We start from the raw sequence: 115,343 nt of genomic DNA, 5'->3' as shown, positions 1-115,343 counted from the left end.
TAAGAAAATAGTAAAAGATAAAAACTGCTATTTTTAAAGGCATTACAGCTAAAAACAAGAAAACGAATTCCCTAAAACGAAGGCTTAAGGCAAATTAATAAGTATTAACATGCTAATATTCTTCGAGTTAAAGTTAAAGAAATAAAGTAATGTCAAATTTTTTTTTCTGAGATACAGCTTTACACAATCGCTTGTTTTAAAAACAAAAAAAACTCCTATCAATACCAATAGAAGTTCTTAAAAGAAAAAGTGGATTACTCAAAAATAATTGAGCCCCATTATTCGTATTTTGAATTAAAGCTGCATCTTTTTAGCATCTTCAATAAATTGATTCAAACCAATATCAGTCAAAGGATGTTTCAGTAATCCTTTAATAGAAGATAAGGGTCCGGTCATTACATCAGAACCCACTTTGGCGCAATTCACTACATGCATAGTATGTCTGATTGAAGCTGAAAGTATTTGTGTATTGAAAGCATAATTATCATAAATCTCTCTGATTTCTGAAATCAAATGCATTCCGTCAGTTGAGATATCGTCGAGTCTTCCTAAAAATGGAGACACATAAGTTGCTCCTGCCTTTGCAGCTAATAAAGCTTGTCCCGGTGAAAAAACTAAAGTAACATTTGTTCTGATTCCTTTATCCGAAAAATATTTACAAGCTTTGATTCCGTCAGCAATCATTGGCAATTTTACAACGATTTGCTCGTGCAATGCTGCAAGCTCCTCACCTTCTCTGATCATTCCGTCAAAATCTGTTGAAATAACTTCTGCGGAAACATCGCCATCTACAATATTACAGATTGCCAGATAATGCTTCAAAATATTGTCTTTTCCTGTAATTCCCTCTTTGGCCATTAAAGACGGATTCGTCGTAACACCATCTAAAACTCCAAGTGCCTGGGCTTCTTTAATATCTTCTAAATTTGCTGTGTCAATAAAAAATTTCATTGGTTTTTGGTTTAAGTTTATTTTTGATTAAATAATAGTTCTGTATTCCAATTCAATAAAAATGAATTAGAAACAAGTAATTTGATTTGAAAATATAATTTGAAATTTGAATAAAACAGTGAAAGAAATCACTGCGAAGACAATTTTAAAAATTATCTGTTTTGAATAAGAAGTTAGTGAAATGGCCGTTGACCTCTTCAACATCAACGGCCACAATTACTAAATAATTCACTTAATTTTCCCTGGCAAATACACTAACCAAAATATTTCGCCAGAGACAAAAAAACTACAAAAAACAATCTTGACTTCGGTTTCACTTTAACCGAAAATTATTTTTCTGTCGTCAATCAATTAAATGTATTGATTGATGATATTTTCGAACAATTCTTGTTTACCGCTTTGTAAATTCAATTCACCATTTTCCTGAGCAATTTTATACAAATCAGTCAAACTTAATTTTCCTTCTTCAAAAGCTTTTCCGTTTCCAGAATCAAAAGAACTGTAACGTTCTGTTCTTAATTTATCATAAGGAGAAGATGTGATAATTTTGTCAGCCGTCAATAATGCTCTGGCAAAAGTATCAGCTCCACCAATGTGAGCTAAGAATACATCTTCCATATCAGTAGAGTTTCTTCTAATTTTGGCATCAAAATTAACTCCTCCACCTTGTAGTCCACCTGCTTTTAAGAAAACCAACATTGCTTCTGTAACTTCCTGGATGTTATTTGGGAATTGATCGGTATCCCATCCGTTTTGGTAATCACCTCTATTAGCATCTAAACTTCCTAACATTCCAGCTTTGGCAGCCACTTCCATTTCGTGTTGAAAAGTGTGTTGCGCTAATGTAGCGTGATTCACCTCGATGTTCATCTTGAAATCTTTCTCTAAGCCGTATTTATGCAAAAATCCAATAGCTGTAGCCGAGTCAAAATCATATTGGTGTTTCATTGGCTCCATAGGTTTTGGCTCAATGAAGAAATTTCCTTTGAATCCTTGTGCTCTTGCATAATCTCTTGCCTGAGCTAAGAATTGTCCCATATGATCCAATTCTCTTCCCATATCTGTGTTCAGCAAAGTCATATAACCTTCACGACCTCCCCAGAATACATAGTTTTCTCCTCCTAAAGCAATAGTAGCATCCAATGCCAATTTTATTTGACCTCCGGCTCTTGCCAGTACATTAAAATCTGGATTAGTTGCGGCACCGTTCATATATCTTGGATTAGAAAAACAGTTTGCCGTTCCCCAAAGTAATTTCACTCCGGAAGCGGCTTGTTTTTCTTTCAAATATGCTGTAATGGTAGCCAATCTGCTTTCTGATTCTGCAAAAGTAGCTCCTTCATTAACCAGGTCATAATCGTGAAAACAGTAATAGTCAAATCCCATTTTGGTAATGAATTCGAATGCTGCATCTGCTTTTTCTTTTGCCGCAGCAATAGCATCTGTAGGCTGATCCCAAGGAAAATGTTGCGTTCCTGGTCCGAATGGATCTGAACCCTGACCACAGAAAGTATGCCAGTAAGCGATCGCAAATTTAAAGTGCTCACGCATTGTTTTTCCAGCCACAACCTGATCTGGATTATAATATTTAAATGCCAGTGGATTATCAGACTCTTTGCCTTCAAATTTAATTTGGCCTATACCTTTGTAGTATTCTTTATTGCCTAAAACTATCATCTCTTTATTTTTTTTGTGTTAATATAAATTCTAATTCCTGTTTCCATTTTTGGTAAGCCTGAACGTAAGGCTCTTTGTTTTGAAGCGGTAAAAAAGTCATTACGTGATCGTTTGTGGTAATACTTGATCCAAATTTTTCAAAATCACCATCGATCAAACCAACTGCTCTTGCGGCGCCTACTGCTCCTGTTGTATTATAAATTTCGATTTCATGCCCAATAAGCGTTGCCACTGTATTAGAGAAAATTTCGGAGCGGAATAAATTATCATTTCCAGCTCTGATTACACCAATTGTAGCATTGTCATCTTTTAAACATTCCATTCCGTACACAAATGAAAAAGCGATTCCTTCTAAAGAAGCTCTAAACAAATGCGAACTACTGTGAATATTCAAATTCAGGTTTAAAAAGTGTGTTCCGATGTTTTTGTTGTTGAACATACGTTCTGCTCCATTTCCAAACGGAATAACCACAACACCATCGGATCCAATATCAATTTTTGATGCTTTGCGGTTCATTGATTCATAGGTTTCATCACCCATATTGTTTCGCAGCCATCTGTACTGAATTCCGGCTCCGTTAATGTTCAGTAATTTCCCGATTCTTGGCTTTGCTACTTCATAATTAACATGCACAAAGTTGTTTACACGTGTGCTTTTATTTCCAGCTGACATTTCACTAACCGCATAAAAAACACCCGACGTTCCGCCAGTCGCCGCAACTTCACCTGGATTTAATACATTTAAAGCCAATGCATTATTAGGCTGATCACCCGCTCTGTAAACCACCGGAATTCCGGTTGGAAGTCCAGCTTCTTTTGCGCCCTTCTCATTCAACACCCCCTGATTTGTGAAGTTCTCCACAATTGTAGGTGTTAACGACTGATCGATTCCATAGTAATCTAGCAACCAATCGGCCACTTTGTTCTCTTTATAATCCCAAAGCATTCCTTCAGAAAGTCCATTTTTAGTAGTCGTAACATCGCCTGTTAATTTGTAAGCGATATAATCACCCGGTAACATGTATTTGTAGACTTTACTGTATATTTCTGGTTCGTTTTCTTTAACCCATTTTAATTTTGAAGCCGTGAAATTCCCAGGAGAATTTAATAAATGACTGAAACATTTTTCTGCTCCAATTTCTTCAAAAGCTTTATCACCTATAGCTACAGCTCTACTATCACACCAGATTATCGCATTGCGCAATGGGTTGCATGCTTCATCCACAATAACCAATCCGTGCATTTGATATGATATACCCACACCCTGAATTTTAGAGGCATCGATGTTTGCTTCGCGAATCGCTCTTTTTGTCGCTGTGCAAATGTGCTGCCACCAGATTTCCGGATCCTGCTCTGCCCAATCAGCATGCAATGAAACAATCTCCATTTCGTTTTGCGGTTCGTGTAAAACGATTATTTTTTTGCCTGTTGCTGCTTCTACCAAGGCAACCTTGACAGAAGAACTTCCAATATCATATCCTATATAATACATACTTTATAATGATTCTCTTATTGTTAAACTTGTTGTTATATATTGCTGTACCGTTTCATCTGTTGTGATAAATGCTGCGGCTTTTGTTCCCATTTCTTTAAAATCTGTTGACACCACCGAGATTCCTTTATAAATAAATTTCTTCATTGGTGTTTCATTGTAAGACAAAAAACCAACATCCGTTCCCGGCTCTAAATCTTTCTCTTTACACTGCTCTAAAAAGTCTCCTAAAACCCTGTCACTAACACTGATATAGGCGATTCCTTTTTCGATATTGAACTTTTTTGAATCTGTAACAATGTCATATTTAAAATGAAAATCAGCACAAAACTTCTTAAAGGACTCCAATGTCTCTTTTGGGTGATTCGTATAATCCGGATAAATAAATTGTATGTTTTTATACTTTTTAAACAAATCAGCTGCTTCTTTAAGCGAATTGTAAAATGCTTTTCCGAAATCCTGAAAAACATAATTATTATCTTTCTTAGCATGAATATTCCAGTCAATCAAAAGCAATTTATCATTCGAAATAGCCGATAATGTTGGCGATACCTCTTTGTGATCAAAATTCATCACCACATATTTGTAATACTTCCCAACGCTGTTATTAATTATTGTTTTAAAAACATCAATATTATAATGATGAAATTGCACATCAGTAATCACATTGTCCGGTAAATTATTCACAAACGAGTGATACAAAACTTCTTTATAGGCCTTGAAAGTATCCAATACCAAGAGCACTTTCCTCGTTTCACCCGACACATAATAACCTTTATTCGGAACAGAATCAATTACATTCTGATCCTTCAAAATAGTATACGCTTTAAAAACAGTGTCTCTCGACAACTGATTTTCTTTACAAATCGCATTTACAGACGGAAGTAAATCTCCTTTTTGTAAAATATTCTCCGCAATAGCATTATTAATCCCGTTTACCAATTGCTGGTATTTCGGAATATCACTGTCGTGATTGATTACAAATACAAATTTTTCCTGCGCTTCGTTTAACATACTGTTCCGTTCTGTTCTGGTCTGCTAAAGTAGCTAATCGGATTTTATAAAAAAAACATTTTAACATTGAAATTGTTATTTTTCTATAAATCCGATTCTTTATTTTAAAAAATATTTTATTAAAAAATACACGAACAACCGGTTGTGATTTTCCTGAAATTTTTTTTAGTGCTTATTTCTATTTTTTATAAGGATCAATCGTCACAATCGAGCCATCAGCATTGTATTCAATTTTGGTCACTTTGATCGATCGTAGATGCGTAACTCCTTTTGACAAACTAGAATCGTGGTAAAACAAATACCATTCGTTTTCAACCTCACAAATAGAGTGATGAGAAGTCCATCCAATTACAGGATTCAGGATTCTTCCTTTATAGATAAAAGGCCCGTAAGGGCTATCGCCTATCGCATAACAAATGAAATGGGTGTCTCCGGTTGAATACGAAAAATAGTATTTGCCATTGTATTTGTGCAACCATGAAGCTTCAAAAAAACGACGATCGTTATCCCCTGCCTTTAAAACTTCTCCATTCTCATCCAGAATTTTGATTTCTTTTGGTTCTTCGGCAAACTCTTTCATGTCATCAGAAAGCAAAGCTACAATTGGACCTAATGCAGGTTCATTTGCTAAAGGTTCCCCGTTATCTTCATCGTATTTGTTGTCTCGGTACTTTTGAAGCTGACCTCCCCAAATACCTCCAAAATACATATAATATTTTCCGTCTTTGTCTTCAAAAACCGCAGGATCAATAGTATAACTTCCTTTGATTGCTTCCGGTTCCGGTATAAAAGGACCGATTGGCGAATCACTAATGGCTACTCCAATCTGGAAAATTCCGTTGGCACGTTTGGCCGGGAAATACAAATAATATTTTCCGTTTTTACACGCGGCATCCGGTGCCCACATTTGTCTTTCAGCCCACGGTACATCATTTACATGCAAAGCCAAGCCATTATCTACAGCCTCAGCATTTACGTTTTCCATCGAAATGACGTGATAATCTTCCATTCCGAAATGATCTCCATTGTCATTAAAAGGAATTCCGGCATCAATATCATGAGACGGGTAAATGTATATTTTTCCATTAAAAACGTGCGCCGATGGATCAGCGGTATACATATGATTTATTAATGGATTCGAGATCGCTCGTTTTTCTAACTCTAAAAAGTCAATATTTTCAATACTATCTTCAGGCATTTTTTTTTAGTTTTTTTTTTATTTTTAAAATAAGCTAGGCTCTTCTTTCTTTTAAATCCGATTCAATCTGAATCTCCATTTTCTTGTCGATTTTGTAGAAAAATAACAATGCAACTCCAATCAGAAAAGGAATTGCAGGAAAGACACTAACCAAAAGTTTAATTCCGTTTATTGCTACTGCACTTTGTACTACCGCATTAGGAACATAATCAAAGTGTCCTAACAATGAAGTTGTCAAAGCTCCCCCAATACTCAATCCTGCTTTTAAACCCACCATCATGGCAGAGAATATAATCGCAGTTGCACGACGGTTATTTAACCATTCTGAGTAATCAGCCACATCGGCAATCATCGCCCAAAGAATCGGAATTGTGATTCCGTAGAAAAAGCCGTGCAGAATTTGGGAAACAAAAATCAGGCTCACTGATTTGGAAGAAAAGAAATAAAAAGCCAATACAAATAAGGTGGAGACAAATAGAAAGGAACCAAAAATGTTTCGCTTGCCATATTTATCTGCTAATTTTTTTGATAAAGTGATTCCGACGATCATGAAAATAATTCCGCCGGCATTAAACAAACCAAATCCGGCCGCAATAGGATCATCACCAAATTGATTCAATCCGATACTTGCTAAACCATCCAGAATTGGCTGAATAAAGATTGCCAGTTGTTGCTTATCTACATAATTTTCAAAATAATACACATAAGCACTGCCTTTGATTGCCAAAGTAATAAATACCAAAGTCGTCAGCGCCAGCATGATTAACCATGGTTTATTTTTTACCAAATCGCTTAAATCTTCTTTAATACTTGATTTTTGCTCTGGTTTTGGAACGATACGTTCTTTGGTTGTAAAAAATGTAATTAATAGCATTATGGTGCCAAATATGGCCAACACTGTCATTACTTTTTCAATACCTATTGCTTTATCACCATTTCCTGCACTTTTGATGATCCCAAGCATAAAAACCTGAACAAAAAACTGTGCAAACATTACGGCCACAAAACGATAAGACGACAAACTATTGCGTTCGCCCATATCACCAGTAATTACACCGCTTAAAGCAGAATACGGCAAATTGTTACTGGCATAAAACAATAACAAAAAAGTATAGGTCACAACCGCATAAATTACTTTACCGTGATAGGCAAAATTAGGTGTTGTGAAAGCTAACAAAGCAATAACTCCCAAGGGTACTGCGGTCCATAAAATCCATGGTCTGAATTTTCCCCACTTGGTACTGGTCCTATCTGCCAAAACTCCAATAATTGGATTAAAAACAAAAGCTGCTATCAAACCGACAACCAACATAATTATAGAAGAATCCTGAGGCGATAATCCATAAATATCTGTATAAAAATAAGCGAGGTAAGTAATCAGTGTTTGAAAGACTAAATTTGCCGCCAGGTCACCTAAGCTGTATCCAATTTTTTCTTTTATGGATAGTTTTTGAGAATTAAAATTCATTATTTGTTTGTGGTTATTTTGGTTAATTTTATAATCAAAGTTGATTTAAATTTGACTATTTAGTTAGCTCATATACTGCTTTCAAAAGGCTTTTACTTAAGCAATCGGTTGTGTAAAATTAGCAAAAAAAACATACCATCCAAATTTACTTTGTGTTATTACATTTTTTTTTCAGGAACCGTCTGGTGTATTAATTCTTTAAACCCTTGTCAATGCTGCTATTCTTCTAATTCTTTAATTGCATTACACTATCATACGCTTTTTTTGGCTGAAGCTGTGTATCAAATAGCAAAGGATAATTCATACGACCCCTTATAGGCCAGTCATTTAACCAGGATTGCCCGTCATAAACACCCCAAAAAGTAACACGGCTAATTTTGTTTTTGTGTTTTAAAAATAACTTGAAAATATCTGCATAACGCTGCGCGAGCTTTTCCTGGATCGAATCTGGAAGTTTCTCAGGATACGGATTCATTTTGGCACTTCCTTCAAAATTCTGATTTACATCTGCCCCTTGTAAGTCCCATGGATTTGGCAAAACAGTGATATCTAATTCTGTAAAAGCGACTTTTAAACCCAAGGCAGAATAAGCCAAAATACTTTCTTCAATTTCCTGTAAAGAAGGGCTTTCCAATCTCCAGTGGGCCTGAATTCCAACGCCGTCAACCTTACCTCCTCCTGCCCTCACTTTTTTAATTAAATTAATGGTGCCTTCTCTTTTGGCAGGTGCTTCATTATTATAATCGTTGTAATACAAATCTACTTTTGAATCTGCTGCTGCAGCTAATTTGAAAGCATCAGTAAGATATTGCTCTCCAAGGGTATTCAAAAAAACTGACTTTCTTAATGTTCCATCTTCGTTTAAAGCTTCATTCACAACATCCCAGGAACCAATTCTTCCTTTGTATTTCGAAACAATGGTTGTAATATGATCTTTCATGAAAGCTTTCATCTCTATACTGTCCGTGACTTTTTCCATCCATGGCGCCAATTGGCTGTGCCAGATTAAAGTGTGACCGTGAATAAACATTTTATTTTTTTCGCCATACCCCACAAATTTATCAGACAAAGCAAAATCATATTTGTCTTTTTCAGGATGCACGAACATCGACTTCATGATATTTTCTGCTGTAATCGCATTAAATTCCTTACGAATCAAGGCGTCTTGTTTGGCATCTTTCACTTCAATTTGATCAGCGCTTAAAGCAGTTCCGATATAAAAATCTTTTTTATAGGCATCTTTCAGGGAGCTGATCTTTTTTTGCGCTGTACAGTTTACAAACAGCAAGGTGGTTATTGCCAGTAAACAGGGTTTAATTAATTTCATTTTTTTTATTTTTTGGTTGATAGTTAATTTTTAAACACATAGAGACATCGTTTTTCTTTGTCTTAGAGGCATTTCACTTGTTTAAAAACAGCCCCTTCTAAAATTATTTCTTTTGAAAACTTTCCGGAGGCCCTAAATAAGACTCCAAAATTTCTCCTGACTCCGTTTCAATTACAATTTTCTGAAGCACTAAAACAGGATCGATTCCGTAAAACTTTAAAGTATGATTTCCGGCATTTTCAATTGTATGCGAAGAAGTTATAATTTTAATATTATCGGCTACAGCCTTATTCCACGTTTTATCCGAGTCTTTTTCATTCAAATTGATGATTTGTGGTTTTTCATCATCAATAGCAATTTCATATTTCAAACCATCACGAGTAGAAAAATTAATGGTTGGCGAAAAATAAGTATGTACTTTTATTTCTCCTTTGCTGAAGAAATGGATATCATATTCTAATCGTGCTGCTTTTTCAGAAACTTCAATTGGCTGAACATTGGATGGTTTTAAAGTAACTCCGGAGTCGGTTTTCCCAATATTCGGAATCACGGTCCATTTTAAGTCTGAATTAATAGCTTTAGAATAATTTGCGGCCTCTATTGACACAAATCCATTATTTTCAACAAAACCTTTTATTTCGTTTAAATCAATATTTTTAGTATTTACAATTACGATGAAATCTTGGCCATTTGCTGAAATTGTAAATTGACTTATAGCATCGCCTTTTGGAGCTTTTTTCCAATCGATACTGATCAATATTCTTTCTTCGGAATTTATTTTTCCTTTTGATTTTGAAAATTTAGTCCAATTCTCTTTAGAGGTTATTTTAAAGTCAAAAGGAATAGTTCCTCTATTGAATATATCTACAAAATAAGATTTGCTTTCAGCCGAATTATAAGTCGGCAAAACAATTTCTGCTGTATTATTTGGCCACCAATTTTCAGAACCTTCAATTGCAATTCCGGCTTCAGCTTTATTGGGCAATTCAATAGTTTTTGTTTCCGGAATAACATTATTTTTTGGTTCCTGCCACGAAGTATATCCAATGTGCGTTTGCGCCATCATATGATTCCATTTGCCTTTTGCCAGTTTGGTATGATAGTAATTCGTCAGCAAACTGTCTTTTTGAAATAATTCTTTTACCTGTTTTGCATAGGCATTTGCAGAAGCCCTACCCTGATTGGCATACAGCTTATTTTTAGCCGTCGCCACATACAATTCATTCAAATTTGCACTTGCCAAAACTGGAAACAAAACCAATTGATAAAAAGCATCTTTGTATTCCGGTTTTATTTTTTCATTTATCGAATTGGCTTTCTCAACCAATTTTTTATAATCGGCTAAAACAGTTTCTGCTTCGTTGTAATTAGTGATACTGTACGTTTTCTCATTCAGCAATTCTGGTTTTCGTCTGGAATTATATTTGGTATATAATTTTATGATTTCAGCAATTTCATCTGTATGCTGATCATTAAAATTCTCTTTCGCCCATTGCACATAATATTGACCTAAATTCCCAGCATTCCATTTCTCCGGATTCCAGGCCATGTCAAGAAAAAACTCCGTCGGAAATTCCATTGGTTTGATATCTCCCACATTGATAATCCAAATTTTATCGACACCGTGTTGGTATGCCAAATCCATTTGTTCCCACGTACGTTCTATTTGGTTCGTGTTAATCCATTTGTAATTTCGTGGCCCGCCCACATAATCAAAATGGTAATAAATGCCGTAACCACCTTTTCTTGGTTTAGCGTTTAGTTCAGGTAATTTCCTGATATTTCCCCAATTGTCGTCGCACAATAAAAGTGTTATATCATCGGGAACACGCATTCCTTTGTCGTAATAATCCTGAACTTCTTTGTAAAGCGCCCACATTTGTGGCGTTTCTTCAATTGGCTTTTTAGTGGTTTCTTTTATGATTTCTCTTTGGGTTTTTACGATATTTTCTAATAAATCAATTGCCGTTCCCTGTGTCATCGGTTCGTCGCCGTCGCCACGCATTCCAACCGTTACAATGGTTTCCGTGTTTCCCATTCTTTTCATTCCGTCTTTCCAAAACGAAATAAGGTTTTCAGAATTGGTACTAAAATCCCATTTTCCTTTTCCCAATTTTGCCCATTCTGCATGTGCTCTTGTCAACGGTTCGTGATGCGAAGTTCCCATTACGATTCCGTATTCATCTGCTAAAATAGCATTTTGAGGATCATCTACATAAAACATTCTTCCCCACATCGATGGCCACAAATAATTGCCTTTCATTCTCAGAATCAATTCAAAAACCTTATCGTAGAATTTCGCATTAAATCCACCATACGTATCAAAAGCCCAGCCTGATAGTGCCGGAGCTTCATCGTTTATAAAAATGCCGCGGTATTTTACTTTTGGTTCTCCATTAGAATGAATTCCAGATAAAACATGCAATTCCGATTGTTTTTTCACCGGAACATCAGCCCAGAAATACCAGGGAGAAATGCCAATCTGATTGGACAAATCGTACATTCCGTAAATCGTTCCCCTTTTATCTGATCCTGCAATGACCAATGCTTTTTTGATTCTTTTTGAAGGATTATCAACAATTTGAGTGGTGAATTTTTCCCATTTTCCTTTCAGTTGACTGGTATCAATTTTTCCGTCACGCACCAATTGCTCTATGCTTTCACTTTTTCCAATTGTTCCTATAATAACTACATATTCAGTTGCTTCTGAAAGGTTGTTGATTTGTTTTGGATGAATATTCGTTACTTTAAAAAGGTCATTTTCCAAATGTCCGGCAACTCTTAAAACTCCGGGAAAATCAGTTGCACTTACCAGAATCGAAGCTGTTTTTCCTTTTGATGCTAATGGGAAATTTTGAGAAGATGCTTTGTTTACTATGTATTTTTCTCCGTTTATAGCATAGGATTTTGTGCTGATTCCGAAGAGGAAAAGCATAAGAATTATTGGCAGTAATGGAGATTTTATAAAGTAGTTCATTTTAACTTTTATATATTCAATCTATAAGCAATTCCCATTTCCAAACCTCTTAATTCGGCAAGACCTTTCAATCTTCCAACCAAAGAGTACCCAGGATAGGTTTCTGTTTTTTCATCCACCGCATGCAAAAAACCGTGATCCGGACGCATTGGTAAACTCACTTTTCTTTTATTCATCAATAAAAGTAGTTTTTCAACTAGAATTTCCATTTTTGTATCTCCTTCTAAATGGGCAGATTCCCTAAAAATAGTTGCGCTTTCGCGGAAGGTATTTCGCAAGTGTAAAAAGTGAATTCTATCCCCGAAATCATCTATAATTTTCTCCAGATTATTTTTCGGATCTGCTCCCAATGAGCCTGTGCAATAACAAAGTCCGTTTGCGTTTAAAGGCACGGCTTCAAAAATCGTTTTGATATCTTTTTCTGTTGAAACAATTCGGGGTAAACCTAAAACCGAAAACGGCGGATCATCAGGATGAATAGCCAATTTCGAACCTAATTCTTCAGCAACCGGAACTACTTCAGATAAAAAGTAAATCAGGTTTTCTCTTAGTTTATTATTGTCAATTTCAGCGTAATTCTTTAAAAGCGAAAGAATTTGTTCAGCCGTAAAATTGATTTTACTTCCCGGTAATCCTAATAAAACATTTTTAAAAAGTAAGGCTTTCTCATCTTCAGAAAGCTTATTTCCGTATACCAATGCATTTGCTTTTTCTTCCTCCGGATAATCATTTTCAGCATTAGGCCTTTTCAGCAAAAACACATCAAAATAAGTAAAAGCAACCTGATTGTATAACAACGCTTTACTTCCATCTTCATTGATAAAATTATGATTGGTGCGAACCCAGTCGAGAATCGGCATAAAATTATAGGTGATGATTTTAATGCCACAATCAGCCAAATTTTTTAAACTGATTTTATAATTTTTGATGTATTGCAAATAATCCCCAGTAGCACGTTTTATTTCTTCATGAACCGGCAAACTTTCAACAACAGACCATTCCAATCCGGCTTCTCTGATGATTTGCTGTCTTTCTTTAATGTTTTCAATTGACCAAATTTCCCCAACCGGAATTTGATGCAAAGCCGTAACAATTCCGGTTGCTCCGGCTTGCTTAATATCTCTTAAAGTAACGTTATCCTGAGGGCCAAACCAACGCATGGTTTGCTGCATTTTTATCATAATACTCACTTGTTATAACACTTTAATTTTTTAAACACTATAATTTTTAAACACATAGCAGGCTATTTGTGGGGTATTCTTTGAAACACATAGATTTAACCATAGTTAATGTGTTTTCAAAACGAGTGAAACGCCTTTAAGCTAAACCAAATCTATGTTTCTATGTGTTTAAATATTTTCCAACATAACTATAATGTGTTTAAATATTTTTTCTTAAAACCCAATACTATTTCCGCCATCAACAGGTAAAACAGTTCCGGTTGTATATTTTGATTCGCTTAAAGCGAAATAATAAACGGCATCTGCAATGTCCGAAGGCTCTCCTAAGAATCCCATTGGCGTTCTGCCCAGTACTTTATTTTTTCTTTCCGGATCATTATCAAGTGCTGTAGAAGACATTTTTGTTTTGATAAATCCCGGAGCAATACAGTTTACACGAACTCCAAACGGAGCCAACTCAACCGCCATAGCTCTTGTCATCGATTCAATTGCACCTTTACTTGCCGAGTATGCTATTACTTTCGGGATACCGTATTGTGATGCCATCGAACTAATATTGATTATACTTCCTACCCCATTTTCTTTCATGTTTTTTACAACGGCTTTACTAACTGCAAAAACACTTAAAAGATTGGTGTGAATTATCGATAAAAAATCTTCATCCGTTACATCCAAAAATTCTTTTTTAAGATTGATTCCGGCATTGTTTACTAAAATATCAATCGGATTTTCTTTGCTTATATTTTCAATCATGGCCGGAATTCCTGCCAAATCATTTAGATCACAAATAACCGGAATCGCATTTGGACCGATCTCTTTACACGCATCTTCTGTCTTGTCTTTTGATCTTCCAATTATATAGGTTTTGATTCCGTTATCACATAATTTCTTTGCTGTTGCAAAACCCAAACCCGAATTCCCTCCGGTTACAATTGCTGTTTTTGTACTCATATTTTTTAATTTGAATATTTAATTTCCCGGTGCAAAAGGGAATTTTAAGGATTGAAAATAGTCTAAAGATTGTGTTGGTTTTTCTACTCCAGCCGGCAATTCCTTACCAGAATATTGTTGAAAGTATAACAAACACGCATCCCGCCACCATTTTGCTTCTTTATACTGAATTTCTAATAACATTTGCACTTCTTTGAAACGCTCGGCATCTACAAATTGCTCGCTTTTATTCCAAACATTCTGCATGTTTTTTACCTGATTTACGCCTTCCTCATATTTCAGTGCTAAACCATTCCAAAGTGTCTGACCATTTTTCAATTTATAATCCCACGAAACATGATGAAACCATAATAAATCTTTTTCCGGACAGGTTTCCAGATTATCAAAAATTTTCTCCACTTCAGGAGCATATTGCGCTGTGGCATTGGTACCGGTTTTAGAACGGTCAAAACCAATTCCATTTTTATCTGCTTTATGATAGTATACCGGATTCCATTCTGGCCGTGATAAATTTGAAACCCATGGTCCCGGACCGTAATGGTGGCCGGTGTCCATAATATGATGTAAACCAAACGGTGTCATATAATTCACAACTGCTTCACGGGAATCCAAAAGCATTTCTTTTACTGGTTTTATGAAATTTTCATCATTGGAGAAAGTACATCTCAACCATTCATCGGCAATCACTTCCGAATCTAAATTGGGATTCCACGCCAATCTTCCGAAGCCGTACCAATTCGCTTGCGCAAAAGGATGACCTGTCCAGTTTAAATCATTTCCTATGTTCGAAACTCCGGCAATTCCGGTCAGTTTTGTTTTCGTTATGGTACCATCAATCACTTTGGCAACTGTCGTTCCTTTTCCTTTTTGATAGGTATCTGATTCTAATACTTCCTGAAATAATTTAGGCAGAAAAACCAAATGGGTACTAAAACCTAAATATTCCTGTGTAATTTGAAATTCCATCATCAAAGGCGTTTTGGGCATCGCACCAAACATTGGATGAAAAGGTTCACGAGGCTGAAAATCGATTGCCCCGTTTTTTACCTGAACGATTACATTGTCTTTGAATTTTCCATCGTATGGCACAAATTCGGCATAAGCTTGTTTGGCTCTGTCATTGGCATCATGTTCTGAATACACAAAAGCTCTCCACATAATTACACCTCCAAAAGGCGCAACAGCATCAGCCAGCATGTTCGCTCCGTCAACGTGATCTCTACCATAATTTTGTGGCCCGGGCTGCCCTTCTGAATTTGCTTTTACCAGAAATCCACCAAAATCAGGGATTCTTTTATAAATTTCTTTGGCTTTATTTTTCCACCAGTTCGCTACATCAGCATCTTTTGGATCAGCTGTTTTTAAACCTCCAATTTCGATTGGTGCCGAAAAACGAGCTGTTAAATACACTTTTATTCCGTATGGTCGAAATACATTCGCTAATGCTTCAACCTTTTCTAAATATTGTGGCGTCAGGATTAAGGCGTTTGCGTTTACATTCGTCAAAACCGTTCCGTTAATTCCGATGGACGCATTTGCCCTTGCATAATCAATATAACGCTGATCAATAAAATCAGGTAGTTTTTGCCAATTCCATAAAGAGAAACCGGCGTAACCACGTTCTACAGTTCGGTCTAAATTATCCCAGTGATTTAAAATTCGGATATTCGTTTTTGGTGCATCAACAATATTTAGGTTTTTGATGGATTTATTCGTCTGCACCAATCTTAGAAAACTATAAACACCGTATAAAACGCCAATATCTTTTTTACCCGTAATAATAATTTGATTTTTACCTTTTAATGAAATCGATTTAATGATAAAACCTTCCTCATTTAGCTGGTCAAAACTTCCAATTTCCTTTTTGATTTCTGGACTTAACAATGCTTGAGAACTAATAATTACTGTTTTATCAGAATCGGATTTTGATTTAATTTCAAACTTTCCTCCTAACATATTTTGCAAACCCAATTTCAATTCATTTGAAGCAATTTTTGAAGTTTCTGAATTTCCCAAAGAAACAATTCCCTGAACATCTGAAAGGTATTTAGAAACCAATTCAACATCCGTTTTTTGGTTATATTGGAGCCACAATTTATAATCCTTTTGTGCCATTGTTTTAAAGGAGAACAAAAGCAGAAAAATGGGAAGTATAAATAAATGGTGCTTTAGATATCGCATCGGGTGATTTTTTGAATGATTAGTTAAAGAATTTGCAATCGGTTGCGTAAAAATATAGCATTGTGTTTTAAGAAAAAAATTTTACTGCAAAATTTTTCACACAACACCAATTCTTTTGTTAAAAAAAGAAACGATCGCTAGCAAATCATCAATTTATATCAAAAAATTTTATTCTATCCTCTTTGAAGAAGCGCGAACTAAAACCTCGGTATTTAAAAAAGTAACTTCGGTAATACTATCTTTTTTAGGAGTTTCAGGGTTCTTTTTACCCGTCTTTAAATGGTTTAGTATTTTCTTGGCCGATGTCTGCCCCATTTTCACAGCCGGATGCGAAATAGTCGTTAATCCCGGATCAATGATAGAAGCAATTGGGTCATCATTAAAACCAACAATTGCAATATCATGAGGAATTTTAAGACCTCTTCTTTTCGCCACCTGAATGGCGCCGACAGCAGCAGTATCATTTGAAGCAAATATACCATCTGGAGGATTTGGCAAATCAAATAACGTATTAGCCACAGCTTCGCCTTCTTCAAAAGATAAGTTCGTTTCGGTTATAAGTTCTTCATCTACAGTCAATCCGGCTTCCAGCAAAGCATCGACATAACCTCTTTTTCGTTCACTATAGGTATTCCGATGTTGTGAACCTGTAATATGCGCAATACGCGTACAACCCTGATCAATCAGGTGTTTTGTCGCTTTATATCCGGCAGAGTAATTATCAATCATAACGCGATAGGTACTAAAATCCTTTGGTACCCTGTCTACAAAAACCAATGGGATATTTTTATCGATAAACTTCTGAAAATGAGAAGTATCCCGTGTAGCCATTGCCAGTGAACAAATAATACCACAAACCCGGCTATCATAAAGTGCTTTTGATAAATTAACCTCAGCCTCATAAGAATCATGGCTTTGTGTGATCATAACACTATAACCCGATTTTTGGGCAATTTCCTCAATACCACTAATTAATGATGAAATAAAAGGTCTATTGATTCGGGTTACTAAAACTCCAATAATTTTGGTTGAATTTCCGCGTAAGCCCGCTGCCAGGATATTTGGTCGAAAGCCCATTTCTTCGGCTACTTTTTTTACTTTTTTTATAGTTTTATCGCTTATAGTAGGATGATCTTTTAAAGCACGCGAAATCGTCGAAGTCGCAACATTCATTCGCTGCGCAATATCATAAATGGTAACATCTCTACTTTCTTCCATAAAAATTTTATAAATAAAATAGTGGTTATTTTACATTATGAATCGACATTAAGATTTGCTGACTTCATGTTTCCACTATTTATGAGAAATAAATTCCTGATATTTTTTCGGTAAAATTAAATTATTTTTTCTTTCTTTACACAATCGGTTGCAATAAATTTTACAATAAAAACATACTTCCTTTCTATAGTTCAAATAAGCATCCATATGCTTTGGAGAATTATGGAAACAGATTAAAAAAAATGTCATATGAAAAAATCAATCGCTCTTTATCAAATTATACTCTTTTCTTTTCTTTCGATCTCTTCTATTGCACAGGATAAAAAAGAAAAATTCCAATTTCAAAATACATCTTTAAGCTTTGAAGCGAGGGTAAACGATCTTGTAAGCCGTCTGACTTTGGAAGAAAAAGTTTCGCAAATGCTGAATTCTTCGCCTGCTATTCCAAGATTAGGAATTCCTGCTTACGATTGGTGGAATGAAACTCTTCATGGTGTTGCGAGAACTCCTTTTAAAACAACTGTATATCCGCAGGCGATTGCCATGGCCGCAACTTTTGATAAAAATTCGCTTTTTACAATGGCTGATTATTCAGCTCTTGAAGGAAGGGCGATTTACAATAAGGCCGTCGAATTAGGCCGAACCAACGAGCGTTATCTTGGACTAACTTACTGGACACCTAATATTAACATTTTTCGTGATCCTCGCTGGGGACGCGGACAGGAAACTTACGGAGAAGATCCGTTTTTGACTGCTGCTTTAGGTGACTTTTTTGTAAAAGGACTTCAGGGCGACGATCCAAAATATTTAAAAGCAGCAGCCTGTGCGAAACATTATGCCGTACATAGCGGTCCGGAACCTTTACGCCATACTTTTGATGTTGATGTAACGCCTTATGAACTTTGGGATACTTATTTACCTGCCTTTAAAAAATTGGTAACCGAATCTAAAGTTGCTGGCGTAATGTGTGCCTACAATGCTTTCAGAACACAGCCTTGTTGCGCCAGCGATATCTTGATGACGGATATTTTGCGCAACCAATGGAAATTTGATGGTTATGTAACCTCAGATTGTTGGGCTATTGATGACTTCTTCAAAAATCATAAAACACATCCTGATGCGGCTTCCGCTTCGGCTGATGCTGTTTTCCATGGTACAGATATTGACTGCGGAACCGATGCTTACAAAGCCCTTGTACAAGCGGTAAAAACTGGAAAAATACCGGAATCACAAATTGATATCTCTGTAAAACGTCTTTATATGATTCGTTTCAGACTAGGAATGTTTGATCCTGTCGAAATGGTGAAATATGCTCAAACACCAGCTTCAGTTTTGGAAAGTCCGGCACATCAGGAACATGCCTTAAAAATGGCCAGACAATCTATGGTTTTACTTAAAAATGAAAACAATACTTTACCACTCAGCAAAAAAATTAAAAAGATAGCTGTACTAGGTCCAAACGCCGATAACTCTATTTCTATTTTGGGGAATTACAACGGCACTCCTTCAAAATTAACCACAGTCTTACAAGGCATTAAAGATAAATTAGGCACCAATACAGAGGTTATCTATGAGCAGGCCATCAACTTTACTAATGATACTTTACTAGTTTATGCTGATGTTAAAAACCAATATGCTTTTGAAGGAAAACAAGGTTTTAAAGCTGAATATTTTAACAACACAGACCTTTCAGGGAAACCGGAAATTACACGAACGGAAACCGAATTAAACCATTTTTGGCAGGAAGGTGAAGTGGTTGTTCAAAAGATCAAAGCCAATAATTTTTCTGCTCGTTACACGACAAATTTTACGGCAGCTGAAGATGGCAGTATCACTTTTGAACTTACCGCAGACGATGGTTACCGTTTTCTTGTGAATGGAAAAGAAGAACTAAATGCCTGGACTAAAAACAGGTGGGGTGGGCAAACTTTTGAATTAAAAACAACAAAAGGAACGGTTTATAATTTAGTAGTTGAATATTGGCAGGGAGAAGGAAAAGGCAATGTTGCCCTGAATGCCGGAAACTATAAAAAAACCGATTTTACGGCTCTTGTCAATCGTTTAAAAGATGTTGATGCTTTTGTTTTTGCTGGCGGAATTTCACCTCAACTGGAGGGCGAAGAAATGAAAGTGAATTTTCCAGGCTTTAAAGGCGGCGACCGAACTTCTATTTTATTACCTACAGTTCAGACTGATTTAATGAAAGCGCTTCAAAAGACCGGAAAACCGGTTGTTTTTGTGATGATGACGGGAAGTGCAATTGCGATTCCGTGGGAAGCTCAAAATGTTCCTGCCATTGTAAATGCATGGTATGGCGGACAGGCAGCGGGAACTGCAGTTGCCGATATTCTTTTTGGCGATTATAATCCGGCCGGAAGATTGCCGATTACGTTTTACAAAGACGATTCGGACTTACCTGAATTTGTAGATTATAAAATGGATAACAGAACGTATCGCTATTTTAAAGGAACGCCGCTTTATGGTTTTGGATATGGTCTTAGTTATACTTCTTTTAAATATGATCAGTTAAAAATGCCTTCTAAAATTAGTAAAGGAAAAAGCGTTTCTATTTCTGTACGCATTACCAATACCGGAAAAATGGCAGGCGAAGAAGTTGCGCAGTTATACCTCATCAATAAAAACAAAGCCATCAAAGCACCTTTGAAAACGTTGAAGGGATTTGAGCGAGTATCTCTTAAATCTGGCGAAAGCAAAATGATAACTTTTACACTTTCTCCCGAAGATTTATCGCATGTTACTGAAGAAGGCATTAATGAGGAATACAATGGTGAAATTAAAATTGCCATTGGCGGTCATCAGCCTGATGAAACTAATAAAACAAGTGGTAACGTTTTAACCAAAAGTCTTTTGATTCAATAAAACAAAACTATTTTTTAATATGAAGCTGTTTATAAAGCGTTTCCATCGGAGCCTGATTTAATTGCATTATTCCTGTTTCCGGACGATCTAAAGCCAAAATAAGAAACATCACCGAAGAAAAAATAATGGAAATAAAAACGGCCAAAACATGATTTTTTTTACCTGAAATTCCAAATTGATAGCCGAGAATGAGCATCGTAAATAAAGTTATTATAAACAGCACCCATAAAATTGTGGCTGGCAGTCGGTATTCGAAAGTAAAGGTTACGCGTTTGTTATAAGTGTCAACGAGTTCGTTTACTGAACCCGTATAAAGTGAGTACGCTTCAGAGCTGCGATCTTGCGCCGCTAAAGCTTCAGAATACCCCCAAAGCGAATCAAGGATAATTTGTGATCGTTCCCTTAGATTTTCTATTTTTTTAACGGAAAGATCTTTAAACAGACTAACCCGCATATCGGTATACTCTTTTAAAAGATTTCGGGAAGAAGAACGATAGGGGTCCGGTATTAATCCGGATTGAAGGTAAGCCTTTCTGATTGTAGTTACTTCCTCAAGCAAAAGTTCCTTTCTGTTATTGTAACGATTGTCTACAATCTGAAAAGTAAAAGCCAGCATAAAAGCCAAAAGCCCCAGTGCGGCACCCACTACTGATCCGACTGGAGAATCATTTACTTTTCCGGATTTACTCTTTACAAATAAACCGTAATACTGACCTGCAAGAATAGGTATTAAAATACTGAAGAAAGGAATAACAAACATTCCTAAAAGCTCAAAAAAACTTACATTTATCATGGTTCTTTCGTATTTGGATAGTAAATTGGCTAATCAAATATAATCTTTATTCCACAATTCTAAACCTGTTGACTTTCAAAATATTACAATTATTATTCTTCTTCTCTATTTGAAATTAAATCAAACATTATTCTGAACTAAAAAGGAAAAATAATAAGATTTTTTTTCTAAATTTGATTGTAGAGATTTGCTTTCTATACGATTTCCCCAAATCATTTTTTTTATTACCTCAACCTGCATTGACCTTTTGGCAAATAGTAGTAACGTAAAATGAAAAAAAATGAAAAATTTTACTCTGACAATCTTTTTAATTTCCTGCTCTATTGTTTCTTCCTTTGGATTTTCAAAGGATAACCTTCTTTTGGAAAATAAGAAATTTGCTTTTTTTATTCCCAGTAGTGCTGGTAATAAATATGCCGCCCCTGCCATCAGCGATGCAACTGTATTGGCCTTCTTCAAAAAGTATTCTCAATTAAAAGAGTATCAAAACGATGTCTCTACCCTTTACAAAGACAGATCATATAAAACAATCTGGTACGAGGGCAATGATATCAACGAATTTGGACATTTGATGTATCAAAAACTGAACTCTACATACGAAGAAGGTGTTCAGGTCAGAATTCCGTATAAAGATAAAATCGACGAAGTTTTTAATGAAGAATCAGATAAAAAGATTTCAGAGTCGGATACTGAGCTTTTATTGAGCTCCATGTATATACTCTATGCAAAACATGTTTTTCAGGGAATGGATGCCGCTGAACAAAATAAAATCGAATGGTATTTACCAAAGAAAAAACTTTCTTATGAGACTTTATTAGATTCTATTGTGACCAACCACAATTTATTGGATCAAAATAATCATATTCTTTTTAGTCAATATTACAAACTTCAGAATGTTTTAAAAAAATACAGGGAAATTGAAAAAAACAACACCTGGAAAACCATTACAATGCCAAATCCATACAAAGACTTAAGACCGGATGATACCGGAGTTACGATTCAGGACATCAGAACACGACTTTTTGTGATTGGTGATTTGGCACAGGATTCTAAAAGTAATTTTTATGATCAGGAATTAATGGATGGTGTAATGAAATACAAACTCCGCCATGTACTCACTCCGAATTATATTATTAACAAAGAGCATATCAATCAGATGAATGAGCCGGTAAGTGATCGTATCAAAACTTTGATGCTCAATATGGAACGCTGTCGATGGATTCCGCCAACATTAGAAAACCAGGAAGAATATGTGATGGTTAACATTCCGTCGTTCAGGCTGTATTTTGTCCGAAATGGAAATTACGATGTTGTATCTAAAGTTTTTATCGGTACTCCATTAACCAAAACAGTCATCTTTAGCGGACAGATAGATCGCATTGTTTTTAGTCCGTATTGGTATGTTCCGGCAAGTATCATTAAAAATGAATTACAATTAAAAATTGCGGAAGACAAAAATTATCTGACGGATCATAATATGGAATGGAATGGCGGAAACGTAAGACAAAAGCCAGGTCCGGAAAACGCTTTGGGACTTGTGAAATTTATGTTTCCAAATCCAAACGATATTTACATGCACGACTCCCCTTCAAAAACCTTATTTGGTTTTGAAAAACGCATTTTCAGTCACGGCTGTATCAATGTCGAAAAAGCAAAAGAGCTGGCTGTTGCCATGATGAAAGATTATCCGGACTGGACGATTGACAAGATTAATGCCGCTATGAGTGGTGAAAAAGAAACTCCATTCAAACTAACTAAAAAAATCCCAATCTATATAGGCTATTTCACTGCCTGGGTAAGCAAAGAAGGGGACATTGGTTTCTTTCCTGATGTTTATGAACGTGATATTAAACTTAACAGCTTGCTTTTTCCTTTGGATACGGGGTATAAGACGGCGAATAATTGATTTTTTTTTAGAGAATAGAGTTAAGAAGAAAGAGTATAGAATATAGAGAACGACCTCCTGGAATTGTATTTCTGGAGGTTTTTTTTATTTTTCTAAAGTTTTCTTTGCATACTTATTTACTATATGCTGGGATACAGGTTTTAGCGGCTTCTTACTTATTGGATGTTTACCATCAGTATTAAAAAAATCAACTTTATTATCAATTTTGGAATACCAAACAATTGATTCCCGATTAGGTTTAAAACAAATTGTCGTGTCACAAACCTCGATTTTTCTGAAATTTAACAAATTATCATCTCGTTGAATTACATCATTTAAATTCCCTTCAATTGGTTTATCACAAGTAACAATTTCATAATGATTATCAGACCATTGCATGCAACGCTTCTTTATAATCGCAAAATAGATTGTCGCTGCAATTAAACTAAAAATAAGAGCTGTTGTAATCATTGCAAGTTTTGATTTATTGAATAGTCTTTCAAAAAATTTCCTTTTATTTTTCAATGAACTTCCATTTCCTTCTTTACAAATTGCATCATCTTTTCTTCCCTCGTTATTATTTGATTTAGGATGAAAAAAGTTTTGAGGTAAATTATCTTCCTTAGTTATACTTTCTTCATCTTGAAATTTTCTAAATGGTCTCATCTGAAAATTAATCAAAATAGCAGCCATTTCAATTCTCTGTCTATTTTCTGTATTACCTCCTTGTAAAAAAGAGATTATAGGTTTCAACTTCTCAATATTACAGTTTTCAATTGCTTTTTTTAATGACGAATTTTCATTAGCTCTTAAAAACATTTTTATAATCTCTTCATCAATTTTACTCAAACCTTTTTCCAAAAGTCTAAGATAAAAATCTCTTAATTGTGCAGGTGTTGGATCAGATAAAACACCAGACATGTCTTCTTCAATTGCTAATTTATAATTAGCTCTAATCGCTGTTTTATAATCTTCAATGGTAAAATTACTCATAAGCTATACGGAATTATTCGAAATATCGGAATGATCCGAAAAACCGGAAACACTTAGCAATACAGGCTTGTAAGCGCCAGATCTTTGCCATAACAAAATTAGTTATTGTTCGATATCGCGATAAGAACAAATGTACAAAACTAGTTCACTTAAAAAGTATGGAAAACCGTAAGACGGAGTTTATCCGGGAAGTATAGATAAAATCTTACTGTTCTACATACTTCACTTCCCAAACAAAAATTCAAAAAACAGACCGCAGGGCGCGGTTTGAAAATCAGCAAAAAGAATTCGATTTCATTATCGAACCGGCTGACCTATGTCAAATTTTTAACAACGAAGTAAGATGAAAAAAGTTTATATATTAGCGTGTTTAGTTGCCAGTGGGGCATTCGTATCTTGTACAAATGATGATGAAACATCAGATAACAAATCAGCAAAGGAGGTAAAAAAAGAAATCAGCCCAGCTTCATACGCTGGTCCAGATGATGATCCAGTAATTATAGATCCACCAAAAAAAGGCTAGTAAAGACCTAGTTGTCTATATTTTATTGCTAAATTCGGGGAAAGTAACTTTTATGGTACGATCCCCGTTTTTATGTCTACTTGTTTTGCTCTTTTTTCTTTCGTGTGAAGAAAAATTGCCGCATTTAATTAAATCAAATCCTTCTAAGAAAGAAGCTTCTCTTTTACAAGAAAAAGCTCTTTTATTTTTCCAAAAAAACAACTACGACAGTTCCTTTTATTATTTTAATAAATCTAAAATTGTTTACGAAAAATTAAAAGACAGTAGCAATATTGCCTTCAGTTTAATTCAAATGGGAAATATTCAGCAAGTAAATGGTGATTATTACGGAAGTAAAGAGACATTGACAGAGGCGTTACCCTACATTACAAATGACAAAAATTATCTAACTGCAGTTAATAATTTTTTTGGTATTGCAGATAAAGAACTCTCTATTTATGATGATGCTATTTTTTATTATAAAGAAGCGATTAAAAATTCTAAAGACCACGCGGCAAAACAAGCTCCAATAAATAATATTGCTGTTGTATATATAAAACAAAAAAAGTACGACAAAGCTATTTCTCTCTTAGAATCAATTCTAAACAAAAAAACATCTGAAATAAGATCACAAAAAAGTAAGGGAAGAGTTTTAGATAATTTAGGCTATGCTTATTTTAAAAAAGGTTTATATGAAAAAGGACTTTTGCTCATGAATCAAGGTCTTGAATTAAGAACTCAACTTGAAGATTCGTACGGTCATATTCAAAGTTGTTTACATTTAGCCGAATATTACTCCAAAACCGATTCTAAAAAGTCTAATGAATATGCTCAATTAGCTTATCAAATTGCTACAAAGCTTAATAGCGTTGATGAACGATTAGAAGCTTTATCTTTTTTAATGACAAATAATTCTGGTAACGATACAGCTTATGCCCAAAAATATGTTCGTTTAAACGACAGTATTATTAAAATCAGAAACAACTTCAAAAACAAGTTTGCAAAGATTAAATACGATTCAAAAAAAGAGAAAGACGAAAATCAGAAACTTCGTTTAGAAAAAGCCGAAAATCTACTATCACTTCAGGAAGCCAAATATCAAAAGATAGTGGCTGGAATTGGTATTATCTTTCTGATTATTGTAATAGTCATTCTCGTAAGATATTACCGAAATCAAAGCCGTATTGAAAAAATAAAAACAGCTTACGATACTGAAACACGAATTGCGAAGGATATTCATGATGAACTCGCCAATGATGTTTTTTATGCCATAACTTTTGCACAGACACAATCATTAACAAAAGAAGATATAAAAGAAACTCTATTACAAAAACTTAATCACATTTATACCCGTGTTCGTGGAATTTCTAGAGAAAATAATACTATTCAAACCGGGGCAGATTATTCCATTCACTTAAAAGAAATGCTCTCTACTTATAATAGTGATAACACAAATGTCATTATAAATAACATTGAAAAAGTAAATTGGGACACTGTTGAGGATATTAAAAAAATAGCCATTCATAGAGTATTGCATGAATTAATGGTAAACATGAAAAAACACAGCGAAGCTTCGCTTGTCGTTCTAAAGTTTGAAAGTTCTGCAAATGTCATTGAAATCAATTATACAGATAACGGAAAAGGCTGCGAAAAAGATAAAATTATCAAAAATGGTCTACAAAATATGGAAAACCGTATTCTGGCCATAAAAGGAACTATTACTTTTGACTCTGAACCAGAAAAAGGATTCAAAGTAAAAATATCCATGCCTAAATAAATGTCTTATGTTTAAAAAAGTAATAATAGCCGAAGATCTGGATGCCATCAGTTTAGGAATCGAGCAAGTCTTAAAAGATTTAGATATTACAAATTTTCAACATTCAAAATATTGCGATGATGCTTTTCTGAAAATACGTGCGGCTATTCATCAAAATGAACCATATGATTTATTAATAAGCGACCTTTCCTTCAAGACAAATCATCGTGAAGTAAAAATCACTAATGGTGATGAACTGGTTCAAAAAGTTCGAGCGTTACAGCCTGACATCAAAATTATTGCCTATTCAGTTGAAGATAAAAATTACCGAATTAAATCACTTTTTGATAATGCAGAAATTGATGCCTTTGTATTAAAAGGTCTTAACAGCATTGAAGAATTAAAAAAAGCAATTCATATTACCTCAACTTCAGATCAAAAATTTATTTCACCCGAGGTTGCTTCTGCCCTTCAGGAAAAGAACAATTTTGAAATAGATGATTTAGACATTCAGATTTTAAAACATTTATCATCCGGAACGCCACAGGATGAAATCATACAAATCTTTAAGGACTTGGGTATAAAACCCAACAGTAAAAGTGCCATGGAAAAAAGACTTTCTAAACTAAAAGATTTTTTCAAAGCAAATAATACCGTGCAATTGGTTTTTATTGCAAAAGATATGGGGATTATTTAACCTCAACTGCACTATAATTTTAAAAGCTCCTTCAGGAGCTTTTTTTATTTCTTAAAACTAATTTTTCAGGATTATGGATTTCCGTAAAATACTGGTTTTAAATAGGTTTAAGTTTGGATTATAAAATTAATTAAAACCAAAAATCATGAAAAATTATTATGTAAATAACACCGAACAAAAAAATGGAGATCACGAAGTTCACACTGATGAATGTCCATATTTTAAAGTTATTGTCAGTAAAAAGTACTTAGGTCTTTTTTCGAGCTGTAAACCTGCAGTTGAAGAGGCAAAAAAAACTTACCCACAATCTGACGGATGTGCATATTGCTGCTCTGAATGCCATAAAAGATAATTATCTCATGGGCTTTCGATTTCAAAAGAGAATTAAACTTGGGGGAGGATTGGGATTAAACATTAGTAAATCTGGAATTTCTCCAAGTTTAAGAACAAAAATGGGAACATTTAGCAAAAACGGTTATTCTGTAAAAACAGGTATATCTGGAGTGAGATACCAAAATAGCGGCTGTATCGTATTATTTGCATTTACAGGAATCATAACATTTTTAATTTTCACACTAAAACATTTATAATCATGGGATATAGAAAAGGATATTATAAAAAAGACGGAACTTATGTTCAAGGGCATTTCGCTAATACAAGGTCAAGATCTTACACGAAGAAAAACAGCGGATGTATCCTCATTTTTTTTCTATCAATACTAATTGGATCTGTAATTTCTTGCTCAGAATCTTCAGATACATCAGATGGATCAAGCAACACTTCAAGCTCAAATTGCCCGACCAAAACCTGCGGCGATTTTTCATCTCAATCTTCAGCACAATCAACTTATAACAGCAACAAAAAATGCTATAAAAATTTGGATTCTGATGGAGACGGAATAGCATGCGAAAATTTAGGCAAATAAAAATCTAAAACAATGATAACACTAGAACTAAAAAGTCACTTCCTAAGATTATATCAAATGGCATTATCTGATGATCAATTTGATGTATTAGAACTGCAAATGATGTATCATTTTGCCGATGAAAGAGGAATTCCAAGAGAAGAACTGGATAAACTTTTTCTAAATCCAATTAATACTGAACTTATTATTCCTGAAGAATTAAATACCCGAATAGAATATTTATATGATTTTACAAGAATCATTTGGGCTGATGGAAAAATTACTGATGATGAATTAAATATGCTTAAAAAGTATTGTAGAAAATTTAATTTTTTGGACGAAAACATTAATGAACTTTCTTCCTATCTCATTGATTGTGTTCAGAAAAATATACAAAAAGAAGAAATTATTAGTCAATTAAATTCTTAAGCTATGAAATCACTCACACAACTATTCAGTATAAAAAAAACTGACGATTCTCCTATCAAAACTTTTGATGACAATGAAGAAGATAGAGAACAAATAAGAATAACCTATTATCAAAGTGGTTTTGCTGCATCAGTAAAAGCAACTGGGAAACCAATTGTTTTAAAAGCATGTTTACAGAATCTATATATGAGTTTTGAAGATCAATGCCGCAAGCAAAAACTTGAGCAAGATCGCTTAAAGCAGCCTTATCGTGAAGAGCAGGAAAAAAACAGAACGGAACTTAAAAAATCTGAAGCCGCAATAGGAATTTTCGAAAAGAAAGAACAGGATATTAATGATGAAATTGACCAAATAAAAAATGATATTATCGAAGTCAAACGTAATCCTGATAAATACGGAATTGAAGATGGCAAAGGCTTAAAAGCACAATTTTATATTGGTTTATTTTTATTATTCCCAATAACTCTTTATTTATTAGTCTTTTATATTTCGGCGTCGTATTCTGCTTTTTTCAAGGAATTTGCAAATGATAGTTTGACAGCTGCCATTTTTGATGCAGATGCTTTAACAAATTCTTTTAAAGCAAGTTGGCTTGAAGGTGTTTTAGTGATTACAATTCCGTTTGTATTTATGGGATTAGGTTATGTAATTCATATGGTTCAAAAAGAAAAAGGTATTAAGAACATCTTTAGAATAATTGGATTATTTGTAACAACATTTTTATTTGATGCTCTTTTGGCGTATCAAATTGAAAAAAAGATTTACGAGTTTAACAAAACAACAGATTCTGCTCCTTACAATTTAAATATTGCATTAGGCGAAGCTGAATTTTGGATGATCATATTCGCAGGATTTGTAGTTTATATTATTTGGGGACTTGTTTTTGATTTTGTAATGAAAGAATTTGAAAACATAGATAAAATCAGGGCTTTCATAAGAGGTAAAAAAGAAAAACAAATAGACTTAAATAAAGTGAAGGTTGATGTTATTGCTAAAATCAATGATTTTAAACAACAGGTGATTACTATCAACGGAAAAATTTCAGAATTACAGTCTAAAATTGATGGCTTTGTTTTTCCTGTCAAAGAATATCTTCATTATCATCACCAGTATAAAGAAGGTTGGTTCCAGGCAATTAACACTGAAATAGCTTTACCACACAAAGAAAAAGTAGAATTGTTGGAAGGTTGCGAAGACTTATCTGAAGAGCACCTTGGTAAACTGAATTTAGTTGACCCCGACTTTCAACATTTAGTATATTCTAAAAACTAGTACGATGAAAAATATTTTCAAAACAATACTAATGGCTGTATTATTAGTTTCTATTTTTTCATGCAAACAAGATACTCATAAATATGAGAACGAAATTTCCATTAAAAACTATGGAGCAGAAAATTACAACCTCAGCATCCTAATCGATTTATCAGATAGAATTAGCCTTAAAAAAAATCCAAATCCAACGATGGAATATTTTCAAAGAGATTTGGGTTATATAAAATCAGTTTCTGAAACTTTTACACAGCATTTAAAAGAAAAAAGGATAAGGCAAATTGATGACAAAATGCAATTGTTTTTTAATCCGGAACCTTTAGATCCAAAAATTAATTCAATCTCTAAAGATCTAAGAATTGTCATTGATAAAAATAATGCATCAAAAGGTTTTCTAAACTCTATAAATGCAAATTATACCGCACAAACTTCCAAAATTTACACCTCAGCGATAAAAGATGATAATTATATAGGGTCTGATATTTGGAGCTTTTTCGACAATAAAGTAAAAGATCAATGTATTGAAAATGGATATCGAAATATACTTATTGTTCTTACTGATGGCTATATATATTATGATGGTACTTTAATAAAAGAAAAAAACAGAAGTACTTATATTACTCCGGAACTTATTCGCAAAAATGGTTTAAACACTCAGGATTGGGAAAAGAAAATAAAAGATCAGGATTTTGGATTCATTAAAATAAATAGTGATTTATCTAATCTCGAAGTTTTAGTCTTAGGAATAAACCCAAGTAAAAGCAATCCATACGAAGAAAAAATAATAAAAGCATATTGGACTAAATGGCTTGCCGAAATGAACATAAAACATTTTGAAATTAAAAATGCCGATTTACCATCGAATATGGACAAAATCATCAATGATTTTATATTAAAAAAACAACAAATCTAAATTTTACTATTATGGAAATCAATATTCAACTTAAATCACTGGCTGACAAAATCACACAGCTTAAAAGCAAAATTGAGACTGAAGAGTCTACAAAACATGCATTTGTATTACCCTTTATCCATATTTTAGGATATGATGCATTTAATCCATTAGAAGTTGTTCCAGAATTTACAGCTGATTTGGGACTTAAAAAAGGAGAAAAAGTAGATTATGCAATTTTTCAAAATGGTGAGCCCATTATTATTGTTGAATGCAAAAGTTGGAAAGAAAAATTGACCGTTCATAATTCGCAATTATTTCGATATTTCCATGTCACTAAAACAAGATTTGCATTATTAACAAATGGAATTACGTATCAATTCTTTACGGATTTAGATGATCAGAATAAAATGGATGAAAAACCATTTTTGGAATTTGATATTACCAGCCTTAAAGAAAATACAATTAATGAAATTGCGAAATTTCATAAAACAAATTTTAATGTTGATAACATTGTAAGTAATGCCAGTTCGTTGAAATATATCAAAGAAATTAAAAAGCAAATCAACGCCGAATTAGAAAATCCTTCTAATGATTTCACTAAACTTTTTGCGAATAAAGTCTATGCCGGAAGACTTACGGAAAAAGTAGTTGATGAATTCAAAGACTTAGTTCAAAAATCAGTTAGTCAATATATTAATGAAAAAATTAATGATAGGTTGAATGCTGCGCTTACTAAAGAAACAATTAAACAGCAGGGCGAAGAAATTGCAGTAGTTGAAGAGGAAAATAAAGTTACTACAACTGATGAAGAACTAGACGGCTATCGTATTGTAGTTGCCATTTTGCGACGAAAATTGCCAACTAACCGAATAGTACATCGCGATACACAATCTTACTTTGGAGTTTTATTAGATGACAATAACCGTAAACCTTTATGCAGACTTCATTTAAATGGTGGCAAAAAATATATCAGTCTTTTTAATGACAATAAGAATGAAACAAAATCTGCTCTTTCAAGTATTGATGACATTTATCAATTTGAAAAAGAGTTACTAGAAACTGTTGCGCTATATGAAACTGAACAAAGTAATTAATCCAGTATAACTACGCATTTATAAAATATCAGTTCCAATTACTTTTATCAGGCATTAAATATTTTACACAAAAGCCTATGCTAAAAAACTACTTACTATCATTTTTCATGGTAACTATAGTTTCCTGTAAAAAAGCAGCTGCTCCGCCTCCTCAAAAAATAAACACGTTTTACAAGGAGGTGATTACAGCTGACGACCGCAAAACTGTTACGCCAGAAGAAGCCAAAACTTATCATGTAGATGATGTTTATGAATACAAATACAGGACAGGGAATTCTGGACATTATGAATATAATTATGATGTAAAAGGAATAAACAGCGTTGGTGATTCTGTTTTCGGAAACATTAACGTTTCCGGAAAATATGGTGCCGGAATATTGCTTAATGATTCTATTGCTGATCTTGAAATTAATACCGAGTGGATCTCTTTTGGAAAACTAAAAGCAACTGATAAAAAAGGAAATGAATACCAATTAATCGTCAAATAAAAGTCGCCCCAATGAAATATACCCTACTCTTTTTATTTATGTTCCTGACCTCTTTTCATCCCGTTGAGACCAAAGTATATATATGCGGCCCAACGGGAGCAAAGAAATATCATTATAATGAAAATTGCCGCGGACTCACCGCCTGCCGACACGTATTAACCAAAGTAACACTTGCCCAGGCACAAGGCTACGGATTGACTCTTTGCGGCTGGGAAGACTAACGCTTTTTAGCATACATTTAATATCTTAACAATTTAATAATCTTACCGTTACGATCAATTCACATTAGTTTTATTAATTTGAGTAAAACTAAATATTATGAAATTCTTCAATCTAAATTTTCTGGTTTCATTCAAAGAATGGCTTTTTTTAAGAGCGATGCATTCTACTTTCCTTCATTAATAAATTTATTAGTTTAAAATAAATTATTAGTTTAAAAAATAAGGAAAGTCAATTGAATGAATAAAGTTGAGAAGTCATTTTTACACAAAGACCAATTTGGACAAGATTTCTTGTGGGGTGTTTCTACCGCCGCTTTCCAAATTGAAGGAGCACATGATGCCGATGGAAAAGGTTCTTCGATCTGGGACGTTTTTACCTCTCAAAAAGGGAAAGTAAAGAATGGACATCATGCCCTAACGGCTTGCGATTTTTATAATTCGTACCAAAACGATATTAATTTAATCAGCCACTTAAACATTCCGAATTTCAGGTTTTCGATTAGTTGGCCCAGAATTATGCCAACAGGAACGCATACTGTAAATCAGGCTGGAATTGACTACTACAATAAAATCATTGATTCTTTACTTGAACAAGATATCGAACCCTGGGTGACGCTTTATCATTGGGACTTGCCACACGCACTCGAAGTAAAAGGCGGATGGACCAATCGCGATTCGGTTTCCTGGTTTTCTGACTATGTCGCGGTTTGTGCAAAACACTTTGGTGATCGGGTAAAAAACTGGATGGTTATCAACGAACCTTCTGTTTTTACCGGAGCTGGTTATTTTCTGGGAATTCATGCTCCCGGAAAAAAAGGAATTACCAATTACCTAAAAGCGATGCATCACGTAACGTTGGCTACAGCTGCCGGCGGAAAAATACTTAGAGAAAAAGTCGCAGATGCGAACATCGGAACTACTTTTTCCTGTACGCATATTGAGCCTTTTTCTCAAAATGCAAAAGATATTGAAGCGGCGAAACGCGTTGATACTTTATTGAACAGAACTTTTATAGAACCTATTTTAGGAATGGGTTATCCTCAGAATGACTTGGCAGTACTTAAAAAACTGAACAATTATATTAAAGAAGATGACCTCAACAATCTGGCCTTTGATTTCGATTTTATCGGACTTCAATGTTATACCCGAGAAATTGTAAAAGCTTCGTTATTGACTCCCTACATTGGTGCCGAATTGATTAGTGCCGAAAAAAGAAATGTCATCGCAACCGACATGGGTTGGGAAGTCTATCCTCCTGCCCTATACCATATCTTAAAAAGATTTAATGCATATGAAGGCATCCGAAAAATTATAATTACGGAAAATGGCGCCGCTTTCCCGGACACCGTTACCAATGGAAAAGTTTACGATATCAAACGTACACACTTTATTCAGGATCATTTAGAGCAAATCCTAAAAGCTAAAGAAGACGGTTTGAATGTTGAAGGTTATTTTGTGTGGAGCCTTACCGACAATTTTGAATGGGCCGAAGGTTACAACGCCCGTTTCGGATTAATACATGTTGACTTTGAAACACAAAAAAGAACCATCAAACATTCCGGTTTATGGTTTCGCGATTTCTTATCTTAAACAAAAGTTCTGATAAACTAAAAATAGCAATCTTATGGAGATCAATTGGCTTATTATTTCAGCAATCGTAATTGGAGTTGTTATATTAGTATATTTTCTAATCAAGCAAAATAAAAAAGACCGCAAAAAAATCGAAGAAGAATTAAACTACACTAAAAAATCTGATGAAGTGGAGATTAATGATGATCATAATTTGTAAGGATTTTTAGAAGCTAGACCTACTATGCACAATATCCTTCGCCGCATGTGGTTTACTTATATTTTCATAGCTGCTACGTTCATTATTCTTTCTCTATAATTTTAAAGGTTATCACCTAATAGTTGTTTAAGTTTTAAGAATGTACTTTGCCATCCTTTTACATAGTCATGTTTTGAACCGTTTCCGAAATTCATATGTTCAAACTGCATTTTCGTTGATTTACCCTCTTCAGTTAGCAACAAAACAATAAAAGATTCTACGCTGGGTTCGCTTTTCCAATGCCAGGTAAACGTTAGCTTACTTAATTTTTCAATCTCGGTATAAATGCCATGACAAGTATGCTCGGTCTGGTCGGCATCTTTAAAAACTACTTCAAAACTACCACCTGACCTGACATCTAGTTTTGCACTTAATACTTTTCCTTTGGGATCAGATCCAAACCACTTCATTATAACATTAGGTTCGCTCCACGCTTCCCACACTTTTTCAACTGAAGTATGGATTATAGTCTCGATAAATAGTGAGTCTTTAAATGTTTCCTTGTCCATAATTTTAGTAAACTAATAATTAAATTAGAAAAATTGTCTGTTACAATGACCGTGAATGTTCTGCCACTATAGCGGTTTTGGCACTAAATTAAATCCATTTTTCTGATTTGCCACATAATCTTACATACAAAACCAACTTTCCATTAAGACAATTGCCCAAATCCGTTGTAGCTGTTGGCGGTTCGGTCATTTTAACGTCTAAATTTCAGATTTAAATCTATTTTAATTTTCAATATTTAGTTCATAATCAAAATAATCATCTAACATTTCTCTTCTTTGTTCAATAGTGAATTTTTCATTTCTAATCATTAATCCAATAAGTGGGTCTTTATAATCTACCATATCAATAATCATATTTTTGTGGCTTGGTAAACTTTCAAAGGCTTTTTTTAGTTCCGTAAATTTTTCAATATCTGACTTTATTAGATATTCTTTGAATAATATTCGGCATTTTTCAGTTCGGCTAACTTTCCCGCTTAATTCATCTAATATATCTTCAACTTCTGTAATAAAATCTTCTTTTGTTTTGTAGCTAAAAAAATTACTAATTTCAATTTCTCCCTAATTTGGCAAAAATAATTTTGAACCATTTGGTATACTAACTAGAATTTTTTTCGAGTAAACTTTTTCTTTAAATTCATCTAAACTTACCAATTCCCAACAGAATATTTTTCCATCCTCATATATAACAATTTCTGTAAGCCAAAAATTGGAATTTTCAATGATTGCTGGTATAATAATTCCATTTATAACTTTTCCTTGTTCTTCTCGGAATGTTTTATTCTTCATTTAGTTTTCTGCATTTTGGTTGTGACTGACCGCCAACTTTTTTATATGTATGATAAAATCATACATAGCTAGCTACCCAAATTAAGATAGATATGTATGATATTAATCACGCATTATTTTTTCAGGGAAAGTATTTTTTTAATTAAAAAAAGGTTTTATTCACAACTACTTATCTTTGAAATCTAAATTTATACTGCTGTTTTAAAAGTCCAATATGGATCTTGCCATTCTCTTTTAAGTGCGCAGTCAAAAGAATGTATTTTTCTTCGGGATAGTTTATATCATAACTAAAGACAGTATCTTTTACTTTAACCTGAAGCAGATGTTTTCCATCACCTGATGTTGACAATGCTACTGTTTCATACGAAGGCAGCGCATTTGTTGCATTCAAGTTAATATCCTGAACTTTCTTTTTATCCAGAAGTACTTCCAGTTTTAATTTATCAAGTTTCATATTCGTTGGCTGTTCAATCGAGACAACATATTTTTTACAACCGAAAGTTGATAAAAGAATGAATAGTATTAGGAGCTTTTTCATAAAAATGTTTTTAGTTACAAGTGATCGACTCTATTGTAATATTTTATAAATATAAATAATTTTATTACAAATCAATTATCCGGAAATAGCAAGTTTTTGTCATTTTCAACTCCTCAAAAAACTATTTTTTGTCCTAATTTATAAATCAGTACTCCTGAATTATAAATTTATTCCGGTTCAAACATCCCCAATGATAGCTTTGCGAAAATTTTAATTCTAAAAGCTTATGAAAAAAATCATCTATTTTATCACACTGGTATTTTTACCAACTTGTTTATTGGCACAAACAGAAGAAGAGGCAGCTATTAAAAAATGTATTCAGAATTACATTGATGGTACCTCATACAACAAACCGGAAAGCATCGAAAAAGCATTTTATCCGGAGGCCAATTTATTTTTAAGCCATAAAGACAAAGAGTTATGGATTGTTCCGATTAGTGAATATACTTCATGGTTTAAAAATGATAAGCAGGGACAGTTTAATGGTCGAATAGGCCGAATTATTTCAATTGATTTAGATAACAATATAGCTCTGGCTAAAGCAGAAATACTAATACCCGACAAAAAAATGGAATTTATTGATCTTTTTTTACTCAAAAAGATTCAGGGCGAATGGAAAATAATCAGTAAATCGGCGAGTAGTACAAAGAGTAATAAAACGGGGCAGCAAATCCTTTTTATTGTTTCAAATGCTCATTATTATGGAAAATCAACCATCACCACCGGCAATAGTTTTGCTGAAATAGTAAACGCCTATAATACTTTTAAAATAGCAGGCTATAACGTCGATTTTGTAAGTCCTGAAGGAGGAAGTATTCCATTAGCCTACATCAATACCTCCGACACTTTACAAAAGCAATATTTATTTGATCCGGATTTTATGTATGCTATAAAAAACACTAAAAAGCCAGAAGAAATAGATTCCAAAAATTATAAAGCGGTTTATTACGTTGGTGGTGGAGCTGCTATGTACAATGTACCAGAGAACAAGCAAATTCAAACTATTGCATTAAAAGTATATGAAGAAAATAAGGGCATTATCTCTTCTGTTTGTCATGGGACTGCCGGAATTGTAAACTTAAAAACAAATGACGGCAAATATTTAGTAGCTGAGAAAAAAATTAGCGGTTACCCCGATTCCTTCGAAAAACAAGATGGGGCCTATTTTAAGCACTTTCCGTTTTTAATTCAAAAGACAATTGAAGCAAGAGGTGGCACTTTTAAGTTTTCCAAAGGTGATGTTTCACATGTAGAAACGGATGGAAGAATTGTTACCGGGCAAAATTTTCAATCATCAAGCGACGTAGCTTTAAAAATTATAGAAATACTAAATAGTTCAAAAACAAATAAGGAACTTTAGTAGTAACTGATCTGCAAAAATGAAAAAACGTAAGCTTGCAAAATAAAATTTGCAGGCTTTTTTTTATCCTTTTTCCAGGAAATTATTCTCTCAAAAAAAAACATTATTTCTTGAAATAGTTACCTAATAATTCTGAAAAAAAATATGCCTTTTTGAGCAAAAAAAATCGCTATTTCCTTGATATTTATTAGGTTTATCGATTTATTTTTCTTATCTTTATAGTATAAATAACAGATAATATATGCCAAAAAACAAACTATTTCAAAGCCAAAATTACTTCTTAAAAAATTATTCTTTTTACTTCTTTACGCATTTTATTTTTCGAAAAAATGCTTTCCATTATTCTTTAGAAACTTTGCTTTCTAATCTTTTTTCTGCACAAAATATAAAAGCGCAGAAGACATCAAAGCGACAGCTCCAATTCCTATCGTAATTATTTTTCGTGGATATATTTTCTGACCTATTTTTTTAGAAAATGTAGCTGCAAAATCAAACCAAAGATTTCCTTTTTTAGGATGCTCTTTCGACTCTTCATGTTCATTTTTCACTAAACACTCTACGCCTATGACTTCTTTCTCTATTTCAACAACTGCATTAGCTTTATCCGTAATCTCAATTTGTTTTACTTCTTCAATTCTATATTTTTCATTAAATTTTTTAAAAGGCCGCGGTTGAAAATCGACCATAACTGCTGCGAGATTTATTGCATCAATATTTGATGGATCTGTTTCGCCTTTAAAGAAAGTTTCAATAGGCCTGAACTTGTCTTTTTGTTCCTTAAACTTATTTTTTTTAGTATGATCAAAATCTAAACAAAATAAATTTCTAAAAACATTTAGGTCCTCTTTCGTTGGGTTATTCTCGAAAATAAGCCAGCACAAGTCACGGAGTTTTCCGCGGGAAGGGTTATACAAAAAATCAAAATGTTCTGCTTCTTTTTCTATCTCGTATTTAATTTTAATCGCTTTTTTATATTCTTCTAATGTATGATGCATGGTATTTTTTAAGATTTTTTGGAATCTCAGAAAAACGTAACAATTCTGATAATTCCGTATAAAAAAAGACTTCAAAGCGCCTTTATTTTTCCGTAGAAATTAGTTCCCGTTTTATGTACTGATTAAAACAAATATATAAAACTAGTTCAAATTAAAAATGTGGAAAACCGTAAACGGGCTGATTTCTTCAAAACTCCATTTTTCATCTTTTTTTAATAGTCCGAGACAACCTTTTTAGTGGTTTTTATCTCTATTAAATAAAGGTCGGGTGTGGTTTTACATTCACAAAACATGTTCTAACAAACCTAATTTAGTATGCATTGCATTTTGTTTTTTAGGAATTCGCGGGAATCTCAGGAAAACGCGGGAATTCCGGGAATCCCTTATCAACAACGGGCTAAAAGCGCCCTTCCTTTGCCATAGAAATTAGTTCACGTTTTGTCTGCAGATTAAAACAAAAATATAAAACTAGTTCAAATTAACATTGTGGAAAACAGTAAGACCGAGTTTATTCGGGAAGTATAAATAACGTCTTACAGTTCTACACTTTTTACTTCCCAAAATCAATTTGGTGTCGCCATTAACAAGCGCCGGAATATTCCGGACGGCCATACCCATGTCTAATTTCTAAATTAAATTAAAATGAAAAAACTATTACTTTTAAGCGCTTTCGCTTTGCTATTTACTATATTTTCTTGTACTCCGGATGAGATTGAAACTCAAACAAAAAAGAAAATCGAAAAGAATACTAATCCTATCCAGGCTGAAATTCCTATTCCTGGTGGTCCTGGTGATGGTGATCCTACGATACCACCCCCTACACCGCCAACGAAACCATAAAAGATTAAGATCAATAAATATATATTTTTAGTATTTAATTAATTACTATTTTCGGGGAAAGTAAATTTATATGTTACGGTCCCCGTTTTTTTATTTCATTATACTGCTTTTTCTTTTTTCCTGCCAGGAAAAAAAGGCCATTACTACTAATTCAGAACCCTTACAAAAAGAAGCACTTAGCTTACGAGATAAAGCAATCGAAAATAAAAACAAACAAAACTTTAATACTGCTTTTTACGAGTTCAATAAATCAAAGCAACTTTATGAAACTTTAAAAGACAGTGCCAATATAGGCTATATACTTATTGAAATGTCAAAAATTCAACAAGTCAACGGTGACTACTATGGCAGTAAGGAAACAGTGACCGACGCATTACCTTACGTTAAAAAAAACAGAGTCTACTTAGGTATCATAAATAATAGATTAGGCATTGCTGACAAAGAACTTTCTCTTTATAACGATGCCATTGTTTATTATCAGGAAGCAGCAAAACAATTGACCGATCCTGTAGAAAAACAAATACCCTTAAGCAATATTGCACCCATTTATATCCAGCAAAAAAAATACGATAAGGCCATTACACTTCTGGAATCTATCTTAAATAAAAAAATATCAAAAAAGCTTTCTCACGAATCTTTATCAAGAATGGAAGATAATCTGGGTTATGCCTATTTTAAAAACGGGATGAATGAAAAAGGATTCTCTTTAATGAATGAAGCGATCCATAGAAGAAACGAAATCAAAGACACTTATGGAAGTATTGAAAGTTATTTGCATCTGGCTGATTACTATTCCAAAAAAGACATTCAAAAATCTGATGAAAATGCTTTTAAGGCTTACAATATTGCTACCAAACTAAATAGTGTTGATGAAAGATTAGAAGCGCTTCAAATTATAATTTCAAATAATCACAGTGGACAGCACAGTAAATATGTACAACAGTATTTTAAGCTAAACGACAGTATTATTAAGATTAGAAATAACTTTAAAAATAAATTTGCCAAAATTAAATACGATGCTAAAATAGAAAAAGATGAAAACGCAAAACTTCGTTTAGAGAAAGCAGAAAATCTATTATCCCTTCAAAAAGCTAACTATCTACGAATTGTTTTTGGAATTGTTTTTATTTTTCTAGTCATTTTAATAGCCATTTTAATCCGCTATTATAAAAATAAAAACAAGACTATAGCATTTAAAACTTCGTATAATACCGAAACCCGAATTGCTAAAAAAATCCATGACGAATTAGCAAACGATGTGTATCATGTCATTGCTTTTGCTGAGTCTCAACCCTTATCGAAAGAAAGTATCAAAGAGAATCTACTCGAAAAATTAGATGATATTTACGGACGTGTTAGAGGAATTTCAAAAGAGAACAATAGAATTGAAACCGGAATCGACTTTACCAACAGCATAAAAGAAATGCTTTTGGCTTTTAATACCAATGAAAGAAATATCATTGCCACTAATTTAGAAGATATCAACTGGGAAATTATTGACGAGACAAAAAAGATTACCATCAGCCGAGTTTTACAGGAATTAATGGTGAATATGAAGAAACATAGTAAGGCAAGTTTAGTGCTTATAAAATTTGAAAATGACCACAAATCTATTTTAATACACTACACTGATAATGGTGTAGGATGCGAAAAAACGAAGATGACAAAAAATGGCCTCCAAAACATGGAAAGCCGTATTCAGGCCGTTAAAGGAACTATTGATTTTGATACAGAACCTGATAAAGGGTTTAAGGTAAAAATTTCAATGCCGAAGTAAAGTGAAATTCCAATATTTAAATTCTAAATTCCTCAGCTCATAACTCTTATTCTTTCCTCTCTATACAAAAAAAACCTCCCAGAATTTTACTTCTGAGAGGCCTCTGCTAATAACTAATTAAAATGGTATTCTACTTCCAACCCCCGCCCAAGTCTCTGTAAACATGAACTGCGGCATTGAGTTGTTCTTTTTTAGTATCGATCAGTTCTAATTTCGATTCTAATGCATCACGTTGTGTCATTAAAACTTCAAAATAATCCACTCTGGCAGATTTAAATAAATCATTAGAAACATCAATCGAAGTGTTTAAGGCATCAACCTGTTGTGATTTTAGATCATAACTCTTTTGAAGGTTATCGATTTTAGAAAGCTGATTAGATACTTCTAAATAAGCGTTTAGAATTGTTTTATCATAATTGTATAAAGCCTGAAGCTGTCTTGCATTGGCGCTTGAAAACTCCGCTTTAATTGCATTTCTGTTAATCAAAGGAGCTGCAAGATCTCCAGCCAAAGAATACAAAATTGATTCAGGGAAAGTGAACAAATAAGAAGGTTTAAAAGCCTGAACTCCAAACGCTGCAGAAATATCAAGTGACGGATAAAATTCGGCACGAGCTACTTTTACATCTAATTTGGCAGCAACCAATTCTAATTCGGCCTGTTTCACATCAGGACGGTTCATCAACAATTGAGATGGCATACCGGCGCTAACTGAAGCTGGCAACAACGTTAAGAAGTTGGTATTTGTTCTTTTAATTTCCTGCGGATAACGTCCTAACAAGAAATTAATTTTATTCTCATTTTCTTTGATTTGCTGTAGGATATCAAACTCCAGACTTTTTGAAGTTAAAACCTCAGCCTCAAATTTCTTAACACCCAATTCTGTTGCTCTCGCCGCTTGCTTTTGAATTTTTACAATTTCCAAAGCATTTGACTGCAACTTGATCGTTTGTTTTACGATATCCAATTGTGTATCTAAAGCCAATAATTCATAGTAAGAATCGGCTATTTCAGCAATAAGATTGGTTACCACAAAGTTCTTGCCTTCAACCGTAGCCAAATATCTGTTTACGGCCGCTTTTTTAGAATTGCGCAGTTTTTTCCAGATATCAACTTCCCAGTTGGCATAAGCTGCAATCGTAAAATCTCCAAGTGGATCAGGTGTTTCTACACCTGGTTTTATTTCTGTAGTGGCATCACCAGCCCCTTGGCTGGTGTACCTACCTACTTTCTCTACTCCAGCTCCAGCGCGTACTCCGACAGTTGGTAATAAAAGGCCTTTGCGAACCCTAACATCATTTTTTGCTATTTCGATTTCCTGTAGCGTCATGTTTAACTCCTGATTGTTTTTCAGGGCCACATCAATCAAATCAACAAGGTTTTGATCTTTAAAGAACTCATTCCATTTTACAGTAGACGTATTGGTTGTATCCTGCGCTTTTGCAATACCAAATGCTTCAGGAACGGGTGTGCTGGTCGTTGCCGTCTCTGCTGCCGGAGCTTTACAGCCCGCAACAGCAAGACATAAACCTACCGCAACACTATATTGATATAATTTGAATTTAGACATGATTGTTATCAATTTCTTCAGTTAATGGATTTTCTTCTTCATTTTTAATCAGTTTGTGTTTCTCTGCTATTCTTCCGAAAATGTAGTACAATCCCGGAATTACAAATACCCCACAAATAGTTCCGATAAGCATACCTCCGGCAGCAGCAGTACCAATGGTTCTGTTACCAATTTTACCCGGACCAGAAGCAAATGCAAGCGGCAATAATCCCGCAATAAAAGCAAATGAAGTCATCAAGATTGGACGGAACCTCGCTTTCGCTCCCTCCATTGCAGCTTCAAGAACTGTTTTACCGGCTGCATGTCGCTGTATCGCAAACTCTACAATCAATACGGCATTTTTACCTAATAAACCAATAAGCATTACCATCGCAACCTGAGCGTAAATGTTATTCTCTAATCCTGTTACTTTCAATAAAAGGAAAGCTCCAAAAATACCTGCCGGTAAAGAAAGGATTACTGATAATGGCAAAATAAAACTTTCGTATTGTGCAGCCAAAACCAGATAAACGAATCCTAAACAGATCAGGAATACCCAAATTGCCTGATTTCCCTGTGCTACCTCATCGGCAGAAATACCCGCCCAGTCAATATCAAATCCCCTTGGTAATTTTTTAACCGCCACTTCCTGAATTACTTTAATCGCCGTTCCGGAACTATATCCAGGAGCAGGACCACCACTAATTTCTGTTGAGGTATACATATTATGTCTCGTAATTTCTGAAAGACCGTATACTTTTTCTAATTTCATAAAGGCAGAAAAAGGAACCATTTCATCACGGTCATTTTTTACATACAGTTTCAAAATGTCATCTGGCTGTGCACGATATTCCGGCGCCGCCTGAACGATTACTTTGTAGTTAATTCCGTATTTAATGAAGCTGATCTCGTAGTTACTTCCCACAAGAGTTGACAAGGTGTTCATCGCATTTTCGATAGAAACTCCTTTTTGCTGTGCCAAATCATTGTCGACTTTCATCATGTACTGCGGAAAACTCGCACTAAAGAAGCTAAACACGTTTGATAGCTCCGGACGTTTGTTCAGTTCTTCAACAAACTCTTTATTAACCTCTTCTACTTTCTTGAAATCACCTGCACCTGTTTTATCCAGTAAACGAAGTTCAAATCCACCTGCTGCTCCATATCCTGGTACTGCTGGCGGTTGGAAAAATTCGATATTAGCACCCGGAATATCTTTCGATTTTTCTTCCAGTTCGATCATAATTTCTTGTACCGATTGTTTACGATCGTTCCAGTCTTTTAAGTTGATCAAACAAGTTCCCGCGTTAGATCCGGTACCTTCAGTCAAAATTTCGTAACCTGCCAATGAAGAAACTGATTTTACTCCTTCAACCGTTTCGGCTATTTTTTGCAATTTCTCCGCAATATTATTGGTTCTTTCTAATGATGAACCCGGCGGTGTCTGGATAATCGCATAAAACATTCCCTGATCCTCATTCGGAATAAATCCTGAAGGTACAGTACTACTAATCAACCATGTTCCGGCACAAAATCCAAGAAGTGCTATAATAGTAACGGCTCTTCTGTTTACGATTTTAGCTAATACATTTTGGTATTTACCCTGAGCAAGATTAAACTTGTTATTAAAACCATCTATAAATCGGTTTACAGGTGTTTTCTTTTTAGGTGTTCCGTGATTGTTTTTCAACATCATCGCACAAAGTGCCGGTGTCAAAGTCAAAGCCACAATACCTGAAAGGATAATCGCCGTTGCCATTGTAATCGAGAACTGTCTGTAAAATACTCCAACCGGACCAGACATAAACGCCACCGGAATAAATACCGCCGCCATTAAGAATGTAATCGCCACAATAGCTCCTGCAATCTCGTGCATCGCTTTTTTAGTTGCTTTCAATGGCGAAAGATGTTCTTCCTCCATCTTGGCGTGAACGGCCTCGATAACCACAATCGCATCATCGACGACGACCCCAATTGCTAAAACCAATGCAAACAACGTAATTAAGTTCAACGAAATATCAAAGAAGGTCATGAACACAAAGGTTCCTACCAGTGAAACCGGTACCGCAATTGCCGGAATAACCGTAGATCTCCAGTCTCCTAAGAAAAGGAATACTACCAAACCAACCAATATAAAGGCTTCAATTAAAGTGTGAATTACTTTTTCGATAGAAGCATCAAGGAATTTAGAAACGTCATACGAAATTTCGTAATCCATTCCTTTTGGGAATTTTTGCTTGATTTTTTCCAGTTTCGCTTTTACATCTTCAATAACCTGATTTGCATTACTACCAAAAGATTGTTTCAGTACAATAGCCGCAGATGGTCTTCCATTCAAATTAGAATAGATATCATACATCGAACTGCCAAATTCAATTTTAGCAATATCTTTCAAACGTAAAAGTTCTCCGTTACTATTTGATTTTACTACGATATTCTCATATTGTTCTTTGGTTGTAAAACGTCCGGAATATTTTAATACATATTCAAATGCCTGAGAACGTTTACCAGAACTTTCACCCGTTTTACCAGGAGAAGCTTCCAAACTCTGACTTGATAATGCTTCCATTACTTCATCAGCAGAAATTTTGTAAGCCAACATACGATCTGGTTTTAACCAAATACGCATCGCATATTCACGTGTTCCTAAGATATCTCCGGAACCAACTCCGTTTACCCTTTTTAATTCTGATAATACGTTGATATCGGCATAGTTGTAAAGAAACTTCATGTCGGTATTTTTATCCGTACTATAAAGATTCACATACATCAACATACTTGGAACCTCACGGGTGATCTTTACACCTTCTCTAACTACCAAAGGTGGTAGTTTATTCGTAACCGAAGCCACACGGTTTTGTACGTTAATTGCTGCCTGATTCGGATCTGTACCCAAATTAAATACTACCTGAATACTCGCTTCACCATCATTTCCGGCATCAGAAGTCATATATTTCATTCCCGGAACTCCGTTCAGAGCTCTTTCTAATGGAATAACAACTGATTTGATCATCAATTCACCATTTGATCCAGGATAATCTGCCGTAACGTTTACCATCGGTGGCGAGATGGAAGGAAACTGGGTGATTGGTAAATTCATCACCGACAATATTCCTAAAAAGACAATAACCAGCGATATTACTATCGACAGAACGGGTCTTTGTATAAATTTATTAAACATTTTTGTATTTTTTTAATGATTAAACCAAAACGAAAATTGGCAACTGTTTCAAGTTTCAGGTTTCACATTGCGCACTGAACCTGAAACCTGAAACAAAACTTCTATTCTGCTTTTACGCGTAAATGATTAATTACCGTTTGAGGAGATTGGAATTCATATTTAATTTTGTCGTTCTCTTTTACTTTCTGAACTCCTTCAAGTAGGATTTTATCATTTTCAGTAAGTCCCGTTTTTACTACATACAAATCAGGTACTTCACCAGTAATGGTGATTTCTTTTGAACTCACTTTATTGTCTTTACCAATCACAAAAACATACTTTTTATCCTGAATTTCGTAAGTCGCTTTTTGCGGAATTACAATAGCATTTTTAAGAGGAACCAGCATTTGAACTTTTCCTGTTTCACCGTTTCTAAGTAATTTTTCTGAATTAGGGAATCTTGCTCTAAAAGCAATATTTCCGGTTTCATTATTAAACTCACTTTCGATAACTTCTACGTTTCCTTTGTATTTAAAAGATTCCCCATTAGCTAAAAGCAAATTCACTTTGTTCTCTGCACGGTCTTTTACATCTGTCTGATATTGAAGATATTCAGGTTCCGAAACATTGAAGTAAGCAAACATTTGGCTATTGTCTGAAAGGCTGGTCAACAATTCACCTTCGTCGATAAGACTTCCTAATTTTAATGGAATACGGTCGATTGTTCCGTCAAACGGAGCTCTGATTTCAGTAAATGATAAATGAAGTTTTGCCAATGCAACCTCAGCCTTTGCTGATTGTAATTTTGCCTGAGCTACACTTAATTCGTTTTTAGAAACGATATTTTTATCTGCCAGTAATTTTGAATTTTGTAATTCAATTTCTACTGATTTTTGTTCAGCCTGCGCTTTCAGTAATTCAGCCTGATACATATTTGGCATAATTTTGAACAACAACTGTCCTTTTTTTACAAACTGACCTTCGTCAACATAAATGTTTTGTAGAAACCCTTTTTCCTGGGCGCGGAGTTCGATATTTCGAACAGATTTAATCTGTGAAACATACTCTTTGGTAAATGAAGTGTCGATTTTTACAGGGCTTGTCACTGTAAATTTTTCAACTTCTTCTTTTTCTTCTTTTTTTGATGTACAACTGGTTAGGCACAACAAGGCAAGCATGCCCGTTAACACGATAATTCTTTTCATGATTTTAATGGAAATTTAAGCGATTGAAATGCTTGGAATGCGATGATTCCTTGAGATGAAAAAATGCATCAGCAAGCCTAAGTCGGATCTTAAAATTTCATATAAGAAGAAGTAGAAAAATATACATCAAAAGATATGCACGATCACAACAAAGGTGACTGATGTATATTGTATATCAAATTCTTAATACTCGTTGAGTAATATAGATAGGATTTGACTGGCCACAAGAGGAGCCGAAAATTTCAAAACGATTAAAAGAATTCACAACGATCTGACGAGAGATTGTCAGATACCAGCTATCTAATAGGCTGTAAGTTGTTGCAAAAAATTTAGTACTTAAACCATCCTTAAGATTATCATTACCAACACATTCTTCGTCAAGATCTACATCGGCGTCTTCTATGATCGAATTGCCCTGATCCTGATTGGTGAATTTAACGCGGTGTCTTTTCTCCAGATAGTGATGAGAACTTTGGTGCGTTTCAGCATTAAGATATTGCCCTCCGCCTAGCAGAAGGAAATTCATAAACACTAAAAATACTACTAACTTTCTCATTTGGGTGCGAAAGTAAGCAAAGTAATTATACAAAAAAAGAAATTTTTATAAGCTTTAACATTAAAAAAACACGAAAACGTTTTCATTGTTTTTTACTCAGAAATTATAATAAAAGCTTAATAATTTCTTGCAAAATCTCATAAAAAAAACACTTTGTAATTAAAATCCTATTAAGATAAACTGTCCAACTTGTAAAATATAAGCAAAATCGTAAATATTTAACCCCTAACACTTTATCTTTTAAAAATGATTAAATTAAAAAAGTAAAATTTCCATTATTGAAAATTCCTGACCTGACTTAACAAAAGTTTGCTCTGTTTCTCTCATTCCAAATTTCTCGTAAAATGATTTTTTATTACTTCGTGCGTTACACCATACTTTTTTCAAACTCATATCTTTTGCCAACTTTAAAATATGATGTAACAATAGTGAGGCAATCCCGTTTCCCTGATACTCGTCAAGTGTCGCTAATTTGCGGAACTGCATTTCATCGCAAACAATAAAACAAGAAACAATCGAAACTAATTTTTCCTGGTCAAACACTCCAAAATGTAGTCCGAAATTATCCTCTACTAATTGTACGAATTCGAATGGCTGATCCGGCCACATAACTTTATGTCGAATTTCCCAGGTTTCTGACGCTTTGATTGCTTTAATTTCCATAGTACAATTTTCGTTTATCATTCAAAACAAATTTACAGGATTTCTATAGTAGTTACCACATCACACAAACCAAACATATCATATTCATAATCAAAAAGATACCTTAAAATAAATTTAAAATTATGATACAATTATGATTAATAATAATTATTTTTATGGTACGTAAAACAAATAAAACCGATTATGAAAAAATTCATTTTAGCAGCATTATTATGTATTAGTGTGAATGGTTTTGCACAATTGATACAATTTGGCCCCCAATTCTCTACCAATATTACTTCGCCTATAACAGATGATTTTAGTTCCAAAAGCTCTGGCACAGACGTTGGTTTTGCTGGTTTTGTAAGAGTGAATTTATTACTTTTCTATGGTCAGGGCGAATTTGGGTACTCCTCTTCTAAATTTAGTGTTTCGCAAACCGGAATTGGAGAAACTGAATATACATTAGGAGGAACTGACGCCACTTTAATTGCAGGTTTCAAAATTGTTCCGTTAGGAAAAATGGGAAACATCCGAATTTTTGTAGGTTACAACTGGAAAAACTATTCTGATATAAAAGCGAGTAATAACCTCAATTACATTGCATTTGAAAACAACAATAGCAGTTTTCTTGGCGGTGCTGGTGTAGATTTATGGCGATTTACTGTAGACTATCGCTATCTCGCCGGTGTGACTGATCTTGATCCTTCAGGACGAAGTATCAAAACAGGAATTTCTAATTTATCAGTAGGTTTTAAGTTTTTATAAAACTCCTCATATCTAAAAAGGGAATCAAAATGATTCCCTTTTTTAATTATTGTACTTTGATATAAAAGAGTTCCAGATTATTACTGGTTACTTTTTCAATTTCATTTCCTTGCTTTTGTTCTTCTATTTGTAAATTATTTCAGTTTCTCTAATTTAACTTTTGTTTCAGGAAAGTTTTTATCCAGAACCAATACCTTTTCATAGCTTAACATTGCATTTTTCTTATCACCACTGACTTCATAAAAATCTCCTAGTGAATCATACACATTTGGACTATTAGGATAATTAACAACGTTTAATTTAAACAAATAACCCGCCAAATCCATATCTTTTTTACCAAGAGATTGATATGCATAAGCATTCACTGTATTTTCGGGAATACTTACTTTATAGCCTAAATGTTTTGAAACCTCTTCGAAATGTTTTTCAATCTTAGTTAAAACAGCTTTATTGAAATTAACCTGTTCTGGGATCGAAAGTTTGAGCTGATTGAACTTGAAGATATAGCGAAGCCCATCGTAAGTAGCAATCAAAGGAACTGATCCGTGATTATCATCATTATAGTATTTATATTGATACTTCAGATTGCTTTTTTTATTCTGATTTAAGAAATCATTAAAATCCAAAATTGATCTAATATGACGGGTAAAAAGTGTTGTATCCTTTCTCACTTTTATTATATCCATCGTGTCATCCATCGTGTTGGCAGCCGCCAAAAACAAGGAAACATTGGCTAAATTTTTATTGGCCAGTTTTTTTTGAGTCTCTGCTAAGAACTTCTGGTGGTCCCACCACATACTCGGATCGATCGCAATATAAGAGTTGAATAAATTGGTATGATTTGTCAAAATATTTATCGCTGTCAAACCTCCAAAAGAATGGCCTATTAAGGTCTTGTATGATGCTGTTGGATATTTACTATCAATATACGGTATCAGTTCTTTTTCAATAAATTCAGCAAACTTTTCTCCTCCACCGGATTGCTCACTTAAATTTTGCGGAACAAATGGAGGATCAACATCTGAATGTGTGGGAGTTAAATCACGAGTACGATTTGTGTTGGTAATCCCGACAACGATCATTTCAGGACAAATGGTATTTCCGTTTATTTCACTCAATTCCTCGATCATACCCACAACGGAACTAAAATGAGCATCTCCATCCAACAGATAAACTACCGGATATTTTTGTTTTGCAAAACCAGTATTCTGGGCACTTCTTGGAAGATGAATCCAAATTTTTCTTTCCTCATTTAAAACTTTAGAAGAAATACTGTCAATAGTACCAATTTGAATGTTGTTTCTATTCTGGGCAAAACCAAAACTAACAATCATTAAAAAAAATAGTACTATCTTAAATTCAAATACACATCTAAAATTATTGTTTTTCATAAGTTGGTTTAGTTTTATACTATTTAATACTAAAAATAAAACCGCCTTTCTCAATGAAAAAGGCGGCTTAGAAATTAGTTAATTTTACTTCAATTCTAAATTATTATTGTTTGGTGTGGCATCCATAAAAATACCTCCATCAAGTGCAATTTGTTTAATTTGTTTCTTGTTCTTCAAAGTAATTGTTGCCAGCTTTTGATTGTTTTCCCAAACAGCAGGAGTTTGATGAACAGTTTCTTTCGAACCATCTGCATAAACAATATTAAGGTCAAACGGAATCGCAAAACCACCAACATTTTCTACAGAAACTACGTCCTTAACAACATTTTTAACTGCTATATCAATATAGTTATTGGTGAAAAACCAATTGTTAAAGAACCAATTCAGATTTTTTCCTGAAGCAGTATTTATAGAGTTGAAATAATCCCAAGGAATTGGGTGTTTTCCGTTCCAATTCTCCATATAAGCATGTAATGACTTTTTGAATAAATCATCACCAAGCATATCTTTTAAAGCCAGGTAAGAAAGAGATGCTTTTCCATAAGAGTTATTTCCGTAACCAGCATCCGAAACCTGAGAAGACATTGAAATGATAGGCTGATCTTCTTCAGTAGACGGATCTTTTATATAATATTCTACTCTAAATTCTTTGTAGAATTTATCTGCAGCTTCTTTACCGTGCTCTTCAATCCCAATTAAATATTCAAAAGTGGTTGCCCAACCTTCATCCATAAAAGCGTAACGCGTTTCGTTAATTCCCATGTAAAAAGGAAAATAAGTATGTGCTACTTCGTGATCTTGTACTAATTGAGCAAATTTAGGATCTCCCATTTGAGAATCATTACACATCATTGGGTATTCCATATCAGCAAATCCCTGAAAAGCGGTCATTTTTGAAAACGGATAGGGAATTCCAGGCCACTTGTTTGAAAAATAATCCAAAGCATATTGGTTGTTTTTTACTGAAGCTACAAAATCAGTTCCTTTTACATCATACGCAGCCTGAACACTGGCACGACGATTTGTTTTTTTATCAACTACAACACTGCTAGCATCCCATAGATAATGATCACTCAATCCGAAACAAACGTCTACAATATTTTTAGCTTCAAATTTCCAAACGTTCCATTCATTTTGTTTGGTTACAACACCGCTTTTCATTTCTTGTTCGTTAGCAATATGCATCACTTCATCAGCTATATAAGACTTTTTCAAACGAGCAGAAAATTCAGGCTGTAAAACCTCATCAGGATTCAACAAATCTCCGGTTGCATAAACAACATAGTTTTTTGGAGCCTTAACCGAGTAGGTATAATCATTAAAGTCGTTATAAAACTCCTGACGATCCGTATGAGGTAATCTATCCCATTTATTATAGTCATCAAAAACAGAAACACGAGGATAACTGTACGCTACAAAAAACGTAGTCTCATCAATTTGCCCTTCTCTCCCGCTCTCTTTAGACAATGGATAATTCCAATCGATATTAATCGTAACTTTAGAATGAGGAGGTACCGCTTTTTTCAATTTTACATTTCCAACTGTTCCCCATTTTCTTCCGTCTTCCTTATAAATTTCATCTGCAATTTTTAAAGATGTGATCGTTAAACCGTCACTTAAAAAATCCTGACTCACATTGCCGCTTCTTGGAGAAGATGGTTTATGAAGATTATTTACAAAACGAATTGGAAGATTTCTTAAAGTATCATTACTGTTGTTTTCGTAAATAATGGTTTCTGTTCCGCTTACGATTTTTGTCTTGGCATCAACAGTAATTTCCATGGTATATTTTCCGTGATTCTGCCAGTAGCTTTTTCCTGGTTTTCCGTCCATAGAACGAGTGCCTTTAGCGTAGGCCTCTTTTATGTTTCGTGGCATATACAATTCCTGTCCAAAGCTGTTTTGTGCAAGAAAAACAAATGCAATTACCACTAATTGAAGTACATTTTTTCTCATAACTTGTTTTAAGATTTTTGATGATTTAATATTGATTATAATATTAGTGGATTTTTTTAACTTAAAGTTACACTTTTTTGCAAAATTATGCTTTTTGTTATGTCGGCCTTCACTTAACCGCAAGGTACGCGAAGCGTTACCCAAAGGCCGCAAGGTTTAGTACCTCAGAGTCTTAGCAACTTAGAGAAAAAGAAAAACCGTCTTTCTCTGGCGAAAAAAGACGGCATCTACAATTAATATATAACCTTAATAACTACAAAATATAATCGGTATTGATGAAGTTCGATTCTTTGCTGTTTAGCAATTCCTGCAGAATTTCATTGTTATACGCGATATCTTTTGAAGCCACGAACGTACGAATTGAGAAAGAACGTAAAGCATCCGGGATACTCAAAGTTCCAACAGCCGAATCTTTACGACCTGTAAACGGGAAAGCATCCGGTCCTCTTTGACAAGAACTGTTGAGGTTTACCCTGCAAACTAAATTTACCAAAGCATCAATAAGCGGTGCCAAAGTTTTAATATCTTTTCCAAACAAACTTACTTGCTGACCGTAGTTTGATTCGGCCATATCTTCAAGAGGCTCGTTAATATCTTTAAAAGAAATAATAGGCACAACTGGTCCAAATTGCTCTTCATGGTACACCCTCATTTCTTTATTTACAGGATATAAAACTGCCGGAAAAATAAAATTATCCGTATGTTTTCCACCTTTTTCATTCAGGATCTTTGCGCCTTTATGTAAAGCATCATCAATTAATCCCTGAATATAAGCTGGTTTATCTGTTTCCGGAAGCGGTGTCAGAGAAGCATTTTTGTCCCATGGATTTCCAAATCCTAAAGCGTCTACTTTTTCAGAAAAACGTCTGTTGAATTCTTCTGCTATAGATTCGTGAACATACAATACTTTCAAAGCCGTACAACGCTGACCGTTGAAAGATAAACTTCCTGCAATACATTCCTGAATAGCCAAATCTAAATCGGCGTCTGGTAAAATAATCGCCGGGTTCTTTGCTTCCAAACCTAAAATCAAACGCAGTCTGTTTTTATTTGGATGCTGATCCTGCAAAGCAATCGCCGATTTACTGTTTCCAATTAAGGCCAAAACATCAATCTTACCCGATTTCATGATCGGAGAAGCTACTTCGCGTCCTCTTCCGTATACGATATTGATAACACCTTTTGGAAAACTGCTTCTGAAAGCTTCCAATAAAGGCGAAATACATAAAACACCATGTTTAGCCGGTTTAAAAATTACAGTATTACCCATAATCAAAGCCGGAATCAATAACGAGAAAGTTTCATTTAAAGGATAATTGTAAGGTCCAAGACACAATACAACTCCAAGAGGCCCACGGCGAATCATCGCGTTTACACCTTGCACTTTTTCAAAGTGCGAACTGCGTCCGTTTAGTTCTTTATAACTGGCAATAGTATCCTGAATATATTCAACTGTTCTGTCAAATTCTTTTTGAGAGTCGCCAAGGTTTTTTCCAATTTCCCACATCAAAAGTTTCACCACTTCTTCGCGGGTTTCTTTCATCTGCCTTACGAAATTTTCCATGCATTTAATACGGTCCACCACTTTCATCGTTGGCCATAAACCTTGTCCTTTATTATAAGCGGCGTTTGCAGCTTCCACCACTTCAGCAGCTTCTTTATCTGCCATAAACGGAATCGATCCTAATAATGTTGGTGTATATTTTTCTGTAGAAGAAATAGTCGAAAACACTGGTGTGGTTTGCCCTGTCCATTTTTTCAGTTCTCCATTTACAAGATAAGTATCTTGATTTATCAGGTTTGTAATCTGATATTCTTCGGGTATTAAACTCATAATCTGGTAATTTATAGTTTGGTTATTAATAGCATTTTAAACGAAAAAAGAGGCTTTTTCTTGCCTCTTCTTCTATTTTATGGATTCACGGTATCCCCTTCCCAGTCCAGAATTCCACCAAGCAGATTATAGGCATTATTTATACCTAACTCATTCATAATCTGACATGCTTTGGCGCTTCTCGCTCCAGAACGGCAATACACATAATAATTTTTGTTTTTATCTAACTCCTCGATTTCATAAATAAAACCCTGACCTTTATTGATGTCAATGTTTACGGCATTCTCGATATAACCGTCATTAAATTCGTCTTCAGTTCTTACGTCCAGTATAACTGCATTCTCGTCAGCAGCAAGCTGATTAACCCAATCTTCTTGTGATAAATTCATAATAAATGTGTTTTTGTAAAATTACGACGTTTCTATTAATTAAAAACGTGCCAAATGCGATTTCGATTATTATTCTCAGAAAACGTTTTAGAGAAAGTATTATAATCAGTGAAACACAAATTTACTCACTATTTTTAAAAATACACCCTATAAAATCGATAGAAAATAGGATTTTTTCATTTTCATAAAATACTGTCAAATATGGTTTTCTGATAATTTATACCATTTCAATCTGCTATCTTTGTATTAAATGAGATGTTTTAATTTCATTTTGATAAAATTGTTTGCCACGAATTAGCATGAATTAATTTGTAAACAAAATAAATTTCAACACATAGAAACATAGATGTAATTTGTAAAAAAAAAGAAAATGGAAGAAACTAGTTTCCACACATAGCTATGTGTTTTGATACAAGTGAAACGCCTTTTTTTAAGCTATGAAAAACTATGACTCTATGTGTTTAAAAAATAACCAATGCAAAATACATTAAAAGATATATTTCCGAATTTCTCCAATGAACTCCTTTCGACTATCGAAGAAAACGGAAGTGCACAAGATTTTGAAGCCGGAACGATTTTAATGCGAACCGGACAATACATTAAAAACACGGTTTTAATTACCAAAGGAAAAATCAAAATTTATCGCGAAGGCGAAGATGGCGGCGAGTTTTTAATGTATTATCTCCAACCCGGACAAGCCTGCGCGATTTCGATGATCTGCACGGCCAAAAGCGAAAAAAGCCAGATCATGGCCAAAGTAGTCGAAGATGTTTCCGTTATGATGATTCCCTTGCAAATGATGGACAAATGGATGATGGAACACCGTTCCTGGTACGAATTTGTAATCGAAACTTATCGAAGCCGTTTTGAAGAAGTCCTGGAAGTCGTTGACAATATCGCTTTCCGTTCGATGGACGAGCGTTTGGAGTTTTATCTAAAAAGACATTCGGATGCCTGTGGTTGTTCTGAAGTAAAACTTTCCCACCAGGAAATCGCAACCGAATTAAACACCTCCAGAGAAGTCGTATCCCGATTACTCAAAAAAATGGAACAAAGAGGTTTGGTCAAACTCAACCGTAACCAAATCGAGCTTTTAAAAAAGGTATAAGAACACGTATTTCACGAATTAGCACGAAAAATTCAAACACATAGAAACATAGTTTTTCATAGCTATAAAAAGGCGTTTCACTCGCTTGAAAACACATAGCTGTGTGTGGAAACTAGTTTCTTCCATTTTCTTTTTACACAATGTAAACCTATGTTTCTATGTGTTTGAAAATTTATTCTGCTCAATAAAATCTATTTAATCCATTTAATCTGTGGCAAAACATCTGCTATGTGATAAATGTTACTGTAGATTTGTATTTATCAAACCACCTTTGCATAAAAACAAATGCAATGGAATATCTGGGTTATTTTGCTTCGATTATTATCGGGATTTCGCTAGGCTTAATTGGCGGTGGCGGATCGATTCTGACCATTCCAATTTTAGTGTATTTGTTTAAAGTAAATCCGGAGCAGGCAACTTCTTATTCTTTGTTTATTGTTGGGCTGACTGCAATGTCTGGCAGTTACAGTCATTATAAGATGGGAAATCTTAAACTGAAATCGGCTTTGTATTTTGCGATTCCTTCTGTGATTTCAATTTTAATTATTCGTGAAGTTATTTTTCCGCAGATCGCCTCGACTCTATTTTCAATTGCATCTTATTCCGTTTCCAAAGATTTTCTGATTATGATTATCTTTTCGGTATTGATGATTACGGCGGCAATTTCGATGATTCGAAAAAATCAACCCGAAATAAAAGGTGCCGAAACCAATTATATTCAACTCAGCTTTATAGGTTTCATTGTCGGAATCATAACCGGATTTCTTGGCGCTGGTGGCGGATTCTTAATTATTCCTGCCCTGCTCTTTTTCGCCAAATTACCCATGAAACAAGCCGTTGGAACTTCGTTATTAATTATCTCAATCAATTCCTCCATAGGTTTTGCAGGCGACTTATACATCGGAACTCCCATCAATTATCCTTTTTTATTAGGTGTTTCCGCAATGGCACTTCTCGGAATGGTATTAGGAAGTCGGCTTTCTAAAAAAATCGACGGAACTAAACTGAAACCTATTTTTGGATGGTTTGTTTTGGTAATGGGGTTTTATATTATTACAAAAGAAGTTTTATTTTAGTTTTACTTGTAGACGAAAACTAAAAAATCCGTTTATTCTTTAAGAAGTAAACGGATTTGTATTTTTTAATCTAATATTCATATTTCCATTTCTTATAATGAATATATTTCACAGGAACCTTAGTAATATTATGCTCTTTTACTTCCCAATCTTTTACTTGTTTAATTAAATTAATAGCGTCTATTTCAAAATCGTTTAAAGGCCTTTTACTTGTTACATTAAATTCACTCAATAACCCAAAAACGGGATCGTATTTTAATTGAGGCTCAGAATTAACCACATCAAATCCCGTAAAAACAGAAATCAATTTACCTTTTTCATCTATAAATAACGCCAGTATAGTATAGGTATCCTGATAATCTTTTATTGTTCCTTTTTCAAAAACTGTATCAATGTTAGTACCGGCTTTAGTATAATTAAACTTTGATCCTCCTTCATAATAATCGTAGTATACATAATCTGTCAAATTAAATTATTTGCATTATCTAAGATTTTTTGCATATACGGATCAATTTCTTTTCCTCTTAAAAACTGAGAGTTAGAACAAATACCGCTAAATCCTAAGTTCCCTCCATTTTCATGAGCAAAAACTAGCCATTCCTGATACTGATATTCTTCTCTGTAACAATTACTCCACTTCGCATCATCTTTTTTATAATTAGAAGTAAAAGATAGTTCTTTCGGAATTTTGCCTTTTTTATAACTTTCTAATACTTTAAATTTTATAGTGTAAGTCGCAGAATCTTTACTAAAAGCTTTAGATGTAATTATACCTTTAAAAACATATTTCGAAGAATAAAACTCTAAAATTGCCTTTGGGGTATCACAGTCACAAGCTATACACTTTAGATAACCCAAAAAGAAAAAGCAAATAGCAATTGTTACGTTTTTCATTTTATTTCCCTATTTGATGCTCAGCCAACCAAACAGAATCATTTGCTTTTGTTGTATAATTCCACAAAGTCTTTCTATCAATCTTACTAGATACAAGTAATTTACCATTTTGTACTTTAAATTCTTCATTATAAAATTTTAAAACATGGATAACGTTTTGAACATGAGTCTTAGAAAGTAAATCTCGCGCATCGATAAGTTCATCTTGTTGAAAAACAATCGGAATGTATTCTACATATTTATAATTTGATATTCTTTCATTCCATATTTCTTCTCGTCTTTCATGAATTCTATCTGAATTAAAATACCATTTTTGAAAAAGAAATTTTCCTGATATAATTAAAACAAGAGTTAAAAATATAATTACTACTTTTTTCTTCATAACAATTTATGGAATATCTTCCCGGCTTTAGCCAAATATACCCATTTTATAATAAATTTCAGATTCTCTAAAATTAAAAAACCGTTGGTTAAAACCAACGGCTATTCCTATAATTAATTCGTGAAAATTTATGTAATTAGTGACAAAACCCGTTAATGCTCCCCATACCCAATATCATCCATCTTCCCGCTAAAAACACGATACTGAATAATAAAATAAACAATCACTAAAAACAAAGCGATAAAAAACCAGCTTAGGCCAGCGTTCAATCCGTATTCTCCAGCAGCAGTATTATAAATGGTTAAAGACGGATTTACATTATTAGTCGAAGGCAAAACATTCGGAAAAATTGAAACCGCTGTTGAAGCAAATCCTCCCACTAAAAATAAGGTGGAAAATATAAATGCCTGACCATCTTTTTTGAAGGAACGCACTTTGAATAATCCTAAAATACCAACAAAAGTCATTATCGGGAAAAACCACAAAATTGGATTTTCAATAAAATTATGAAACGGCTGAGGTTCGATAAAGTGCCAGATTTGTAAGGAGATGGAAACTAAAATCAGTAAAACAATATTCAGTTTAAAAACGACATTTTTCAGCTGTGCATTTAAAGACGAATTGGTTTTAAAGATAATCCAATTGGCACCGTGAATCGTTAAAGCCACAACACTTACAATTCCGAGGAAAAGTGTAAACCAATCTATAATTCCCAATTCATTTGCTTGCGGACTAAACGTTGGATTCCACAATGGCAAAAAGAAAAAATGCGGTTCCTGCGTTGAAACACCGTTTTGCACCATTCCGAGATTGACACCGCGAACGATATTTCCCAAAGCAATTCCAAAGAACAAAGCCAAAAGCAAACTCGCGATTCCGAAAGCTTTATCCCAAATCGCCTCCCACATTGGATGATGTACCTGTCCGCGCATCTCTAAACCGATGGCACGGAAAATCAACAACCATAAAATCATAATCAAAGGCAAATAAAAGCCGCTGAAAGACGATGCATATAAAGTTGGAAAAGCAAAAAACAAAACACCCCCGGCAGCGATAATCCAAACTTCGTTGGCATCCCAAAACGGACCAATTGCATTTGTGATTGCTTTTTTATCTTTTTCTGTATTAGCAAAAAATAAATGAATAATTCCTGCTCCAAAATCGTAACCGTCTAAGACAATATAAACGGCCAAAATTCCCATTAAAACGACGTACCAAAAAAATTCCATACTTATATTTTTTCTGTTGAAAGTTCCACATGATGAGGTCCTTTATTGATAATTTTTCCAATCAAAAGCAAAAACAGCATTCCGAGTAAAAGATACAATCCTATAAAACCTAATAAAGTAAATAAGGTATTTCCGGACGAAACGGTTGGTGAGGCACCGGCAGCGGTTCGCATTAAATTGTAAACGAGCCAAGGCTGTCTTCCTAATTCGGCAGTGTACCAACCTGTAGTATTGGCGATATACGGAAATGGCATCATAAACATAAGCGACCACAATATCCATTTGGTTTCGAACAATTTTCCTCTGATTAATTGAAAAAGAGAAAGAACCATCAAACCAATAAATACGGTTCCAAGTCCAACCATAATATGATAGGCATAATACAATCCTGAAATATTCGTTGGATGCAAATCTTCTTCAAATTGATCCAAACCTTTAATTTCCTGATCCCAGTTTCCGTAAGTCAGGAAACTCAAAATATTAGGAACTGCAATTTTATTGTCCAGTTTTTTATCTTTTACATCAGGCTGACCAATTAAGACAATTTCAGAACCTTTTTTCTCTGTGTGAAAGATTCCTTCCATCGCAGCAAAAGTTACCGGTTGATATTTTACAACGTTTTTCGCCAGTAAATCTCCCGTTGGAACGGCAACGATTATACTCGAAATCAATCCGAAAATAACGCCCGTTTTAAGAAACAATCGTCCAAAAGACACATTCTTCTGACTCAAAATATAAAATGCACCAATTCCCGCCACGACAAAAGAACTCGTAACCAAAGAAGCGGCCTGATTGTGCAAATAAGAAGGCCAAAGCCACGGATTTAAAAATAAAGCCTTGAAATTCGTTAATACAAATTTTCCGTTTTCAAGAATTTCATACCCAACCGGATTCTGCATCCACGAATGTGTGGCTATAATCAAATAACCGCTGGCCCAGGAACCAATCATAATTAACACTCCGGTTACAAAATGCCATTTATGTCCGAGGATTTTTTCTCCAAATAAAAATATCCCAAGAAATGAAGATTCTAAAAAGAAGGAGAACATCCCTTCCATCGCCAATGTCTGACCGATGATTCCACCGGTTAATTCAGAGAATTTAGCCCAATTGGTTCCGAATTGAAATTCCATCGGGATTCCGGTTACTACGCCCATTGCAAAATTCAGGGCAAAAATTTTCATCCAGAAATGCGTGGCGTGATTGTATTGTTCGTTTTGAGTTTTAAGATATTTCCATTTGAAATAAACAATGATCAAAGAAAGACCCATTGTAAGTTGCGGAAAAAGGTAGTGAAAGGTAATTGTGAAGGCGAATTGCATTCGGTCATAAAAAAGCATTTCTTCCATTGTAGTGGTATTTGGTTTTATGAAGTTGCACAAATTTACCCATTAAAACCCGAAATTCCTGCCTTTAAAAAAAATTTATATGTCGGTATTTGTTAAACTTTTCAACAATTTTGAAAGTAAAATTCACATTTATAGTTTGTGCTTCTTGGTAAAGTTTCTCATTTCGACAAAGGAGAAATCCTCGCGAGAAGCTCGACAAAGATTGGGTTCTCGTTGCGGAGTTACTTGTGAAGATTTCTCCTTCGTCGAAATGACAAAATTGTGTGTGTGTCCCATAGTCTGTGGTTTCAACCTCGGGAACTCATGCATAATCACCATACGTTTCCCACGGTTGAAACTGTGGGCTATGTTTAATCACTTTTTCAAAATTCCTTTTGCTACGCTTTCATTTATTAAGCCTTCTGCATAGTTCCATAAAATTTTTGAACCTTCTTTTATAACGCTTTTCTTTTCGTAAACCTTTGTATAATTCACTCCATATTCCTTCCAGGTACCTCCTTCGTTAGAGGTGTTTTGCAATAAAGGTTCTAATCTGTCCATCGATTTTGCAAATTTGGCTTCATTGGTTTCGCCGGCTTCAAATTCTTCCCAAATGGCAATCATATCTTCTGCCTGTTTTTTCGGAAGCAATCCAAAAATACGATTTGCTGCCAATCGTTCTTCATCGGTATTATCGTGACTTTTTACTGTATCATAAATAAAAACATCGCCGGCGTCGATTTCTACAATATCGTGTATCAAAACCATTTTTACTACTTTCAAAACATCAATCGGTTGCTCTGAATGTTCTGCCAAAACGATCGCCATCAAAGCCAAATGCCAGCTGTGTTCTGCATCATTTTCATTTCGATCGCTGTTAAAGAGCTTCGTTTTTCGCTGAATGTATTTTACTTTATCAATCTCTTTTATAAAAGCAATTTGGTCCAATAAGTCTGTTGTGTTCATAATGTTTACTTAGAATTGTAAAATTACGTAGATTTTTTTTCACCATATAAGTGATATAAGTACATTTAATTGCGGTGCGTTTTAACTCAAAACTGTTTAAACTTATATGAGCTCATATAAGTTCAACGCAATTAAACTCCAATTTATAATTGCTTATGTAACTTATATGGTAAAAAAAACATACCGATTTATGATCTCATAAAATTTCAGCACGATTTATAATCCAACTTATAATTACTTATATGACTTATATGGTAAAACCCGCCAAACATTTTTAGAAAAAGTCAAATTTCTGTAACATTAGTCACTTATTTTACGAAAAAACAAAGTTACCTTTGTATATCATATTTAAGATTTCATATCATGAAAATTGAACAAATTTACACCGGCTGCCTTGCGCAAGGTGCATACTATATAACGTCAAACGGAGAAGCGGCGATTATTGATCCGCTTAGGGAAATTCAGCCTTATCTGGATCGTTTACAACGCGATGCCGTTAAGCTGAAATACATTTTTGAAACGCATTTCCACGCCGATTTTGTTTCGGGACATATTGATTTAAGCAAAGAAACCGGAGCGCCAATCGTTTACGGGCCGAATGCGGCCTGCGAATTCGATTGTATTTCTGCAAAAGACGGACAAGAATTTAAAATCGGTAATATTACGATAAAAGCACTGCATACTCCGGGTCATACCATGGAAAGCACAACGTATTTATTGATTGATGAAAACGGAAAAGATCATGCTATTTTTTCTGGAGATACTTTATTTATCGGAGATGTTGGCCGTCCGGATTTAGCGCAAAAAGCAGCTGGAATGACACAGGATCAATTGGCCGGAATTTTATTTCATTCGCTTCGAAATAAAGTGATGACTTTGGCCGATGACGTAATTGTTTATCCGGCGCATGGTGCGGGAAGTGCCTGCGGAAAAAACATGAGTAAAGAAACGGTTTCGACAATCGGGAATCAAAAAGCAACGAATTATGCTTTGCGTGCCGATATGACCGAGGCCGAATTTATATCCGAAGTTACCGACGGATTATTGCCTCCACCAGCGTACTTCAGCATGAACGTAGCCATGAATAAAGGTGGTTATGAAAGCTTCGAATCGGTTTTGCATAACGGAATGAAAGCAATAAAAGCAGAAGATTTTGAGGCTGTTGCCGAAGAAACCGGAGCATTAATTTTAGATACCCGAAAAAGCGGCGATTTTTATAAAGGATTTATTCCGCAGTCGATTAATATTGGAATCAACGGAGATTTTGCACCGTGGGTTGGGACTTTGATTGCCAATGTAAAACAACCTATTATATTAGTAACTGAAAATGGTTTGGAAGAAGAAACCGTAACGCGTTTAAGCCGAGTAGGTTTTGATTCGATTATCGGCCATCTGGAAGGTGGTTTTGATGCGTGGGAAAAAGCTGGTTTTGAAGTGGATACTGTAAACAGAATTTCAGCTGAACAATTTGCTTCTGAATTTAAAATAGAAGAAGACAAAGTTATTGATGTTCGAAAAGAAACGGAATATGAAGCAGAACACATCGAAGACGCTTACAGCAAACCTTTGGCTTATATTAATGACTGGGTAAAAGACATTAATCCAAAGGAGCATTTTTATCTACATTGCGCAGGCGGTTACAGAAGTATGATTGCAGCGTCGATTTTACAAGCGCGCGGTTTCAGAAACTTTACCGAAATTGACGGCGGTTTTGGAGCTATTGCAAAAACGGATATTCCAAAATCAGATTTCGTTTGCCAGAGTAAGGTATTAAAATAAAGGTTCTGAGTTGCTAAGATTCTAAGGTTCTAAGATTTTTTTGACCTTAAAGCTTAATAACTCATAACCTAAAAAAATAAAACGACAAACATCTTTACCTTAGTAACTCAGAATCTTAAAAATATGCTAGAAATTATAAAAGAACCTTGGCCTTGGTACGTTGCGGGGCCGCTAATTGGGTTAACTGTTCCTGTATTATTGATTATCGGAAATAAATCTTTCGGGATTAGTTCGTCTTTGCGACATATTTGTGCAGCTTGTATTCCGGCGAATATTTCGTTTTTTAAATACGACTGGAAAAAAGAAAGCTGGAATTTATTCTTCGTTTTCGGAATTTTTCTTGGCGGTATTATCGCTGCTTATCTTTTAGCCAATCCAAATCCGGTTGAAATTACACCGCAGCTTTCTGAGCAATTGGCTTCTTATGGAATAACAGATCATTCTGGATTATTGCCAAAAGAATTATTTTCCTGGGAAAGTTTATTCACACTTCGTGGTTTTATCATGATTGTCGTTGGCGGATTTTTAGTTGGTTTCGGAACGCGTTACGCCGGCGGATGTACAAGCGGACATGCGATTATGGGAATTTCAAATTTACAATGGCCTTCATTAGTAGCGACAATCTGTTTTATGGTTGGCGGTTTTATTATGGCGAATTTGATTCTGCCTTATATTCTTGCTCTTTAGGATATTCTTTCACTTTAAAATTTCAAAAATGAATAATTTAGAAAATAAAAATACCGATACAGAAGGAATCAACGCAAGTCAATTGAAAGATTCCGGATTATCAAACTTAAAATATCTTTTGGTTGGAATCTTTTTCGGAATCGTATTCGTAAAAGCCGAAATCATCAGCTGGTTCCGTATTCAGGAAATGTTTCAATTGCAGTCTTTCTTTATGTATGGCGTAATCGGGAGTGCCGTTGTAGTTGGCGTTATTTCAGTTCAAATCATCAAACGATTCAATATTAAAACCATTCACGGCGAAAAAATCGAAATTCAGCCAAAAGTTTTCAGCAAAGGACAAATCTATGGCGGATTAATGTTCGGATTTGGCTGGGCTATTACCGGAGCTTGTCCTGGGCCTTTGTTCGCTCAAATCGGGACTGGAGTTACTGTAATTGTCATTACTTTATTAAGTGCGATTGCAGGAACCTGGTTTTATGGTTTTATCAAAGACAAATTGCCTCATTAATACCTTATATATAGTTAGATTAAAAAAATGAGTATAACAGAATTACAATTAAGAAAAGCAACTCTTTCAGAAGTACCTAAAATTTGGGAAATTATACAAGACGCTATTGAACAAAGACGATTAGAAGGAAGTAAACAATGGCAAGATGGTTATCCAAATGAACTTTCCATTACAAACGATATAAATAATGGTTTTGGCTACGTGCTTACAGAGAATGAAACCATTTTATGTTACGCTGCGATTATTTTCGACATAGAACCCGCTTACGAAGAAATCGAAGGTAAATGGTTAACTAATGGTGATTATGTTGTGGTACATCGTATAGCCGTTTCAAAATTGGCAAAAGGAAAAGGTATTGCCACCAAACTTTTTCAAAAAATAGAAGATTTAGCAGTCCAACAAAATGTCTATAGTATTAAGGTAGATACTAATTTTGACAATATTCCGATGCTAAAAATCTTAGACAAATTGAACTATACCTATTGTGGCGAAGTCTATTTTAGAGGGGGAGCACGAAGAGCATACGAGAAACAATTATCATAAGATAATTAAAGTCAATATTACATATTAAACCCGACATGTTTTGAAAACCTGTCGGGTTTAACAATTATAAAACACACCCATATATGTACAAAATATATTCTCTACTTTTAATTTGTTTCCTATTGTTAAGTTGTTCTGGTAACAAAAAAGCAAACGTTCAGGCATCAAATACTATTTATGATGTTAAACTGGATAGTCTGGAATTGTTTGACAAATCAAGAAATCGAATAATTCCGGTTGCACTTTATTATCCAAAGACAAATAAGAAAATAAATAAACAGCAAGTAATTATTTTTAGTCATGGTTATGGAGAAAATAAAGGCGGGGATAATAGAATATATTCTTATTTGACGGAGAACTTAGCTTCAAAAGGATATTTTGTTATAAGCATTCAACACGAATTGCCTAACGACGAGCTTCTTGCCATGGAGGGCGATTTAAAAATTACGAGAAGACCCAATTGGGAAAGAGGTTGTGAAAACATTTTGTTTGTACTAAATGAATTTAAAAAAACTAATCCAGAATTAGATTTTAAGCATTTAACTTTAATTGGGCATTCGAATGGTGGAGATATGACTGCTTTGTTTGCTACCGAATATCCAAAATTGGTTTCTAAGATTATAACGATGGATAATCGAAGAATGCCGCTTCCAAGAATCAATCATCCTCAAGTATATACGTTACGTTCCAGCAATTATCCGGCAGATGAATTTGTATTGCCAACGGAGCAAGAACAACAAAAATATGGAATGACAGTTCAACCCACTTCTATTGAGCATAGAGACATGGATAATGACGCGACAATTGAGCAACGAAAAGCAATAAATACCTATATTGAAAGCTATTTAAGTAAATAAAGTTGTAACTCCGGCAAGTTTAAAACGAATAGTTTATAGTTAGCAAACCCGACAGATTTTGAAAACCTGTCGGGTTTCTTGTATGCTATGCTCGCGTGAGGGATAGCAGCAAACTACCGAAGCAGTGTGGATAGCCCGACAGCATCCCGATGAGAGGGCGTATACACGCAAAGTATGTTTGCCCTCTCATTGGGATGGTGGCACGCCCCTATTGATTTTAGATTTTCTAAACCCGACAGGTTTTAAACCTGTCGGGTTTTGTGTTCCAGGTTTCAACATAACCTGAAACTTGAAACATATATTAATTAGGGCATACCACCATTTAAAAAAAAGCCTAATGCAGTTTGCGCTCATTAGGCCTTTTCTTAAATCCTGTCGGGCTATCCAGGCTACTTCGGTAGCTTCCTCCTATCCCTCACGCGACCAAAACTCTTGAGAAGATCTTGTGTATTGCGATACTTAACCAAAAATATTTCAGCAAATTCAGTAGTAAACATTATAAAAGCACTATTTTAAATAAAAATTTTATAGTACATTTACTTTAACTTTATAGATTAAGTATAGTTGTAAAATTTCGCCTTAATTGAATTAACGAAAATTTAACATAACATTTGTATATACAACTATTAAAAGCTATACATTTGTATATACAAATTATACACTTACGACTATGACAATTGAAGAGGTTATAAAAAGTACAGTTAAGATGGATAATGCGAAAAAAGTTATTCTGAATATCATGTACACGCAGAATGTAATTCAGGATAATTTCAGCGAGTTGATGAAACCGTATGATTTATCCGGAGAACAATATAATGTGCTACGTATATTAAGAGGACAAAAAGGAAAGCCGGCTAATATGTGTGTGATACAGGAACGTATGCTGGCTAAAACGAGTAACACAACCCGATTGGTAGACAAACTTTTACTAAAAGATTATGTTACCCGAAATGTTTGCCCGGACAACCGACGAAAAATTGAAGTTCTAATCACACAAAAAGGATTAGATATATTAAAAGAATTAGATCCGAAGGTAGATGAGCACGAGCGCACGTTTGCTAACAATATAAGTCAGGAAGAATTAGAATTATTAAATCAGTTATTAGAAAAATACAGAACCCAACAAAATTAATATTATGAGTACACTATTAGAAAATCTAAATTGGAGATACGCAACCAAAAAATTTGATGCAACAAAAAAAATCTCTGCTTCGGATTTAAATACTTTAAAAGAAGCGGTTAGACTAAGTGCTTCTTCATACGGATTACAACCTTACAAAGTTGTTATTGTTGAAAATCCCGAAATCAGAGAAAAATTAAAAGCTGCTGCTTACGGCCAAACTCAGATTACAGATGCTTCGCAATTGTTTATTTTTGCGAATGATTTAAATCTTGGCGCGGTTTCTGTAGACAATTACATACAAAACATTAGCGAAACAAGAGGTGTTCCTGCTGATGCATTGGCTGGATTTAGCGACATGATGAAAGGTACTATCGCCAATTTATCAGATGAAAACAAAAACATCTGGACTGCAAAACAAACTTATATCGCTTTAGGAACTTTATTAAGTGCTGCTTCTGAATTAAAAATTGATGCAACTCCAATGGAAGGATTTAATGCTGCCGCATTTAATGAAATCTTAGGTTTTGACAAATTAGGTTTAAATGCTTCAGTTATTGCAACTGTTGGTTACAGACATGATGAGGACGACGCTCAGCATTACAAAAAAGTTAGAAAATCTCACGAGGAATTATTTATCACTATATAATTATTATTAATCCAAAATCAATTTTAACAAAATGAAAAATTTCAAAACAATTGCAATAGCATTATTCGTAGCGGTGGCTAGTATTTCAGTAAATGCTCAAACAAAAAAAATCGACGTAAAAGCATCTACTATCAAATGGGTAGGTAAAAAAGTAACTGGAGAGCACTCTGGAACTGTAAACTTTAAAGACGGAGCTGTAGTTTTCAAAGGGAAAAAATTAACCGGAGGAAGCTTTACAGTTGATATGACTTCATTAACTGCAACTGACTTAACTGGAGAATACCAAGGGAAATTAAACGGTCACTTAAAAGCTGACGATTTCTTTGGAACTGACAAATTCCCAACTGCAAAATTAGTTTTCAAAACTATTGGGGCTAAAGCAACTGACGTTTATACTGTAACTGCTGATTTAACTATTAAAGGAATCACTAAACCAGTAACTTTTGACATCACTGTAGCTGGAAACACTGCAACAACTGCTTTCAAAGTTGACAGAACTAAATACGGTATCAAATACAACTCTGGTAACTTCTTCGAAAACTTAGGAGACAAAACTATCAATGACGATTTCGAATTGACTGTAGCTTTAAAATTCTAATATAAGACTTATTAATTCTTATATAAAAACCTGAATGAAAGTTCAGGTTTTTTTTATGATTAAAAACGACATATCCCCTAACTAACTCTTTTTAAAATACATATATTATAAAGAAGACATTTTTTTTGTTAAATTTGGCTAACGCATCGAATAAATATTTCAAAATAACTAATGAAATAAATATAGCCAAATGTCAAATTTTGCATTTCTACTCCAAAACACCTCAAAGAAATACAAAAGTATTGGTTTCAAACTTTTTTTAATCGCATTCACCGCGTTATCCTCTGTGTCTGGTATTTCTCAAACTACAACAAGCAAATTAGATTCGATTGTTAAGGAATTGGGAATTAAGGATAAAGCTTCTCTCATTTTACTTAAAGGCCAGGCCGAAAGAGAAAAAAAAATGAGAGAGGAAAAATACATTAACTATCAAAATGTTCAAAAACAAAATAGACTTTTCAATTTAATTGAACTCGAAATCCAGAATGCAAAATTTCTATTAACCAAAGGATTCAATTACAAAGACGTTGCTGGAGAAATTTATCAATTAAAAGATTGGGAAGAATTTGCTGTTAAGGGAATTGTTGGAAGAAAATTTAGAGTTTTAACGGATCGAAATCTTAGTTCGACTTCTATTCTTCTCGATGAATTATTAAAACGCTCCACCGATCGTTTAAAAAAAATCAGTCTTGAAAACCAACAGCTCAGCCGAACTCAGGAAAAAATAGACTCTTTGGTTGCTCAAAAAAACCTGTATTATATTCCGAGTGATTCTGTTTCAAGAGAAATTTACCGTCTTCAATCCGAAAGAACGAGTAAGGATATCACACTGATTTCTGAAAGGTTAAAAAATGCAGTCGACAGCATCCAGACATTGGAAATCATGGGCGACCAGTTGAAATACAAAATTGAATCGGATATAATTGAAAATAACAGGCTCAGAAGATTAGAACTCGATCAATTGTTTACCAAAAAAGTCCCAGTTTTTGAGCGCCCTCTTATTAATATAGATCCCTTTGCTACTTCTATAAGAACAAATGCTCTTGTGCTGTATTTTTATTTGATAAACAATAAAAATTCAATCCTCACAATGTTGCTTTTGATAATTGGAACAGCGATTTATTTCAGATTGCAAAAAGGAAAGTTTATTGATCTCGGCTTTAAAAAAGAAATGTTACTTGACATCCATATATTAAACAGCCCCATTTCTGCCGCCATTTTGGTTGTGTTGAATCTATATCAATTTGTACTTCCAATGCCACCACTAATTTTCTCCATAATTATCTGGACAATATCAACTATTGCATTGGTCATAATGATGCTGCACACGCTAAGGACATTTGTCTGGAAAGTAATGATTTCCATCTTTATCCTTAATTTATTAGCCTTTTTTGATATTATAATACTAATTCACTTTGTTGGAGAATCTTATTTAATATTAGCAATAAACCTTCTTGGTATCGGAATAGGTATTTATTCCTTCCTAAACAGGGGCCAATTTCAAAGAAAAATCTATTTGTGGTATATTCTTGCAGGCGCTATTCTTCAATTATTCTCCTTCTATTATTTGGCAAACGGCCACTATAATTTAGGAAAATTTTTAATGACAAAGGCCGTTTATTCCGTAGTGGTAATTTTTTCTCTTTACCATACTTTAATAGTTGTAAAAGAGATTAATTTGGTCTCTAAAATTTTAAAAACAACCGACGAAGATAGTTCGAAGAAAACAATAAAAGGCATCCCGCATAATTTTAGCTTTAGCTTCTATCTGCTGCTTTTTGCTGCGTGTTTTATACTGATGATTAGAAACACCTATATTTTTCAAAGCGTCATTGATCCTTTTAGAAACTCTATTTCAGAGACAAGAAATATTGGAAACATCTCCTTTACATTTGAAAATATCATCATATTCATTCTTATTATTTTATTGTCTGGTTTTATTTCAAAGGTAGTTTCCTTTTTAGCCAGCGATAATCAGGTTATTAAAAACAAAGACAAGGCTAAAAACATTGGAAGCTGGATGTTTTTGTCAAGAATTACAATTGTGACTGTAGGTGTTCTGGTTGCATTTGCTTCGACCGGTATTCCGTTAGACAGAATAACACTAATCATAAGTGCACTTGGAGTCGGTATAGGTTTTGGTATGCAAAGCCTTGTCAACAACCTAATAAGCGGATTAATTATTGCCTTTGAAAAACCGGTAAATCTAAACGACATTATTGAAGTAGGCACACAATCCGGAAAAATGAAATCAATTGGTATTCGAAGCAGCGTTGTAACTACATACGACGGAGCTGATGTAGTGATTCCGAATGGAGAATTATTAAATCAAAACTTAACCAACTGGACTCTGGGAAGCAACCAGCGACGATCACAAATTCGATTTGGAGTTGCCTATGGAACCGACTTAGAATTGACAAAAAAAGTACTTTTAGAAATCCTGGAGAAGAATAAAAATATTCTAATAAAACCGGCACCAACCATTTGGTTTACCAAATTTGGGGATAATTCGATTGATTTAGTGGTAATGTATTGGATCAAGCATTTCGATTTTGACTATGCTGTTAAAAGTGAAATGATTATAGCTATTGACAAAGCATTAAAACAAAACAAAATTGTCATACCGTTTTCACAACAGGATATTCACATTATAAATAAAAATACAGAGCCTGAAGATTAAAACGTTTGTGTTTAGGCTCACAAATCATCTTCAATTCTACGTTAAAACAGTTTAATTTACAATTGTCACTCTTTAATAAAAGAGATTTTCTTTTCAAAAACATAACGTTCTTAATACTTAAATAACACTTTGGTAATAGCTTATCATGCTTTGATTAACATTCGGCTTCTAATTTTGGGCAACTAAAAAAAGAAACTAGAAATTCAAATCACAGTTATGAAAACAAAACTACCAATTGCAATTCTAACACTGCTGAGCAGTTTTTTTATACAAGCACAACAACAACCAAAAGGAATTACCGGTACCTCCAACTGGATGTCCAACTGGACCACTTTTAATCCAGCTAAAATAGAATACAACGAAGCAACCAATATCATTGCCGGAACGATAGATAAAGATACCCGATTAACAAAACGCAACACCTATCAGCTTGTTGGAGTAGTTTATGTTACCAATAATGCCACTTTAACTATTGAACCCGGAACCGTTATTCGAGGCGATGATAAAACCTGTGGTACTCTTGTTATTACAAATGGTGCCAAAATTATGGCAGAAGGTTTAGAAACTGATCCTATCGTTTTTACTTCAAACAAAGAAATTGCAGAAAGAAAACCTGGCGACTGGGGCGGAATTATCATTCTTGGAAAAGCTCCTATAAATACTATTGGGGGAATTCATATTCTCCCTTTTGATTTGGAACCAATGTTAAACCATTACGGAGGCCAGGATGCTGAGGATAATTCCGGAACCTTAAAATATGTGAGAGTTGAATATGCAGGCAGAAAATTAAGTTCGTTAAAAGAACTTAACGGAATTTCGTTAGCAGGAGTTGGCAGAAAAACAATTTTGAGCAATATTCAAATTAGTTATTCAAATGACGATTCTTTTGAATGTTATGGAGGTGAGTTAAACATGAATAATCTAATTTCATATCGTACTACCGATGATGATTTCGATTTTACTCAGGGAGCACAAATCAATATTAACAACAGTATTGCCATTCGTCATCCCTTTTCATCAGATGTTTCCGGCTCAAGATGTTTTGAAGTAGATTCTTATGATAAGATAGGAAATACGGATATGACTAAAAAATTAACTAAAATAAATGCAAGTAATATCACTTTAGTTAATTTAGAAGAGAACAATCAGGGATTGGTTAGGGAATCTATTTATGTTAGAGAAAATACCTTTTTTAATCTGTCTAATAGTATTGTTTCAGGCTTTACTCCTTTTGTTTTACTGGAAGGAAATATTGGAGACGGCGAAGCTAATTTATCGAAAATAACATTCAAAAATCTTATAATTAACAATTGTAATGGTGGAATTACTAGCGAATCAGGAAGTGCAAACCCGGTAATTCAAGGATTTTACGGAAATCCAACTTTCTTCCTGGATTACACTAAACTTAAAAACAGTGAATTGTTTGCAATGCCTAATATTAAAGGCAATCCAGACTTTAGAATGAACCAGAACAACACAATTGCTATTGGAAATTAAGGATTTAAAAATGATCGTTTCTAATGAAATTTAACAAATTTTCAAATTAAGAAAAGATTTTTTTTAATTTTTATATCGGCAGTTCCAAATTACATTTATATCTTTGTAACATCAAAATAAGAAAATGAAAACATTAATGAACAATACTTGGTGGTGGAAGAATTTACGTCAAACGTCGTGAACAAAGCTTCCTATGGTATTGTAAAACTATAAATATAAAAGGCTTGTCATCACGACAAGCCTTTTTTTTTGGTCACAACTGAAGTTGAAGAATATATTAAAAATTAAAAAACTATATACATTGAAACCTTTTATACTCAACACACACTACAGACAAATCCTGGCAGATACCATCACGCCGGTAAGTATTTATTTTAAAATCAGAGATAAATTTCCAAACAGTTTATTATTGGAAAGTAGTGACTATCACGGAAATGACAACAGTTTCTCCTACGTTTGCTGCAACCCGATTGCTACAATTAAAATCGAAAACGAAATCATTTCCAAAACTTTTCCTGATGGAACTACAGAACAAATTGCAATCGATGCTTCGACTAATATACCAGAAGTAATTCAGCAATTTTCAAGTCAGTTTAAATCGGAGAAAAATGATTTTAAATTCATTAATAACGGTTTATTCGGATACATTTCTTATGATGCTGTTCGCTATTTTGAGAAAGTTTCAATTGCTAAAAAAGACAGTGCAACTTTAATTCCGGATGTTTTTTATGCGGTTTATCAAAACATTATCGCGATCAATCACTTTAAAAATGAAGCCTACATTTTTTGTCATAGTGTTGATGGAAAAAACAACATTTCTGAAATTGAGCAATTGTTACAATCCAGAAATATTGCTTCTTATAAATTTTCAAAAGAAGGCGAAGGTTTTTCTAACTTAACTGATGAGGAATTCAAACACAATGTGGCTTTGGCAAAGAAGCATTGTTTTAGGGGCGATGTATTTCAATTGGTTTTATCACGTCGTTTTACACAAGGTTTCAAAGGTGATGAATTCAATGTTTACAGAGCTTTACGCAGTATCAATCCATCTCCGTACTTATTCTTTTTTGATTATGGAGATTTTAAAATATTTGGGTCTTCGCCCGAAGCACAAATTATCGTAAAAAATAGAAAAGCAGAAATTCACCCAATCGCCGGAACGTTCAAGAGAACCGGAAATGACGAACACGATGCGGTTTTAGCCAAACAACTTTCTGAAGATAAAAAAGAAAACAGCGAACACGTAATGTTAGTTGATTTGGCCAGAAACGATTTAAGCCGAAATGGACATGATGTGAACGTAGAGAAATACAGAGAAGTTCAGTTTTTCTCGCACGTAATTCACCTGGTATCTAAAGTTACAGGACATTTACACGAAAAAGCCACAACAATGCAGGTGGTTGCAGACACCTTCCCAGCCGGAACTTTAAGCGGCGCGCCAAAACACAGAGCGATGCAGTTGATCGAAGATTACGAAAAAACAAATCGTAATTTCTACGGTGGCGCAATAGGATTTATGGATTTTGAAGGAAACTTTAATCACGCCATTATGATTCGTACTTTCTTAAGCAAAAATCATCAACTGCATTGTCAGGCCGGAGCCGGAATTGTTGCCAGCTCAGATGAAGAAAGCGAAATGCAGGAAGTTTATAATAAATTAAGAGCGTTGAATACAGCCTTAGAAATGGCGGAACAAATCTAGTTTCAGGTTTTCTTTGTTTCATGTTTCAAGTTGTTGGAACGTGACACGAGGCTTTAGTCAATTGGCGAGCAAACTTGAAACCTGAAACAATTAAAAAACAAACCATAAAAACCATAAATAATCATGAAAAAAGCAATTTCAATTTTATTTTTAATCATTACTATAGCCTCTTGCAAATCGGAAAAAAAAGAGAATCCAATTCAAGGAACCTGGCGTCTTATATCAGCTGAAACGACAGAAAAGGATTCGACTTTCTCAACTTTCAATCCAAAAACAAAAATGATTAAACTTATAAATGATACTCATTTTGCCTTTTTCAATCATGATTTGAATAACGGAAAAGACAGCACAGCAGCCGTATTTTTTGGCGGAGGCGGAAAATATACTTTGAAAGATAGTGTTTACACCGAAAATCTGGAATACTTCAACAACCGTCAATGGGAAAATGGAAAATTTGAATTCGTAGTGAAAATCAAAAATGATACACTAACTCAAAAAGGAATTGAAAAAGTAGAAAAATTAGGCATCAATCGAATTATTACAGAAAGATACGTTCGAGAAAAATAAAAAAATAGTTTCAAGTTTCAGGTTTCACGTTATTGGAACTTGAAACTTGAAACCTGAAACAAAAACAAAATGAAAAAGATATTAGTTATAGACAATTACGATAGTTTCACTTATAATTTAGTGCACTATTTAGAAGATTTAAACTGCGAAGTTACCGTTTACAGAAACGACGAATTTGATATTGAGGAAATCGCATCTTTCGATAAAATATTACTTTCTCCGGGACCTGGAATTCCAGACGAAGCAGGTTTATTAAAAGAAGTAATTCAGAAATACGGACCAACTAAAAGCATTTTGGGTGTTTGTTTGGGACAGCAGGCCATTGGAGAAGTTTTTGGCGGAACGCTTTCAAATCTTGATAAAGTATATCACGGAGTTGCAACCAATGTAAAAACGGTTGTTTCAGATGAAATTTTGTTCGAAGGATTAGGAAATGAATTTGAAGTAGGAAGATACCATTCTTGGGTAGTAGATGCTAATTTACCAGACGTTTTAGAAGCAACTTCAATAGACGAAAACGGACAAATCATGTCACTAAGACACAAAACTTTTGATGTAAGAGGTGTTCAGTTTCATCCGGAAAGTGTGTTGACTCCAAAAGGAAAATTGATATTGGAGAATTGGATAAAAAGTTAATACACAGTCTCAGTTTACAGTCACAGTTCAAAATCTTAGTCCCTTAGAATCTCAGCAACTTAGAATCTCAAAAAATGATAACACTTTCAGAAACCAGAGAAATCAACATTGAAGACATTTTGATTTTATACAAAGCCAATGAATGGAGTTCGGCCGGCAAACCAAACGAATTATACAACGGTCTTTTAAATTCGGAAACCCTAATTACGGCGTGGGAAGGAACAAAATTAGTAGGACTTGGGAATGCGATTTCTGATGGATTTTTAACGGTTTATTATCCCCATTTATTAGTACTTCCGGAATATCAGGGAAAAGGAATTGGAAAAATGATTGTAGATAAAATGCAGGAGAAATATAGTCACTTCCACATGCAAATGTTAACCGCCGACGGAAGATCAGTCGACTTTTATAAAAAAAACGGATTCGAAAGAGCCGGAAAAACAGAACCCATGTGGATTTATCAGGGAAATGAACATTAAAAAGCAGTATTCAGTGTTCAGCGTTTTTAGTATTCAGTCACAGTTTTCAGTCGCAGAATAAACTTGAAACCTGAAACAAAAACTTAGAACCTTAGTATCTTAGAATCTTAGCAACTTAAAAAAAATGAAAACTATATTAAATAAATTAATCAACCACGAAGTGCTTTCTAAAGACGAAGCCAAAGACGTATTGATTAATATCTCAAGTGGAAATTACAATCCTAGTCAGATTTCAGCATTTTTGACCGTATTTATGATGCGCAGTATTACTATTGACGAGCTTTCGGGTTTTCGTGAAGCTTTATTAGAATTATGCATTCGCGTTGATTTATCAGCTTACAATACCATCGATTTATGCGGAACCGGTGGCGATGGAAAAGATACTTTCAACATCTCAACTTTAGCTTCCTTTATTGCAGCCGGAGCGGGGATAAAAGTAGCAAAACACGGAAATTACGGAGTATCATCTATTTCAGGATCGAGCAACGTGATGGAAAAAATGGGAATAAAATTCAGCAATGATTCTTCGTTTTTAGAGAAATGTATTGACAAAGCCGGAATTTGCGTTTTACACGCTCCCCTATTCCACCCGGCAATGAAAAATGTTGGACCAATCAGAAAAGAATTGGCTGTAAAAACCTTCTTTAATATGTTGGGGCCAATGGTAAATCCGTCATTCCCGCAGAATCAATTGGTAGGCGTTTTCAATTTGGAATTAGCCCGAATGTATGCTTATTTATACCAAAACACCAGTATCAATTTCACCATTTTACATTCCCTTGACGGATATGACGAAATTTCCTTAACAGGTCCAACCAAAACAATTACATCACACATGGAAGGCATGTTAAACCCTGCTGATTTTGGCGTTAGGCTTTTATCTCAACCCGAAATTGAAGGTGGAAAAACAATCGAAGAATCAGCAGAAATGTTCACTAATATCATTTCAGGAAAAGGAACAGAAGCCCAAAACAATGTAGTTCTTGCCAATGCCGCAATGGCAATTGCAACCGTTACAAAATGTACTCCCCTAGAAGGGTTTGAATTAGCAAAAGAAAGTTTATTCTCAGGGAAAGGTCATCAAGCATTGAAAACATTACAAGAATTAAGTAAGTAAAAAATAGTTTCAAGTTTTCTTTGTTTCAGGTTTCAAGTTGTTGGAACGTAACCTGAAACTTGAAACCTGAAACCTGAAACAAATACAACATGAACATTTTAGATAAAATAATATTTGATAAACAGCGAGAAGTCGTTCTTAAAAAATCAATCATTCCGGTTTCACAATTGGAAAGCTCTGTTTTTTTTGGAAGAGAAACAATTTCTTTGAGTCAAAAACTGAGAACAAGTTCAACTGGAATTATCGCAGAACACAAACGTCGCTCTCCATCTAAATCAGTAATCAATCATAGTTTTACTGTTGAAGAAGTCGTAAAAGGTTATGAAAATGCAGGAGCGTGCGGAATTTCGGTTTTAACTGATGGAAAATATTTTGGAGGTTCCTTAGACGATTTACTATTGGCAAGAGCGAGTGTTAATATTCCGCTTTTGCGAAAAGAATTCATTGTTGATGAATACCAAATTTTAGAAGCAAAAGCTTTTGGAGCCGATTTAATTTTATTGATCGCCGCGGTTTTAACTCGTGAAGAAATCAAATCATTATCTGAATTTGCAAAGAAATTAGGTTTAGAGGTTCTATTGGAAGTTCACAATCAGGAAGAACTAGAAAAATCGATTATGCCGAGTTTAGACATGATTGGCGTAAACAACAGAAACCTAAAAACATTCGAAGTAAGTTTAGATTTCAGCAAACAACTGGCATCACAAATTCCGATTGATTTTGTAAAAGTCTCAGAAAGCGGCATTTCATCAATCGAAGCCCTCTCAGAATTAAGACCTTACGGCTACAGTGGTTTCTTAATTGGGGAAAACTTCATGAAAACTGATAATGCCGGAGCAGCTGCAACAGAATTTATAAATAAGCTAAGTCTATAAAGGTTTGCCACAAAGTCACTAAGGCGCAAATTTAATTTGTGCTATTCGGGAAATTAATGGTAATAATAAAAACTTTGTGTCTTAGCGCCTTCGTGGCAAAAACATCAAAAAAATGAAACTCAAAATATGCGGAATGAAATATCCTGAAAACATACTCGAAGTAGGTGCACTCCTACCCGATTTTATGGGTTTTATTTTCTGGGAAAAATCCGCGAGATACTTTAACGGAGAAATTCCGGAACTGATAGAAACGGTCAAAAAAGTGGGCGTTTTTGTAAATCAGAGTCAGGAAGAAATTCTGGAAAAAGTTCAAAAATACAATTTACAAGCCGTTCAATTACACGGAAATGAATCGGTTGAATTTTTATCAGAATTAAAAAAACAATTACCAAAGAAAGTCCAAATCATAAAAGCTTTTTCTGCAGATAATGATTTTGATTTTGAGGTTTTAAAACCTTACGAAGTAGTCTGCGATTATTTTCTTTTTGATACAAAAGGAAAACTGCCAGGCGGCAACGGAACCACATTTGACTGGACCATATTAAAAAAATACAAGTCTGAAAAACCATTCTTTTTGAGTGGCGGCATTGGAATAAACGAATTAAAAGCGATCGAAGAAATTTCAAAAAGCAATTTACCTATTTATGCTATTGATGTAAATAGTAAATTTGAAATCGAACCGGGGCTGAAAAACAAAAATCTATTTAGCAATTTCAAACGAAAATTTGATGTTGCCAACTTTTAAACTTTAAACGAAATGAACTTTAACGTTAACGAAAAAGGATATTACGGAGAATTTGGAGGCGCTTACATTCCCGAAATGTTATATCCGAATGTAGAAGAATTACGTCAGAATTATTTAAAAATTACTAGCGAACCCGATTTTAAAGCGGAGTTCAATCAGTTATTAAAAGATTACGTTGGACGCCCTAGTCCGCTTTATTTTGCTAAGCGTTTATCTGAAAAATACAATACCAAAGTCTATCTAAAAAGAGAAGACTTAAATCATACCGGCGCGCACAAAGTCAACAATACTATCGGGCAAATATTAGTTGCTAAAAAATTAGGCAAAAAACGAATTATTGCCGAAACCGGAGCTGGTCAACACGGTGTTGCAACGGCTACAGTTTGCGCTTTAATGGGAATGGAATGTATCGTTTATATGGGCGAAATCGACATTGCGCGTCAGGCACCAAATGTGGCTCGTATGAAAATGTTAGGTGCAGAAGTGCGTCCGGCACTTTCGGGTTCACGAACGTTGAAAGATGCAACAAACGAAGCGATTCGCGATTGGATCAACAATCCTGTTGACACCCATTATATTATCGGATCCGCAATTGGCCCGCATCCTTATCCGGATATGGTGACGCGTTTTCAAAGTGTAATTTCAGAAGAAATAAAATGGCAGTTAAAAGAAAAAGAAGGGCGTGAAAATCCTGATTATGTTGTAGCTTGCATCGGTGGTGGAAGTAACGCTGCCGGCACCTATTATCACTTTTTGCACGAGCCAGAAGTTGGGATAATTGCCGTTGAAGCAGCTGGAAAAGGTGTTGACAGCGGTCATAGCGCGGCAACCAGTAAATTAGGAAAAGTGGGCGTTATTCACGGTTGTAAAACTCTTTTGATGCAAACACCAGACGGACAAATTACAGAACCGTATTCGATTTCCGCAGGTTTAGATTATCCAGGAGTTGGTCCAATGCACGCGCATTTGGCACAAACCGGACGTGGAGAATTTTTCTCAGTTACTGATGATGATGCGATGAACGCAGGTTTACAATTGACTAAATTAGAAGGAATTATTCCGGCTATTGAGAGTGCACATGCATTTGCAGTTTTAGATCAAAAGAAATTTAAACCAACTGATGTTGTGGTAATCAGTCTTTCGGGACGTGGCGATAAAGATTTAGATAATTATATTGAATATTTTAAATTGTAAAACAAAACAAGAAAAATAGCAATTATGGAAAAGTTATTCTCTTACGGAACATTACGATCAAAGCAAATTCAAATGCAGCTTTTTAATAAGGTCTTATCCGGAACTAAAGATCAGCTTTTGGGTCACAGACTGAAAAGTCTTCAGATAGAAGAAGAATTTGGAATGGCAGACTATGTTGTAGCTGTGCCAACAGAGGGTTCTTCAGACCCAATACATGGTATTGTTTACAATATTTCTCCTTCAGATTTAGCTAAAGTAGACATATTCGAATCGAATGCTTATAAAAGAGTTGAAGTTACATTGAACTCAGGAATCGTTGCCTGGATTTATATAGAAAATTAATAAAAAACAGAAATGATTCTAGCAGCAGCACAAACAAAACCAACCAGGGGAAATATTGAAGCTAATTTAACAGATCATTACCGTCTTATCGAATTGGCAGTGCAAAATGGAGCACAATTAATCGCATTCCCTGAAATGTCTATTACAGGTTACGAAAGAGAAAATGCTGAAAAACTGGCTTTCAAAAAAGACGATTCGCGATTGAATCATTTGCAGCAATTGGCTTCGGAAAATAATATTACAATTGTAGCCGGAGCACCGATCCAAATTGAAAATGAAATGTTCATTGGAGAATTTGTTATTGCCCCGGATAATTCGGTTTCTATTTATACGAAGCAGTTTTTACACGAAGGCGAAGATGAGTTTTTTCAACCTTCGTTCGATTACAATCCGATGATTACTATTAAAGATCAAAAGATTTCATTTGCCATTTGTGCTGATATTGATAATCCGCTGCATCCGGAAAATGCCTGTAAGAGAGCAACTGATATTTACATCGCCAGTATTTTCTTTACACCAAACGGGATTCCGAATGCGTATCGAGATTTACAAAGCTATGCTGAGAAACACAAAATGAATGTTTTGATGTCTAATTTTAGTGGTGAATCGTGGGGCTCGTCTTCGGCAGGACAAAGCGCTTTTTGGAATAACAAAGGAGAATTGGTTGGACAAATGAATGATTTGGATTCCGGATTATTATTGGTTGAAAATCAAGGTAACAATTGGACGAGTCGAGTTATCATCAATTAAATAGAACTTAAAATATACCTGCAAGGTTTTGAAAAGCTTGCAGGAGAAAAACATAAAAGAAATGAACAGAATAACACAAAAATTACAAGAAGATAAAAAAATACTTTCTATCTATTTTTCTGCCGGATATCCTAATTTAAACGATACCATTCAGATTATTCAGGATTTAGAAAAAAATGGCGTTGATTTAATTGAAATTGGTTTGCCTTTTAGTGATCCTTTGGCAGATGGCCCAACAATTCAGGCGAGTTCGACGACGGCGCTTCATAACGGAATGACCACTCAAATTCTTTTTGATCAGCTAAAGAACATCCGCGAAAGCGTAAAAATCCCGTTAATTATCATGGGGTATTTTAATCCGATGTTACAATATGGAGTTGAAGCATTCTGTAAAAAATGTGCTGAAATTGGTATCGATGGATTAATTATTCCGGATCTACCAGTTGATGTTTATGCAGACGAATACAAAGCTATTTTTGAAAAATATGGATTAATCAATGTATTCCTGATTACGCCTCAAACTTCAGACGAACGCATTCGCTTTATTGACAGTGTTTCAAACGGATTTATCTATATGGTAAGTTCTGCAAGTGTTACGGGTTCTCAATCTGGTTTTGGAAATATTCAGGAAAGTTATTTCGAAAGAATCGGTAGTATGAATTTGAAAAATCCTCAAATTGTTGGTTTCGGAATTTCGAATAAAGAAACTTTTAATCAGGCTACGAAATTTGCAAAAGGTGCCATTATTGGAAGTGCTTTTATCAAACATTTGAGTGAAAGTGGTTCTGGTAAAATTGCAGAATTTGTTGGTAATATTCGCTAATTAAATGTAATTTACAGGGGTTTTTTAAGTCAATTCAAAATCCTTGTTATGCCCAAACATTTGATAATTTCAAAAAAAACACTTTTTCTGATTCTAAATCTGTGGTTTTATTCACTACAAGCTCAGGAAGGTCAAACTCTGAATATCCCAACCAAACAAGATACCTTGAATGGTTCGATTACTCCAGAACGAATTTGGTGGGATATTCAGCATTATGATTTAAGCATTAAACCTGATTATGTCAATAAAACAATAACAGGCAAAAATGTAATTGAATATAACGTTACTAACAAAAAGCATTCGGACTTAATGCAGATTGACTTGGTAAGCCCACTTAAAATTGACAGTATATTTCAAAAAGATAAAAAAGTCGATTTTACACAAAATCAGAATATCTGGTATTTAAAATTATCTAAAAATCAAGCTTCTAAAAAAAACAAAATCACGATTTATTATTCTGGAAAACCAACAGAATCGATAAAACCTCCTTGGGATGGTGGTTTAGTATGGGCAAAAGATTCCTTAAATCGTCCTTGGATTTCAGTAGCCTGCCAATACAAAGGAGCAAGTTTATGGTACCCTTGCAAAAATACCATGTATGATGAGCCTGATCACGGAGCCTCGATTGCTGTTACTGCTCCAGATACCTTAATTGCGATCTCAAACGGGCGATTAAAAAACACAATTAAAAATCATGACGGTACTCACACCTATCAATGGGAAGTTAAAAATCCTATAAGTCATTATGCAATTTCATTTTATATTGGAAAATATATAAATATTAGTCAAGCATACCAAGGCAAAAAGGGAAAACTAACTATGGATTACTGGGTTCTTGACTATAATAAGACCAAAGCCGAAAAACATATGATTCCAGAAGTAAACTGTACTATGAACTCATTAGAACATTGGTTTGGTCCCTTCTCTTTTTATGAAGATGGTTTCAAAATGGCAGATGCACCTTATATTGGAATGGAGCATCAAAGTGCCATTGCCTATGGAGGCGGATATAAAAGAGGCACGAATAAAAAAGGCGGAGATATATCAAATACAGGCTGGGGCAAAAAAACAGATAAAATAATTGTTCATGAAATGGCTCACGAATGGTTTGGCAACAATATGACCGCTGCTGATATTGCTGACCGCTGGATTCAGGAAGGATTTGCCGGTCTGGCCGAAGAACTTGTGATCGCTGACATTGCAGGTAAACAAGCAGGCAACGAATTTATGGCCGGAAGATTTAGAACTATAGACAACGACAAGCCGATAATAGCACGCTACGGCATAAATGAAGATGGTAGTCAGGATAATTATATAAAAGGCTGGGCTATTTTGCATATGATTAAAAGTATTATAAACGACGATGTGAAATTTCAACAAATATTACATGGCTTAAATAACAACTTCTATCATAAAGTGGTTACTACAAATCAGATTGAAAATTATATCAATTTAGAATCTGGGATTAACTTTGATTATCTTTTTGACCAATATCTGAGAACTAAGGATGTTCCTGTTTTAGAGTATAAAATAAAAAATAGCGAGTTCCTTTATCGTTATACCAATTGCAATGATAATTTTTCAATGCCAATTAAAACTAACTTTACAAAAGATGTCTGGATCTCACCAACACCTAGTTGGAAATCATTAAACATTGACAAATCAATAGGAAAAGAAAATTTAAAAATTGATATTAACTTCTATTTGACAATAAAAAAATCAGAATAATTATTATCCAAAATTAACAAAAAACAACTACACCGTTTTATGTTAATATTATGTTAAACAAAAATTAAACGATCGTTTAATTTAAACACTTGTTTAATTTTGTAACCGATTAGAAACACTACTATGTCAAACATCGAATTAAACGATAAAAAAATTCAGATTCTCGAGGTTGCTGAAAAGCTATTTTCTGAGAAAGGATTTGAGGGTACATCGATACGGGATATCTCAAAACATGCAAAAATTAATATTGCAATGGTCTCGTATTATTTTGGCTCAAAAGAACGACTACTGGAGGCTTTAATTCTTTATAAAACCTCTGATTTAAAATTACAACTCGAAAATTTACTGCAAGAAAATCTCGAACCTATTGAAAAAGTCAATAAATTAATCGAAATTTACATTAACAGAATCAGTTGTAACAAAGGGATTTTCAGAGTTTTACATTTTGAACTCAATTCAGAAAAAAGAGAAAAAAGCATGATCGCTTTTACTGAATTAAAAAAAGGAAATCTAAAATCTGTAGAAACGATTATCGCACAAGGGCAGGCAAAAGGCGTTTTCAGAAAAGATGTTATAATTCCGCTTCTTACGCCAACCATCATCGGAACCTTTTTTCACTTTCACATGAATAAATCTTTTTTTGTGGAGTTACTGAATTTAAAAACCGAAGAAATGTATAATAATTACATTAAAACCAGTCTTACAAAGCACATTCAACAAACTATAAAAGCGCTACTTGTTTATGAAAATTAATCCATTATTGCTCTTTGGTATTTTCTTCATCGGAATCTCATCAATAGAAGCACAAGAAAAAACAAGTTTAACCTTAGACGAAGCCGTTAAAATGGCTTGGGAAAAAAGTAACGAAGTTACGCTTGCCAACACTAAGGTAAACTCAAAAAAATACGAATTACAAGAGGTTAAGAACAATCAATATCCAGATATTAAAATTTCAGGACAATATCAACGATTGACAAAAGCTTCAATCGACATGCATAATGATCAGGCTAGTGCCGAGCCAATGCCATCTCCGGATCAGGCATTGTTAGGAATGGCAACTTTAAGCTTGCCAATATTTTCCGGATTTAAAATTCAGAACAGCATCGATGCTTATGATAATTTATATGAAGCTGAAAGTGCTTATGCTGCCAAAACAAAAGAAGATGTTGCTTTGCGTGTGATCACTTATTATACTGCATTATACAAAGCGCAAAAAACGTTGGATCTTTTAAACGAAAATCAAAAACAAGCTAAACAGCGTGTTACCGATTTTACAGAACTAGAGAAAAACGGAATCATTCCAAGAAATGATTTATTGAAAGCACAATTATTGGTTTCTAAAACGCAATTATCTATTGATGAAGCTAACAACAATATCAATAATATTAACTTCTATCTGACTACTTTACTTAAGTTAGATTCAAGTGTAAAATTGACTGTTAATGAAGGTGATTTCTTTAGCTTGAAAACAAGCAATGCTCCATCATCTGATGCAATGGCACTTGAAAATAGAAAAGATTTAGAAGCAGTTCGTTTGCAACAAAAAGCGAGCGAGGCCAATATCAAAATAGCAAAAGCGGGCTATTATCCTTCACTTGCTTTATTAGGCGGATATACAGCGTTGGATCTTAAAGATTTTATTACGGTAAAATATGCAATGAATTTTGGACTTGGTTTATCATATGATATATCAGGGCTCTATAAAAACAGTGCACACGTAAAAGTAGCTGAGAGCCAAGCTTTAGAAGCAAAAAGTTCAGAAGCAATTTTGACTGATCGTATTAAAAATGAAGTACAGAAATCTATTGAAGATTATGACTTAGCGATCAATCAAAGTGTAGTTTATGATGAAGCTTTACAACAAGCCTCTGAAAATTATAGACTTGTAAAAGATAAATTCGACAATGGTTTATCAGACACAAATGATTTAGTTGAAGCTGATGTTGAGCACTTAAGCGCTAAAATTAATACTGCTTTATCTAAAGCCACTATAATTCAAAAATATTACGAATTACTTTCAGTATCAGGACAATTATCTCAATCATTCAATCTTTCTAAAATATAATCGATAGCTCTCATGGAAAAGAAAAAAACAAATACAAAATTCATCATTATACTAACCGTTTTGGTTTTATTGGGGGGAACTTACGGAGTATCAAAATACTTACACGGACAAGCGCACGAAGAAACGGATGATGCTCAGATTGAGAAAAAAATGAATCCGATTATTCCGAGAGTATCTGGATACATTAGCAAAGTGTATGTAAAAGATAATGACTTTGTAAAAAAGGGAGATACTTTATTTACTATCGATAAGAGAGATTATCAATTGAAAATTGACGAAGCAAATGCTGCTTTATTAGGAGCTGAAGGCCAGTACGAAGCGGCAAAAGCAGATATTGGAAGCGCATACGCAAGTATCAATGTTTCTGATGCCAATATGAGATCTGCAAGTGGTTCTATCGAAAGTGCAAAAATCAGATTAAGACAGCTTACAAACGATTTTAACCGTTACAATAATTTGTACAAAACACATACTATTACAAAGCAACAATTTGAGCAGGCTCAAACTGCAAAAAAAGAAGCTGAAAATCAAGTACGTGTTTTAGAGCAACAACAAAGAGCTAGTTCTTACCAAAAATCGGTAATCGAATCTAAATCTAAAGCTTCTGACAAACAAACAGAAGTTGCTGCAGCAAACATTAAAAGAGCTAAAACAATGTTAGATGTTGCTAAATTAAATCTTACCTATACCGTTGTAACTGCTGCAATTGATGGTCAGGTTTCTAAAGTTGATATTCAGCCAGGACAATTGGTTCAGCCAGGGCAATCTTTATTTTACATCATCAATAACAATGAAGCCTGGGTTGTAGCTAACTTTAAAGAAACACAATTAAACAAAATGATCGTGGGTCAAAAAGTAAGCTTAAAAGTAGATGCTTATCCTAACTATGAGTTTAAAGGAATTGTAACTTCATTCTCTCCAGCTACAGGATCTCGTTTTTCATTATTACCTCCTGATAACGCAACAGGAAACTTCGTAAAAACAATTCAGAGATTACCGGTAAAAATTAGTTTAGATCCATCGAATGACCCTGAGAAAGTAAAACTTTTGAGACCAGGAATGAATGTTGATGTAGACGTACATTTAAAATAAATAAATGGCAACAGCAGTACAAGCAGACGACGATTTAGTAGAATACGGTTACAGACGAGTTATTATTACAATTACAGCGGTACTTTGTGCCTTACTGGAAATTGTAGATACTACGATTGTAAACGTAGCTCTAACAGACATGCGCGGAAGTCTTGGTGCTACCTTGACCGATGTGGCATGGGTTATTACAGCATACGCAATTGCGAATGTAATTGTAATTCCGATGACTAGCTGGCTATCGCAGCAATTTGGAAGACGTAATTATTTTGTGGCTTCTATCATAATATTTACCGTCTGCTCCTTTTTATGTGGTAATGCAAGCAATATATGGGAACTAGTAGCTTTTAGGTTCGTTCAGGGTATGGGTGGAGGTGCCCTTCTGGTAACAGCCCAAACCATTATTACCGAAAGTTACCCCGTTGCAAAACGTGGTATGGCGCAAGCTATTTACGGAATGGGTGTAATTGTGGGACCAACATTAGGCCCCCCTTTGGGAGGTTATTTGGTAGATAATTATTCCTGGCCTTATATCTTTTATATCAATATCCCTTTAGGAATTATTGCTACTATTTTGGCATTAACTTTTGTAAGAAGTCCGAAATATGGTGAAAAATTGAAAGCCAATCAGGTCGACTGGTGGGGAATTATATTGTTATCCGCTTTTATCGGATCATTACAATTTGTTTTGGAACATGGTCAACAAGACGATTGGTTTAACGATTCTACAATCGTGACTTTAAGTGTTGTGGCGGTTCTTGGATTGGTGCTTTTCATCTGGAGAGAGCTAACCTATAAGCATCCAATTGTAAACTTAAGTGTCTTAAAAGATGGTAACTTACGAATTGGAACCGTAATGTGTTTTATTCTTGGTTTCGGATTATACGGATCAACTTTAATTATTCCGATTTATACGCAGTCAATTTTAGGATGGACCGCAACTGACGCGGGATTATTATTGATTCCAGGTTCGATCACTACTGCGATCATGATGCCATTTGTTGGAAACATGATCCAGAAAGGAGTTCCGCAAGGTTATATGGTAGGAGTTGGATTTTTAGTTTTCTTCTTCTTTACTTTTATGATGCAAACTCGTATGACACCTGATACCGGTGTAGAACATATGTATTGGCCATTGATTTTGAGAGGAATTGGTTTAGGACTTTTATTTGTACCTATTACCACCCTTTCTCTTTCAACCTTAAAAGGAAAACATATTGGTGAAGGAGCTGCTTTTACCGGAATGATGCGTCAATTAGGAGGTTCATTTGGTATTGCTATTATTACCACTTTTATTACCCGTTTTAGTCAGGAACACAGAGTAAATCTGATCAATAATCTAGATCCTGCAAAATTTGAAGTACAACAACGTATTCAAGGAATGCAGCATGCCTTTATGGCAAAAGGATACAGTGCCGATGTTGCCCTTAAAAAAGCCTATCAGGCAATAGATTATGCTGTATTGAAACAAAGTACTGTAATGTCGTACATAGACATTTTCATGTATTTAGGTATCATGTTCTTATGTTGTATTCCAATTATCCTCTTTATCAAAAGAGGTAAAAACAAGATTAATCCTGCTGATGCAATGCATTAATAGCGTTAATATAATAATTGATTTATAATTTATAATACGAAAAAGCCGGGTAATTCATTTCACCCGGCTTTTTTATTTTTTATAATTAATATCCTTCTAATTAATCATATCGCATAGATTACAGGGATTAAAATCCCTTCCTACAATATTGGTAGAGTCTACGACTCTTTTAAATCTCTCAACCTTTGTCCCTTTGAAACTTTGAACCTGTAGGAAACCTATCTCGTAAAAACCAAATTATTTCCCTTAGAAAGATTCGCATCAAACTGATATCCTTCGTAATTGAAACCTTTTAAATCGTCAATAGTTTCAGCATTGGTATCGATGATATAGCGAACCATCATACCTCTCGCTTTTTTCGCGAAAAAACTGATCATCTTTAGTTTTCCATCTTTATAATCTTTAAAATCCGGAGTTATTATAGGAACTTTCAAGGCTTTTACATCAACGGCAGAAAAATATTCGTTACTGGCTAAATTCACAAACAACTCCCCTTTTGTCAACTCTTTATTTAAAGCTTTTGTAACGGTTGGCTTCCAGAATTCATGAAGATTTTTGTATTCACCCACTGGCATTTTTGTTCCCATTTCTAAACGGTACGCCTGCATTAAATCTAGTGGTTTTAAAACACCATAAAGTCCCGACAGAATTCTAAGTTTATCCTGTAACACTTCTAATTTTTCTAACGGGATGGTATAAGCATCCAAACCGGTATAAACATCACCATCAAAAGTATAGACTGCCGGACGCGCATTTTCGGGTGAAAAAGGAGTTTTCCATTTTTGATTACGCTCCCAGTTTAAGTCGGATAATTTATCTGAAATCGACATTAATTCAGATAATTCTGCTGGTTTTTTACTTTTTAAAATTTTATGAACCTGGCGTGCTTCTTTTAAAAAAGACGGTTCAGTATATTGAGTAGTTGGTAATTCTTTTTCGAAATTCAGTGACTTCGCTGGCGATATAACAATTTTCATTTGTACGTTTTTCTATGATTCAAAAATACAAATTGATATTTTAAAAATGATGTATCAGAATTGATTTGTTTGATAGTGTCATAAGTGTTTTTTTTAACCACAAATTGCACAAATTCTCGCAAATTTCTATTTTAAATTTTAATATAATTTGTGCAATTTATGGTTGCCTTTTTCTACTTTGACAAAATTCAATACTCAAAATTTTCAATTTCCTTAAAAAAATGGTCGATAGATTATAAAAGGCATTTTCTATGTTGTAAATTTGCACACGTTTCATTCTCTTCAAGATTAGAAGCAATTATTTTAAAAATTCGTGAATTCGTGGCTATACAAACAAATTATAAAACAGCTTTACAACATAAAATCTTCGGAATTATTTCGCAGGCCTCTCAAGAACTAAACGTAGACAGTTACGTTATTGGTGGTTTTGTTCGTGATTTACTTTTAAACCGAGGTTCTAAAAAAGACATTGATGTTGTTGCCGTTGGAAGCGGAATCGAATTGGCTTTGAAAGTTTCTGAATTGCTTCCAAAAAAACCAAAAGTACAGGTTTTTAAGACTTATGGAACTGCAATGTTACGTTTTGAAGATACTGATATAGAATTTGTTGGTGCCCGAAAAGAATCTTATAATTTCGACAGCCGAAATCCAATCGTTGAAAACGGAACGCTAGAAGATGATCAAAATCGTCGTGATTTTACGATTAATGCTTTAGCTTTATCATTAAACGAAAAAACATTCGGAGATCTTTCTGATCCGTTTAACGGATTGGCTGATTTGGAGAATAAAACTATTAAAACACCTTTAGATCCGGACATTACCTATTCTGATGATCCGTTACGAATGCTTCGTGCCATTCGTTTTGCGAATCAGTTAGGTTTTGAAATAGAGAAAAATTCACTTGATGCAATTACTAAAAACGCAGAGAGAATTAAAATTATTTCGGGAGAAAGAATTGTCGATGAATTGAATAAAATTCTTTCGACAGATAAACCGTCAATCGGATTTTTACTTTTATACCAAACGGGACTTCTAGATATTATTCTTCCTGAATTAATAGCTTTAAATCAGGTAGAAGAAATTGAAGGTCATACCCATAAAAACAACTTTTACCACACATTAGAAGTTGTCGATAATATTTGTCCGAATACGGATGATGTTTGGTTGCGTTGGTCGGCTTTGTTACATGATATTGGAAAAGCGCCGACAAAACGTTTCACTAAAAAACAAGGATGGACTTTTCACGGGCATGAATTTCTTGGTGGAAAGATGGCAAAGAAAATATTTGAACGCCTACATATGCCATTGAACCACAAAATGAAATTTGTACAAAAAATGGTTATCATGAGTTCGCGCCCGATCGTACTGGCACAGGATATTGTAACAGATAGCGCCGTTCGTCGTTTGGTTTTTGATGCCGGCGAAGATGTTGAAGATTTAATGACACTTTGTGAAGCAGATATTACCACTAAAAATCCAGCAAAGTTCAAGAAGTACCATAAAAACTTTGATATTGTCCGCAAGAAAATTGTGGAAGTTGAAGAACGCGACCATGTTCGTAATTTTCAACCACCAATTTCTGGTGAAGAAATCATGGAAATCTTCAACTTGAAACCTTCCCGTGAAATTGGAGTTTTAAAAGAAGCTGTAAAAGAAGCAATTCTTGAAGGCGACATTCCCAATGAGTATCAAGCCGCATATGATTTTGTAATCAAAAGAGCTGAAAAAATGGGTTTAAAAAAAGGTGCATAGCAACAAAGGCACAAAGCAACAAAGGTTTATTTAAATCTAAAATATTAAATGTTTCAAATCAAGTGTTCCTATCCTTTGAACCTCTGCAACTTTGAAACTTTGCAACTTTAAAAAAAAATGAAAAAACATTTCCCTACAATCGCAAAAACAGCATTAGTTTTAGTTTATTTAGTAATTGTCGCAGGAGCTTTGGTTCGTATGACAGGATCTGGAATGGGCTGTCCGGATTGGCCAAAATGTTTTGGATATTTTATTCCACCAACCGATTTAAAAGAATTAACCTGGGAGCCGAACCGTGCATTTGAAAAAGGACAGGTAATTATTAAAGACGAAAGTCTTTTGGTTGCAAAAGATAATTTTACGACTGAAACATCTTTCGATGCTTCACATTGGGAAAAATACACCAAACATGATTATGCAATTTTTAATCCGTTGCATACCTGGATTGAATATATCAATAGACTTTGTGGTGCTTTAGCTGGAATGGCGTGCTTTTTCATGGCAATCGCTTCTTTCAGATTTTGGAAACAAAACAAAAAAATCACATTGCTTTCCTGGTTGGTTGTCTTTATGATGGGCTTTCAGGCCTGGTTGGGTGCAAAAGTGGTTTACTCCGTATTAAATCCAATAAAAATAACAGTTCATATGGTTATGGCCTTGGTAATTGTTGCTGTAATTTTATACATCATTCAATTGGCGAGACCAAAATTAGCTACTGTAAAATACAATTCTAATTTTAGAAACGTGCTTTTGTTTTCGCTTTTACTGACTTTAATTCAGGTAGCCATTGGAACACAAGTGCGTCAGTTTGTAGATGAACAAGTTAAAAACGGATTGACTGCAAGTATTCTTTGGTTACAAAACCCATCGGTTACTTTTTATGTTCACCGTTCCTTTTCTATTGTTGTCTTTTTAGTTAATGTTTATTTATACATTAAAAACGCCAAATTTGGTTTAGGATATTCAAAAATAAACTGGGTAATTGCGATAATTGGAATTGAAATTCTGACTGGAATGGCAATGGCTTATCTGGATTTCCCAATAGGAAGTCAGGCAATACATTTAGTATTGGCATCAATCTTATTTGGAATACAGTTTTACATGATTCTGGAGGCTAAGAAACCTAACCCAGCCAATTCTTAAAATCCTGTACTTTTTCACGGCTTACAATGACCTCATCTTCTTTATATGAAGGTAAAATAACTTTTAGGCGAGAATTGGTATAAACCTGAATTTCTTTTATCGCCTGAAGTGGTACAATGAATTTTCTGCTTACGCGGAAGAAATCCTTCATATCTAACTCCTGTTCCAGAATTTCTAAAGTGGAATCGATTAAATAGTTTCTGTTATCGAAAGTATGAATGTAAGTTCCTTTGTTTTCGCTGAAGAAACATTCAATTTCATCGGTAGTAATTACTTTTAAATGCTGGCCTATTTTAACGGTAAATCGCTTTTTATAATTCTTCTCAAAAGGATTTGACAACATTCGGCGTATTTGTTCAAAATCAAGCTGAAGATTTTGATTTTCTGAAGTTGACTTTGGCATTCGAGCCTTAAATTTAGTAACGGCCACTTCTAAATCATCTTCGTCAATTGGCTTTAGAAGATAATCTATACTGTTCAGTTTAAACGCTTTTAAAGCATATTCATCATAAGCTGTTGTAAAAATGATGGCGCTTTTGATATCTATTTTCTCAAAAATTTCAAACGATAAACCATCAGACAACTGAATATCTAAAAATATTAAATCGGGATGTTCGTTGTTGGTAAACCAATCTACAGATTCCTCTACAGAGTGTAACATGGTTTCTACGGCAATTTCCAGCTTTTCCAGCTTTCGCTGCAATAATCTTGCTGCCGGTTTTTCGTCTTCTATAATTAATGTGGTCATGTACTAAACTGAAAAAATTGAAAAAAAATAATTCAAAATTACTCCCATTTATTGGTATTTGAAGCGTCCTTATCCATATATTCCCGGATTTTCTTTTGTTCCCAATCTCCATTGAAAAAAATATCCGGTCCGAACACTGTAAAGGCATGAATCACTAAAGCAATGCCCCAATAAAATGCTGTTGAATAAGTATGCCAATCTAATAAACCCTTTTCCTCAAGGTTCCATCCAAAAAAATCTCCATCCAAATTCGAAATGATAATTAGAAGATTAATTATAATGTAAACCTTCAGGTGCGAGTAAAAGTCTTTTATTTTTTTTACTTTTTGGTATGCCCTTTCAAAGCTTTCGTCATTCTTAAATTCCTGTGCGTATTCTTCGTACATGCGTGTTCTAAAACGTCCCATTTTTTTAAATTTTAAAAATTATTGCCACTTGCTTTGATTCTCTTTTTCTTTATCCATGATCTCTTTGATCTTTTTTTCTTCCCAGCCTTTTCCTAAAACCGGAAATACTTCGAAAACTTTCAAACCATGAAAAACGACTCCTACTCCCCACCACATTAAAGGCCAATAAAACCATAAATGATCTGGTGTTGTATATAGATTGATAAAAATCAAAACTATATTAACTACAATAAAAGAAGTTAAATTACCATAAAATCCTTTTATATTTTCAACTTTCTTTTTAGCCAAATAATATCTATCCTCATCATTAAAATTTACTTCCATAATTACTCCCATTTTTGTGTTTTTGTTCTTTTTTCTAAAAGATTTTTCACTTTGCGTTCTTCCCATTCTTCTCCGAAAATCTTATAATACGCAAATAAATCAATTGCGGACACTAAAAATACACTGGTCCAAATTATCATTACAACGCTATTCAAATATATCACCAGAAAGAAATTTAGAGGTATTCCATAAAACTCTTTTAAAACATAAAGAACTAATCCGACACCATAAATAAATGCATGTATATAAAACGATCTTAGTCTAACTATCTTTTTACTAAAGATCGCTCCAAATTTAAATTTTCCCTGATTATAACTACAATTCGTTTCCATGACTATTTCCAGGTTTGTTTTTTACTTTCTTTTTCTTTTTCCAGAAATTCTCTGATTTTTCGTTCTTCCCATTCTTTATTAAAAAATGGTGAAACTCCAAAAGCTTTTAATCCGTGGAAGAGGACTCCTACTCCCCATCCCAGTATGCACCAAATAAACCATAAATATTCTGGCGAAGTCATTAGGTTTACCACAAGTAATATTATCGTTATAAGAGTAAAAACTGTTAAATGCTGATAGAAATCTTTTATCTCTTTCACCTTTTTCTGAGCCTGATGATAGCGTCTTTCTTCATTATAATCTGGTTCCATGATTATTCCCAAGTTTGTGTTTTATTTTCTTTCTCCAAAATCTCCCGAATTTTTCGGTCTTCCCATTCTTTATTAAAAACTGGTGAAACTCTAAAAACTTTCAATCCGTGCATTAAAATTGCAAATCCCCAGCCAAATACACACCATAAAAACCACAAATAACCAGGTGAAGTCATAAGATTTACAACCATGACAACCGGGTTACAAATCAGGAATACGGTCAAATGTTCGTAAAATTCTCTTATTTCTTTGACTCTTTTTTGAGCCTGATAATAACGTTCAGCTTCGTCATACTTTGTTTCCATGATTATTTCCAGGTTTGCTTATTGTTTTCCTTTTCCAGAATCTCTCTTATTTTTCGTTCTTCCCAATCTGAGCTATAACCGAAAACTTTAAAAGCGTGCATTACAACTCCAAATCCCCAGCCTAAAGCCGAAAACCAAAACCACTGAAATCCAGGAGAATACCTCAAATTTATAAAAATTAAAAAGGGAATCACACAACAATACGAAATTACATTTCCGTAAAATCCTTTTAGTTCTTCTACTCTTTTTTTAGCTCTGAAATAAGCCTTATTTTCATCGCTATAGTCTGCATTTGTTTCCATAACTGATATTTGTTTCGTTAAAATCGGAATCTTAACTGTGAATGTTTCTTCATTTTGTTCTACCAATACTTTTCGATTGGTTATAATTGCGTATCGGTTTACTATATTCTGCAATCCAACTCCCTGCCTGTCCTGCAAGACCTCTTTCTTTTGAAAATCATTTTGAATTGCTAAACAATCTCCATCAATAAAAATTCGAATATGCAATGGTTTCTGCTCGCTTACAACATTATGCTTAACCGTATTTTCAAGTAAAAGCTGTAATGATAACGGAACTACTTTTGCGTCCGGATTAATCGCTGTTGTTGGCAATTCGTAAAACAAACTATTTTCAAAACGCATTTTAAGCAGATTCATATAGGTTTTAGCGAATGACAATTCATCTTCTACCGAAACTAATTCTTTATCTTTTTGCTCTAAAACATAGCGATAAATTTTAGATAAAGAAGTAGTAAATCGCTGTGCATTATCCGGGTTTTCTTCGATCAAAGAACTTAATACATTTAGGCTGTTAAAAAGAAAATGAGGATCAATTTGATTTTTTAAACTTTCGAATTTCGCATTTGCCGTTCCTGCGATAATCTTTTGTTGTGTAATTTCAAATTTTGATGCCTGTTTCCATTTTACCATAAAACTTCTGGCCTGCATGAAAGTCGAAACTCCGAGAGATAAAATGATATAAAAAAGATGTATCCAGATCATTCTTTCGCTAAAAAATTTATCTAACGGCATATTTTGTAAAACCACATAGATGTAGTAATTTATTCCTAAAACTACCGGGACAGTGTACAGAACAGTAACCAATATTCCGTAGTAAACCCTCAGGTTTGTTTGCTCTAACCAATCCCATTTTTTGTCTAAGAGAACATTAATATATCCGTTGCCAAAACCTACCCCGAAAGAATAAAGACAACTTATGAAAAAAGTTATAAGAACATTTCGAACATTTAAATCATCTCCTAAACAAGCTGAAAATATCACTGTAAAAATCATGGAAATCTTAAACGAAACGATCGTTCCACTTTTTAAATCCGCATATGTATTTCCAGTGTTTTTCATTATAATCAGCTTAAATTAGTTTTACTTTTTGCAATTTTTTTGTGCTTCCAAAGCTCTTTCCAATCCCCATTTTGGAGAAAAAGGTGTTTCTGGTTTAAAAGTAGCAAAAAGTTCGATAGCTTTATCAACTTGTGCGCAAAGCGGTTTTGTATCAACACCTGACCATTTTGCTCCTCCTATCTGATAATCTGCTTCACCAAAAACGATTCTTGGGTTGTTTGGGTCTATCACTTTTCCTTTCGCGTAAGCTTCCATTACTTTAGCCGAATATTTCATTCCGTTAGTCATCGGATCTGCAACTACCCAAGCTGTATAAATCAAAGCCTGCATCGCATATAATTCTGCATTATTTTGATCCTTAATGAATTCTACATCTAAAGCGTCTTGTGCTTTTGTCAATAACAAATCAATTTTTGTTTTATCTTTCTCATTAAAAGCTGATGTAGTGTTGATTAAAGCTACATAATAATTTGGCAAATAACTTGTTTTCTCAGCCGCCGCGATTCTTTCAAACATTGCCGAGGCATCAGCATTTTTTCCTTCTTTCCAAAGCCCAAAAGCTTTTCCCATTCCTTGTTCAAATTGTGTTTGTGCAGATAATAAACTGCAAATAAATAAAGTGGTAATTGTAATAATTTTGGTCATGACTCTTAGTTTTAAATTATTTCTTTTTGTTTTATGTTTCAAGTTTATTGATTGATGATCGAAACCTTTCTTATTAATTTATACTTCAAAAGTAGATCTGATTTTACTGTTTAAAAATTAAATGATACTGAGTTGTCGAATTTGGTGACTGAATTGTTTTTTTTGAGATTCTAAGTTGCTGAGTTACTAAGATTATAAGTTTTTTTCTTAGTGGCTTAGAATCTTAGCAACTTAGAGACTATAAATTTTTCAACTGATTCTCATTTTTATTCTTACTAATAGTCCAAAAGAAACCTACGAAGAAAAAACGATCTGCGGTTGGGACTACCGCTTGTCTTTGGTACACTCCGCTGGCGTCTGGAAGTTTTGCGTAATCATATCCAAAAACATTTTGGCTTCCTAATACATTTGAAACCGAGAAATACAAGATTTTTTGTGTTGTCAATAAATACGCCCAGTTAAAACTCAAACTATTGTATGATTTCGTTTTTCCGTTCATAAATTGTGTTTGGTTTGGATCATTATATGGACGTCCTGAACTGTAACTGTTGGTAAAACCAATTTGCGATTTCCAATCGGTAATGAAATATTTGGTTACAATTGATAGACTATGATTGGCAATAAAACTTGGTGTCGCCATTGTTGAAAAATTCTTATATTGTCTCTCTGAATCGATGTAAGAATACGAAATCCAATATTCTAAGTTTTTATACAAATTGCTGTCTCTCCAAAATAAATCTAATCCTTTTGCGTATCCTGAACCGTTATTATTGAAAACCGAATTATAGGCTATATCTCTTGTATCATATTGAACCAAATTGCTGTAATCTTTATAATATGCTTCAGCTCTAAATGTTTGTCCGGGTTTTGTAAATTGATAATTTAAGATATAATGTCTTGCTTTTTCACTTTCAAATTGATGGTATTTCGAATATTTAATATAATCAACAACAGGCGTTTGAGTAAAATCTCCATAAGCAAATGAAAACTGACTCCTTTTTGAAACTTTATAAGCGATAGAAGCTCTCGGCGCAATATTGGTTTCATTCAACAAACTATTATTTGAAAGCCTGAAACCTACTTTTGCTGCTAAATTTTTAGAAAATAAAATATCTCCTTCGGTATAAAAAGCGGCGATGCTCGAATTGTAACCGTTTGCAACCTGAATAGAAACATTATCGTCAAAATTTTCATTGAATTTGGTAATGAAATAATCAGCTCCAAAAGACAATTTAAAATAATCTGAAACATTTTTTCTTAGTTTCAATTTTAATTGTGCTGCATTTTCGTTACTGTCAACATCATTAATATCGTATTTTACTTTGTTGTTATTGTAGCCATAACTGATTCCTGATGTTAATTGCCAGCCCGTTCCAAAAGTTCCTTTGTAAGAAGCATTCAGGTAGAAATTATTGTTATTTAAATCAGTTCTGATTTTATCTTCAAAGTTTACATTTTTCTGATTTAAATCAAATTTCTCCGAATCAAAAGCAGCGTATAATTTAAAAATTCCGTTTGTAAAATGATAGCGATAAACAGTTTCTCCAGACAAAGATTGGTACGGATTATTCCAATCAACATTTTGCGGAACTATTGCCTGATAAGGTGCTAAATTGATATAAGCAGTGTTTACGCTCAACGAACTTTTTTCCCATTTTTGAGTATTTCCCAAACCCAAACCAACGGTCATTAAAGCGATGTCGGTTTTATTCATATCTGGCTCGTCTTGTGTATTCAATAACAAAACACTCGATAAAGCCTCGCCATATTCAGCCGAATAGCCTCCGGTCGAGAAAGCAATTCCGCTGAATAAAAAAGGAGAAAATCTTCCTCTTGTTGGTAAATTATTAGTTGTTGCTCCATACGGTTGTGCGACACGAATTCCGTCAACAAAAGTTTGTGTTTCGCTGGCTTCTCCTCCACGCACAAATAAACGCCCGTCTTCGCCCACAGTTTGAGTTCCAGGCAAAGTTTGTAAAGCTGCAATAATGTTTCCTGCAGATCCTGCCGTCGTTACAATGTCTAACGGTTTCAAAACAGAAACTCTTGCCTTATCTCCAGATTCTAAAGTTCCGGCGGTAATGACAACGGCATCAAGTGCGTTTACATTTTCTCTTAATTTTACGGTTTGATTTTTAAAATTGGTAACATCAATTTCTGTTTTGAATGTTTCGTAAAGTAAAAAACTAACAATTATAGATTGATTTCCTGTTGCGGTGGTTTCAAACGAAAATTCTCCCGTTTCAGAACTTGTCGCTCCGTCATAAGTTCCGTCGATATAAATATTGGCTCCTGGAACCGGTTTTCCTTTTTGGTCAACCACTTTACCGGAAATAGTATTTTGAGCAAAAATGAAAGCTGTTAAAAATAAAAAGACAATTGTAAAAAATGTTTTGGTTTGCATGATCTTGGTTTTTGATGAAGCAAATGTATTTTAACAGTACTTGTTAAAAAATATTAAATAACCCAATTGTAGAATTTCGGGGATGAGTTGTAAAATACTTATTTGTATCTTAGCTTTTAGTTCGTAGTATTAAATAAAACAACAATAAATGAACATAGCAGTCGCACAAATAAAGCCTGCAAAGGGAGATATTCCATCTAACATAGAAAAGCATCTTCAATTTGTAGAAATAGCATCATCATTAAATGCAAATTCTATTTTTTTTCCTGAACTTTCCTTAACAGGGTATGAACCTGATTTAGCCAAAGATCTCGCAACTGACAAAGATGACAATCGTTTTGACACTTTTCAGAAAATTAGCAATCTAAAAAAGATAACGATTGGAGTTGGAATCCCAACAAAAACAAAAAGCGGACTACAAATTAGTATGATTGTGTTTCAACCGGATCAACAGAGAATTTCCTATTCAAAGCAACAACTTCATGAAGATGAGTTTTCTTATTTTGAAAATGGTACTGAACAAGTCATAATCAAAATTGAAAACCAAAAAATTATCCCGGCAATTTGCTTCGAAAGCCTACAAATAGAACATGCCGAAAAAGGAAGTAATCTTGGAGGTGAAATTTATGTTGCTAGTGTAGCCAAATCAAAAAATGGAGTAGAAAAAGCCTTTATACACTACCCGGAAGTGGCAAAAAAATATTCTATGCCTATTTTAATGTCAAATTGTATTGGAGAATGTGATAATTTTGTAAGTATTGGTTTTAGTTCTGTTTGGACAAAAGAAGGAAAACTAGCCGAACAACTCGACAACAAAAACGAAGGTATACTTGTTTTTAGTACGGCAACTGAAGAAGTAATAAAACAGATTATCTAGCAAAAATTTGATTTACACAACTGAAAATCAGCTTTAAAAAACATATTAAAAAACACAATTAATCCCTATTAGCTATGTCAGAAAGTAAAAGAGTTTCGAATTTATATCAATCCATTTATAATGGAAATCCCTGGCTGGAAGTAACTCTGGCTGATACTTTAAGAAATGTAACTGCTGAACAAGCTTATAAAAAAGCAAATCCAAACCTCAATACGATTTGGGAAATTGTTAATCATCTCATACAATGGAGAAGGAATATTTTGAGAAGAGTTCAGGGAGAAATCGTTACAACTCCGGATCACAATTATTTCGTGCCAATTATAGATCCATCAGAAGCCTCCTGGGAACAGTCTCTTCAAAGTCTTGAAAAATCACAGGAATTATGGACCGCCTTTTTTAATGATTTCGATGATGCCGATTTTGATAAAATAGATCCAAATAACAATCATAATTTTTATGAAGATATTCATGGTATTATTCAGCATGACGTTTACCACTTAGGACAAATTGTGATTTTGAAAAAGCTAGTCTAAACTATTCCAAATGAAAAACATTGATAAAGCACAAAATTTACTTCCTTTAGGATATCTTTTTCTCATAATTTTAGGAATAGCAAAAGAAAGCATATTTTATTATCAAATTGGAATAAACATCGTGAGGTATTCTTCTATCATGGACATTTTGATTAGTCCGGTAGCAGCAATTACATCAAATCCCATATTCTTTATAACGGTATTAATTTTATTCATTTTTTCTTTTAAACTTCCACAGATCTTGCTAAAAAATGAAGATAAAAAAGGTCTGCATAAGGTTTTTGGATCGAAGATTACTAAAACTGAGAAAAATAAAAATGAAGTTCCTGAAAAGGAAAGAATTGATTATTATAACAACGTTGCAATAGAATTTCTTGCTGCTTTTCTAATATCCATTTTCCTTGGATACGGATTTGCTGATGGCAGATATATTTCTCAAAAAATAAAAAACAATAAAATTGACTATAATTATAAGCTAAATTATACGAATGATGAATCTGAAAATGTTTATATAATTGGTTCTAATACTGCATACTACTTTTATTTATCAGAAGGAAATCCGACAGTCAAGATTGCACCTGTAGCCGCGATAAGGAATTTGGAATTGACAAAAAACAGAATGCTAAATAAATAATACGCTGAAGATGAAAAAATCTATACTAATTCTATTTCTCTTGTTTTGCTATGAGGGATTTTCACAGGAAACAGAAGTGAAATTCGATGAAAGTTTGGCAAAATCTTTGAACGCCGATGAATACGGAATGAAGAAATACGTTTTCTGTCTCTTGAAATCCGGAACTAATAAAACGGCTTCAAAAGAAGAAACTAAAAAATTGTTTGAAGGTCATATGACGAATATCAACAAATTAGCCATAGAAGGAAAATTGGTTGTTGCCGGACCTTTTATGAAAAACGACCGAAATTACAGAGGCATTTACATTTTTAATGTTGAAACAGTTCAGGAAGCAGAAGCACTTGTTGCAACTGACCCGGCCATACAGGCAAAATTACTGGAGGCCGAATTAACGCCTTGGTATGCGACTGCGGCTCTGCAGGAAACTGTAAAAATTCACGAGAAGATTTCTAAGAAAAAAATGTAGTATTAAAATATGAAAACAGAAAAAGAAAAAATGATCTCGGGAGAATATTACATTGCAGGCGATCCTGTTTTGGTAAAAGAACGTCGAAAAGCCAAGAATTTATTGCATCGCCTAAACGTAACCGAATATCGTTTGACTAAAAAAGCCAAAGAAATTTTGGCCGAATTAATTCCGAATACAGGAAAGAGTTTTTATATAGAACCGCCTTTTCATTGTGATTACGGTTACAATATTGTTTGCGGTGACAACGTTTATTTCAATGTTAATTGTGTTGTGTTAGATTGTGCGCCAGTAACTATTGGATCTAATGTGTTTTTTGCTCCGAATGTTCAAATCTACACAGCTACACATCCACTTGACGCCGAATTGCGAAAATCATTAGAAAATGCTTTACCTATTTCAATTGGAGATGACTGCTGGATTGGCGGAAACTCCGTGATTTGTCCAGGCGTAACTATCGGTAAAGGCTGCGTAATTGGAGCTGGATCTGTAGTTACAAAAGATATTCCGGACAATTCGTTGGCCGTTGGAAATCCGGCGAAAATTATTAGAAAATTAAATCAAGAACCTGAATCAAAATAAATAATGCTTACTTTAAATAAAGTTCATCACATTGCTATTTTATGCTCCGATTATCAAAAATCTAAAGCTTTTTATACCGAAGTTTTGGGATTAACTATTATACGTGAAATCTACAGAGAAGAACGCCAGTCTTATAAACTAGATTTGGCTTTGAATGGCACTTATGTAGTTGAACTATTCTCGTTTCCAAATCCACCGAAACGCCCCTCAAGACCGGAAGCTGTTGGTTTGCGACATTTAGCTTTCGAAGTAATTAATTTAGAAGAAACGATTGCTTTTTTAAACATAAAAAATATTGAATCAGAACCCATCAGAATTGATGAAACAACTGAAAAACGATTCACTTTTATCGCTGATCCTGATAAATTACCAATTGAGTTTTATGAGAGATAATTTTTTGAAGGTTCAAAGGATCAGAGGTTCATAGGGACAAAGAAAAAAACTTTGCCTCTTTGCACCTTTATAACTTTGCACCTAAATAAGCGATATTCAAAGAAAAACATACTGAAAGATTTTTCTTATATCCTCAATTTTAACATATTATACTGAGTATTTTTTAGTAAAAACCGATTTTGATCTCTAATTTTGTAATCCGCATAAAAACATTGCGGTTTACAAATTTACTTCTGATGAATAAAACGGCGCAAATCAAGAAAAATCATCAATTTATTAAATTACGAAAATTAGTTATTGTTTCTGTTTTAATTGGCTTTCTTTCTGCCTTTCTCGGAATTTCACTTAAAAAAATTACTGAGTATTACGAAGAAATCTTCTTTCATGAAGTCTCGGTAAATCCGATTTTCTATATCATTTTTCCTGTTTTCGGTTTATCCGTAATTTATTTTCTCAGACAATATCTTTTCAAGAAAAAAGAAAACAAAGGCATCAAAGAGGTTTTCGAAAGTACCAAATCAACTTCAAAAAACCTTCCTTCCTATAAAATTCCATCGCACTTTATAAACGGATTATTGACTGTTATTTTTGGCGGTTCAACCGGAATCGAAGTTTCTACTGTGGTTGCCACTGCCACCATTGGTTCAGTCGCACAACAAAAAGAAAACGTTTTTCGCCAATACAAAACCGAATTAATCTGTGCGGGTGTTGCGGCCGGAGTTACCGCTTTATTCAGCAGCCCGATTGCCGGAATTTTATTTGCCCTAGAAGTTATTTCCAGAAAAGTGACACGTGCTTTTATCATTTCAAATGTTATTGCCGTTTCAATTGCTTTTGGATTGCTTACTATTTTGAAAGAAGAACCTTTGTTTGCCGTTACCATTACAACCTGGCATTTAAAAGCGATTCCTTATTTTATTCTATTGGGTATTTTGGCCGGAATGAACTCAGTTTACTTAACAAAATGCGTTTTGTTTTTTAAATCTCAATTCGGGAAAATCGATACTCATTATTATAAAATCATTTTAGGATCGGCAGTTTTAAGTATTTCATTGTTTATTTTTCCACAATTATACGGAGAAGGATATCATGCCATTAAAACCAGTTTCATTGCTCCAAATCAAATCATGACACTTACTTTAGCTTTAACTTTTATTGGAATATTACTTCTTAAACCAATTGTGACTTCGATAACATTAGCTTCAGGAGGCGATGGTGGTGTATTTGCTCCCAGCTTATTTATTGGAGCATTCTTAGGGTTGTTACTAGCCTCTACTTTAAATACTTATTTCCATGTAAATGTAATTCCGGTTAACTTCATGATTATCGGAATGGCAGCGGTTCTAAGCGCAAGTATTCACGCACCTTTTACAGCAATATTTTTAGTTTGCGGCTTGACAAATGATTACACTTTGTTCCTACCCATTTTGGTAGTTTGTCTGATTTCTAAATACACGGCAAAAATGATTTATCCGCACACCGTTTATACTTATTCTCCGAGCTTAATAAAATAAACACTTTCAAATTTCACAGATTAATCATTTTAAATCATTTAATCTGTGACAAAAAAATACCACAACGAATATTAGTTACTTATGCCTGTTCAAAAAATAAAAAGAGGATATCGCAAAACACGTTACATTCTTTACAAAGAAACTTTAGTAGATTATAAAGAACATTTTTGGTCTTTCTTAGGATCATTTGTCGGTATCGGAATTCTGGCTTATATTCAGTCGATACATTTTTCAGGAAATGATGCTGTTTACTTAATTGGTTCTTTTGGAGCGTCGAGCGTTTTGGTTTATGGAATTATACAAAGTCCGTTTTCACAACCAAGAAATTTAATTGGAGGACATGTTATTTCGGCCTTCATTGGTGTTACGGTTCATAAATTGGCTCCGGATATTATTTGGATTGCAGCGCCTTTGGCTGTTTCATTTGCTATTATATTAATGCAGATGACTAAAACCCTTCATCCGCCAGGAGGCGCAACAGCACTTATTGCTGTGATTGGTTCTGATAAAATAAAAGATCTGGGGTATATGTATGTGCTTTCTCCTGTTTTGGTTGGTGTTTTGATTTTATTTCTGACTGCTTTAGTTTTTAATAATATGACTTCGAGTAGAACTTATCCGAGTCATAGTACTTATCATAAACATTATCATAAGATTAGAAAACACTTATCAGGGAAATAGATTTTATCAATTAAAATCTTTTCAACAAATCACAATTCCTAATTCGTAAATCATTAATTATATTTTACCTTTGACCTTTCAATAAAAACAAAGATTATGGTTTATAAATTTAGAGTAATTCTAGACGCCGAAGAAGATATTTTTAGAGACATTGCAATTCTTGAAGACGATACGCTTGAAGATTTACACAATGCGATCTTCAACGCTTTTGGTTTTGACGGAACGGAAGTTGCTTCATTTTATACTTGCGATGAAACTTGGAACCAGGAAGATGAAATTCCACTTTTTGATACTGGCGATGTTCCTGGTGAACAAAGAACCATGAACGATTATCCTTTATCATCTATTTTAGATAAAGAAAATACCAAAATCATCTACGTATATGATTTTATCAGTATGTGGACATTCCTAGTTGAACTGGCTGCTATTGAAGAAGAATCTGCTGGTGCCATTTATCCTGAAACATTATTCTCTCACGGAGAAATGCCGGATGAAGCCACAGAAAAAACCTTCGAAGCCGATATGCATGACGATATCTACGGAGAATTTGAAGATGATCTTGACGAAGACGACTTAGACATGTTCGAAGGCGATGATAGCTTTGAAGATTATGGGTTTGAGGAGAATTGGAATTAGTAAAAGGTTCAAAGGCGCAGAGTTGCAAAGGTTCAGAGTTTTTCTTTTTAAATCTTCGATTTAAAAATGTAGGAATATTTTTAATTTTTCGTTTAGTTTTTTAAATACAAAATATGAAAACTTTTCGAGACCTTTTAATCTGGCAAAAATCTATGAACTTAGTTACTGAAATTTACCAATTAACAAATTCATTTCCCAAAGAAGAAATTTATGGACTATCTTCACAAATTCGAAGAAGTGCAATATCAATACCAAGCAATATAGCAGAAGGTTACGGAAGAGATGGAAATAGTGACTATCTACGATTTTTAAATACCTCTATTTCATCCTTGTTTGAAATACAAATACAACTTGAAATTTCATATAATCTAAAATATATTAATCAAATTCAATTTAATAAGACAAATGGAGAAAGCAGAGAAATAGAGCGAATGTTAAGCGCTTTTATCAGAAAAATAAAAGACATAAAATAAACCTTTGCACCTTTGAACCTCTGTAACTCTGAACCTAAAAAATATGATCAACCTTTTCAACACCCACATCGAGACGCTTGCGATACACCGCGTAGGAAACAAAAGCAGAAACGAAGCGATTTTTTTATCGGAACAGCCTTTTAATTTGAATGATGAAATTGTGCCTCTGATAAAAGAGTACTTTTTTAAACCTTTTAGAGAGAAAGAAGAAAACTATTATCAGTTTGCGCATGAAGTCGATTTGGATTACAACGACATGTTTAAATATGCGACTGAGATTTTTACCAATCCGGGGAATTTACAAGAGATCTCAAAAAAAATTACTACACATTTATTTGAGCAATCGAATCATCCGCATATTAAAAACGGAGAGGTTTATGTAACGTACTTAACGAATTTAAGTATCGACAATAATGTTGTAGATGCTATCGGAATTTTTAAAAGTGAGTTACAAGCTGACTTTTTACAATTTGAAGAAAAAGACAGCAACCTGGAAATGATTTTACAGCAAGGTATCAACCTGAGTAAATTAGATAAAGGATGTTTGATTTTCAACTATAAAAAAGAAGAAGGATATAAAATTCTGACTGTTGACAGTAACCGTTATGATGCCCGTTACTGGTTAGAGCACTTTTTATCTGTTGATGCTTTTGAAGATGAAAACTTCATCACAAAAAAATATTTAAAATTCTGTCAAAACTTCGCAAAAGATGTTGTTTTACCAGCAGAAGACAAGAAAGAGGAAGTAATGTTTATGAACCGATCTGTGAATTATTTCGCTAAAAACGATCAGTTTGAAGAGCAAAATTTCCTGAATGAAGTATTAGACAATCCTGACTTAATTCCTGAATTTAAAAACTATAAAGTTGATAAAGGAGAAAAATACAGCATCGAAGATGTAACCTCATTCCCTATTGCAAACGCAGCAGTTTCTGACGCCAGAAAATCGATTAAAAACGTTATTAACCTGGATACTCATATTCAGATTAAAATGGATTTTATCAATCCTGAAAGTGCAGAAAAATTTGTTGAAAAAGGCTGGGATGAAGAAAAACAAATGTATTACTACTTAGTATATTTCAATAAAGAAGAAAAAAGCTAAGAAGTTATTCATTTTCTATTACTTACTTAAAACAGAAAACGGCAGATATAAATTGTATCTGCCGTTTTTTTTTATTTTAAAAACTTCATAACCAAAACATTATGAAAAAATAATATCAAACATATCATAGCCAAATAAAAGAACTATTGCCTATAACACTATAAACGAAACAAATGGCAAAATGCAAAATATTCTTAATTTTTGCTTAAATTTGTGGTTCTAAAAACAAAAAAGATGGATATTCATTTACACAACGAAAGTCCTTTTAAAACTATCATTTCTTTTCACAAGCTAATCGAATCTTTTGAAGAAATAGCTTCCTCAAATATCGACTATCGTGCAAACTATGCGAAGGCCATACTACAACAAATAGAATCAATACCAGAATTAAGAACAGGAATTGAGGATTATTCCATAATCAAAAACAATGAAGGCTTAATCAAATACATTTTAGCTGATCTATTTCCAACTGCTTTAACTCAAAATGAAATAAAAGCCGTTACGATTCCTTTTCAAAATATATCTTTTAATTATACAGAACGTTTCAAAAAAATCCTGCGTAATGCCGGCGACGAATTTTACATGGAAATTCGTGATTTTGATGATCATCAGTTCTACATCAACAACTGTTGTTTAATTCTTAGTAGTTATTACAAACAACACATCGATTTCAACAGACCGTTTTTCTATGACATTCCGGATGAAGAGGGCATCGAAAAACATTATCGCATTTTGTACAATGCAGATTTTATGGAAATTACTCCAACAGAAAATGCCATACAATTAACTCAGGATGACATTGATAACTTAATTGACAACTACGATGATATTGAACTTTGGAAATCTAAATTCCCTAAAGGAAGCTGGGTATTAAAAGGTTTTGGAATCGTTTCTTTGTTTGATGCCACTACAGAAAGTTCCATTTCAAATTTGAAAAGTAATTTACTTAAACCAGATAGAGAATCTGTTACAACTGACGAGGTTGTAGCCAATATTTTCAGATCAATATTTAAAATTCCTGATTTGAAAGTAGGTTTCATTATATACAATCCTGAAGAAGAAAAATTCGTTAAACCTGCAAAATTAGAAAGTCAGTTGAAGAGTTTTTTACTTTCACACGATCAGGAAATAGATTGTAAAAATGCTTTCTTTGGTTGTTCTTTTGAAAATCTATTAAATAATAAAGAGCCGTTTGTTATTTCGAATGTAAACAAATTCATTGCAGAATCTCCAAACAGAAAATTGGGAGAACATTTGCTAAGTCAAAATATTCAAAGCTGTATTTTTGCGCCGGTTATTAAAGACGATCATTTATTAGGCGTTTTAGAATTAGTTTCTTCAAACTCAAGAGCTTTAAATAGTGTTAATGCTCAAAAACTGGAATTGGTTTTACCCTATTTAACAGATACTATTGATCGTTATAATACGGATATGCAACACCAGATTGAAGCGATCATTCAACGTGAATATACTACGATACACCCTAGTGTTTATTGGAAATTCAGAAAAGAATCTCAAAACTACTTCCAAAATAATAACCCTACAAAAGATTATATTTTTAAAGAAATTGTCTTTAAAAATGTATATCCATTATACGGTCAAATTGATATTAAAGGTTCATCTGAGCATCGAAATGAAACGGTAAAAAGAGACTTAAAAAGTCAGCTGAGCACCCTTTTGGAAATTTTTGATAATCAGAAACCAAATACGAATCTGGTTCTTTTGGAACAAAGAAAATTTGAGTTGGAATCGCTTCGAAACGAATTAGATTTTCCATTAAAAGCAGATACAGAGCAACATATTCAAAGATATATTGAAGAAGAAATTCATCCGATTTTAAAAAACACAAAAGGTTCTGATAAAAATGAAAAATTAGAACAATTGTATTTTGAAAATTTAGATGAAAAAACAGGTTTATTTTATCAGGAGAGAAAGAAGTTTGATAATGCAATGTCGATTATCAACAAGAAACTAGCTTCTGTTCTAGATAGAAAACAATTAGACGCACAGCAAATTTATCCGCATTATTACGAGCGTTTTAAAACCGATGGTGTCGAGCATAATTTATACATTGGAGCATCAATTTCACCAACAAAACCTTTTGACATTATGTATCTGCACAATTTACGTTTGTGGCAGCTGCAGACTTTATGCGAAATGGAATTAGAGCATCATCAGCTTAAGGAATCCCTTCCATACGAATTGGATGTGACTTCTTTAATTTTGGTTTTCAGTGCACCACTTTCGATTCGTTTTAGAATGGATGAAAAACGTTTTGATGTTGACGGTACTTACAATGCCAGATATGAAGTCGTGAAAAAGCGAATTGACAAAGCAAATATCAAAGGCACACAAGAACGAATTACAGAAAAAGAAAAAATTACAATTGTTTATTCTCAAAATAACGAAGAAACCGAGTATTTGAAATACATCAAATATTTACAGCACAAAAAAATTCTGGAACCCGCAATCGAACAATTTGAAGTTGAAGATCTTCAGGGTGTTTCAGGGTTAAGAGCAATACGCGTCAAAGTGATTAACAATACCGCAAGTCCGGCAAAAAAAATTACTTATCAGGATTTATTAGATGAGCTCAATTAATTGAGCTCATTTTTCTTTTAAAAATATATTAAATTGATTTAAAAGCAATCACAAACGAGATTACCGTTACGATTAGTCCAACCATAAAAATATTGTAGGCAATTCGCAATAGGTTGTATTTTCGCTGCAAAACCAATCCAAGATAATACAAATCTTTGATCATGGTTGAATACAGATAATCACGATCTTTCATCATTTCGTTCATTGCCCAATCGTATTCTACCAATGGCATTTTGTAGAAATTCCCAAAAAACATTAAGTTCACTTTTTTCGCCTCAACATCGTCGCGTGTAAAAAATCCGGAAGTTACTTTTGGTCGTGTAGAAAGAATGGCAAAAATAATTGTTGTTACACTAGAAATCAGCATCACAAAAGTTGGAATCACTAAATGCGCATTTCTCGGACTGTCTAGTTTTGGAATAATAGACGAAAGCGCAATTGAAATAATAATGGCGTTTACAGACAATAAAATATTCGCTTTACTATCAGCAATACCGCTTAATCGTGTATGATTTCCTAAAGTTACACGAAACAAAGTATCAACACCGCGGTCTGGTTTCTCTACTTTATCTTTCTTTTTATTTTCCTCTTCCATTTTATCAGCCTTTTTCTGTTCTTGTTTTTCAATTCTTTTCTGTACAAAAAGTATGTTTCTTTCTTTAAGAGGCTGCCATTTTTTCAACGCAAAATCAGTATAAAAACGATGTTTGTTCATTAAAAAACTCAAATTTTCTTTCGCCCAATCCGCATTTGAATACGAAACATTAAAAGCATTTTTGAGTTCTAAACGCAATAATTCGCAGGTAATCTCATACTCATTACCCATAAGATGTGCATAATCAGCATCTTTAATGATCTTTTCTAAAAGCGTTTTCGGAATATATTCTTTAACTGTGGCTAAAATAAGGTTAGAAACTTTTTCGATAAAATCATCAGATTGGCCTTTCTCTTTCAAAAAAGCAGCTGCAATTTTCACGCTTTCCTTTTCATGATTTTCAAACCCAACTATATATCCCGTATCGTGAAACCAGGCAGCCACAAGCAAAAGTTCTTTTTCTTCTCCTTTTACTTCTTCTTTTTTGCACAACTCTTTTACAGCACTTACAACTGTTAAAGTATGATTGAGATTATGATAAGAATATAAATTAGAAAGTTTATCTTTGAGTAAATTACTGACGAAATCTTCGGATTGTTCTATAAGATTCATTGAGAATATTTTTATACCACTAAATTATGAAATTGTTTTTGTATAACCATTTTATTACGAAGATTAAAACGTATTCTTTTGTAATAACCCTATTGCTTTTGCTTAATTCCTGTGCGACGCATAAAGCCCAATATGGTAAAAATGTTAGCGCTAACGAAACAGAGAACGCAACAGACACTATAAAAATTGCGCATACCTTTTTCTTAGTAGGTGATGCAGGAAATGCAGATGAAGAACAAGCCCGGCAAACTTTAGAATTATTACACGAAAAGCTAAAAAAAGCGAATAAGAAATCGACTTTGGTTTTCCTGGGAGATAATATTTATCCGAAAGGTTTCCCTGCGGATAAAAATGATTCACAAAAGGCTTTGACCGAAACGAAACTGACCAATCAATTAAAATTAACTAAGGGATTTAGAGGAAAAACCATTATGATTCCGGGAAATCATGATTGGTATAGTGGCATAAAAGGTTTAGAAAATCAGTCTGATTTTGTGACCAGATACCTTAATGATAAAAAAGCATTTCTTCCTCGAAAAAGTTGTCCGATAGAAGATGTGAAAATTGATAGTACAACCACCTTAATTACCGTTGACAGTGAATGGTTTCTGGAGGATTGGGACAACCATCCAACAATAAACGACAATTGTGACATTAAAACACGTGAAGCTTTTTTTGACGAGCTGGAAAACATTTTAAATAAAAATCAGGAAAAAACAGTTGTTCTAGCCATTCATCATCCGTTATTAAGCAACGGATCACATGGAGGGCAGTATTCGTGGGAAAAACAATTGTTTCCTTTAGAGAAAAAGATTCCACTACCAGTTGTAGGTTCTTTTATTAATTTACTTCGAAAGACTTCCGGGGTAAGTCCACAAGATCTTCAAAACAAACAATATACTATTTATGCTAAGCGAATTAAAACGCTGTTGCAAGGCCAGAAAAATGTTATTGTAGTATCCGGACATGATCACAATCTGCAATATATAAACAATGAAAACATCACACAGATTATTAGCGGTGCCGGTTCCAAATCTGAAGCAGCGAGAGCCATAAATCCAAATGATTTTTCATATGGTGGTAATGGATATGCAACACTAACCTTATTTAAAAGTGGTGATGCGAAAGTGGCTTTCTTTGGAAATGAAAACAATCATGAAAAAATGCTTTTTGAACGTGAAATTATCAAAGCTAAAGAAATTAACTGGGCTGCAACTGTAGACAATAAGTTTCCGCCAACCGTTACGACTTCTATTTATTCAACTAAGATGACGGATAAAGGTTTGTTTCATAAATTCTTGTTCGGTCAACATTACAGAAAATATTACAGCATGCCAATTGAAGCCAGAACAGCTACTTTAGACACTTTAAAAGGTGGTTTAAAACCTATTCGTGAAGGCGGAGGACATCAATCAGTTTCTTTAAGAATGTCTGATCCAAAAGGAAGAGAATATGTAATGCGTGCAATGAAAAAAAGCGCAACCGTATTTTTGCAATCAGTTGCTTTTAAGGACCAATATGTTGTAAATGATTTTGATCAAACCTATGCAGAAGATTTTCTTTTGGATTTTTATACTACAACGCATCCTTACACACCTTTTGCAATAGCTAGTTTGTCTGATCAATTGGGGCTTTTACACACCAATCCGGTTTTATATTATATTCCGAAACAAAATGGACTGAAAGAATTCAATTCGAATTTTGGTGACCAACTATATATGGTTGAAGAGAGACCTGCAGACAATCATCTTGACGGAAAAAACTTTGGCAAACCAACCAATATTATTAGCACTGATGACATGATGATGAACCTCCACAAAGACGAAAAATATTCGGTTGATCAAAAAGAATATATAAAGGTTCGTTTATTTGATATGCTTATTGGCGACTGGGACAGACATAGTGATCAATGGCGTTGGGCAGAACACAAGATTGGTGACAAAGTGGTCTATACGCCTATTCCGCGCGATCGCGATCAGGCTTTCCCTAAATACGACGGAACTTTACTTTCACTCTTAATGAACGTTCCGGCGATTCGTCATATGCGAACTTTTAAAAGCAAAATTGATAATGTAAAGTGGCTTAATAGAGAACCTTATCCGTTAGATTTAGCTTTCCTAAAAACAGCAGAGGAAAAAGACTGGATTGAACAGGCTAAATATATTCAGGAAAATTTATCGGACAGCGACATCGATAATGCATTTAAAAATTTACCTAAAGAAGTTCAGGACGGAACAATTGAAGACATCAAGCAAAAACTAAAGAGCAGAAAAAAAGAGCTTCAGAAATATGCTTCGGAATATTCAGATGTTCTTGATAAAACGATCATGATTGCTGGAACTGACAAAAAAGATAAATTCGTTTTGAATCATAATGGCCGAAAAAGTATCGAAATTCAGGTTTACAGAATGAAGAAAGATGGTGATGAATTGATTTACACCAAAATTGTAAATGACAAGAAAACTAAAAATCTATGGATTTATGGTTTAGATGATACCGATGTTTTTAAGGTTACCGGAGAACAAAAGTCTGCTATTAAAATCCGTTTGATTGGTGGACAAAACAATGATACTTATAACATTGAAAACGGAAAAAAAGTTATTGTTTACGATTTTAAATCAAAAGAAAACACTTATAATTTAGATTCTAAAACCAAAACCGAGTTGACAGATGATTACGATGTTAACTTATACAATTACGAAAAACCAAAATATAATGTGGTTTCAGGATTACCAAATATTGGATTCAACCCTGATGACGGCGTAAAAGTGGGAATTAATTTGAACTATACTGTAAATAACTTCAAGCAAAACCCGTATACTCAAAGACATGTTTTAAATGCTTTTTATTATTTTGCTACAGGAGGTTTAGAATTTAATTATGTTGCACATTTTCCGGGTTTGCTAGGGAAATGGGTTATTGATGTTGAATCATTATACACTACCCCAAATTTTGCAATGAACTACTTTGGATTCGGAAATGAAACTCCATATGATAATGAAGACGATTTAGACTATAATCGTGTAAGAATTCGAAAGTTTAATATTTCCGGCGCCATCAGACATGTAGGACGCTATGGAAGCGAATTTAGTGTACAGCCTATTTTTCAGAGAATGACAGTTGAAGAGACAGAAAACCGATATATTGATATTCCGAATATAGTGAACCCAATTGTTTTTGACAGTCAGAACTATGGAGGCCTAAAAGTCAAATATTTATTTAAAAATGCTGATTTTGCATCTAAACCAACTTTAGGAATCGCCTTTATGGCATCAGCCACCTGGCAAACCAATTTAAAAGATACGAAACAAAATTTCCCAACACTGGAAAGTATTTTAGGTTTTACGCATCGAATTGATCATAATGGAAAGCTAGTTTTGGCTACACTTTTTAAAGGAAAAGCCATTTTAAATAATAATTTTGACTTCTATCACGGTGCTGCTTTAGGAGGAGATACTGATTTACGTGGTTATAGAAACGATCGCTTTTTAGGAAGTTCTTATTTCTCTCAAAGTACAGATTTAAGATTAAGTATTGGTAAAATCCAACGTACTGTTGCGCCTTTGACTTACGGAATTTTAGGTGGTTTTGACTACGGAAGAATTTGGCTTGACGGTGAAGATTCTAAAAAATGGCATCAGGATTACGGAGGTGGACTTTGGTTAAATGCCATCAATGTGATCACAGCAAGAATCTCTTATTTCCAATCTCCTGATGAAGTGGGAAGAGTTATTTTTGGTGCAGCATATAGTTTTTAGAAAGGTTCTAAGGTTCTAAGGTTTTTTCTTAGGTTCAAAGTTGCAAAGGCTCAAAGTAACAAAGGTTTTTTTTAGCCACGAATTCACAAATTATTTGTAATAAAAATTCGTGAATTCGTGGCTAACTTTTTCTTAGCATCTTAGAACCTAACTTTATTTTAATTTGAATTCATAGACATTTCCCCCTACTTTATTCGTTTTTTCGTCAGCGATTAGTAAAGTGTTGTTATCTTTAAAAACTATGGCTTCTTTTTGAGAAAAGTGATTTAAGTTTATTTCTGTTTGAGTTCCTTTGTGGAATAAATCTCCTTTATAACCTTTGAACAAAACAATTTTATCGTGGCTTAATAGTACTACTTTTTTTCCGTCAGGACTAATGGTTGCACTGGTTAACACGCAATGATTGTAATTATTACAAGTTTTAAACTCTCCAATTTTAGTTGCTTTTTGAGTTCCGGGCTTATTTGCTATTTTATAAATAAAAGCAGTTCCGTCAAAACCTTTACTTCTGTTTTTTGTAAAAAGATAAAAGTAGTTTCCGTGTTCAAAAAAGCCTTCAACATCATAAAACATTTCTTTTTTCTTTGGAGGAAATTCTGTTTGTTCCGGATACGAAAATGAAATTTTATATTCGGCAGAAGCCTGATCTTTATTGAGCTGATTTTTATTTATTTTATAAATACAAAGATCTTTTCGTTCATTGTCGTTATTTCCAAAATCTCCAATATAAATATTCCCGTTTTTATCTTTAGTAATATCTTCCCAATCTACATTTTTTGCATTTGAAATCGTGATCGTCTTATCTAATTTACCTTCAGAATTTATAGCATAAATAGCATTTTTATTTCCGCTGTCTTCTAAAGTATAAATTAGTTTCTTTTCAGGAAAATAAGTAATTCCGGAAACTTCTTTTAACTTTTTCGGAAGAGAATAAAGCGTTTTTAAATCATTATCCGATTGTTGTTGACAAGCTAATAAAAAAACAGAAGCTACCAATAAAAGAGACTTTTTCATAAATGTTATTTTAGTTTAATTAAACC

107 protein-coding genes are annotated in these 115,343 nt (G+C 34.0%); 62 read left to right on the top strand and 45 right to left on the bottom strand.

What is annotated here, in order from left to right; genetic code table 11:
* Positions 1-294 precede the first annotated feature (294 nt).
* From fsa to Q7C23_RS11050, 12 genes are all read right to left on the bottom strand, one after another.
* A complete protein-coding gene (gene fsa, locus Q7C23_RS11105) occupies positions 295-951 on the bottom strand; it encodes a fructose-6-phosphate aldolase (RefSeq protein WP_194656965.1) in 657 nt (218 codons plus the stop codon).
* 351 nt (positions 952-1,302) lie between these two features.
* Complete coding sequence (gene xylA / locus Q7C23_RS11100; RefSeq protein ID WP_375032583.1) at positions 1,303-2,628, bottom strand: xylose isomerase; 1,326 nt, start codon at positions 2,626-2,628, stop codon at positions 1,303-1,305.
* A gap of 4 nt (positions 2,629-2,632) precedes the next feature.
* Positions 2,633-4,120: a xylulokinase gene (locus Q7C23_RS11095; RefSeq protein WP_375032582.1), complete on the bottom strand. Its 1,488-nt coding sequence runs from the start codon at positions 4,118-4,120 to the stop codon at positions 2,633-2,635.
* Between the two features lie 3 nt (positions 4,121-4,123).
* Positions 4,124-5,134, bottom strand: coding sequence for a GntR family transcriptional regulator (locus tag Q7C23_RS11090; RefSeq protein WP_375032581.1), 1,011 nt, complete (start codon positions 5,132-5,134; stop codon positions 4,124-4,126).
* A 178-nt stretch (positions 5,135-5,312) separates the two neighbouring features.
* Positions 5,313-6,332 carry a glycoside hydrolase family 43 protein gene (locus Q7C23_RS11085; RefSeq protein WP_375032580.1) on the bottom strand — a complete coding sequence of 340 codons (1,020 nt, stop codon included), beginning with the start codon at positions 6,330-6,332 and terminating at the stop codon, positions 5,313-5,315.
* A gap of 34 nt (positions 6,333-6,366) precedes the next feature.
* A complete protein-coding gene (locus tag Q7C23_RS11080; protein WP_375032579.1) occupies positions 6,367-7,800 on the bottom strand; it encodes an MFS transporter in 1,434 nt (477 codons plus the stop codon).
* Positions 7,801-8,026: 226 nt separating this feature from the next.
* A complete protein-coding gene (locus Q7C23_RS11075) occupies positions 8,027-9,127 on the bottom strand; it encodes an endo-1,4-beta-xylanase (protein ID WP_375032578.1) in 1,101 nt (366 codons plus the stop codon).
* Positions 9,128-9,230: 103 nt separating this feature from the next.
* A complete protein-coding gene (locus Q7C23_RS11070; protein WP_375032577.1) occupies positions 9,231-12,104 on the bottom strand; it encodes a glycosyl hydrolase 115 family protein in 2,874 nt (957 codons plus the stop codon).
* A gap of 8 nt (positions 12,105-12,112) precedes the next feature.
* Positions 12,113-13,276, bottom strand: coding sequence for a mannonate dehydratase (uxuA, locus tag Q7C23_RS11065; RefSeq protein ID WP_375032612.1), 1,164 nt, complete (start codon positions 13,274-13,276; stop codon positions 12,113-12,115).
* A gap of 222 nt (positions 13,277-13,498) precedes the next feature.
* Entirely contained in the window at positions 13,499-14,236 is a 738-nt protein-coding gene (locus tag Q7C23_RS11060; protein ID WP_375032576.1) for an SDR family NAD(P)-dependent oxidoreductase, read from the bottom strand.
* An 18-nt stretch (positions 14,237-14,254) separates the two neighbouring features.
* The gene (locus Q7C23_RS11055; protein WP_375032575.1) at positions 14,255-16,351 is read right to left on the bottom strand and encodes an alpha-glucuronidase family glycosyl hydrolase; all 2,097 of its coding nucleotides are present in this window, start codon (positions 16,349-16,351) and stop codon (positions 14,255-14,257) included.
* A gap of 234 nt (positions 16,352-16,585) precedes the next feature.
* Positions 16,586-17,635 (bottom strand): LacI family DNA-binding transcriptional regulator, encoded by a 1,050-nt coding sequence (locus Q7C23_RS11050; RefSeq protein ID WP_375032574.1) that lies wholly within the window; start codon positions 17,633-17,635, stop codon positions 16,586-16,588.
* A 249-nt stretch (positions 17,636-17,884) separates the two neighbouring features.
* Between Q7C23_RS11050 and Q7C23_RS11045 the strand changes: the two genes are divergently transcribed.
* Positions 17,885-20,515: a glycoside hydrolase family 3 C-terminal domain-containing protein gene (locus Q7C23_RS11045; protein ID WP_375032573.1), complete on the top strand. Its 2,631-nt coding sequence runs from the start codon at positions 17,885-17,887 to the stop codon at positions 20,513-20,515.
* Positions 20,516-20,522: 7 nt separating this feature from the next.
* Here the strand turns inward: Q7C23_RS11045 and Q7C23_RS11040 are convergent, their stop codons facing one another.
* Entirely contained in the window at positions 20,523-21,308 is a 786-nt protein-coding gene (locus tag Q7C23_RS11040; RefSeq protein ID WP_375032572.1) for a hypothetical protein, read from the bottom strand.
* Positions 21,309-21,588: 280 nt separating this feature from the next.
* Here Q7C23_RS11040 and Q7C23_RS11035 point away from each other — a divergent pair, with 280 nt between their 5' ends.
* Positions 21,589-23,214 carry a murein L,D-transpeptidase gene (locus Q7C23_RS11035; RefSeq protein ID WP_375032571.1) on the top strand — a complete coding sequence of 542 codons (1,626 nt, stop codon included), beginning with the start codon at positions 21,589-21,591 and terminating at the stop codon, positions 23,212-23,214.
* 84 nt (positions 23,215-23,298) lie between these two features.
* On the opposite strand, the gene Q7C23_RS11030 is transcribed toward Q7C23_RS11035, so the two are convergent.
* Positions 23,299-24,186: a hypothetical protein gene (locus Q7C23_RS11030; RefSeq protein ID WP_375032570.1), complete on the bottom strand. Its 888-nt coding sequence runs from the start codon at positions 24,184-24,186 to the stop codon at positions 23,299-23,301.
* A 343-nt stretch (positions 24,187-24,529) separates the two neighbouring features.
* On the opposite strand from Q7C23_RS11030, the gene Q7C23_RS11025 reads away from it, so the two are divergent.
* The 13 genes from Q7C23_RS11025 (at position 24,530) to Q7C23_RS10965 (ending at position 34,230) form a co-directional block, all read left to right on the top strand.
* Positions 24,530-24,709 carry a hypothetical protein gene (locus Q7C23_RS11025; RefSeq protein WP_375032569.1) on the top strand — a complete coding sequence of 60 codons (180 nt, stop codon included), beginning with the start codon at positions 24,530-24,532 and terminating at the stop codon, positions 24,707-24,709.
* A gap of 52 nt (positions 24,710-24,761) precedes the next feature.
* Complete coding sequence (locus Q7C23_RS11020) at positions 24,762-26,465, top strand: ATP-binding protein (RefSeq protein WP_375032568.1); 1,704 nt, start codon at positions 24,762-24,764, stop codon at positions 26,463-26,465.
* A 7-nt stretch (positions 26,466-26,472) separates the two neighbouring features.
* On the top strand, positions 26,473-27,141 hold the full coding sequence (locus Q7C23_RS11015) for a response regulator (RefSeq protein ID WP_375032567.1): 669 nt from the start codon (positions 26,473-26,475) through the stop codon (positions 27,139-27,141).
* 278 nt (positions 27,142-27,419) lie between these two features.
* Positions 27,420-27,731, top strand: a complete 312-nt coding sequence (locus Q7C23_RS11010; protein WP_375032566.1) for a DUF4236 domain-containing protein — start codon at positions 27,420-27,422, stop codon at positions 27,729-27,731.
* A 2-nt stretch (positions 27,732-27,733) separates the two neighbouring features.
* Positions 27,734-28,066: an excalibur calcium-binding domain-containing protein gene (locus Q7C23_RS11005; RefSeq protein ID WP_375032565.1), complete on the top strand. Its 333-nt coding sequence runs from the start codon at positions 27,734-27,736 to the stop codon at positions 28,064-28,066.
* A 12-nt stretch (positions 28,067-28,078) separates the two neighbouring features.
* Positions 28,079-28,474: a hypothetical protein gene (locus Q7C23_RS11000; protein WP_375032564.1), complete on the top strand. Its 396-nt coding sequence runs from the start codon at positions 28,079-28,081 to the stop codon at positions 28,472-28,474.
* Between the two features lie 3 nt (positions 28,475-28,477).
* Complete coding sequence (locus Q7C23_RS10995; RefSeq protein ID WP_375032563.1) at positions 28,478-29,746, top strand: ABC transporter permease; 1,269 nt, start codon at positions 28,478-28,480, stop codon at positions 29,744-29,746.
* Between the two features lie 4 nt (positions 29,747-29,750).
* Positions 29,751-30,656, top strand: a complete 906-nt coding sequence (locus tag Q7C23_RS10990) for a hypothetical protein (protein ID WP_375032562.1) — start codon at positions 29,751-29,753, stop codon at positions 30,654-30,656.
* Positions 30,657-30,667: 11 nt separating this feature from the next.
* Positions 30,668-31,732 (top strand): type I restriction endonuclease, encoded by a 1,065-nt coding sequence (locus tag Q7C23_RS10985; RefSeq protein WP_375032561.1) that lies wholly within the window; start codon positions 30,668-30,670, stop codon positions 31,730-31,732.
* A 77-nt stretch (positions 31,733-31,809) separates the two neighbouring features.
* The gene (locus Q7C23_RS10980) at positions 31,810-32,220 is read left to right on the top strand and encodes a hypothetical protein (RefSeq protein ID WP_375032560.1); all 411 of its coding nucleotides are present in this window, start codon (positions 31,810-31,812) and stop codon (positions 32,218-32,220) included.
* Between the two features lie 11 nt (positions 32,221-32,231).
* A complete protein-coding gene (locus Q7C23_RS10975; RefSeq protein ID WP_375032559.1) occupies positions 32,232-32,441 on the top strand; it encodes a hypothetical protein in 210 nt (69 codons plus the stop codon).
* A 237-nt stretch (positions 32,442-32,678) separates the two neighbouring features.
* Positions 32,679-34,031 (top strand): GH1 family beta-glucosidase, encoded by a 1,353-nt coding sequence (locus tag Q7C23_RS10970; RefSeq protein ID WP_375032558.1) that lies wholly within the window; start codon positions 32,679-32,681, stop codon positions 34,029-34,031.
* 34 nt (positions 34,032-34,065) lie between these two features.
* Positions 34,066-34,230, top strand: coding sequence for a hypothetical protein (locus Q7C23_RS10965; protein WP_375032557.1), 165 nt, complete (start codon positions 34,066-34,068; stop codon positions 34,228-34,230).
* A 101-nt stretch (positions 34,231-34,331) separates the two neighbouring features.
* Here the strand turns inward: Q7C23_RS10965 and Q7C23_RS10960 are convergent, their stop codons facing one another.
* The 3 genes from Q7C23_RS10960 to Q7C23_RS10950 form a co-directional block, all read right to left on the bottom strand.
* On the bottom strand, positions 34,332-34,778 hold the full coding sequence (locus Q7C23_RS10960) for an SRPBCC domain-containing protein (RefSeq protein WP_375032556.1): 447 nt from the start codon (positions 34,776-34,778) through the stop codon (positions 34,332-34,334).
* A 561-nt stretch (positions 34,779-35,339) separates the two neighbouring features.
* Entirely contained in the window at positions 35,340-35,567 is a 228-nt protein-coding gene (locus tag Q7C23_RS10955) for a hypothetical protein (RefSeq protein WP_375032555.1), read from the bottom strand.
* A gap of 169 nt (positions 35,568-35,736) precedes the next feature.
* Complete coding sequence (locus tag Q7C23_RS10950; RefSeq protein ID WP_375032554.1) at positions 35,737-36,105, bottom strand: hypothetical protein; 369 nt, start codon at positions 36,103-36,105, stop codon at positions 35,737-35,739.
* Between the two features lie 226 nt (positions 36,106-36,331).
* Here Q7C23_RS10950 and Q7C23_RS10945 point away from each other — a divergent pair, with 226 nt between their 5' ends.
* A complete protein-coding gene (locus Q7C23_RS10945; RefSeq protein WP_375032553.1) occupies positions 36,332-37,465 on the top strand; it encodes a nuclear transport factor 2 family protein in 1,134 nt (377 codons plus the stop codon).
* A 362-nt stretch (positions 37,466-37,827) separates the two neighbouring features.
* On the opposite strand, the gene Q7C23_RS10940 is transcribed toward Q7C23_RS10945, so the two are convergent.
* The gene (locus tag Q7C23_RS10940; protein ID WP_375032552.1) at positions 37,828-38,460 is read right to left on the bottom strand and encodes a hypothetical protein; all 633 of its coding nucleotides are present in this window, start codon (positions 38,458-38,460) and stop codon (positions 37,828-37,830) included.
* A 642-nt stretch (positions 38,461-39,102) separates the two neighbouring features.
* On the opposite strand from Q7C23_RS10940, the gene Q7C23_RS10935 reads away from it, so the two are divergent.
* Positions 39,103-39,300 carry a hypothetical protein gene (locus Q7C23_RS10935; RefSeq protein ID WP_375032551.1) on the top strand — a complete coding sequence of 66 codons (198 nt, stop codon included), beginning with the start codon at positions 39,103-39,105 and terminating at the stop codon, positions 39,298-39,300.
* A gap of 70 nt (positions 39,301-39,370) precedes the next feature.
* A complete protein-coding gene (locus tag Q7C23_RS10930) occupies positions 39,371-41,077 on the top strand; it encodes an ATP-binding protein (RefSeq protein ID WP_375032550.1) in 1,707 nt (568 codons plus the stop codon).
* A 130-nt stretch (positions 41,078-41,207) separates the two neighbouring features.
* Here the strand turns inward: Q7C23_RS10930 and Q7C23_RS10925 are convergent, their stop codons facing one another.
* From Q7C23_RS10925 to Q7C23_RS10905, 5 genes are all read right to left on the bottom strand, one after another.
* Complete coding sequence (locus Q7C23_RS10925) at positions 41,208-42,647, bottom strand: TolC family protein (RefSeq protein ID WP_375032549.1); 1,440 nt, start codon at positions 42,645-42,647, stop codon at positions 41,208-41,210.
* On the bottom strand, positions 42,640-45,807 hold the full coding sequence (locus tag Q7C23_RS10920) for an efflux RND transporter permease subunit (protein ID WP_375032548.1): 3,168 nt from the start codon (positions 45,805-45,807) through the stop codon (positions 42,640-42,642). Before Q7C23_RS10920 ends, Q7C23_RS10925 begins: the two co-directional genes overlap by 8 nt.
* 101 nt (positions 45,808-45,908) lie before the next feature.
* Positions 45,909-46,991, bottom strand: coding sequence for an efflux RND transporter periplasmic adaptor subunit (locus Q7C23_RS10915; protein WP_375032547.1), 1,083 nt, complete (start codon positions 46,989-46,991; stop codon positions 45,909-45,911).
* Positions 46,992-47,166: 175 nt separating this feature from the next.
* Positions 47,167-47,547 carry a hypothetical protein gene (locus tag Q7C23_RS10910; RefSeq protein ID WP_375032546.1) on the bottom strand — a complete coding sequence of 127 codons (381 nt, stop codon included), beginning with the start codon at positions 47,545-47,547 and terminating at the stop codon, positions 47,167-47,169.
* Between the two features lie 255 nt (positions 47,548-47,802).
* Complete coding sequence (locus Q7C23_RS10905) at positions 47,803-48,210, bottom strand: GNAT family N-acetyltransferase (protein ID WP_375032545.1); 408 nt, start codon at positions 48,208-48,210, stop codon at positions 47,803-47,805.
* A gap of 183 nt (positions 48,211-48,393) precedes the next feature.
* On the opposite strand from Q7C23_RS10905, the gene Q7C23_RS10900 reads away from it, so the two are divergent.
* Positions 48,394-48,957, top strand: a complete 564-nt coding sequence (locus tag Q7C23_RS10900; protein ID WP_375032544.1) for a hypothetical protein — start codon at positions 48,394-48,396, stop codon at positions 48,955-48,957.
* A 134-nt stretch (positions 48,958-49,091) separates the two neighbouring features.
* On the opposite strand, the gene Q7C23_RS10895 is transcribed toward Q7C23_RS10900, so the two are convergent.
* From Q7C23_RS10895 to Q7C23_RS10880, 4 genes are all read right to left on the bottom strand, one after another.
* Positions 49,092-50,348, bottom strand: coding sequence for an alpha/beta hydrolase-fold protein (locus tag Q7C23_RS10895; RefSeq protein WP_375032543.1), 1,257 nt, complete (start codon positions 50,346-50,348; stop codon positions 49,092-49,094).
* A gap of 84 nt (positions 50,349-50,432) precedes the next feature.
* Positions 50,433-52,304, bottom strand: a complete 1,872-nt coding sequence (locus Q7C23_RS10890; RefSeq protein ID WP_375032542.1) for a M1 family metallopeptidase — start codon at positions 52,302-52,304, stop codon at positions 50,433-50,435.
* Positions 52,305-52,557: 253 nt separating this feature from the next.
* Positions 52,558-54,138, bottom strand: a complete 1,581-nt coding sequence (locus tag Q7C23_RS10885) for an NADP-dependent glyceraldehyde-3-phosphate dehydrogenase (RefSeq protein WP_375032541.1) — start codon at positions 54,136-54,138, stop codon at positions 52,558-52,560.
* Between the two features lie 77 nt (positions 54,139-54,215).
* Complete coding sequence (locus Q7C23_RS10880; protein WP_072972856.1) at positions 54,216-54,527, bottom strand: rhodanese-like domain-containing protein; 312 nt, start codon at positions 54,525-54,527, stop codon at positions 54,216-54,218.
* A gap of 475 nt (positions 54,528-55,002) precedes the next feature.
* Here Q7C23_RS10880 and Q7C23_RS10875 point away from each other — a divergent pair, with 475 nt between their 5' ends.
* Together Q7C23_RS10875 and Q7C23_RS10870 are read left to right on the top strand one after the other, a co-directional pair.
* Positions 55,003-55,635 carry a Crp/Fnr family transcriptional regulator gene (locus Q7C23_RS10875; protein ID WP_375032540.1) on the top strand — a complete coding sequence of 211 codons (633 nt, stop codon included), beginning with the start codon at positions 55,003-55,005 and terminating at the stop codon, positions 55,633-55,635.
* Positions 55,636-55,925: 290 nt separating this feature from the next.
* Complete coding sequence (locus Q7C23_RS10870; RefSeq protein WP_375032611.1) at positions 55,926-56,711, top strand: sulfite exporter TauE/SafE family protein; 786 nt, start codon at positions 55,926-55,928, stop codon at positions 56,709-56,711.
* Positions 56,712-56,781: 70 nt separating this feature from the next.
* Here the strand turns inward: Q7C23_RS10870 and Q7C23_RS10865 are convergent, their stop codons facing one another.
* The 6 genes from Q7C23_RS10865 to Q7C23_RS10840 form a co-directional block, all read right to left on the bottom strand.
* Positions 56,782-57,177, bottom strand: coding sequence for a hypothetical protein (locus Q7C23_RS10865; RefSeq protein ID WP_375032539.1), 396 nt, complete (start codon positions 57,175-57,177; stop codon positions 56,782-56,784).
* A complete protein-coding gene (locus tag Q7C23_RS10860) occupies positions 57,174-57,605 on the bottom strand; it encodes a hypothetical protein (protein ID WP_375032538.1) in 432 nt (143 codons plus the stop codon). Before Q7C23_RS10860 ends, Q7C23_RS10865 begins: the two co-directional genes overlap by 4 nt.
* Before the next feature lies 1 nt (position 57,606).
* Complete coding sequence (locus Q7C23_RS10855; protein ID WP_375032537.1) at positions 57,607-57,987, bottom strand: hypothetical protein; 381 nt, start codon at positions 57,985-57,987, stop codon at positions 57,607-57,609.
* A gap of 152 nt (positions 57,988-58,139) precedes the next feature.
* Positions 58,140-59,216 (bottom strand): cytochrome d ubiquinol oxidase subunit II, encoded by a 1,077-nt coding sequence (gene cydB, locus Q7C23_RS10850; RefSeq protein WP_375032536.1) that lies wholly within the window; start codon positions 59,214-59,216, stop codon positions 58,140-58,142.
* 2 nt (positions 59,217-59,218) lie between these two features.
* On the bottom strand, positions 59,219-60,565 hold the full coding sequence (locus Q7C23_RS10845) for a cytochrome ubiquinol oxidase subunit I (protein WP_194657009.1): 1,347 nt from the start codon (positions 60,563-60,565) through the stop codon (positions 59,219-59,221).
* A gap of 354 nt (positions 60,566-60,919) precedes the next feature.
* On the bottom strand, positions 60,920-61,510 hold the full coding sequence (locus Q7C23_RS10840; protein ID WP_375032535.1) for an HD family hydrolase: 591 nt from the start codon (positions 61,508-61,510) through the stop codon (positions 60,920-60,922).
* 363 nt (positions 61,511-61,873) lie between these two features.
* On the opposite strand from Q7C23_RS10840, the gene Q7C23_RS10835 reads away from it, so the two are divergent.
* The 26 genes from Q7C23_RS10835 (at position 61,874) to Q7C23_RS10710 (ending at position 88,137) form a co-directional block, all read left to right on the top strand.
* A complete protein-coding gene (locus Q7C23_RS10835; RefSeq protein WP_375032534.1) occupies positions 61,874-63,289 on the top strand; it encodes a rhodanese-like domain-containing protein in 1,416 nt (471 codons plus the stop codon).
* 123 nt (positions 63,290-63,412) lie between these two features.
* Entirely contained in the window at positions 63,413-63,976 is a 564-nt protein-coding gene (locus Q7C23_RS10830) for a YeeE/YedE family protein (protein WP_375032533.1), read from the top strand.
* A gap of 28 nt (positions 63,977-64,004) precedes the next feature.
* Positions 64,005-64,484, top strand: a complete 480-nt coding sequence (locus Q7C23_RS10825) for a DUF6691 family protein (RefSeq protein WP_375032532.1) — start codon at positions 64,005-64,007, stop codon at positions 64,482-64,484.
* 27 nt (positions 64,485-64,511) lie between these two features.
* Positions 64,512-65,027, top strand: coding sequence for a GNAT family N-acetyltransferase (locus tag Q7C23_RS10820; RefSeq protein WP_375032531.1), 516 nt, complete (start codon positions 64,512-64,514; stop codon positions 65,025-65,027).
* A gap of 83 nt (positions 65,028-65,110) precedes the next feature.
* The gene (locus Q7C23_RS10815; protein ID WP_375032530.1) at positions 65,111-65,884 is read left to right on the top strand and encodes an alpha/beta hydrolase family protein; all 774 of its coding nucleotides are present in this window, start codon (positions 65,111-65,113) and stop codon (positions 65,882-65,884) included.
* Between the two features lie 670 nt (positions 65,885-66,554).
* Complete coding sequence (locus tag Q7C23_RS10810) at positions 66,555-67,016, top strand: MarR family winged helix-turn-helix transcriptional regulator (RefSeq protein ID WP_375032529.1); 462 nt, start codon at positions 66,555-66,557, stop codon at positions 67,014-67,016.
* 4 nt (positions 67,017-67,020) lie between these two features.
* Positions 67,021-67,653 (top strand): NAD(P)H-dependent oxidoreductase, encoded by a 633-nt coding sequence (locus Q7C23_RS10805; protein WP_375032528.1) that lies wholly within the window; start codon positions 67,021-67,023, stop codon positions 67,651-67,653.
* 31 nt (positions 67,654-67,684) lie between these two features.
* A complete protein-coding gene (locus Q7C23_RS10800; protein ID WP_072972879.1) occupies positions 67,685-68,251 on the top strand; it encodes a YceI family protein in 567 nt (188 codons plus the stop codon).
* A 190-nt stretch (positions 68,252-68,441) separates the two neighbouring features.
* Positions 68,442-70,931, top strand: coding sequence for a mechanosensitive ion channel family protein (locus tag Q7C23_RS10795; protein WP_375032527.1), 2,490 nt, complete (start codon positions 68,442-68,444; stop codon positions 70,929-70,931).
* A 216-nt stretch (positions 70,932-71,147) separates the two neighbouring features.
* Positions 71,148-72,428, top strand: coding sequence for a hypothetical protein (locus tag Q7C23_RS10790; protein ID WP_375032526.1), 1,281 nt, complete (start codon positions 71,148-71,150; stop codon positions 72,426-72,428).
* Between the two features lie 301 nt (positions 72,429-72,729).
* Entirely contained in the window at positions 72,730-74,130 is a 1,401-nt protein-coding gene (locus Q7C23_RS10785; RefSeq protein WP_375032525.1) for an anthranilate synthase component I family protein, read from the top strand.
* Positions 74,131-74,253: 123 nt separating this feature from the next.
* Positions 74,254-74,697, top strand: a complete 444-nt coding sequence (locus Q7C23_RS10780) for a hypothetical protein (RefSeq protein WP_375032524.1) — start codon at positions 74,254-74,256, stop codon at positions 74,695-74,697.
* 69 nt (positions 74,698-74,766) lie between these two features.
* Positions 74,767-75,333 carry an anthranilate synthase component II gene (locus tag Q7C23_RS10775; protein ID WP_375032523.1) on the top strand — a complete coding sequence of 189 codons (567 nt, stop codon included), beginning with the start codon at positions 74,767-74,769 and terminating at the stop codon, positions 75,331-75,333.
* Between the two features lie 74 nt (positions 75,334-75,407).
* Positions 75,408-75,812 (top strand): GNAT family N-acetyltransferase, encoded by a 405-nt coding sequence (locus Q7C23_RS10770; RefSeq protein ID WP_375032522.1) that lies wholly within the window; start codon positions 75,408-75,410, stop codon positions 75,810-75,812.
* 124 nt (positions 75,813-75,936) lie between these two features.
* On the top strand, positions 75,937-76,929 hold the full coding sequence (gene trpD, locus Q7C23_RS10765) for an anthranilate phosphoribosyltransferase (protein ID WP_375032521.1): 993 nt from the start codon (positions 75,937-75,939) through the stop codon (positions 76,927-76,929).
* 89 nt (positions 76,930-77,018) lie between these two features.
* The gene (trpC, locus tag Q7C23_RS10760; protein ID WP_375032520.1) at positions 77,019-77,804 is read left to right on the top strand and encodes an indole-3-glycerol phosphate synthase TrpC; all 786 of its coding nucleotides are present in this window, start codon (positions 77,019-77,021) and stop codon (positions 77,802-77,804) included.
* 112 nt (positions 77,805-77,916) lie between these two features.
* Positions 77,917-78,549 carry a phosphoribosylanthranilate isomerase gene (locus Q7C23_RS10755; protein ID WP_375032519.1) on the top strand — a complete coding sequence of 211 codons (633 nt, stop codon included), beginning with the start codon at positions 77,917-77,919 and terminating at the stop codon, positions 78,547-78,549.
* A 12-nt stretch (positions 78,550-78,561) separates the two neighbouring features.
* Entirely contained in the window at positions 78,562-79,743 is a 1,182-nt protein-coding gene (trpB, locus tag Q7C23_RS10750; protein ID WP_375032518.1) for a tryptophan synthase subunit beta, read from the top strand.
* A gap of 24 nt (positions 79,744-79,767) precedes the next feature.
* Positions 79,768-80,085: a gamma-glutamylcyclotransferase family protein gene (locus Q7C23_RS10745; protein WP_375032517.1), complete on the top strand. Its 318-nt coding sequence runs from the start codon at positions 79,768-79,770 to the stop codon at positions 80,083-80,085.
* A gap of 12 nt (positions 80,086-80,097) precedes the next feature.
* Complete coding sequence (locus Q7C23_RS10740; RefSeq protein ID WP_375032516.1) at positions 80,098-80,835, top strand: carbon-nitrogen hydrolase family protein; 738 nt, start codon at positions 80,098-80,100, stop codon at positions 80,833-80,835.
* Positions 80,836-80,896: 61 nt separating this feature from the next.
* Positions 80,897-81,658 carry a tryptophan synthase subunit alpha gene (gene trpA / locus Q7C23_RS10735; protein ID WP_375032515.1) on the top strand — a complete coding sequence of 254 codons (762 nt, stop codon included), beginning with the start codon at positions 80,897-80,899 and terminating at the stop codon, positions 81,656-81,658.
* Positions 81,659-81,706: 48 nt separating this feature from the next.
* Positions 81,707-83,386 carry a M1 family metallopeptidase gene (locus Q7C23_RS10730; RefSeq protein WP_375032514.1) on the top strand — a complete coding sequence of 560 codons (1,680 nt, stop codon included), beginning with the start codon at positions 81,707-81,709 and terminating at the stop codon, positions 83,384-83,386.
* 123 nt (positions 83,387-83,509) lie between these two features.
* Positions 83,510-84,139, top strand: a complete 630-nt coding sequence (locus Q7C23_RS10725) for a TetR/AcrR family transcriptional regulator (protein ID WP_072972904.1) — start codon at positions 83,510-83,512, stop codon at positions 84,137-84,139.
* A complete protein-coding gene (locus Q7C23_RS10720; protein WP_375032513.1) occupies positions 84,129-85,451 on the top strand; it encodes a TolC family protein in 1,323 nt (440 codons plus the stop codon). The genes Q7C23_RS10725 and Q7C23_RS10720 overlap by 11 nt, the downstream gene beginning before the upstream one ends.
* A 12-nt stretch (positions 85,452-85,463) precedes the next feature.
* A complete protein-coding gene (locus Q7C23_RS10715; RefSeq protein ID WP_375032512.1) occupies positions 85,464-86,543 on the top strand; it encodes an HlyD family secretion protein in 1,080 nt (359 codons plus the stop codon).
* A 4-nt stretch (positions 86,544-86,547) separates the two neighbouring features.
* Positions 86,548-88,137 (top strand): DHA2 family efflux MFS transporter permease subunit, encoded by a 1,590-nt coding sequence (locus Q7C23_RS10710; protein WP_375032511.1) that lies wholly within the window; start codon positions 86,548-86,550, stop codon positions 88,135-88,137.
* Between the two features lie 218 nt (positions 88,138-88,355).
* On the opposite strand, the gene yaaA is transcribed toward Q7C23_RS10710, so the two are convergent.
* Positions 88,356-89,114, bottom strand: a complete 759-nt coding sequence (gene yaaA / locus Q7C23_RS10705; RefSeq protein ID WP_375032510.1) for a peroxide stress protein YaaA — start codon at positions 89,112-89,114, stop codon at positions 88,356-88,358.
* A 321-nt stretch (positions 89,115-89,435) separates the two neighbouring features.
* Here yaaA and Q7C23_RS10700 point away from each other — a divergent pair, with 321 nt between their 5' ends.
* Together Q7C23_RS10700 and Q7C23_RS10695 are read left to right on the top strand one after the other, a co-directional pair.
* Entirely contained in the window at positions 89,436-90,866 is a 1,431-nt protein-coding gene (locus Q7C23_RS10700) for a CCA tRNA nucleotidyltransferase (RefSeq protein WP_375032509.1), read from the top strand.
* Between the two features lie 117 nt (positions 90,867-90,983).
* On the top strand, positions 90,984-92,009 hold the full coding sequence (locus Q7C23_RS10695; RefSeq protein ID WP_375032508.1) for a heme A synthase: 1,026 nt from the start codon (positions 90,984-90,986) through the stop codon (positions 92,007-92,009).
* Here the strand turns inward: Q7C23_RS10695 and Q7C23_RS10690 are convergent.
* From Q7C23_RS10690 to Q7C23_RS10650, 9 genes are all read right to left on the bottom strand, one after another.
* Positions 91,990-92,757: a LytR/AlgR family response regulator transcription factor gene (locus Q7C23_RS10690; RefSeq protein WP_375032507.1), complete on the bottom strand. Its 768-nt coding sequence runs from the start codon at positions 92,755-92,757 to the stop codon at positions 91,990-91,992. The two genes, Q7C23_RS10695 and Q7C23_RS10690, sit on opposite strands and share 20 nt — an antisense overlap.
* 38 nt (positions 92,758-92,795) lie before the next feature.
* On the bottom strand, positions 92,796-93,164 hold the full coding sequence (locus tag Q7C23_RS10685; protein WP_375032506.1) for a 2TM domain-containing protein: 369 nt from the start codon (positions 93,162-93,164) through the stop codon (positions 92,796-92,798).
* A gap of 18 nt (positions 93,165-93,182) precedes the next feature.
* On the bottom strand, positions 93,183-93,500 hold the full coding sequence (locus tag Q7C23_RS10680; protein ID WP_375032505.1) for a 2TM domain-containing protein: 318 nt from the start codon (positions 93,498-93,500) through the stop codon (positions 93,183-93,185).
* Positions 93,491-93,820 (bottom strand): 2TM domain-containing protein, encoded by a 330-nt coding sequence (locus tag Q7C23_RS10675; RefSeq protein ID WP_375032504.1) that lies wholly within the window; start codon positions 93,818-93,820, stop codon positions 93,491-93,493. The genes Q7C23_RS10680 and Q7C23_RS10675 overlap by 10 nt, the downstream gene beginning before the upstream one ends.
* A 2-nt stretch (positions 93,821-93,822) precedes the next feature.
* The gene (locus Q7C23_RS10670; RefSeq protein ID WP_375032503.1) at positions 93,823-94,131 is read right to left on the bottom strand and encodes a 2TM domain-containing protein; all 309 of its coding nucleotides are present in this window, start codon (positions 94,129-94,131) and stop codon (positions 93,823-93,825) included.
* Between the two features lie 2 nt (positions 94,132-94,133).
* The gene (locus tag Q7C23_RS10665) at positions 94,134-94,436 is read right to left on the bottom strand and encodes a 2TM domain-containing protein (protein WP_375032502.1); all 303 of its coding nucleotides are present in this window, start codon (positions 94,434-94,436) and stop codon (positions 94,134-94,136) included.
* A gap of 2 nt (positions 94,437-94,438) precedes the next feature.
* Positions 94,439-95,797 carry a 2TM domain-containing protein gene (locus Q7C23_RS10660; protein WP_375032501.1) on the bottom strand — a complete coding sequence of 453 codons (1,359 nt, stop codon included), beginning with the start codon at positions 95,795-95,797 and terminating at the stop codon, positions 94,439-94,441.
* A gap of 21 nt (positions 95,798-95,818) precedes the next feature.
* Positions 95,819-96,442 carry a hypothetical protein gene (locus tag Q7C23_RS10655; protein WP_375032500.1) on the bottom strand — a complete coding sequence of 208 codons (624 nt, stop codon included), beginning with the start codon at positions 96,440-96,442 and terminating at the stop codon, positions 95,819-95,821.
* A 238-nt stretch (positions 96,443-96,680) separates the two neighbouring features.
* Positions 96,681-98,846 (bottom strand): TonB-dependent receptor domain-containing protein, encoded by a 2,166-nt coding sequence (locus Q7C23_RS10650; RefSeq protein ID WP_375032499.1) that lies wholly within the window; start codon positions 98,844-98,846, stop codon positions 96,681-96,683.
* A 148-nt stretch (positions 98,847-98,994) separates the two neighbouring features.
* Between Q7C23_RS10650 and Q7C23_RS10645 the strand changes: the two genes are divergently transcribed.
* The 12 genes from Q7C23_RS10645 (at position 98,995) to Q7C23_RS10590 (ending at position 109,338) form a co-directional block, all read left to right on the top strand.
* On the top strand, positions 98,995-99,723 hold the full coding sequence (locus Q7C23_RS10645) for a carbon-nitrogen hydrolase family protein (RefSeq protein ID WP_375032498.1): 729 nt from the start codon (positions 98,995-98,997) through the stop codon (positions 99,721-99,723).
* 74 nt (positions 99,724-99,797) lie between these two features.
* Positions 99,798-100,256: a DinB family protein gene (locus Q7C23_RS10640; protein ID WP_375032497.1), complete on the top strand. Its 459-nt coding sequence runs from the start codon at positions 99,798-99,800 to the stop codon at positions 100,254-100,256.
* 10 nt (positions 100,257-100,266) lie between these two features.
* On the top strand, positions 100,267-100,890 hold the full coding sequence (locus Q7C23_RS10635) for a hypothetical protein (RefSeq protein WP_375032496.1): 624 nt from the start codon (positions 100,267-100,269) through the stop codon (positions 100,888-100,890).
* 10 nt (positions 100,891-100,900) lie between these two features.
* A complete protein-coding gene (locus tag Q7C23_RS10630) occupies positions 100,901-101,356 on the top strand; it encodes a YciI family protein (RefSeq protein ID WP_375032495.1) in 456 nt (151 codons plus the stop codon).
* A gap of 9 nt (positions 101,357-101,365) precedes the next feature.
* Positions 101,366-101,938 carry a sugar O-acetyltransferase gene (locus Q7C23_RS10625; RefSeq protein WP_375032494.1) on the top strand — a complete coding sequence of 191 codons (573 nt, stop codon included), beginning with the start codon at positions 101,366-101,368 and terminating at the stop codon, positions 101,936-101,938.
* 3 nt (positions 101,939-101,941) lie between these two features.
* Positions 101,942-102,331: a VOC family protein gene (locus Q7C23_RS10620; RefSeq protein WP_375032493.1), complete on the top strand. Its 390-nt coding sequence runs from the start codon at positions 101,942-101,944 to the stop codon at positions 102,329-102,331.
* Between the two features lie 236 nt (positions 102,332-102,567).
* A complete protein-coding gene (locus tag Q7C23_RS10615) occupies positions 102,568-103,845 on the top strand; it encodes a chloride channel protein (RefSeq protein WP_375032492.1) in 1,278 nt (425 codons plus the stop codon).
* Positions 103,846-103,926: 81 nt separating this feature from the next.
* The gene (locus tag Q7C23_RS10610; RefSeq protein ID WP_375032491.1) at positions 103,927-104,526 is read left to right on the top strand and encodes an HPP family protein; all 600 of its coding nucleotides are present in this window, start codon (positions 103,927-103,929) and stop codon (positions 104,524-104,526) included.
* 96 nt (positions 104,527-104,622) lie between these two features.
* Positions 104,623-105,162: a hypothetical protein gene (locus Q7C23_RS10605; protein ID WP_375032490.1), complete on the top strand. Its 540-nt coding sequence runs from the start codon at positions 104,623-104,625 to the stop codon at positions 105,160-105,162.
* Between the two features lie 113 nt (positions 105,163-105,275).
* Positions 105,276-105,635, top strand: a complete 360-nt coding sequence (locus tag Q7C23_RS10600) for a four helix bundle protein (RefSeq protein ID WP_375032489.1) — start codon at positions 105,276-105,278, stop codon at positions 105,633-105,635.
* A 43-nt stretch (positions 105,636-105,678) separates the two neighbouring features.
* Positions 105,679-106,737 carry a nucleoid-associated protein gene (locus Q7C23_RS10595; protein ID WP_026984812.1) on the top strand — a complete coding sequence of 353 codons (1,059 nt, stop codon included), beginning with the start codon at positions 105,679-105,681 and terminating at the stop codon, positions 106,735-106,737.
* Positions 106,738-106,971: 234 nt separating this feature from the next.
* The gene (locus Q7C23_RS10590; protein WP_375032488.1) at positions 106,972-109,338 is read left to right on the top strand and encodes a GAF domain-containing protein; all 2,367 of its coding nucleotides are present in this window, start codon (positions 106,972-106,974) and stop codon (positions 109,336-109,338) included.
* A gap of 28 nt (positions 109,339-109,366) precedes the next feature.
* Here Q7C23_RS10590 and Q7C23_RS10585 read toward each other — a convergent pair whose 3' ends face one another.
* Positions 109,367-110,545: a Pycsar system effector family protein gene (locus tag Q7C23_RS10585; RefSeq protein ID WP_375032487.1), complete on the bottom strand. Its 1,179-nt coding sequence runs from the start codon at positions 110,543-110,545 to the stop codon at positions 109,367-109,369.
* Positions 110,546-110,571: 26 nt separating this feature from the next.
* Between Q7C23_RS10585 and Q7C23_RS10580 the strand changes: the two genes are divergently transcribed.
* A complete protein-coding gene (locus Q7C23_RS10580; RefSeq protein ID WP_375032486.1) occupies positions 110,572-114,303 on the top strand; it encodes a metallophosphoesterase in 3,732 nt (1,243 codons plus the stop codon).
* 153 nt (positions 114,304-114,456) lie between these two features.
* Here the strand turns inward: Q7C23_RS10580 and Q7C23_RS10575 are convergent, their stop codons facing one another.
* Positions 114,457-115,317 (bottom strand): hypothetical protein, encoded by an 861-nt coding sequence (locus Q7C23_RS10575; RefSeq protein WP_375032485.1) that lies wholly within the window; start codon positions 115,315-115,317, stop codon positions 114,457-114,459.
* Between the last annotated feature and the right edge of the window lie 26 nt (positions 115,318-115,343).

This window comes from Flavobacterium sp. LAR06 (assembly GCF_041946075.1).
Taxonomy (GTDB): Bacteria; Bacteroidota; Bacteroidia; order Flavobacteriales; family Flavobacteriaceae; genus Flavobacterium.
Note: the sequence above shows the minus strand (reverse complement) of the source record. Positions and strands in the feature narration are given on the sequence as shown.

Bases quoted from the DNA above. Each gene is read 5' to 3' on its own strand.
- Q7C23_RS10625 (WP_375032494.1), top strand. From the start codon at position 101,366: ATGAAAACAGAAAAAGAAAAAATGATCTCGGGAGAATATTACATTGCA.
- yaaA (WP_375032510.1), bottom strand. From the start codon at position 89,114: ATGAAAATTGTTATATCGCCAGCGAAGTCACTGAATTTCGAAAAAGAA.
- Q7C23_RS10590 (WP_375032488.1), top strand. From the start codon at position 106,972: ATGGATATTCATTTACACAACGAAAGTCCTTTTAAAACTATCATTTCT.
- Q7C23_RS10920 (WP_375032548.1), bottom strand. From the start codon at position 45,807: ATGTTTAATAAATTTATACAAAGACCCGTTCTGTCGATAGTAATATCG.
- Q7C23_RS10795 (WP_375032527.1), top strand. From the start codon at position 68,442: ATGTCAAATTTTGCATTTCTACTCCAAAACACCTCAAAGAAATACAAA.
- Q7C23_RS11015 (WP_375032567.1), top strand. From the start codon at position 26,473: ATGTTTAAAAAAGTAATAATAGCCGAAGATCTGGATGCCATCAGTTTA.
- Q7C23_RS11085 (WP_375032580.1), bottom strand. From the start codon at position 6,332: ATGCCTGAAGATAGTATTGAAAATATTGACTTTTTAGAGTTAGAAAAA.
- Q7C23_RS10910 (WP_375032546.1), bottom strand. From the start codon at position 47,547: ATGAGAAAGTTAGTAGTATTTTTAGTGTTTATGAATTTCCTTCTGCTA.
- Q7C23_RS11040 (WP_375032572.1), bottom strand. From the start codon at position 21,308: ATGATAAATGTAAGTTTTTTTGAGCTTTTAGGAATGTTTGTTATTCCT.
- Q7C23_RS10710 (WP_375032511.1), top strand. From the start codon at position 86,548: ATGGCAACAGCAGTACAAGCAGACGACGATTTAGTAGAATACGGTTAC.
- Q7C23_RS10965 (WP_375032557.1), top strand. From the start codon at position 34,066: ATGGAGATCAATTGGCTTATTATTTCAGCAATCGTAATTGGAGTTGTT.
- Q7C23_RS11060 (WP_375032576.1), bottom strand. From the start codon at position 14,236: ATGAGTACAAAAACAGCAATTGTAACCGGAGGGAATTCGGGTTTGGGT.
- Q7C23_RS10670 (WP_375032503.1), bottom strand. From the start codon at position 94,131: ATGGAACCAGATTATAATGAAGAAAGACGCTATCATCAGGCTCAGAAA.
- Q7C23_RS10935 (WP_375032551.1), top strand. From the start codon at position 39,103: ATGAAAAAACTATTACTTTTAAGCGCTTTCGCTTTGCTATTTACTATA.
- trpA (WP_375032515.1), top strand. From the start codon at position 80,897: ATGAACAGAATAACACAAAAATTACAAGAAGATAAAAAAATACTTTCT.
- Q7C23_RS10940 (WP_375032552.1), bottom strand. From the start codon at position 38,460: ATGCATCATACATTAGAAGAATATAAAAAAGCGATTAAAATTAAATAC.
- Q7C23_RS10755 (WP_375032519.1), top strand. From the start codon at position 77,917: ATGAAACTCAAAATATGCGGAATGAAATATCCTGAAAACATACTCGAA.
- Q7C23_RS10645 (WP_375032498.1), top strand. From the start codon at position 98,995: ATGAACATAGCAGTCGCACAAATAAAGCCTGCAAAGGGAGATATTCCA.
- Q7C23_RS10580 (WP_375032486.1), top strand. From the start codon at position 110,572: ATGAAATTGTTTTTGTATAACCATTTTATTACGAAGATTAAAACGTAT.
- Q7C23_RS10975 (WP_375032559.1), top strand. From the start codon at position 32,232: ATGAAATATACCCTACTCTTTTTATTTATGTTCCTGACCTCTTTTCAT.
- Q7C23_RS10660 (WP_375032501.1), bottom strand. From the start codon at position 95,797: ATGAAAAACACTGGAAATACATATGCGGATTTAAAAAGTGGAACGATC.
- Q7C23_RS10805 (WP_375032528.1), top strand. From the start codon at position 67,021: ATGAGTACACTATTAGAAAATCTAAATTGGAGATACGCAACCAAAAAA.
- Q7C23_RS10925 (WP_375032549.1), bottom strand. From the start codon at position 42,647: ATGTCTAAATTCAAATTATATCAATATAGTGTTGCGGTAGGTTTATGT.
- Q7C23_RS10950 (WP_375032554.1), bottom strand. From the start codon at position 36,105: ATGAAAAAGCTCCTAATACTATTCATTCTTTTATCAACTTTCGGTTGT.
- Q7C23_RS10905 (WP_375032545.1), bottom strand. From the start codon at position 48,210: ATGGAAATTAAAGCAATCAAAGCGTCAGAAACCTGGGAAATTCGACAT.
- Q7C23_RS11050 (WP_375032574.1), bottom strand. From the start codon at position 17,635: ATGGAAGAAAGTAGAGATGTTACCATTTATGATATTGCGCAGCGAATG.
- Q7C23_RS10640 (WP_375032497.1), top strand. From the start codon at position 99,798: ATGTCAGAAAGTAAAAGAGTTTCGAATTTATATCAATCCATTTATAAT.
- Q7C23_RS11075 (WP_375032578.1), bottom strand. From the start codon at position 9,127: ATGAAATTAATTAAACCCTGTTTACTGGCAATAACCACCTTGCTGTTT.
- Q7C23_RS10615 (WP_375032492.1), top strand. From the start codon at position 102,568: ATGAATAAAACGGCGCAAATCAAGAAAAATCATCAATTTATTAAATTA.
- Q7C23_RS10610 (WP_375032491.1), top strand. From the start codon at position 103,927: ATGCCTGTTCAAAAAATAAAAAGAGGATATCGCAAAACACGTTACATT.
- Q7C23_RS10780 (WP_375032524.1), top strand. From the start codon at position 74,254: ATGAAAAAAGCAATTTCAATTTTATTTTTAATCATTACTATAGCCTCT.
- Q7C23_RS10685 (WP_375032506.1), bottom strand. From the start codon at position 93,164: ATGGGACGTTTTAGAACACGCATGTACGAAGAATACGCACAGGAATTT.
- Q7C23_RS10855 (WP_375032537.1), bottom strand. From the start codon at position 57,987: ATGAAGAAAAAAGTAGTAATTATATTTTTAACTCTTGTTTTAATTATA.
- Q7C23_RS10595 (WP_026984812.1), top strand. From the start codon at position 105,679: ATGATCAACCTTTTCAACACCCACATCGAGACGCTTGCGATACACCGC.
- Q7C23_RS11020 (WP_375032568.1), top strand. From the start codon at position 24,762: ATGGTACGATCCCCGTTTTTATGTCTACTTGTTTTGCTCTTTTTTCTT.
- Q7C23_RS10745 (WP_375032517.1), top strand. From the start codon at position 79,768: ATGGAAAAGTTATTCTCTTACGGAACATTACGATCAAAGCAAATTCAA.
- Q7C23_RS11025 (WP_375032569.1), top strand. From the start codon at position 24,530: ATGAAAAAAGTTTATATATTAGCGTGTTTAGTTGCCAGTGGGGCATTC.
- Q7C23_RS10585 (WP_375032487.1), bottom strand. From the start codon at position 110,545: ATGAATCTTATAGAACAATCCGAAGATTTCGTCAGTAATTTACTCAAA.
- Q7C23_RS10955 (WP_375032555.1), bottom strand. From the start codon at position 35,567: ATGAAGAATAAAACATTCCGAGAAGAACAAGGAAAAGTTATAAATGGA.
- Q7C23_RS10960 (WP_375032556.1), bottom strand. From the start codon at position 34,778: ATGGACAAGGAAACATTTAAAGACTCACTATTTATCGAGACTATAATC.
- Q7C23_RS10715 (WP_375032512.1), top strand. From the start codon at position 85,464: ATGGAAAAGAAAAAAACAAATACAAAATTCATCATTATACTAACCGTT.
- Q7C23_RS11030 (WP_375032570.1), bottom strand. From the start codon at position 24,186: ATGAGTAATTTTACCATTGAAGATTATAAAACAGCGATTAGAGCTAAT.
- Q7C23_RS10635 (WP_375032496.1), top strand. From the start codon at position 100,267: ATGAAAAACATTGATAAAGCACAAAATTTACTTCCTTTAGGATATCTT.
- Q7C23_RS10860 (WP_375032538.1), bottom strand. From the start codon at position 57,605: ATGAAAAACGTAACAATTGCTATTTGCTTTTTCTTTTTGGGTTATCTA.
- Q7C23_RS10630 (WP_375032495.1), top strand. From the start codon at position 100,901: ATGAAAAAATCTATACTAATTCTATTTCTCTTGTTTTGCTATGAGGGA.
- Q7C23_RS11070 (WP_375032577.1), bottom strand. From the start codon at position 12,104: ATGAACTACTTTATAAAATCTCCATTACTGCCAATAATTCTTATGCTT.
- xylA (WP_375032583.1), bottom strand. From the start codon at position 2,628: ATGATAGTTTTAGGCAATAAAGAATACTACAAAGGTATAGGCCAAATT.
- Q7C23_RS10900 (WP_375032544.1), top strand. From the start codon at position 48,394: ATGAAAAAATTCATTTTAGCAGCATTATTATGTATTAGTGTGAATGGT.
- Q7C23_RS10830 (WP_375032533.1), top strand. From the start codon at position 63,413: ATGCTAGAAATTATAAAAGAACCTTGGCCTTGGTACGTTGCGGGGCCG.
- Q7C23_RS10620 (WP_375032493.1), top strand. From the start codon at position 101,942: ATGCTTACTTTAAATAAAGTTCATCACATTGCTATTTTATGCTCCGAT.
- Q7C23_RS10730 (WP_375032514.1), top strand. From the start codon at position 81,707: ATGCCCAAACATTTGATAATTTCAAAAAAAACACTTTTTCTGATTCTA.
- Q7C23_RS11000 (WP_375032564.1), top strand. From the start codon at position 28,079: ATGATAACACTAGAACTAAAAAGTCACTTCCTAAGATTATATCAAATG.
- Q7C23_RS10650 (WP_375032499.1), bottom strand. From the start codon at position 98,846: ATGCAAACCAAAACATTTTTTACAATTGTCTTTTTATTTTTAACAGCT.
- Q7C23_RS10840 (WP_375032535.1), bottom strand. From the start codon at position 61,510: ATGAACACAACAGACTTATTGGACCAAATTGCTTTTATAAAAGAGATT.
- Q7C23_RS11045 (WP_375032573.1), top strand. From the start codon at position 17,885: ATGAAAAAATCAATCGCTCTTTATCAAATTATACTCTTTTCTTTTCTT.
- Q7C23_RS10825 (WP_375032532.1), top strand. From the start codon at position 64,005: ATGAATAATTTAGAAAATAAAAATACCGATACAGAAGGAATCAACGCA.
- Q7C23_RS11090 (WP_375032581.1), bottom strand. From the start codon at position 5,134: ATGTTAAACGAAGCGCAGGAAAAATTTGTATTTGTAATCAATCACGAC.
- Q7C23_RS10945 (WP_375032553.1), top strand. From the start codon at position 36,332: ATGAAAAAAATCATCTATTTTATCACACTGGTATTTTTACCAACTTGT.
- Q7C23_RS10875 (WP_375032540.1), top strand. From the start codon at position 55,003: ATGCAAAATACATTAAAAGATATATTTCCGAATTTCTCCAATGAACTC.
- Q7C23_RS10970 (WP_375032558.1), top strand. From the start codon at position 32,679: ATGAATAAAGTTGAGAAGTCATTTTTACACAAAGACCAATTTGGACAA.
- Q7C23_RS10655 (WP_375032500.1), bottom strand. From the start codon at position 96,442: ATGACCAAAATTATTACAATTACCACTTTATTTATTTGCAGTTTATTA.
- Q7C23_RS11055 (WP_375032575.1), bottom strand. From the start codon at position 16,351: ATGGCACAAAAGGATTATAAATTGTGGCTCCAATATAACCAAAAAACG.
- Q7C23_RS10725 (WP_072972904.1), top strand. From the start codon at position 83,510: ATGTCAAACATCGAATTAAACGATAAAAAAATTCAGATTCTCGAGGTT.
- cydB (WP_375032536.1), bottom strand. From the start codon at position 59,216: ATGGAATTTTTTTGGTACGTCGTTTTAATGGGAATTTTGGCCGTTTAT.
- Q7C23_RS10575 (WP_375032485.1), bottom strand. From the start codon at position 115,317: ATGAAAAAGTCTCTTTTATTGGTAGCTTCTGTTTTTTTATTAGCTTGT.
- Q7C23_RS10885 (WP_375032541.1), bottom strand. From the start codon at position 54,138: ATGAGTTTAATACCCGAAGAATATCAGATTACAAACCTGATAAATCAA.
- Q7C23_RS10605 (WP_375032490.1), top strand. From the start codon at position 104,623: ATGGTTTATAAATTTAGAGTAATTCTAGACGCCGAAGAAGATATTTTT.
- trpC (WP_375032520.1), top strand. From the start codon at position 77,019: ATGAACATTTTAGATAAAATAATATTTGATAAACAGCGAGAAGTCGTT.
- Q7C23_RS10890 (WP_375032542.1), bottom strand. From the start codon at position 52,304: ATGAGAAAAAATGTACTTCAATTAGTGGTAATTGCATTTGTTTTTCTT.
- Q7C23_RS10690 (WP_375032507.1), bottom strand. From the start codon at position 92,757: ATGACCACATTAATTATAGAAGACGAAAAACCGGCAGCAAGATTATTG.
- trpB (WP_375032518.1), top strand. From the start codon at position 78,562: ATGAACTTTAACGTTAACGAAAAAGGATATTACGGAGAATTTGGAGGC.
- Q7C23_RS11080 (WP_375032579.1), bottom strand. From the start codon at position 7,800: ATGAATTTTAATTCTCAAAAACTATCCATAAAAGAAAAAATTGGATAC.
- Q7C23_RS11035 (WP_375032571.1), top strand. From the start codon at position 21,589: ATGAAAAATTTTACTCTGACAATCTTTTTAATTTCCTGCTCTATTGTT.
- Q7C23_RS10775 (WP_375032523.1), top strand. From the start codon at position 74,767: ATGAAAAAGATATTAGTTATAGACAATTACGATAGTTTCACTTATAAT.
- trpD (WP_375032521.1), top strand. From the start codon at position 75,937: ATGAAAACTATATTAAATAAATTAATCAACCACGAAGTGCTTTCTAAA.
- Q7C23_RS10930 (WP_375032550.1), top strand. From the start codon at position 39,371: ATGTTACGGTCCCCGTTTTTTTATTTCATTATACTGCTTTTTCTTTTT.
- Q7C23_RS10600 (WP_375032489.1), top strand. From the start codon at position 105,276: ATGAAAACTTTTCGAGACCTTTTAATCTGGCAAAAATCTATGAACTTA.
- Q7C23_RS10680 (WP_375032505.1), bottom strand. From the start codon at position 93,500: ATGGGAGTAATTATGGAAGTAAATTTTAATGATGAGGATAGATATTAT.
- Q7C23_RS10980 (WP_375032560.1), top strand. From the start codon at position 31,810: ATGCTAAAAAACTACTTACTATCATTTTTCATGGTAACTATAGTTTCC.
- fsa (WP_194656965.1), bottom strand. From the start codon at position 951: ATGAAATTTTTTATTGACACAGCAAATTTAGAAGATATTAAAGAAGCC.
- Q7C23_RS10870 (WP_375032611.1), top strand. From the start codon at position 55,926: ATGGAATATCTGGGTTATTTTGCTTCGATTATTATCGGGATTTCGCTA.
- Q7C23_RS10720 (WP_375032513.1), top strand. From the start codon at position 84,129: ATGAAAATTAATCCATTATTGCTCTTTGGTATTTTCTTCATCGGAATC.
- Q7C23_RS10675 (WP_375032504.1), bottom strand. From the start codon at position 93,820: ATGGAAACGAATTGTAGTTATAATCAGGGAAAATTTAAATTTGGAGCG.
- uxuA (WP_375032612.1), bottom strand. From the start codon at position 13,276: ATGCAGCAAACCATGCGTTGGTTTGGCCCTCAGGATAACGTTACTTTA.
- Q7C23_RS11095 (WP_375032582.1), bottom strand. From the start codon at position 4,120: ATGTATTATATAGGATATGATATTGGAAGTTCTTCTGTCAAGGTTGCC.
- Q7C23_RS10915 (WP_375032547.1), bottom strand. From the start codon at position 46,991: ATGAAAAGAATTATCGTGTTAACGGGCATGCTTGCCTTGTTGTGCCTA.
- Q7C23_RS10835 (WP_375032534.1), top strand. From the start codon at position 61,874: ATGAAAATTGAACAAATTTACACCGGCTGCCTTGCGCAAGGTGCATAC.
- Q7C23_RS10770 (WP_375032522.1), top strand. From the start codon at position 75,408: ATGATAACACTTTCAGAAACCAGAGAAATCAACATTGAAGACATTTTG.
- Q7C23_RS10695 (WP_375032508.1), top strand. From the start codon at position 90,984: ATGAAAAAACATTTCCCTACAATCGCAAAAACAGCATTAGTTTTAGTT.
- Q7C23_RS10790 (WP_375032526.1), top strand. From the start codon at position 71,148: ATGAAAACAAAACTACCAATTGCAATTCTAACACTGCTGAGCAGTTTT.
- Q7C23_RS10740 (WP_375032516.1), top strand. From the start codon at position 80,098: ATGATTCTAGCAGCAGCACAAACAAAACCAACCAGGGGAAATATTGAA.
- Q7C23_RS10845 (WP_194657009.1), bottom strand. From the start codon at position 60,565: ATGGAAGAAATGCTTTTTTATGACCGAATGCAATTCGCCTTCACAATT.
- Q7C23_RS10985 (WP_375032561.1), top strand. From the start codon at position 30,668: ATGGAAATCAATATTCAACTTAAATCACTGGCTGACAAAATCACACAG.
- Q7C23_RS10820 (WP_375032531.1), top strand. From the start codon at position 64,512: ATGAGTATAACAGAATTACAATTAAGAAAAGCAACTCTTTCAGAAGTA.
- Q7C23_RS10895 (WP_375032543.1), bottom strand. From the start codon at position 50,348: ATGAAAAACAATAATTTTAGATGTGTATTTGAATTTAAGATAGTACTA.
- Q7C23_RS11005 (WP_375032565.1), top strand. From the start codon at position 27,734: ATGGGATATAGAAAAGGATATTATAAAAAAGACGGAACTTATGTTCAA.
- Q7C23_RS10995 (WP_375032563.1), top strand. From the start codon at position 28,478: ATGAAATCACTCACACAACTATTCAGTATAAAAAAAACTGACGATTCT.
- Q7C23_RS10990 (WP_375032562.1), top strand. From the start codon at position 29,751: ATGAAAAATATTTTCAAAACAATACTAATGGCTGTATTATTAGTTTCT.
- Q7C23_RS10815 (WP_375032530.1), top strand. From the start codon at position 65,111: ATGTACAAAATATATTCTCTACTTTTAATTTGTTTCCTATTGTTAAGT.
- Q7C23_RS10810 (WP_375032529.1), top strand. From the start codon at position 66,555: ATGACAATTGAAGAGGTTATAAAAAGTACAGTTAAGATGGATAATGCG.
- Q7C23_RS10665 (WP_375032502.1), bottom strand. From the start codon at position 94,436: ATGGAAACAAAGTATGACGAAGCTGAACGTTATTATCAGGCTCAAAAA.
- Q7C23_RS10880 (WP_072972856.1), bottom strand. From the start codon at position 54,527: ATGAATTTATCACAAGAAGATTGGGTTAATCAGCTTGCTGCTGACGAG.
- Q7C23_RS10800 (WP_072972879.1), top strand. From the start codon at position 67,685: ATGAAAAATTTCAAAACAATTGCAATAGCATTATTCGTAGCGGTGGCT.